This is a genomic window from Streptomyces sp. NPDC043738 (assembly GCF_056436545.1).
In genome coordinates this window covers 38,264-148,181 of sequence record NZ_JBWKCJ010000022.1, presented here as the reverse complement: position 1 = coordinate 148,181, position 109,918 = coordinate 38,264, and the positions used below count along the sequence as shown (strand labels likewise).

Annotated in this window: 89 protein-coding genes, 1 tRNA gene and 1 pseudogene; 56 read left to right on the top strand and 35 right to left on the bottom strand. The window is 72.8% G+C overall.

Annotated elements, in window-relative coordinates; translation table 11 throughout:
- Positions 1-166: 166 nt before the first annotated feature.
- The gene (locus AC0680_RS26420) at positions 167-1,768 is read right to left on the bottom strand and encodes an oxidoreductase (RefSeq protein WP_478633188.1); all 1,602 of its coding nucleotides are present in this window, start codon (positions 1,766-1,768) and stop codon (positions 167-169) included.
- 272 nt (positions 1,769-2,040) lie between these two features.
- Between AC0680_RS26420 and hisD the strand changes: the two genes are divergently transcribed.
- Genes hisD through hisF form a run of 8 tightly spaced genes read left to right on the top strand, consistent with a single transcriptional unit; the run spans position 2,041 to position 7,828 of the window.
- Positions 2,041-3,366 carry a histidinol dehydrogenase gene (hisD, locus tag AC0680_RS26415; protein ID WP_478633186.1) on the top strand — a complete coding sequence of 442 codons (1,326 nt, stop codon included), beginning with the start codon at positions 2,041-2,043 and terminating at the stop codon, positions 3,364-3,366.
- 8 nt (positions 3,367-3,374) lie between these two features.
- The gene (locus AC0680_RS26410) at positions 3,375-4,517 is read left to right on the top strand and encodes a histidinol-phosphate transaminase (RefSeq protein ID WP_478633199.1); all 1,143 of its coding nucleotides are present in this window, start codon (positions 3,375-3,377) and stop codon (positions 4,515-4,517) included.
- Positions 4,514-5,107, top strand: coding sequence for an imidazoleglycerol-phosphate dehydratase HisB (hisB, locus tag AC0680_RS26405; protein WP_393494084.1), 594 nt, complete (start codon positions 4,514-4,516; stop codon positions 5,105-5,107). The genes AC0680_RS26410 and hisB overlap by 4 nt, the downstream gene beginning before the upstream one ends.
- Positions 5,108-5,111: 4 nt before the next feature.
- The gene (locus AC0680_RS26400; RefSeq protein ID WP_384442435.1) at positions 5,112-5,276 is read left to right on the top strand and encodes a hypothetical protein; all 165 of its coding nucleotides are present in this window, start codon (positions 5,112-5,114) and stop codon (positions 5,274-5,276) included.
- Positions 5,273-5,923: an imidazole glycerol phosphate synthase subunit HisH gene (hisH, locus tag AC0680_RS26395; RefSeq protein WP_478633183.1), complete on the top strand. Its 651-nt coding sequence runs from the start codon at positions 5,273-5,275 to the stop codon at positions 5,921-5,923. The genes AC0680_RS26400 and hisH overlap by 4 nt, the downstream gene beginning before the upstream one ends.
- Positions 5,924-5,931: 8 nt before the next feature.
- The gene (gene priA / locus AC0680_RS26390; protein ID WP_468981712.1) at positions 5,932-6,657 is read left to right on the top strand and encodes a bifunctional 1-(5-phosphoribosyl)-5-((5-phosphoribosylamino)methylideneamino)imidazole-4-carboxamide isomerase/phosphoribosylanthranilate isomerase PriA; all 726 of its coding nucleotides are present in this window, start codon (positions 5,932-5,934) and stop codon (positions 6,655-6,657) included.
- Positions 6,654-7,067 carry a Rid family hydrolase gene (locus AC0680_RS26385; RefSeq protein WP_478633180.1) on the top strand — a complete coding sequence of 138 codons (414 nt, stop codon included), beginning with the start codon at positions 6,654-6,656 and terminating at the stop codon, positions 7,065-7,067. The genes priA and AC0680_RS26385 overlap by 4 nt, the downstream gene beginning before the upstream one ends.
- A complete protein-coding gene (gene hisF, locus AC0680_RS26380; RefSeq protein WP_478633177.1) occupies positions 7,064-7,828 on the top strand; it encodes an imidazole glycerol phosphate synthase subunit HisF in 765 nt (254 codons plus the stop codon). Before AC0680_RS26385 ends, hisF begins: the two co-directional genes overlap by 4 nt.
- Before the next feature lie 49 nt (positions 7,829-7,877).
- Here the strand turns inward: hisF and AC0680_RS26375 are convergent, their stop codons facing one another.
- The 3 genes from AC0680_RS26375 to AC0680_RS26365 are packed head-to-tail and all read right to left on the bottom strand — an operon-like array spanning position 7,878 to position 11,330.
- A complete protein-coding gene (locus AC0680_RS26375; RefSeq protein ID WP_478633175.1) occupies positions 7,878-8,621 on the bottom strand; it encodes a succinate dehydrogenase/fumarate reductase iron-sulfur subunit in 744 nt (247 codons plus the stop codon).
- Positions 8,618-10,567 (bottom strand): fumarate reductase/succinate dehydrogenase flavoprotein subunit, encoded by a 1,950-nt coding sequence (locus tag AC0680_RS26370; protein WP_478633172.1) that lies wholly within the window; start codon positions 10,565-10,567, stop codon positions 8,618-8,620. Before AC0680_RS26370 ends, AC0680_RS26375 begins: the two co-directional genes overlap by 4 nt.
- A gap of 4 nt (positions 10,568-10,571) precedes the next feature.
- The gene (locus AC0680_RS26365; protein WP_478633171.1) at positions 10,572-11,330 is read right to left on the bottom strand and encodes a succinate dehydrogenase; all 759 of its coding nucleotides are present in this window, start codon (positions 11,328-11,330) and stop codon (positions 10,572-10,574) included.
- Between the two features lie 95 nt (positions 11,331-11,425).
- Between AC0680_RS26365 and AC0680_RS26360 the strand changes: the two genes are divergently transcribed.
- Positions 11,426-12,370 (top strand): LysR family transcriptional regulator, encoded by a 945-nt coding sequence (locus AC0680_RS26360; RefSeq protein ID WP_478633170.1) that lies wholly within the window; start codon positions 11,426-11,428, stop codon positions 12,368-12,370.
- 9 nt (positions 12,371-12,379) lie between these two features.
- Positions 12,380-13,012 carry a TIGR03085 family metal-binding protein gene (locus AC0680_RS26355; RefSeq protein WP_478633167.1) on the top strand — a complete coding sequence of 211 codons (633 nt, stop codon included), beginning with the start codon at positions 12,380-12,382 and terminating at the stop codon, positions 13,010-13,012.
- 164 nt (positions 13,013-13,176) lie between these two features.
- On the opposite strand, the gene AC0680_RS26350 is transcribed toward AC0680_RS26355, so the two are convergent.
- Complete coding sequence (locus AC0680_RS26350; RefSeq protein WP_478633164.1) at positions 13,177-13,317, bottom strand: hypothetical protein; 141 nt, start codon at positions 13,315-13,317, stop codon at positions 13,177-13,179.
- Positions 13,318-13,349: 32 nt separating this feature from the next.
- On the opposite strand from AC0680_RS26350, the gene hisI reads away from it, so the two are divergent.
- The 11 genes from hisI to lgt all read left to right on the top strand — a co-directional run bounded on the left by hisI (position 13,350) and on the right by lgt (position 22,705).
- Positions 13,350-13,736: a phosphoribosyl-AMP cyclohydrolase gene (gene hisI, locus AC0680_RS26345; protein WP_384442402.1), complete on the top strand. Its 387-nt coding sequence runs from the start codon at positions 13,350-13,352 to the stop codon at positions 13,734-13,736.
- A gap of 11 nt (positions 13,737-13,747) precedes the next feature.
- Positions 13,748-15,289, top strand: coding sequence for an anthranilate synthase component I (locus tag AC0680_RS26340; RefSeq protein ID WP_478633160.1), 1,542 nt, complete (start codon positions 13,748-13,750; stop codon positions 15,287-15,289).
- A gap of 67 nt (positions 15,290-15,356) precedes the next feature.
- A complete protein-coding gene (locus AC0680_RS26335; RefSeq protein ID WP_478633157.1) occupies positions 15,357-16,016 on the top strand; it encodes a TIGR02234 family membrane protein in 660 nt (219 codons plus the stop codon).
- Between the two features lie 86 nt (positions 16,017-16,102).
- On the top strand, positions 16,103-16,342 hold the full coding sequence (locus AC0680_RS26330; protein ID WP_384442395.1) for an HGxxPAAW family protein: 240 nt from the start codon (positions 16,103-16,105) through the stop codon (positions 16,340-16,342).
- A gap of 163 nt (positions 16,343-16,505) precedes the next feature.
- Positions 16,506-16,952, top strand: coding sequence for a DUF2752 domain-containing protein (locus AC0680_RS26325; RefSeq protein WP_478633153.1), 447 nt, complete (start codon positions 16,506-16,508; stop codon positions 16,950-16,952).
- Between the two features lie 151 nt (positions 16,953-17,103).
- On the top strand, positions 17,104-17,913 hold the full coding sequence (gene trpC / locus AC0680_RS26320) for an indole-3-glycerol phosphate synthase TrpC (RefSeq protein WP_478633151.1): 810 nt from the start codon (positions 17,104-17,106) through the stop codon (positions 17,911-17,913).
- A 17-nt stretch (positions 17,914-17,930) separates the two neighbouring features.
- Entirely contained in the window at positions 17,931-18,158 is a 228-nt protein-coding gene (trpM, locus tag AC0680_RS26315; RefSeq protein WP_478633150.1) for a tryptophan biosynthesis modulator TrpM, read from the top strand.
- A gap of 149 nt (positions 18,159-18,307) precedes the next feature.
- Complete coding sequence (trpB, locus tag AC0680_RS26310; RefSeq protein ID WP_478633148.1) at positions 18,308-19,579, top strand: tryptophan synthase subunit beta; 1,272 nt, start codon at positions 18,308-18,310, stop codon at positions 19,577-19,579.
- A complete protein-coding gene (gene trpA / locus AC0680_RS26305; protein ID WP_478633145.1) occupies positions 19,579-20,409 on the top strand; it encodes a tryptophan synthase subunit alpha in 831 nt (276 codons plus the stop codon). The genes trpB and trpA overlap by 1 nt, the downstream gene beginning before the upstream one ends.
- A 106-nt stretch (positions 20,410-20,515) precedes the next feature.
- Positions 20,516-21,439: a DsbA family protein gene (locus AC0680_RS26300; protein WP_478633143.1), complete on the top strand. Its 924-nt coding sequence runs from the start codon at positions 20,516-20,518 to the stop codon at positions 21,437-21,439.
- A 156-nt stretch (positions 21,440-21,595) separates the two neighbouring features.
- Entirely contained in the window at positions 21,596-22,705 is a 1,110-nt protein-coding gene (lgt, locus tag AC0680_RS26295) for a prolipoprotein diacylglyceryl transferase (protein ID WP_478633141.1), read from the top strand.
- A 77-nt stretch (positions 22,706-22,782) separates the two neighbouring features.
- On the opposite strand, the gene AC0680_RS26290 is transcribed toward lgt, so the two are convergent.
- Together AC0680_RS26290 and AC0680_RS26285 are read right to left on the bottom strand one after the other, a co-directional pair.
- Positions 22,783-23,796, bottom strand: coding sequence for an HpcH/HpaI aldolase/citrate lyase family protein (locus AC0680_RS26290; protein WP_478633139.1), 1,014 nt, complete (start codon positions 23,794-23,796; stop codon positions 22,783-22,785).
- Positions 23,793-25,049, bottom strand: coding sequence for a CaiB/BaiF CoA transferase family protein (locus AC0680_RS26285; protein WP_478633138.1), 1,257 nt, complete (start codon positions 25,047-25,049; stop codon positions 23,793-23,795). Before AC0680_RS26285 ends, AC0680_RS26290 begins: the two co-directional genes overlap by 4 nt.
- Positions 25,050-25,232: 183 nt before the next feature.
- Here AC0680_RS26285 and AC0680_RS26280 point away from each other — a divergent pair.
- Positions 25,233-26,151: pseudogene (locus AC0680_RS26280) on the top strand (RNA-guided endonuclease InsQ/TnpB family protein); the annotation flags it as partial.
- 31 nt (positions 26,152-26,182) lie between these two features.
- Here the strand turns inward: AC0680_RS26280 and AC0680_RS26275 are convergent.
- Genes AC0680_RS26275 through AC0680_RS26260 form a run of 4 tightly spaced genes read right to left on the bottom strand, consistent with a single transcriptional unit; the run spans position 26,183 to position 31,342 of the window.
- A complete protein-coding gene (locus AC0680_RS26275) occupies positions 26,183-27,631 on the bottom strand; it encodes an ADP-ribosylglycohydrolase family protein (protein ID WP_478633136.1) in 1,449 nt (482 codons plus the stop codon).
- Entirely contained in the window at positions 27,628-28,896 is a 1,269-nt protein-coding gene (locus AC0680_RS26270; RefSeq protein ID WP_478633134.1) for an ADP-ribosylglycohydrolase family protein, read from the bottom strand. Before AC0680_RS26270 ends, AC0680_RS26275 begins: the two co-directional genes overlap by 4 nt.
- On the bottom strand, positions 28,893-30,197 hold the full coding sequence (locus tag AC0680_RS26265) for an ADP-ribosylglycohydrolase family protein (RefSeq protein WP_478633133.1): 1,305 nt from the start codon (positions 30,195-30,197) through the stop codon (positions 28,893-28,895). Before AC0680_RS26265 ends, AC0680_RS26270 begins: the two co-directional genes overlap by 4 nt.
- Positions 30,194-31,342 (bottom strand): ADP-ribosylglycohydrolase family protein, encoded by a 1,149-nt coding sequence (locus AC0680_RS26260; RefSeq protein ID WP_478633130.1) that lies wholly within the window; start codon positions 31,340-31,342, stop codon positions 30,194-30,196. Before AC0680_RS26260 ends, AC0680_RS26265 begins: the two co-directional genes overlap by 4 nt.
- 277 nt (positions 31,343-31,619) lie before the next feature.
- Between AC0680_RS26260 and AC0680_RS26255 the strand changes: the two genes are divergently transcribed.
- From AC0680_RS26255 to AC0680_RS26245, 3 genes are all read left to right on the top strand, one after another.
- Positions 31,620-32,351: a VIT1/CCC1 transporter family protein gene (locus AC0680_RS26255; RefSeq protein WP_478633196.1), complete on the top strand. Its 732-nt coding sequence runs from the start codon at positions 31,620-31,622 to the stop codon at positions 32,349-32,351.
- 301 nt (positions 32,352-32,652) lie between these two features.
- Entirely contained in the window at positions 32,653-37,266 is a 4,614-nt protein-coding gene (gene gltB / locus AC0680_RS26250; protein ID WP_478633127.1) for a glutamate synthase large subunit, read from the top strand.
- On the top strand, positions 37,259-38,719 hold the full coding sequence (locus AC0680_RS26245) for a glutamate synthase subunit beta (protein ID WP_478633126.1): 1,461 nt from the start codon (positions 37,259-37,261) through the stop codon (positions 38,717-38,719). The genes gltB and AC0680_RS26245 overlap by 8 nt, the downstream gene beginning before the upstream one ends.
- 251 nt (positions 38,720-38,970) lie before the next feature.
- On the opposite strand, the gene AC0680_RS26240 is transcribed toward AC0680_RS26245, so the two are convergent.
- Complete coding sequence (locus tag AC0680_RS26240; protein WP_478633124.1) at positions 38,971-39,543, bottom strand: hypothetical protein; 573 nt, start codon at positions 39,541-39,543, stop codon at positions 38,971-38,973.
- A gap of 67 nt (positions 39,544-39,610) precedes the next feature.
- On the opposite strand from AC0680_RS26240, the gene AC0680_RS26235 reads away from it, so the two are divergent.
- Complete coding sequence (locus AC0680_RS26235; RefSeq protein ID WP_478633123.1) at positions 39,611-40,372, top strand: ArsR/SmtB family transcription factor; 762 nt, start codon at positions 39,611-39,613, stop codon at positions 40,370-40,372.
- Positions 40,373-40,398: 26 nt separating this feature from the next.
- Here the strand turns inward: AC0680_RS26235 and AC0680_RS26230 are convergent, their stop codons facing one another.
- On the bottom strand, positions 40,399-40,980 hold the full coding sequence (locus tag AC0680_RS26230) for a MarR family winged helix-turn-helix transcriptional regulator (RefSeq protein WP_478633120.1): 582 nt from the start codon (positions 40,978-40,980) through the stop codon (positions 40,399-40,401).
- A 129-nt stretch (positions 40,981-41,109) separates the two neighbouring features.
- On the opposite strand from AC0680_RS26230, the gene AC0680_RS26225 reads away from it, so the two are divergent.
- Positions 41,110-41,838 (top strand): SDR family NAD(P)-dependent oxidoreductase, encoded by a 729-nt coding sequence (locus AC0680_RS26225; protein WP_478633118.1) that lies wholly within the window; start codon positions 41,110-41,112, stop codon positions 41,836-41,838.
- Positions 41,839-41,842: 4 nt separating this feature from the next.
- On the opposite strand, the gene AC0680_RS26220 is transcribed toward AC0680_RS26225, so the two are convergent.
- Both AC0680_RS26220 and AC0680_RS26215 read right to left on the bottom strand, forming a co-directional pair.
- Positions 41,843-42,322 carry a PPOX class F420-dependent oxidoreductase gene (locus AC0680_RS26220; RefSeq protein WP_478633116.1) on the bottom strand — a complete coding sequence of 160 codons (480 nt, stop codon included), beginning with the start codon at positions 42,320-42,322 and terminating at the stop codon, positions 41,843-41,845.
- Positions 42,323-42,407: 85 nt separating this feature from the next.
- Positions 42,408-42,905, bottom strand: a complete 498-nt coding sequence (locus AC0680_RS26215) for a hypothetical protein (RefSeq protein WP_478633115.1) — start codon at positions 42,903-42,905, stop codon at positions 42,408-42,410.
- 141 nt (positions 42,906-43,046) lie between these two features.
- Here AC0680_RS26215 and AC0680_RS26210 point away from each other — a divergent pair, with 141 nt between their 5' ends.
- The gene (locus AC0680_RS26210) at positions 43,047-43,811 is read left to right on the top strand and encodes an MBL fold metallo-hydrolase (protein WP_478633113.1); all 765 of its coding nucleotides are present in this window, start codon (positions 43,047-43,049) and stop codon (positions 43,809-43,811) included.
- 31 nt (positions 43,812-43,842) lie between these two features.
- Here AC0680_RS26210 and AC0680_RS26205 read toward each other — a convergent pair whose 3' ends face one another.
- Positions 43,843-44,889 (bottom strand): LacI family DNA-binding transcriptional regulator, encoded by a 1,047-nt coding sequence (locus AC0680_RS26205; protein ID WP_478633111.1) that lies wholly within the window; start codon positions 44,887-44,889, stop codon positions 43,843-43,845.
- Between the two features lie 168 nt (positions 44,890-45,057).
- Between AC0680_RS26205 and AC0680_RS26200 the strand changes: the two genes are divergently transcribed.
- Entirely contained in the window at positions 45,058-45,759 is a 702-nt protein-coding gene (locus tag AC0680_RS26200; protein WP_478633108.1) for an alpha/beta fold hydrolase, read from the top strand.
- A gap of 9 nt (positions 45,760-45,768) precedes the next feature.
- On the opposite strand, the gene AC0680_RS26195 is transcribed toward AC0680_RS26200, so the two are convergent.
- Positions 45,769-46,779 carry an ArsR/SmtB family transcription factor gene (locus AC0680_RS26195; RefSeq protein ID WP_478633106.1) on the bottom strand — a complete coding sequence of 337 codons (1,011 nt, stop codon included), beginning with the start codon at positions 46,777-46,779 and terminating at the stop codon, positions 45,769-45,771.
- An 85-nt stretch (positions 46,780-46,864) separates the two neighbouring features.
- Here AC0680_RS26195 and AC0680_RS26190 point away from each other — a divergent pair, with 85 nt between their 5' ends.
- Positions 46,865-48,118, top strand: coding sequence for an alpha/beta hydrolase family protein (locus AC0680_RS26190; RefSeq protein WP_478633104.1), 1,254 nt, complete (start codon positions 46,865-46,867; stop codon positions 48,116-48,118).
- A gap of 30 nt (positions 48,119-48,148) precedes the next feature.
- Here AC0680_RS26190 and AC0680_RS26185 read toward each other — a convergent pair whose 3' ends face one another.
- Positions 48,149-49,048: an RING finger protein gene (locus AC0680_RS26185; RefSeq protein ID WP_478633101.1), complete on the bottom strand. Its 900-nt coding sequence runs from the start codon at positions 49,046-49,048 to the stop codon at positions 48,149-48,151.
- 266 nt (positions 49,049-49,314) lie between these two features.
- Here AC0680_RS26185 and AC0680_RS26180 point away from each other — a divergent pair, with 266 nt between their 5' ends.
- The 5 genes from AC0680_RS26180 (at position 49,315) to AC0680_RS26160 (ending at position 55,656) form a co-directional block, all read left to right on the top strand.
- Positions 49,315-50,121, top strand: a complete 807-nt coding sequence (locus AC0680_RS26180; RefSeq protein ID WP_478633100.1) for a S1 family peptidase — start codon at positions 49,315-49,317, stop codon at positions 50,119-50,121.
- Positions 50,122-50,344: 223 nt separating this feature from the next.
- Entirely contained in the window at positions 50,345-50,566 is a 222-nt protein-coding gene (locus AC0680_RS26175; RefSeq protein ID WP_478633098.1) for a hypothetical protein, read from the top strand.
- 30 nt (positions 50,567-50,596) lie between these two features.
- Positions 50,597-51,277: a response regulator gene (locus tag AC0680_RS26170; protein WP_478633097.1), complete on the top strand. Its 681-nt coding sequence runs from the start codon at positions 50,597-50,599 to the stop codon at positions 51,275-51,277.
- A 31-nt stretch (positions 51,278-51,308) separates the two neighbouring features.
- Positions 51,309-52,457, top strand: coding sequence for a sensor histidine kinase (locus AC0680_RS26165; protein ID WP_478633194.1), 1,149 nt, complete (start codon positions 51,309-51,311; stop codon positions 52,455-52,457).
- Positions 52,458-52,575: 118 nt separating this feature from the next.
- Positions 52,576-55,656, top strand: coding sequence for an endo-alpha-N-acetylgalactosaminidase family protein (locus tag AC0680_RS26160; RefSeq protein ID WP_478633095.1), 3,081 nt, complete (start codon positions 52,576-52,578; stop codon positions 55,654-55,656).
- 44 nt (positions 55,657-55,700) lie between these two features.
- On the opposite strand, the gene AC0680_RS26155 is transcribed toward AC0680_RS26160, so the two are convergent.
- Positions 55,701-57,512, bottom strand: coding sequence for a glycoside hydrolase family 35 protein (locus tag AC0680_RS26155; protein ID WP_478633092.1), 1,812 nt, complete (start codon positions 57,510-57,512; stop codon positions 55,701-55,703).
- Between the two features lie 198 nt (positions 57,513-57,710).
- Here AC0680_RS26155 and AC0680_RS26150 point away from each other — a divergent pair, with 198 nt between their 5' ends.
- The 6 genes from AC0680_RS26150 (at position 57,711) to pyk (ending at position 67,289) form a co-directional block, all read left to right on the top strand.
- Complete coding sequence (locus tag AC0680_RS26150) at positions 57,711-58,586, top strand: helix-turn-helix domain-containing protein (protein ID WP_478633090.1); 876 nt, start codon at positions 57,711-57,713, stop codon at positions 58,584-58,586.
- A 587-nt stretch (positions 58,587-59,173) separates the two neighbouring features.
- Entirely contained in the window at positions 59,174-61,723 is a 2,550-nt protein-coding gene (pepN, locus tag AC0680_RS26145; protein ID WP_478633088.1) for an aminopeptidase N, read from the top strand.
- Between the two features lie 207 nt (positions 61,724-61,930).
- Complete coding sequence (locus AC0680_RS26140) at positions 61,931-63,334, top strand: pyridoxal phosphate-dependent decarboxylase family protein (protein ID WP_478633086.1); 1,404 nt, start codon at positions 61,931-61,933, stop codon at positions 63,332-63,334.
- On the top strand, positions 63,331-64,761 hold the full coding sequence (locus AC0680_RS26135; protein WP_478633084.1) for a lysine N(6)-hydroxylase/L-ornithine N(5)-oxygenase family protein: 1,431 nt from the start codon (positions 63,331-63,333) through the stop codon (positions 64,759-64,761). The genes AC0680_RS26140 and AC0680_RS26135 overlap by 4 nt, the downstream gene beginning before the upstream one ends.
- Before the next feature lie 188 nt (positions 64,762-64,949).
- Positions 64,950-65,696 carry an SIMPL domain-containing protein gene (locus AC0680_RS26130; RefSeq protein ID WP_478633082.1) on the top strand — a complete coding sequence of 249 codons (747 nt, stop codon included), beginning with the start codon at positions 64,950-64,952 and terminating at the stop codon, positions 65,694-65,696.
- Between the two features lie 156 nt (positions 65,697-65,852).
- A complete protein-coding gene (pyk, locus tag AC0680_RS26125) occupies positions 65,853-67,289 on the top strand; it encodes a pyruvate kinase (RefSeq protein ID WP_478633079.1) in 1,437 nt (478 codons plus the stop codon).
- A gap of 56 nt (positions 67,290-67,345) precedes the next feature.
- Here the strand turns inward: pyk and AC0680_RS26120 are convergent, their stop codons facing one another.
- Positions 67,346-68,134: a helix-turn-helix domain-containing protein gene (locus AC0680_RS26120; RefSeq protein ID WP_478633077.1), complete on the bottom strand. Its 789-nt coding sequence runs from the start codon at positions 68,132-68,134 to the stop codon at positions 67,346-67,348.
- An 85-nt stretch (positions 68,135-68,219) separates the two neighbouring features.
- A tRNA-Leu gene (locus AC0680_RS26115) sits at positions 68,220-68,302 on the bottom strand.
- A gap of 89 nt (positions 68,303-68,391) precedes the next feature.
- On the opposite strand from AC0680_RS26115, the gene AC0680_RS26110 reads away from it, so the two are divergent.
- Entirely contained in the window at positions 68,392-69,045 is a 654-nt protein-coding gene (locus AC0680_RS26110) for an ANTAR domain-containing response regulator (RefSeq protein WP_384437711.1), read from the top strand.
- 73 nt (positions 69,046-69,118) lie between these two features.
- On the opposite strand, the gene AC0680_RS26105 is transcribed toward AC0680_RS26110, so the two are convergent.
- The 7 genes from AC0680_RS26105 to AC0680_RS26075 all read right to left on the bottom strand — a co-directional run bounded on the left by AC0680_RS26105 (position 69,119) and on the right by AC0680_RS26075 (position 78,139).
- Entirely contained in the window at positions 69,119-69,835 is a 717-nt protein-coding gene (locus AC0680_RS26105; RefSeq protein ID WP_478633075.1) for an ABC transporter ATP-binding protein, read from the bottom strand.
- A complete protein-coding gene (locus tag AC0680_RS26100) occupies positions 69,832-70,689 on the bottom strand; it encodes an ABC transporter ATP-binding protein (RefSeq protein ID WP_478633074.1) in 858 nt (285 codons plus the stop codon). The genes AC0680_RS26105 and AC0680_RS26100 overlap by 4 nt, the downstream gene beginning before the upstream one ends.
- 7 nt (positions 70,690-70,696) lie before the next feature.
- Positions 70,697-72,505 carry a branched-chain amino acid ABC transporter permease gene (locus tag AC0680_RS26095; RefSeq protein ID WP_478633071.1) on the bottom strand — a complete coding sequence of 603 codons (1,809 nt, stop codon included), beginning with the start codon at positions 72,503-72,505 and terminating at the stop codon, positions 70,697-70,699.
- Positions 72,506-72,510: 5 nt separating this feature from the next.
- Complete coding sequence (locus AC0680_RS26090; protein WP_478633069.1) at positions 72,511-73,440, bottom strand: branched-chain amino acid ABC transporter permease; 930 nt, start codon at positions 73,438-73,440, stop codon at positions 72,511-72,513.
- 120 nt (positions 73,441-73,560) lie between these two features.
- Positions 73,561-74,781: a branched-chain amino acid ABC transporter substrate-binding protein gene (locus AC0680_RS26085; RefSeq protein ID WP_478633192.1), complete on the bottom strand. Its 1,221-nt coding sequence runs from the start codon at positions 74,779-74,781 to the stop codon at positions 73,561-73,563.
- A gap of 481 nt (positions 74,782-75,262) precedes the next feature.
- The gene (locus AC0680_RS26080; RefSeq protein ID WP_478633066.1) at positions 75,263-75,736 is read right to left on the bottom strand and encodes a PaaI family thioesterase; all 474 of its coding nucleotides are present in this window, start codon (positions 75,734-75,736) and stop codon (positions 75,263-75,265) included.
- Between the two features lie 117 nt (positions 75,737-75,853).
- Positions 75,854-78,139 (bottom strand): FdhF/YdeP family oxidoreductase, encoded by a 2,286-nt coding sequence (locus tag AC0680_RS26075; protein WP_478633063.1) that lies wholly within the window; start codon positions 78,137-78,139, stop codon positions 75,854-75,856.
- Positions 78,140-78,436: 297 nt separating this feature from the next.
- Here AC0680_RS26075 and polA point away from each other — a divergent pair, with 297 nt between their 5' ends.
- Positions 78,437-81,097 carry a DNA polymerase I gene (gene polA / locus AC0680_RS26070; RefSeq protein ID WP_478633190.1) on the top strand — a complete coding sequence of 887 codons (2,661 nt, stop codon included), beginning with the start codon at positions 78,437-78,439 and terminating at the stop codon, positions 81,095-81,097.
- Positions 81,098-81,161: 64 nt separating this feature from the next.
- Here the strand turns inward: polA and AC0680_RS26065 are convergent, their stop codons facing one another.
- Positions 81,162-82,055, bottom strand: coding sequence for a DUF4184 family protein (locus tag AC0680_RS26065; RefSeq protein WP_478633060.1), 894 nt, complete (start codon positions 82,053-82,055; stop codon positions 81,162-81,164).
- Between the two features lie 150 nt (positions 82,056-82,205).
- Between AC0680_RS26065 and AC0680_RS26060 the strand changes: the two genes are divergently transcribed.
- The 3 genes from AC0680_RS26060 (at position 82,206) to pgfA (ending at position 85,368) form a co-directional block, all read left to right on the top strand.
- Complete coding sequence (locus AC0680_RS26060; RefSeq protein WP_478633059.1) at positions 82,206-83,999, top strand: lytic transglycosylase domain-containing protein; 1,794 nt, start codon at positions 82,206-82,208, stop codon at positions 83,997-83,999.
- A gap of 205 nt (positions 84,000-84,204) precedes the next feature.
- Positions 84,205-84,339 carry an SPW_0924 family protein gene (locus AC0680_RS26055; protein ID WP_384437739.1) on the top strand — a complete coding sequence of 45 codons (135 nt, stop codon included), beginning with the start codon at positions 84,205-84,207 and terminating at the stop codon, positions 84,337-84,339.
- 18 nt (positions 84,340-84,357) lie between these two features.
- Positions 84,358-85,368: a cell envelope lipid trafficking protein PgfA gene (gene pgfA, locus AC0680_RS26050; RefSeq protein WP_478633056.1), complete on the top strand. Its 1,011-nt coding sequence runs from the start codon at positions 84,358-84,360 to the stop codon at positions 85,366-85,368.
- Here pgfA and hrpB read toward each other — a convergent pair.
- Positions 85,355-87,916, bottom strand: coding sequence for an ATP-dependent helicase HrpB (gene hrpB, locus AC0680_RS26045; RefSeq protein WP_478633054.1), 2,562 nt, complete (start codon positions 87,914-87,916; stop codon positions 85,355-85,357). The two genes, pgfA and hrpB, sit on opposite strands and share 14 nt — an antisense overlap.
- 48 nt (positions 87,917-87,964) lie before the next feature.
- The gene (locus tag AC0680_RS26040; protein WP_478633051.1) at positions 87,965-88,786 is read right to left on the bottom strand and encodes a class I SAM-dependent methyltransferase; all 822 of its coding nucleotides are present in this window, start codon (positions 88,784-88,786) and stop codon (positions 87,965-87,967) included.
- A 375-nt stretch (positions 88,787-89,161) separates the two neighbouring features.
- Here AC0680_RS26040 and rpsA point away from each other — a divergent pair, with 375 nt between their 5' ends.
- From rpsA to AC0680_RS26010, 6 genes are all read left to right on the top strand, one after another.
- Complete coding sequence (gene rpsA / locus AC0680_RS26035) at positions 89,162-90,679, top strand: 30S ribosomal protein S1 (RefSeq protein ID WP_384437751.1); 1,518 nt, start codon at positions 89,162-89,164, stop codon at positions 90,677-90,679.
- A 940-nt stretch (positions 90,680-91,619) separates the two neighbouring features.
- Positions 91,620-92,564 (top strand): PAC2 family protein, encoded by a 945-nt coding sequence (locus tag AC0680_RS26030; RefSeq protein ID WP_478633048.1) that lies wholly within the window; start codon positions 91,620-91,622, stop codon positions 92,562-92,564.
- Between the two features lie 7 nt (positions 92,565-92,571).
- A complete protein-coding gene (locus tag AC0680_RS26025) occupies positions 92,572-92,736 on the top strand; it encodes a hypothetical protein (protein WP_478633046.1) in 165 nt (54 codons plus the stop codon).
- Positions 92,730-93,320 carry a dephospho-CoA kinase gene (coaE, locus tag AC0680_RS26020; RefSeq protein WP_478633044.1) on the top strand — a complete coding sequence of 197 codons (591 nt, stop codon included), beginning with the start codon at positions 92,730-92,732 and terminating at the stop codon, positions 93,318-93,320. Before AC0680_RS26025 ends, coaE begins: the two co-directional genes overlap by 7 nt.
- Positions 93,321-93,343: 23 nt before the next feature.
- Entirely contained in the window at positions 93,344-93,805 is a 462-nt protein-coding gene (locus AC0680_RS26015) for a cupin domain-containing protein (RefSeq protein WP_478633043.1), read from the top strand.
- 523 nt (positions 93,806-94,328) lie between these two features.
- Complete coding sequence (locus tag AC0680_RS26010; protein ID WP_478633041.1) at positions 94,329-94,721, top strand: tetratricopeptide repeat protein; 393 nt, start codon at positions 94,329-94,331, stop codon at positions 94,719-94,721.
- Between the two features lie 87 nt (positions 94,722-94,808).
- On the opposite strand, the gene AC0680_RS26005 is transcribed toward AC0680_RS26010, so the two are convergent.
- Both AC0680_RS26005 and AC0680_RS26000 read right to left on the bottom strand, forming a co-directional pair.
- Positions 94,809-95,123: a DUF6343 family protein gene (locus AC0680_RS26005; protein WP_478633040.1), complete on the bottom strand. Its 315-nt coding sequence runs from the start codon at positions 95,121-95,123 to the stop codon at positions 94,809-94,811.
- A 280-nt stretch (positions 95,124-95,403) separates the two neighbouring features.
- Positions 95,404-96,897 carry a UvrD-helicase domain-containing protein gene (locus tag AC0680_RS26000; protein WP_478633038.1) on the bottom strand — a complete coding sequence of 498 codons (1,494 nt, stop codon included), beginning with the start codon at positions 96,895-96,897 and terminating at the stop codon, positions 95,404-95,406.
- Between the two features lie 337 nt (positions 96,898-97,234).
- On the opposite strand from AC0680_RS26000, the gene AC0680_RS25995 reads away from it, so the two are divergent.
- From AC0680_RS25995 to AC0680_RS25980, 4 genes are all read left to right on the top strand, one after another.
- Positions 97,235-100,105 carry a DEAD/DEAH box helicase gene (locus tag AC0680_RS25995; RefSeq protein WP_478633035.1) on the top strand — a complete coding sequence of 957 codons (2,871 nt, stop codon included), beginning with the start codon at positions 97,235-97,237 and terminating at the stop codon, positions 100,103-100,105.
- Positions 100,102-101,553, top strand: coding sequence for an SWIM zinc finger family protein (locus AC0680_RS25990; RefSeq protein WP_478633033.1), 1,452 nt, complete (start codon positions 100,102-100,104; stop codon positions 101,551-101,553). The genes AC0680_RS25995 and AC0680_RS25990 overlap by 4 nt, the downstream gene beginning before the upstream one ends.
- Before the next feature lie 14 nt (positions 101,554-101,567).
- Positions 101,568-103,499: a helicase-associated domain-containing protein gene (locus tag AC0680_RS25985; RefSeq protein WP_478633031.1), complete on the top strand. Its 1,932-nt coding sequence runs from the start codon at positions 101,568-101,570 to the stop codon at positions 103,497-103,499.
- Positions 103,500-103,830: 331 nt separating this feature from the next.
- Positions 103,831-105,942, top strand: a complete 2,112-nt coding sequence (locus AC0680_RS25980; RefSeq protein WP_478633028.1) for a hypothetical protein — start codon at positions 103,831-103,833, stop codon at positions 105,940-105,942.
- A gap of 17 nt (positions 105,943-105,959) precedes the next feature.
- Here AC0680_RS25980 and AC0680_RS25975 read toward each other — a convergent pair whose 3' ends face one another.
- The gene (locus AC0680_RS25975) at positions 105,960-107,615 is read right to left on the bottom strand and encodes a CDP-glycerol glycerophosphotransferase family protein (protein ID WP_478633026.1); all 1,656 of its coding nucleotides are present in this window, start codon (positions 107,613-107,615) and stop codon (positions 105,960-105,962) included.
- A gap of 420 nt (positions 107,616-108,035) precedes the next feature.
- Positions 108,036-109,607, bottom strand: coding sequence for an FAD-dependent oxidoreductase (locus tag AC0680_RS25970; RefSeq protein WP_478633023.1), 1,572 nt, complete (start codon positions 109,605-109,607; stop codon positions 108,036-108,038).
- Between the last annotated feature and the right edge of the window lie 311 nt (positions 109,608-109,918).

Sequence of the window (109,918 nt, the reverse complement as noted above, 5' to 3'; positions counted from 1 at the left end):
TTTACGTCCCACACCCCTGCCCCGCAGGGCCGTCACCTCCCGTGGGTGGGTGGGAAGACAGGCCGGTGGGGGCGTATCGGATCCGTCGGCTACCGCCGCAGGCGCAACGGCGGGACGGCGCACGGCGCCGCAGCCAAAAACGTGGGAAGCGGGCCAAGCGCAGCGGCTAGGCCCGCCGCAGCAGGCGCGACGCACCCGCGGCCACCGTCGTCGCCAGGACCCAGCCGGCGAGGATCAGTACGGCCGCCGCCCACTGGGCGGTGCCGCCCGGTTTCCAGGCGGCGCCCTGGTTGAGGTCGATCACCGGCAGCAGCAGGTCGAGGGCGTAGAGGTACGGGTTCCAGGGGGGTGCCTCGCCCGGTTTGAGGGGCGGTGGCGGGGACGTCGAGAAGTAGACCGTGCCGATCGCCCACAGGATGGCCATCCAGACCGCGGCCCGCCCGGGACGGTAGCCGTAGGCCACCGTCCAGTCCTGCAGAAAGCCCCAGGCCTTCGCCGCCAGCGGCAGCGTCTCGCGGCGTCGCCGCTGCTTGGCCAGCAGCACCTCCCGGGCGTCGGAGTCCTCACCGCTGCGGCGCAGCGAGGTGGCGAGCATCTCGTACGGCTCGGGCGCGTACTCGGGGGTCGCCGCGGCCACCCACTGCAGCCGCTGCGAGAGCGGGAAGTGGCCGCGCGGGATCAGCGTCTCGTAGGCGAAGCCGGCCATCCACAGCCCGCCCAGCCCCGGCCAGCTCGCCGACTTGTCGACGAGGTTGACCACCCGGGCGCCGGAGAGGATGACCCGTCCGCGCTGCGGCCGTTCACCGAGGAAGCGCAGCTCGGGGGTCTGGATGCGGCGCAGCGAGAGTTCCTGGTCGGACTCCATGATGAAGCGGGCGTGCTCGAGGTCCACGGCGTCGCCGAACCGTCCGTCGTCCAGCCGCATCCCGCCCTCGCACTCGAAGCGCTGCAAACGGGTGCCCCGCGAGGGGGTGTGCGCGATGCCGTAGGGGGGAGTGGCGCTGCTGGAGAAGGGGGAGTTGGCCAGGCCCGCGGCGGTCAGGTAGAGGGTGCGCTCGACGGTGAGCTGGGGGGCGTTCAGCGCCCGGCGGCCGAAGGGGTTGCTCAGATGGCTGCCGCGCAGGCTCAGCGAGACGCCGACGGTGGCGCCGCGCAGCGACAGCTCGCCGTAGGACTCCAGCATCTCGGCCTGGAGGTCCTGGGTGACGGTCAGCCCGTCCGCCATGATCGACCGGCCCTGGCGGTCCTTGTGGACGACCGTCTGGTTGAGCATCAGGTCGGTGCCGATGTGCGCGTCGGTGAGGCGGATGCCGGACTGCACGACGCAGCGGGGCAGGTGGAGGTCTCCCTCGGTGTGCAGCCGGGCCGCCTCCAGCCGGGGTATCGCGCAGTTCACCAGCCGCAGCGTGGTGAACCGGCTCTCCGGCAGCACCACCTCGGCCTCGAAGCGGCAGTCCCGCAGCTCCACGAATGGCTCGATCGTGCCGCCCGCAACGTCGAGAGTGTCCGTGATGTACGCCCCGGTGAGCTTGAGCGCCGACACCCGGCCCGGCTGCGCGGGCGGCCCGTCGAGCAGCAGCAGCGCCACGACCCGGGCCCGCACCCGGCGCTCGGGACCCCACAGATGCTGCCCGTGCGGATCGTCGCGCACCGGGTCGCCGATGTGCAGATCGCAGGTGCTGCCGTTGCGGAAGGCCTGCCACATGCTCCATTCCGCCGACGTCAGTCGCAGGTCGGCGGGCGCGTCGCCGTCCCTGGGCTCGGTCACTGTGTCCCCCTTGCCATCCCGTGGTGTGTCGCGACCTGTTCGGACGCACTTCGCGCGTGGTCTGCGCGCGGCACCGCACACGTCCCGCAGGTCTCCCCGTGCGCCGCTACGTGGCCCTTGCCCGCCCCGTGACTGCTTGAACACGCGTGGTCAGGGCCAACTCCGGTCAACTTCACGGGGCCGGGTGACCGTGCGTCCGGGCCGTGCGTCGCTGTGTATCACTGAGTGATACGGCGGCTCGGGCCAGGGAGCGGGTCTGAGACACTGGGGAGGTGATCTCCCGAATCGATCTGCGCGGTGACGCCCTCCCCGAGGGTGGCGCCCTGCGCGACCTGCTGCCCCGTGCCGAGTTCGACGTGGAAGCCGCCCTGGAGAAGGTGCGGCCCATCTGCGAGGACGTACGCCATCGCGGCACCGCGGCGCTGATCGAGTACGCGCGGCGGTTCGACGGTGTCGAGATCGAGCGGGTACGGGTTCCCGCCGAGGCCCTCAAGACCGCCCTGGAGGAGCTGGATCCGGCCGTCCGCGCCGCCCTGGAGGAGTCCATCCGGCGCGCCCGGACCGTCCACCGCGAGCAGCGCCGCAGCGACGTCACCACCAAGGTCGTCCCCGGCGGCACGGTCACCGAGCGCTGGGTCCCCGTCGAGCGGGTGGGGCTGTACGTACCGGGCGGCCGCTCGGTCTACCCCTCGTCCGTCGTGATGAACGTGGTCCCCGCGCAGGAGGCCGGCGTCGAGTCCCTGGCCGTGAGCTCGCCCCCGCAGGCGGACTTCGAGGGCCTGCCGCACCCGACGATCCTGGCGACCTGCGCGCTGCTCGGCGTGGACGAGGTCTATGCCGCCGGCGGCGCCCAGGCCATCGCGATGTTCGCCTACGGCACCGAGGAGTGCCCGCCCGTCAACCTCGTCACCGGCCCCGGCAACATCTACGTCGCCGCGGCCAAGCGCCTGCTCAAGGGCCGGATCGGCATCGACTCCGAGGCCGGGCCCACCGAGATCGCGATCCTCGCGGACGACACCGCCGACCCAGCGCACGTCGCCGCCGACCTGATCAGCCAGGCCGAGCACGACCCTATGGCCGCCGCCGTCCTGGTCACCGACTCGGTCGCGCTGGCGGAGAAGACCGAGCAGGAGCTCGCACCGCAGATCGCGGCGACCCGGCACGTCGAGGACCGGATCGCCCCGGCCCTGGCCGGCCGGCAGTCCGCCATCGTCCTGGTCGACGGCATCGACGAGGGCCTGCGGGTCGTGGACGCCTACGGCGCCGAGCACCTGGAGGTCCAGACCGCCGACGCCGCCGCGGTGGCGGCCCGGGTCCGCAACGCCGGCGCGATCTTCGTCGGCCCGTACGCCCCGGTCTCGCTCGGCGACTACTGCGCCGGCTCCAACCACGTCCTTCCCACCGGCGGCTGCGCCTGCCACTCCTCGGGGCTCTCCGTGCAGTCCTTCCTGCGCGGCATCCATGTCGTGGACTACACCCGCGACGCACTGGCCGAGGTCGCCCACCACGTGGTGACCCTCGCCGAGGCCGAGGACCTCCCGGCCCACGGCGCGGCGATCAAGGCAAGGTTCGGCTGGAAGGTCCCCCAGAGCAAGTGAGCAGGCACGTGACCCGCATCGACGATCTCCCCATCCGGGACGAGCTGCGCGGCAAGTCCCCCTACGGCGCCCCGCAGCTGGACGTGCCGGTACGCCTGAACACCAACGAGAACCCCTATCCGCTGCCCGAGCCGCTGGTCGCCCGGATCGCCGAGCGGGTGACCGAGGCCGCCCGGCAGCTCAACCGCTACCCCGACCGCGACGCGGTCGAGCTGCGCACCGAACTGGCCCGCTACCTCACCCGCACCGGCGGCCACGAGGTCGCCATGGACCAGGTCTGGGCGGCCAACGGGTCGAACGAGATCATCCAGCAGCTGCTGCAGACCTTCGGCGGCCCGGGCCGCTCGGCCATCGGCTTCGAGCCCTCGTACTCCATGCACGGCCTGATCTCGCGCGGCACGGGCACGGAGTGGATCTCCGGCCCGCGCAACGACGACTTCACCATCGACGTGGCGGCGGCCCGGCAGGCCATCGCCGAGCGCCGGCCCGACGTGGTCTTCGTCTGCTCGCCCAACAACCCCACCGGCACCGCCGTCGAGGCGGAGACGGTGCTCGCGCTGTACGAGGCGGCGCAGGCCGCCAAGGCCGACACGGCCGGGGCGCTGGTGGTGATCGACGAGGCCTACGGCGAGTTCAGCCACCGCCCCTCGCTGCTCCCGCTGATCGAGGGCCGGCCGAATCTGGTGGTCTCGCGGACCATGTCCAAGGCGTTCGGGGCGGCCGGCCTGCGGCTGGGGTACCTCGCCGCCGACCGGGCCGTGGTCGACGCCGTCCAGCTCGTCCGGCTGCCGTACCACCTCTCGTCGGTCACCCAGGCCACCGCCCTGGCCGCGCTGGAGCACACCGATACGCTCCTGAAGTACGTCGAACAGCTCAAGGCCGAACGGGACCGCCTGGTCACCGAGCTGCGGACGATCGGCTGCGAGGTCACCGCCTCCGACGCCAACTTCGTGCAGTTCGGCCGATTCGACGGCGAGGGCGGCGCCCACGCCGCCTGGCGGGCGATCCTCGATCAGGGCGTACTGGTCCGTGACAACGGCGTACCGGGCTGGCTGCGGGTCACCGCAGGCACCCCGGCCGAGAACGACGCGTTCCTCGACGCGGTTCGCACGCTGTTCAAAGAACGCAGCTTGAAGGAGAACGAGCGATGACCCGCGTAGGACGCGTGGAGCGCACAACGAAGGAAACGTCCGTGCTCGTCGAGATCGACCTCGACGGCAGGGGCGAGGTGGACGTGGCGACCGGCGTCGGCTTCTACGACCACATGCTCGACCAGCTCGGCCGGCACGGCCTGTTCGACCTCAAGGTCAAGACCGACGGCGATCTGCACATCGACACCCACCACACCATCGAGGACACCGCCCTCGCGCTGGGCGCCGCCTTCAAGCAGGCCCTCGGCGACAAGTCCGGCATCTACCGCTTCGGCAACTGCACCGTCCCGCTGGACGAGTCGCTCGCCCAGGTGACCGTCGACCTCTCCGGCCGCCCGTATCTGGTGCACACCGAGCCGGAGAACATGGCGCCGATGATCGGCTCGTACGACACGACGATGACCCGGCACATCTTCGAGTCCTTCGTGGCGCAGGCCCAGATAGCGCTGCACATCCACGTTCCCTACGGCCGCAACGCCCACCACATCGTGGAGTGCCAGTTCAAGGCGCTGGCCCGGGCCCTGCGCTACGCCAGCGAGCGCGACCCGCGCGCCGCGGGCATCATTCCCTCCACCAAGGGAGCGCTGTAGTCCCGTGAACGGTCTGTCCACCGTCTTCATCCTCGTCGGCCTGTTCCTCCTCGGCGGCGTCTACTCCTTCTGGAAGCAGCAGCTGCCCAAGAGCCTGATCGTGCTGCTGTCCGTCGGCTCGGCGATGTGCCTGGTAGCCGGCGTGCTGCGGCTGGAGGTGTGGAATTGACCGCCGCCGCACCCCGTAAGAAGGTCGTCGTCTTCGACTACGGCTTCGGCAACGTCCGCTCCGCCGAGCGCGCCCTGGCACACGTCGGCGCCGACGTGGAGATCACCCGGGACTACGACCGGGCGATGAACGCCGAAGGGCTGCTGGTCCCCGGCGTCGGCGCGTTCGCCGCCTGCATGCGCGGACTGCGCGAGGCCCGCGGCGACTGGGTCGTCGGCCGCCGGCTGTCCGGCGGCCGCCCCGTGATGGGCATCTGCGTCGGCATGCAGATCCTCTTCGGCCGGGGCATCGAGCACGGCGTGGAGACCGAGGGCCTGGACGAGTGGCCCGGCACCGTCGGCCCGCTGAAGGCCGACGTCGTCCCGCACATGGGCTGGAACACCGTCGACGCCCCCGAGGGCTCGCGGCTCTTCGCCGGCCTGCCCGCCGACACCCGCTACTACTTCGTGCACTCCTACGCGGTGCACGACTGGGAGCTGGAGGTCGGCAACCCGCACATCGCCGCTCCGAAGGTCACCTGGGCCACGCACGGCGAGCCGTTCGTGGCCGCCGTCGAGAACGGCCCGCTGTGGGCCACCCAGTTCCACCCCGAGAAGTCCGGCGACGCCGGCGCCCAGCTCCTGACCAACTGGATCAACACCCTGTGAGCCCCCAGATGCCGAAGCTTGAACTCCTCCCCGCCGTCGACGTCCGCGACGGCCAGGCCGTCCGCCTGGTCCACGGCGAGTCCGGCTCCGAGACCTCCTACGGCGACCCGCTCCAGGCGGCCCTCGCCTGGCAGCGGGCCGGCGCCGAGTGGCTGCACCTCGTCGACCTCGACGCGGCCTTCGGCACCGGCGACAACCGCGCGCAGATCGCCGAGGTCGCCCGCTCCATGGACATCAAGGTCGAGCTGTCCGGCGGCATCCGCGACGACGACTCGCTGGCCGCCGCCCTGGCCACCGGCTGCACCCGCGTCAACATCGGCACCGCGGCCCTGGAGAACCCCGAGTGGGTCGCCAAGATCATCGCCGAGTACGGCGACCGGATCGCGGTCGGCCTGGACGTACGCGGTACGACGCTGCGCGGCCGCGGCTGGACCCGCGACGGCGGCGACCTCTACGAGACGCTGGCCCGCCTGGACTCCGAGGGCTGCGCCCGCTACGTCGTCACCGACATCAACAAGGACGGCACCCTCCAGGGCCCCAACCTCGACCTGCTGCGCAACGTGTGCGCCGCCACCGACCGCCCGGTCGTCGCCTCCGGCGGCGTGTCCTCCCTCGACGACCTGCGGGCGATCGCCTCACTGGTGCCCGAGGGCGTCGAGGGCGCGATCGTCGGAAAGGCGCTCTACGCCAAGGCGTTCACGCTGGAGCAGGCCCTGGAGGCCGTGGCGTCATGAGTGGCGTACGCCGCTTCACGGCCGGCGACCCGCGGACCGAGGACCCCTGGGCGGACGCCTTCGGCCGCTCCCGCGCGGTGGAGCTGCCCAACGGCCTGGTGCTGGTCTCCGGCTGCACCTCCGTCATCGACGGGCAGGTCGTCGCCGCCGACCCCTACGAGCAGGCGGTCACCTCCTTCCAGGCCGCGCTGTCGGCGCTGGAGCAGGTCGGTCTCGGCCGTGACGACGTCGTACGCACCCGTATGTACCTGACCCATGCCCGGGACGTGGACGAGGTCGGACGCGCTCACAAGGAGCTGTTCGACTCCGTCCGCCCCGCCGCATCCATGATCATCGTCTCCGGCTTCGTCGACCCCCGCCTGGTCGTCGAGGTCGAACTGGAGGCGTACAGAGAGGCCCCCGCGTCATGACCCTGGCCGTACGAGTCATCCCCTGCCTGGACGTCGACAACGGCCGGGTCGTCAAGGGCGTCAACTTCCAGAACCTCAGGGACGCCGGCGACCCCGTCGAGATGGCGAAGATCTACGGTGAGGAGGGCGCCGACGAGCTGACCTTCCTCGACATCACCGCCTCCTCCGGCAACCGCGAGACCACCTACGACGTGGTCCGCCGCACCGCCGAGCAGGTCTTCATCCCGCTCACCGTCGGCGGCGGCGTCCGCACCCCCGAGGACGTCGACAAACTGCTGCGCGCGGGCGCCGACAAGGTCGGCGTCAACACCGCCGCCATCGCCCGCCCCGAGGTGATCCACGAGATCGCCGAGCGCTTCGGACGCCAGGTGCTGGTGCTGTCCGTCGACGCCCGCCGCACCGACGCCGGCACCCCGTCCGGATTCGAGGTCACCACCCACGGCGGCCGCCGCGGCACCGGCATCGACGCCGTCGAATGGGCCCACCGCGCCGCCGAGCTGGGCGCCGGCGAGATCCTGCTGAACTCCATGGACGCCGACGGCACCAAGGACGGCTACGACGTCGAGATGATCGAGGCCGTCCGCAAGCACGTCACCGTCCCGGTGATCGCGTCGGGCGGCGCCGGGAAGCTCTCGGACTTCGCCCCGGCCGTCGCCGCCGGCGCCGACGCCGTACTGGCCGCCTCCGTCTTCCACTTCGGTGACCTGCGCATCCCCCAGGTCAAGGACGCACTGCGGGAGGCGGGCCACCCGGTCCGCTGAAAGCACGCGGCGCGGCCGGAGGAGAACCCCGGCCGCGCCCCGGTACCGCTCAGCGCCCCTTGCGCGCCGCCCGGACGAACTCGCGGTTCATCCTGGTGATGCTGAACAGCGGGATGCCCTTGGGGCAGGCCGTGGCGCACTCGCCGGCGAGCGTGCAGCCGCCGAAGCCCTCCTCGTCCATCTGCGCCACCATGTCCAGCACCCGGCTCTCCCGCTCGGGCGAGCCCTGCGGCAGCACGTTGAGGTGGTTGACCTTCGCGGAGGTGAACAGCATCGCCGCGCCGTTCGGGCAGGCCGCCACGCACGCGCCGCAGCCGATGCACTCGGCGTGCTCGAAGGCGAAGTCGGCGTCCGGCTTGGGCACCGGCGTCGCATGCGCCTCGGGCGCGGCACCGGTCGGCGCGGTGATGTAGCCGCCGGCCTGGATGATGCGGTCGAAGGCCGTGCGGTCGACCACCAGGTCCTTGACGACGGGGAAGGCCGAGGCGCGCCACGGCTCGATGTCGATGGTGTCGCCGTCCTTGAAGGACCGCATGTGCAGCTGGCAGGTGGTGGTGCGCTCCGGGCCGTGCGCGTCGCCGTTGATGACCAGCGAGCAGGCGCCGCAGATGCCCTCGCGGCAGTCGTGGTCGAAGGCGACCGGATCGTCGCCCTTGAGGATCAGCTCCTCGTTGAGGGTGTCGAGCATCTCCAGGAACGACATGTCCTGCGAGATGCCGTCCACCTCGTACGTGGACATGGCGCCGGGGGCGTCGGCGTTCTTCTGGCGCCAGACGCGCAGGGTGAGCCTCATGCGTAGCTCCGCTGGGTGGGGTGGACGTACTCGAAGACCAGGTCTTCCTTGTGCAGGACGGGGGCGTCGCCGGTGGCGGTGAACTCCCAGGCGGCCGCGTAGGAGAACTCCTCGTCCTGGCGGGCGGCCTCGCCGTCGGGAGTCTGCGACTCCTCGCGGAAGTGGCCGCCGCAGGACTCGGCGCGGTGCAGCGCGTCGAGGCACATCAGCTCGGCGAGCTCCAGGTAGTCGACGATGCGGTTGGCCTTCTCCAGGGACTGGTTGAACTCCTCGCCGGTACCGGGCACCTTGATGCGGCGCCAGAACTCCTCGCGGATCTGCGGGATGCGGTCCAGGGCCTTGCGCAGACCCTCGTCGGTGCGGGCCATACCGCAGAACTCCCACATCAGCTCGCCGAGTTCGCGGTGGAAGGAGTCCGGGGTGCGGTCGCCGTCGACGGCGAGCAGCCGCGCGAGCCGCTCCTCGGTCTCCCGCACGACCTCGACGGTGGCGGGGTGCTCGGCGTTCACCTCGTCCTTGTGCGGGTTCCTCGCGAGGTAGTCGTTGATGGTGGCCGGCAGCACGAAGTAGCCGTCGGCCAGGCCCTGCATGAGGGCGGACGCGCCGAGCCGGTTGGCGCCGTGGTCGGAGAAGTTGGCCTCGCCGATCGCGAACAGGCCGGGGACGGTGGTCTGCAGGTCGTAGTCGACCCACAGCCCGCCCATCGTGTAGTGCACGGCCGGGTAGATCCGCATGGGCACCCGGTACGGATCCTCGTCGGTGATCCGCTGGTACATGTCGAAGAGGTTGCCGTACTTGGCCTCGACGGCCTTGCGGCCCATGCGCTGGATGGCGTCGGCGAAGTCGAGGTAGACCCCCTGCCCGCCGGGCCCGACGCCCCGGCCCTCGTCGCACACGTTCTTCGCGGCCCGCGAGGCGATGTCACGGGGCACGAGGTTGCCGAACGACGGGTAGATGCGCTCCAGGTAGTAGTCGCGCTCGTCCTCGGGGATCTGGTGCGCCGGACGGGTGTCCCCCTTGGCCTTGGGCACCCAGATCCGTCCGTCGTTGCGCAGCGACTCGCTCATCAGCGTCAGCTTCGACTGGTGGTCGCCGGTGCGCGGGATGCAGGTCGGGTGGATCTGGGTGAAGCACGGGTTGGCGAAGTAGGCGCCGCGGCGGTGCGCCCGCCACGCGGCGGTGGCGTTGGAGTTCATGGCGTTCGTCGAGAGGTAGAAGACGTTGCCGTAGCCGCCGGACGCGAGGACGACGGCGTCCGCGAAGTAGGTGTCGATCTTGCCGGTGACCAGGTCGCGGGCGACGATGCCGCGCGCCTTGCCGTCCACGACGACGAGGTCGAGCATCTCGGTACGGGGGTGCATCTCGACGTTGCCCGCCGCGATCTGCCGGGACAGCGCCTGGTAGGCGCCGAGCAGCAGCTGCTGCCCCGTCTGGCCCCGGGCGTAGAACGTCCGGGACACCTGCACCCCGCCGAACGACCGGGTGTCGAGCAGCCCGCCGTACTCACGGGCGAACGGCACGCCCTGGGCCACGCACTGGTCGATGATCTCGACGGATATCTGCGCGAGCCGGTGCACATTGGATTCCCGCGCCCGGAAGTCGCCGCCCTTGACGGTGTCGTAAAACAGCCGGTGCACCGAGTCGCCGTCGTTGCGGTAGTTCTTCGCCGCGTTGATGCCGCCCTGCGCGGCGATGGAGTGCGCCCGGCGCGGTGAGTCCTGGTAGCAGAACTGCACGACGTGGTAGCCCTGTTCGGCGAGCGTGGCGCCCGCCGAGCCGCCCGCCAGGCCGGTGCCGACGACGATGACGGTGTGCTTGCGGCGGTTGGCGGGGTTGACCAGCTTCGCCTCGAAGCGGCGGGTGTCCCAGCGCTCGTTGACGGGTCCGGACGGGGCCTTGGTGTCGACGACCGGCTCCCCGGTCGCGTACTGCGAGTACGTGGTCATGGATTCAGCTCACCAATCCGCTCATGACGCCCACGGGCACGGCGACGAAGCCGAGCGTGAGCAGTACGGCGAGGACGTTGCCGGCGGTCTTCAGGGCGCGGTCGCGGGCGCGGCTGCCGACGCCGAGGGTCTGCGCGGCGCTCCAGAACCCGTGCTGGATGTGGAAGCCGAGGGCGACCATCGCGACGATGTAGACGACGTTGCCGTACCAGGTCGAGAAGGTGTCGACGACGTTCTGGTACGGGTGCCCGGCCTGGAAGCCGTTCGGGTGCACCGTGCCGGTCGTCAGGTCCAGGACGTGCCACACGATGAACAGGCCGAGGATGATCCCGCCCCAGCGCATGGTGCGGGTGGCGTAACTGGCGCGCGGCCGCTTGTGCACGTAGTTGCCGGGGCGCGCCTTGATGCCGCGGCGGCTGAGCTGGTACGCGGACGTGGCGTGGGCGACGACGGCGGCCACGAGGACGACGCGGATCAGCCACAGCGTCCACTCGTAGTGCATGAAGGGCTCGCCGACCGTGCGCAGCCAGTGCGCGTAGTGGTTGAACTCGCCCGACCCGAAGAAGATCTTCAGGTTGCCGATCATGTGGACGACCAAGTAGAGCAGCATGATCAGTCCGCTGACGGCCATCACCGTCTTCTTGCCGACGGACGAGTCCCAGAACGCCCGCCCGCCCGTCGCCCGGCCACCGCCTCTCACGGAGCGCTGTCGTGCGCGATTCTCCTTCGACGGCCGTCGTTCCGTCCGTGTGTCCAGTGCCATGGGTCCCGACGGTAGGGACCGGGCTACCCATCAGTCCAAGACATGGTCCGGCTCATCTCCATAGGCCAGGCCTATCGATGCTTTACATTCGCCTTATGCAGCTGCAGCAGCTCCGCTACTTCACCGCCGTGGCCGACACCCGCCACTTCACCCGCGCCGCCGAGCGCGAGCACGTCGCCCAGCCCTCCCTCTCCCAGCAAATCCGCTCCCTGGAAAGGGAGTTGGGCGCCGAGCTGTTCCACCGCGCCCGCGGCCACATCACCCTCACCGACGCCGGCGAGACCCTGCTGCCGCTCGCCCGGCGGATCCTCGCCGACACCGAGACCGCCCGCCGCGAGGTGCAGGAGGTCGCCCAGCTGCGCCGCGGCCGGCTCCGCCTCGGTGCCCCGCCCAGCCTCTGCGCCAGCCTCGTCCCCGACGTCCTGAGCGCCTTCCACGCCACCTATCCCGGCGTCGACCTGCTCGTCACCGAGGACGGCTCGCAGGACCTCGTCCGCGCGCTGGCCGACGGCGAACTGGACCTGGCCCTGATCATCACCCCGCTCCCGGACCAGGCCCCGGCGCTGGCCACCTCCGACCTGCTGCGCGAGGAACTCGTCGTGGTCTCCGCACCGGACCGGCCCGCCCCACCGGGCGGGCGCCGCACCCGCATCCTGGTCGAGGACCTCCGCGGCCGCCCACTGGCGATGTTCCGCCGAGGCTACGACCTGCGGGAATTCACCACCGCCGCGTGCCGCGCGGCCGGCTTCGAACCCACCTTCACCGTCGAGGGCGGCGAGATGGACGCGGTCCTCGGCTTCGTACGGGCCGGGCTCGGCATCGCCGTCGTCCCCAGCATGGTCGCCGAGCGCTCCGGGCTGCGCGTCACCCGCTTCGCGACCCCCGGCATGCACCGCGTGGTCTCCGTCGCCCACCGCGGCGACGTCTCCCCGCCGCGCGCCGCCCGCGAGCTGGAGCGGATCCTGCGGCAGCGCCTCGAACCGGGGGCCCTGAGCGCCGGGGCGCGCGGCGCCGTGGCAGGTGATCCGGCCCGGTCGTAGGCTGGCGGCATGTCGACCCATGCCAAGCGTGAACGGCTCCTTCTCGCCGACCTGTTGGAGAGCGCGGGACCCGAGGCGCCGACCCTGTGTGAGAACTGGACCGCGCGGGACCTGGCCGCGCACGTGGTGGTGCGCGAGCGGCGCGCCGACGCGGCCGGCGGGCTGCTGGTCAAGCCGCTGGCGGCCCGGCTGGGGCGGGTGCAGGCGGAGTTCGCCGCCAAGCCGTACGAGGAGCTGATCCAGCTGATCAGGACCGGGCCGCCGCGGTTCTCGCCGTTCTCGCTGAAGCAGGTCGACGAGGCGTCCAACACGGTCGAGTTCTACGTCCACGCCGAGGACGTGCGGCGGGCGCAGCCGGACTTCGGCCCGCGCGAGCCGGACCCGGTCTTCGCCGACGCCCTGTGGTCCAGGCTCGAACGGATGGCCCGGCTGCTCGGCCGCAAGTCGCCGGTGGGGCTCGTGCTGCGGCGGCCGGACGGCCGGACCGCGGTGGCGCACCGCGGCACCCCGGTGGTCACCGTCGTCGGGGAGCCGGGCGAGCTGACCATGTTCGCCTTCGGCCGGCAGCAGGCCGCCGAGGTGGAGCTGGAGGGGGACAAGGAAGCGATCGAGCGGCTGATGGCGGCCAAGCTGGGGGTGTGAGCGGGGCGGGGGCCGGGGGCACCCGGGGCGGGGGCACCCAGGGGGTGGTCGAACGCATCCCGTAGGGGGTGCGGACGCCCCCTGCGGGGCCACAACGCGGCGGGTGTGGGGCGTATTCCGGGCCCCGCGGGCGGACGAGGGGACGTCGCGGACACGGACACCCCCTACGTCCGCAGCACCACCACCGCCACCACCACGGCCACCACCAGCGCCGCCACGAACACCGCCGCCAGCACCAGCGCCGCCACCCGCGCGGCGCGGTCCGGATCCGGCGGCGGTGGTGGCACGGGCGGCGAAGGAGGCATGTCTGCAGGATGCCGCACGGCACAATGGACCCATGACCAGCAGCCGCACCACCGCCGCCGACTCCCTGTTGGACCCCGCCGTCGCCGCCCGCCTCAAGCGCGGCGCCGACGGCCTGGTCCCCGCCATCGCCCAGCAGTACGACACCGGCGAGGTGCTGATGATGGGGTGGATGGACGACGAGGCGCTGCACCGCACCCTGACCACCGGGCGCTGCACGTACTGGAGCCGCAGCCGCCAGGAGTACTGGGTCAAGGGCGACACCTCCGGCCACTTCCAGTACGTGAAATCGGTGGCGCTGGACTGCGACGCGGACACCGTCCTGGTCAAGGTCGACCAGGTCGGCGCCGCCTGCCACACCGGCGCGCGCACCTGCTTCGACGCGGATGTGCTGGCCACCGAGGCCGACCGGGACCAGTAGGCTCCGCTGCCATGACCACGGGAACCACCGGCACCGCCAATCCGGACCTCGACACCTTCCGCACCCTCGCCAAGGACCGGCGGGTCATCCCCGTCACCCGGCGCCTGCTCGCGGACGGCGACACTCCGGTCGGGCTCTACCGCAAACTCGCCGCCGAGCGCCCCGGCACCTTCCTGCTGGAGTCCGCCGAGAACGGCCGCACGTGGTCGCGCTACTCCTTCATCGGCGTCCGCAGCGCCGCCACCCTGACCACCCGCGACGGACAGGCGCACTGGCTCGGCACCCCGCCGGTCGGCCTCCCCACCGACGGCGACCCGCTCGACGCGCTGCGCGCCACCGTCGAGGCGCTGCACACCCCCCGCGACCTCATCGAGGACGCGGGGCTGCCGCCGTTCACCGGCGGCATGGTCGGCTACCTCGGCTACGACGTCGTACGCCGCCTGGAGAAGATCGGCGACAGCACCACCGACGACCTCCGGCTGCCGGAACTGAGCATGCTGCTCACCTCCGACCTCGCCGTCCTCGACCACTGGAGCGGCACGGTCCTGCTGATCGCCAACGCGATCAACCACAACGACCTCGACACCGGCATCGACGAGGCCTACGCGGACGCCGTGGCCCGCCTGGACACCATGGCCGACGACCTGGCCCGGCCCGCGCACGCCAGTGCCGCGGCCCTGCCGCCGTCGCAGGTCCCGCCGTTCACCGTCGAATGGGGCGGCGCCGCCTACCAGGAGGCCGTCGAGGACGTCAAAGAGCGCATCCGGGCCGGTGAGGCCTTCCAGGTCGTGCCCTCCCAGCGCTTCGAAACCCCGTGCACGGCAAGCGCGTTGGACGTCTACAGGGTGCTGCGGGCCACCAACCCCAGCCCGTACATGTACCTCTTCCGCTTCGAGGGCGGCGACGGCCCGGACAGCGCCTTCGACGTGGTCGGCTCCAGCCCCGAGGCGCTGGTGAAGGTCGAGGCCGGCCGTGCCATGGTCCACCCCATCGCCGGCACCCGCCCGCGCGGCTCCTCCGTCCCGGAGGACCAGGCCCTGGCGGACGAGCTGATGGCCGACCCCAAGGAGCGCGCCGAGCATCTGATGCTGGTCGACCTGGGCCGCAACGACCTGGGCCGGGTCTGCGAGCCGGGCAGCGTCGAGGTCGTCGACTTCATGTCCGTCGAGCGCTACAGCCATGTGATGCACATCGTCTCCACGGTCACCGGAACGGTGGCCGAGGGCCGTACCGCCTTCGACGTGCTCACCGCCTGCTTCCCGGCCGGCACCCTCTCCGGCGCCCCCAAGCCGCGCGCCATGCAGATCATCGAGGAGCTGGAGCCGACCCGGCGCGGTCTGTACGGCGGCTGTGTGGGCTACCTCGACTTCGCGGGGGACTCCGACACCGCCATCGCGATCCGCACGGCACTGCTGCGCGGCGGCACCGCCTACGTCCAGGCGGGCGCCGGCGTGGTCGCCGACTCCGACCCGGTGGCCGAGGACACCGAGTGCCGTAACAAGGCGGCCGCGGTGCTGCGCGCGGTCTACACGGCGAACCACCTGGGGAAGTAGCCGGCCGCGCGGCCCGGTGCCACCCCGCGCGCCGGGCCGTGCCGGCCGGTGCGCGATAGTGGTACGCGTGAGTGCCGCACCCCAGACCCCCACAGACGCCGCGCCCGCCCCCGCGCCGGCGCCGGCCCCCGCGCCCCGCAACGCCAGGCGCAGCCTGGCCCTGGCCCTGCTGGCCGGCGCGGCCGGCGCGGGCCTGGCGCTGCTGGCCTCCGGCCGCATCTGGGCCCGGGGCTCCGCGGTGCTGGCCCAGGGCGAGCTGCCGCGCACCGTGACCGGCGCGGACGTCACCGGCGTGCCCGGCGCGCTGGCCGTCGTCGGCCTGGCCGCGCTGGTCGCGGTCTTCGCGGTCCGCCGGGCCGGCCGGATCGCGGTGGCCGCGCTGCTCGCGCTCAGCGGCGCCGGCGTCGTCGCCGCCGCGGTGCTGGGCAACGCCGACACCTCGGCGCTGCGCGAGAAGGCCGCCACCGCGGTCGGCCTGACCGGCGCCGATGTGCATCACGTCACGCACACCGGCTGGCCGTGGGTGGCCGCGGCCGGCGGCCTGCTGCTGCTGATCGCCGGGCTGCTGGCGCTGGTGTACGGGCGCCATTGGCCTGCGATGTCGGGCCGATACGAGCGCACGCCCGGCGGCGCCCGGGGTCCGCGGCGCGCCGCGGCCGCCCCGGATCCGGACCGTCCGGAGGAGATCTGGAAGTCCCTGGACCGCGGCGAGGACCCCACCCGGTAAGGGGGGCCGCCGCGGCATCGGTGACAATGGACCGCGAGGATCACCGCGCCCCGACCCAGGCGCGAGAGAGCAACGAGGAGCAGTCAATGTCGAGCAGTGGCCACGGACACACCCCCGCCGCCTGGACCGGCGTCATCATCTCGTTCATCGGCTTCTGTGTCGCCGGAGCCTTCATCGTGCTGAACAGCGTGCCGGGCTTCTGGGCCGGCATGGTGCTGATCGCCGCCGGTGCCGTGGTGGGTGGGCTGATGCGCGCGGCCGGCCTGGGCCAGGAGCCCAAGCGCTCGGCGAAGCCGGCCGTCCAGGCGCAGCCGCAGGAGAGCTGACCACGCTCCCCGTGGCGCCGGGTCCCGGCGCCACCTCGCACCTCCCCGAAGGCGCCGCTTCCCGGCCCGTACGCACCCGCGGGTGCCGTGCCCGCCGTCCGTGCACACCCCGTACGGCGGCCGAGAAGCTGCGCCTTCGCGCGCATGGCAGCACAATCGGCACGTGAGCGATCCCCTGGCGCAGGCCCGGCAGGAAGCCCGCCCGGCGGGCGGCGTGCCCCGCCGTCTCGCGGCGCCCCTGGGAGCCCTCGCGGTCGTCGCCGCCGCCTTCGCCGCCGTCGGGGCCGTCGACCCGAACGAGCCCGGCCACTATCCCGTCTGCCCGCTGCTGCACCTCACCGGCGTGTACTGCCCGGCCTGCGGCGGCCTGCGCAGCGCCCACGCCCTCGCGCACGGCGACCTGGCCGCCGCCCTGGGCGCCAATGCGCTCGCGGTGGCCGGCTTCGCGGCCTGCGCGGTCTTCTGGGTGGTCTGGCTCGGCCGTGCCGCCCGGGGCCGCCGTACGCCGGGCCCCCGCCCGCGCGCCGTCCACTGGTGGGCCCTGGGCGGGCTGCTGCTGGCCTTCACGGTCGTCCGCAACCTCCCCTTCGGCAGCGGTCTGGCACCGTGACCCGGGGCCCCGGAGATGTCCAGCTTGTGGGACCGCCGTCAACCGGATGCGAGACCTGCATCCCATGGCGGATACCATCGGAGAGCCGGATGGGACAGCTCGTCCCACAGGCCGCTGTCCACCGCCGCCGCTCAAGAAGGAGGCCGCTCGCGTGAGTGTGCTCGACGAGATCATCGACGGGGTCCGCGCCGACCTCGCTGAGCGGCAGGCGCGCGTCTCCCTCGACGAGCTCAAGGAGCGGGCCCGCAAGGCACGCCCCGTGATGGACGGTGTCGCGGCACTCAAGGGCGAGAGCGTCACGGTGATCTGCGAGGTGAAGCGTTCCAGCCCGTCGAAGGGCGCGCTCGCCGCGATCGCCGACCCGGCCGGTCTGGCCGCCGACTACGAGGCGGGCGGCGCCGCGGTCATCTCCGTCCTCACCGAGCAGCGCCGCTTCGGCGGCTCGCTGGCCGACCTGGAGGCCGTCCGCGCCCGGGTCGACATCCCCGTGCTGCGCAAGGACTTCATCGTCACCGCCTACCAGCTGTGGGAGGCCCGGGCCTACGGCGCCGACCTCGCCCTGCTGATCGTCTCCGCGCTGGAGCAGGAGGCCCTGGTCTCGCTGATCGAGCGGGCCGAGTCGATCGGGCTGACGCCGCTGGTCGAGGTGCACGACGAGGAAGAGGTCGCCCGCGCGGTGGACGCCGGCGCCCGGATCATCGGCGTCAACGCCCGCAACCTCAAGACCCTGGAGGTCGACCGCGGCAACTTCGCCCGGGTCGCCCCCGAGATCCCCGACCACATCGTCAAGATCGCCGAGTCCGGTGTCCGCGGGCCGCACGACCTGATCGCGTACGCCAACGACGGCGCGGACGCGGTGCTGGTCGGCGAGTCGCTGGTCACCGGCAAGGACCCCAAGACCGCGGTCGCCGACCTGGTCGCCGCGGGCTCCCACCCGGCGATCCGCCACGGTCGGTCCTGACCGCCCGGATCACCGACATGACCGCCGCCTCCCGCATCCGCCGCCCGGGCCACCGCTCCGGCCCCGCCGTGCTGCTCGCCGCGGCCGCCGGGGACGGGCGGCACGCGGCGCTGGGACGCGGGTGCCGGCCGCGCGGGTGCCGGGCACCGGCACGCCGGGTCCACGGACGTCGGGTGCGCTACCACATCGGTTCGGAACCGGGACAGATCAACGGGCGCCGATGGCGCACGGCCGCCGCGCGCTGACGCGTCGGCCCCCTGCCGGCGCCACGGTGGCGGTGAACCACCGTGCGGTGGCAGCGGGCCACCGTGTCGCGCGCCGCATACCGTGATGTGCCCTCTCCCGACATAACCGGACTTTCCGGGGTGAACGCCCCGGCCTAGGAGTGCGTCAGATGTCCTCCGATTTCTTCCTTCCCGACCCCGAGGGGCGCGTGCCCAGCCCCGAGGGCTACTTCGGTGCCTTCGGCGGCAAGTTCATCCCCGAAGCGCTGGTCGCCGCGGTCGACGAGGTCGCCGCCGAGTACGAGAAGGCCAAGGCGGACCCCGCGTTCGCGGCCGAGCTCGACGACCTGATGGTCAACTACACCGGGCGCCCCAGCGCGCTCACCGAGGTGCCGCGGTTCGCCGAACACGCCGGCGGGGCCCGGGTGTTCCTCAAGCGCGAGGACCTCAACCACACCGGCTCACACAAGATCAACAATGTGCTGGGCCAGGCGCTGCTCACCAAGCGGATGGGCAAGACCCGGGTCATCGCCGAGACCGGCGCCGGCCAGCACGGCGTCGCCACCGCCACCGCCTGCGCCCTCTTCGGCCTCGACTGCACCATCTACATGGGCGAGATCGACACCGAGCGCCAGGCCCTCAACGTCGCCCGGATGCGGATGCTCGGCGCCGAGGTCATCGCCGTGAAGTCCGGCAGCCGCACCCTCAAGGACGCCATCAACGAGGCCTTCCGCGACTGGGTCGCCAACGTCGACCGCACCCACTACCTCTTCGGCACGGTCGCCGGGCCGCACCCCTTCCCGGCCCTGGTCCGCGACTTCCACCGCGTCATCGGCGTCGAGGCCCGCCGCCAGATCCTCCAGCGCGCGGGCCGCCTGCCGGACGCCGCCCTCGCCTGCGTCGGCGGCGGCTCCAACGCCATCGGCCTCTTCCACGCCTTCCTCCCCGACACCGGCGTCCGCCTGATCGGCTGCGAGCCGGGCGGCCACGGCGTGGAGACCGGCGAGCACGCCGCCACCCTCACCGAGGGCACCCCCGGCATCCTGCACGGCTCGCGCAGCTACGTCCTGCAGGACGAGGACGGCCAGATCACCGAGCCGTACTCGATCTCCGCCGGCCTGGACTACCCCGGCATCGGCCCCGAGCACGCCTACCTCAAGGACGCCGGCCGCGCCGAGTACCGCGCCGTCACCGACGACGCGGCGATGCAGGCGCTGCGACTGCTGTCGCGGACCGAGGGCATCATCCCGGCGATCGAGAGCGCCCACGCGCTGGCCGGCGCCCTGGAGGTCGGCCGCGAGCTGGGCCCCGAGGGCCTGCTGCTGGTCAACCTCTCCGGCCGCGGCGACAAGGACATGGACACCGCCGCCCGCTACTTCGGGCTGTACGACGGCGAGAGCGCGGCGGACGCCGCCCACGCGGCAGAGCAGGGGGAGAAGTGATGGCGGGCAACATCGAGCTGCTGAACGCGGTGCTGGCCCAGGCCCGCACCGAGAACCGCGCCGCGCTCGTCGGCTACCTCCCGGCCGGCTTCCCCACCGTGGACGGCGGCGTACGGGCGATGACCGAGATGCTGGACGGCGGCTGCGACATCGTCGAGGTCGGCCTGCCGCACAGCGACCCGGTCCTGGACGGCCCGGTCATCCAGACCGCCGACGACATCGCGCTGCGCGGCGGCGTCAAGATCGTCGACGTGATCCGCACGGTCCGCGAGGTGCACGCCGCCACCGGCGCGCCGGTGCTGTGCATGACGTACTGGAACCCCGTCGACCGCTACGGCGTGGAGCGGTTCGCCGCCGACCTGGCCGAGGCCGGCGGCGCCGGCTGCATCCTGCCGGACCTCCCGGTCGAGGAGTCCGAGGCCTGGCGCAAGGCCGCCGAGCAGCACGGACTCGCCACGGTCTTCGTGGTCGCGCCCAGCAGCCGGGACGAGCGGCTCGCCAAGATCACCGAGGCCGGCAGCGGCTTCGTCTACGCCGCCTCGCTGATGGGGGTCACCGGAACCCGCGAGTCCGTCGGCCGCGAGGCCCAGGAGCTGGTGGCCCGTACCCGTGCCACCGCTGGTGCCCGCCGCGGGCTCCCCGTCTGCGTCGGCCTCGGCGTCTCCAACCCCGAGCAGGCCGCAGAAGTGGCGCAGTTCGCGGACGGGGTGATCGTCGGCTCGGCGTTCGTCAAGCGGCTGCTGTCGGCGGACGGTGACCTGGCGGCCGGCCTCGCCGGGGTCCGCGCCCTGGCGGGCGAGCTGGCCGAGGGCGTACGCAACCGCCGCTAGACGAGCGGCCGGGGCGTCCACGGCGGTCCGGCGCGTGGTCCCTCGATAGGGCGAACATCGGTGCGGAGGGGTGCGACGGCACCCCTCCGCCTCGTTGTGCACGGGCGTGAACCAGACGAATCATGAGGGTCGCAGAAGCGCCCGCGAGCGCATTCAGGCACAGCGGGCGAAGGAGCAGGCACGCGCCCGGCGCGGCCGCCAGGTGATCGTGGCCGGGTCGTTGCTGGCGGTGCTGGGGATGGCCGGCGGTATCGCCGTGTGGGTCACCGCGGCCGGCAACGGCCAGGGCGGCACCGACAACGAGACGGCCCGCCCGAAGCAGGCCGGCGGGGGTGATCGGCCCGCCGTCCCCGTCGGTGCGCCCGACGCCCCCTCCACCCTGACGGTGTGGGAGGACTTCCGCTGCCCCGCCTGCCAGCAGTTCGAGACCGGATTCCGCAAGGTGACCCATGAGCTGGAGGACTCCGGCCAGCTCAAGAGCGAGTACCACCTCGTGACGATCATCGACGGCAACATGGGCGGCCAGGGCTCCCTCAACGCCGCCAACGCCGCTCTGTGCGCCCAGGACGCCGGGCGGTTCCGCGACTACCACGACGTGCTCTACTCCCACCAGCCGCCCGAGTCGCAGGACAAGTTCGCCGACAAGCAGTACCTCCTCCGGCTGGCCGGCAAGGTCAAGGGCCTGACCTCGCCCGCCTTCACCAAGTGCGTCAACGACGGCACGTACAACGGCTTCGTGCGCAAGTCCAACGACGCCTTCACCAAGTCCGGCTACCGCGGCACCCCGACCATCCTGCTCAACGGCAAGGACCTCGCCAAGGAACAGAGCGGCCGGGTCACCCCCGCGGTCCTCAAGAAGCTGGTCTGGGCCGCCAACAAGGGCAAGAAGCCGGGGAGCGTCACCCCGAGCGCGAGCACACCCGCCGCGCCGGGCAGAAGCGCGGCGGCGGGAGCGAGCGCCTCGCCCCACCGGAAGCACGCCGGGGCGGCGAGCGCCTCGCCGCGGAACGGCGCGGCGGAGTCGCCCTAGCTGTGTTGTCCCGGCCCGCTTCGGTGCGCACCGGCCTGGTGGGCGCCGCGGCAGCCCGGGGCACGCGGTGTCACGCTGCGCCGAGGGCGTCGTTACGCAGCCGTTGCCGGGCGGGTTGTCGCCGACCCCGCCCGGCGCGGTAGCGTCGTCCCTGCCATGGACCTCGCATTCATTCCCAGCCCGTCGGTCGGCGTCGTGCATCTCGGCCCGATCCCGTTGCGCGGCTACGCGTTCTGCATCATCATCGGCGTCTTCGTCGGCGTCTGGCTCGGCAACAAGCGCTGGATCCAGCGCGGCGGCCGCTCCGGGACCGTCGCGGACATCGCCGTGTGGGCCGTGCCCTTCGGACTGGTCGGCGGCCGCCTCTACCACGTCATCACGACGTACGAGCCGTACTTCGGCAAGAACGGCCATCCGATCGACGCCCTCAAGGTGTGGGAGGGCGGCCTCGGCATCTGGGGTGCGGTCGCGCTCGGCGCGGTGGGCGCCTGGATCGGCTGCCGCCGCCGCGGCATCCCGCTGCCGGCCTACGCGGACGCGCTGGCGCCCGGTCTGGCCCTCGGCCAGGCGATCGGCCGCTGGGGCAACTGGTTCAACCAGGAGCTCTACGGCAAGCCGACCGACCTGCCGTGGGCGCTGGAGATCAGCTCCGACCCGGCCATCGGGCGCATCGGCGGCACCTACCACCCGACCTTCCTCTACGAGAGCCTGTGGTGCATCGGCGTCGCGGCGCTGGTGATCTGGGCCGACAAGCGCTTCCGGCTCGGCCACGGACGGGCCTTCGCGCTGTACGTCGCCGCCTACTGCGCGGGCCGCGCCTGGATCGAGTACATGCGGGTCGACGAGGCCCACCACATCCTGGGCCTGCGGCTGAACGTCTGGACCGCGCTGATCGTCTTCGTCCTGGCCGTCGTCTACTTCGTCGTCTCCGCCAAGCGGGCACCCGGACGCGAGGAGATCGTCGAGCCCGGGGCGCTGGAGGAGCGCGCCCAGCGCGAGGCCGCCGGCGACGGCGAGGACGCGGAGGGGACCGACGGCGAGCGCGGCAAGGTCTCCGTCGAGAAGGCGGGGGAGGCGGGGGAGAAGCCCGCCGCGAAGACGGACTCCGCGGACTCCGCGGCCGAGGAAGCCGAGAAGACGGCGAAGACCGCGAAGACCGAGGACTCCGCCGAGGACGAGCCGGGTGCGGGGAAGGACGCGGCGGACACCGCCGACTCCGACACCGACGCCAAGCCCGCCGGGAGCGGCAGCAACAAGAAGTCCTGAGGCGGCCCACGGCTGCCGTCGGCGCCGGCCGGATTCGAGTGATCGGATCCGGCCGGCGCCCTTTTCGTCCCCGTGCCTCAGCGGCCCCGCCGCTCGGCCAGCGCCAGCACCCGCCGGGCCCCGGCGACCACCGCCGCGTCCACGAACCGCCCCTCCGGCAGCGCCTGCGCCCCGCCCTGTGCCGCGGCCGCCCGCACGATCCGCTCCGCCGCCTCGACCTCCCTGGACGACGGCAGATGCGCCGCCTCGATGACGGGGAGCTGGCGCGGATGGATCGCGGCCCGGCCCAGGAAACCCAGCGCCCGGCCCCGCACGCTGGAGCGGGCCAGCCCCTCCAGGTCGCGTACGTCCGGGTAGACGGACTGCGGCGGCGGGGGCAGCCCGGCCGCGCGGGCCGCGACCACGGTCCGGCTGCGCGGCCAGGCCAGCCCCGCATCGTCGCGTACGCCCAGCTCCGCGCTCAGATCGGCCTCGCCGACCGCGATGCCGCGCAGCGCCGGGTGCGCGGTGGCGATGGCGAAGGCGTGCTCGATGCCGAGCGCGGATTCGAGCAGGGCGTAGAGCGCCGGGGTGGCGGGCAGCGCGCCGGCGCCGGTGGCGGCCGCGGGGGTGAGCACGGTGGTGGCGCTCTGCGGGGCGGCCCTAGCGGACGCGGCGGTGCCGGGCACCGGAGCGCACCTGCGCCCGGCGGCCGGACGCCCGGCGAGGGCGGGCGCGGCGGGCGGCCCCGCCGTCGTCGCCCACCCGGCCGCCCGGTGGATGTCGGCCGGTCCCTGCACCTTGGGCAGCCGCAGGCCGGCCAGCCCCGGCAGCGCGGCCAGGGTGCGGATCTCGGTCTCGGCGAGCGGGCCGTCCAGCGCGTTGACCCGCACGTGGACGGGGGACGGGCCCGGGACCGGGTCGCCGAGCAGTTCGGCGGTGGCGTGCAGCGCGTAGCCCTTGCGGTCCGGGGCGACCGCGTCCTCCAGGTCGACCACCACCACATCCGCCCCGCAGTCGAGCGCCTTGGCGACCACCCCGGGGCGGTCGCCGGGCACGTACAGCCAGGTCAGCGGGGTGCCGAGGGAGGTCTCGCGGGGCGGCCGCGTCATAGCGCGCCCGCCGCCCGCAGCCCGGCGATCTCCTCCGGGTCCATGCCGAGCCCGGCCAGCACCCGGTCGGTGTCGGCGCCGTGCGGGCGGCCGGCCCACTGGATCGCCCCTGGAGTCTCGGAGAGCCGGAAGAGCACGTTCTGCATCCGCAGCGTGCCCAGCTCCTCGTCCGGGACCTCGGTGATCGTCCCCAGCGCCTGGTACTGGGGATCCGCCAGCACATCGCGGATGTCGTAGACCGGCGCGACGGCCGCCTCGGCCTTGTCGAAGGCGGCCAGGACCTCGGCCCGGTCGTGCCGGGCGATCCAGCCGCCGACCGCCGCGTCGAGCTCGTCGGCGTGCCGCGCGCGTCCCGCGCCGGTGGCGAACCAGGGCTCGTCGATCACCTCGGGCCGGCCGACCAGCCGCATCACCCGCTCGGCGACGGACTCCGCGGAGGTGGAGACGGCCACCCACGAGCCGTCGGCGGTGCGGTAGGTGTTGCGCGGCGCGACGTTGGCGGAGCGGTTGCCGGTCCGCGGCTGGACGTGGCCCAGCTGGTCGTACCAGAGGGGCTGTGGGCCGAGGACGGTCAGCATCGGCTCGATCAGCGCCAGGTCGACGACCTGGCCGCGGCCGGTGGCACCCTGTCCGCGCAGCGCGGTCAGCACGGCGTACGCCGTGGTCAGCGCGGCGATCGCGTCGGCGAGGCCGAACGGCGGCAGGGTCGGCGGACCGTCCGGCTCCCCGGTGATCGCGGCGAATCCGCTCATGGCCTCGGCGAGGGTGCCGAACCCGGGACGCCGGGCGTACGGGCCGAACTGCCCGAAGCCGGTGACCCGGGCCAGCACCAGGCAGGGGTTGACGGCCGACAGCTCCTCCCAGCCCAGGCCCCACTTCTCCAGGGTCCCGGGCCGGAAGTTCTCGACGACGACGTCCGCGCCGGCGGCCAGCCGCAGCAGGACGTCCCGGCCGGCGGGGTGGGACAGATCGAGTGTCATGGTGCGCTTGTTGCGGCCCAGCAGCTTCCACCACAGCCCGACGCCGTCCTTGGCGGGCCCGTGGCCACGGGCGGGGTCGGGCCGCCGGGGATGTTCGACCTTGATCACCTCGGCGCCGAAGTCCCCGAGCAGGGTGGCGGCGAGCGGCCCGGCGAACAGCGTGGCGAGATCGAGCACCCGCAGCCCGGCGAGCGGGCCGGGGCGGGGCCCGGGCTCCGGCCCGGCGGGCCCGGCGGCGGGCTCGGTCCTTCCGGTCAGGGACGGGTCGGTCATTGAGACTCCTTCGTGGATACCCCTGGCTTCGGCCGGGGGCGGGGGTACCTCCCGCTTGCGGGGGAGGGACGAAGCTCCTGCGGAGCAGGGCAGCCCGCGACGGGGAGAACAGGCCCACCGTGATCGAGTGCACTCAACTGCCAGTCCTCCCAGGTAGGTTCGGATGTATGACGACGGAAGCGGAAGGACATCAAGGCCGGGGTGCCGGTGCGGCGGCGGGCCGGGATGCCGCGCTACAAGAAGAAGCGTGAGGCGCTGCCCACGCTGGAGTACACCCGGCGCGGTTTCCGCCTCAAGGGTGAGCGTGTGCACCTTGCGGGCGGGATTGTCGTACGTCCGGTGTGGTTCCGGGAGCTGCCCGAGCCGCCCTCTTCGGTGCGGGTGTACCGGGACGCGGTCGGCCACTGGTGGGCGTCCTTCGTCGTCCCGTCCCAGATCGAGCGCCTGCCCGCGACCGGTCGTGTGATCGGGATCGATTGGGGGGTGAATCAGACCGCGACCACCACGTCCGACGACCACGACCTTCCGCACGCCCAGCACGGGCGTACGGCGGCGCAGAAGCTGGCCCGCTGTCAGCGGATGATGGCCCGTCGTAGGCCGAAGCGAGGGCAGGCCGTGTCGAAGGGCTACCGCGAGGCGAAGCGGCAGACCGCGAAGCTGCACAAGAAGGTTGCCGGGCAGCGGCAGGACACCGGTCGGAAGTGGGCGAAGCGTGTCGTGCGCGACCACGACGCCATCGCTGTGGAGGACTTCCGGCCGCGCTTCTTGGCGAGGACCACCATGGCACGCAAAGCCGCAGACGCCGCGATCGGCGCGACCAAGCGCGCCCTGGTGGAGATGGCCCGCAAGCACGGGCGCATCGTCCACCTGGTCCACCCCGCGCACACCACCGTGGACTGCGCGCAGTGCGGAGCGAGAACCAAGCACGCACTACCTCTTTCCGAGAGAACCTATGCCTGCACCGCGTGCGGGTTCGTGTCCCCCAGGGACAAGAACTCCGCCCGCGTGGTGCTGGTCCGGGCTGGTCTACAACCCGGCTGGTGCTGATCGTGTAAGACCTGCACGCCCGCCGGGTCGCAGGCGTCGTGAGCCAGGAATCCCCCTCGCTTACGAGGGGGAGGAGTCAAGATGCCTCAGGCCTCCGGTCGGTCGGGGGTGGGTACGACGAGCGCGGCGGTGCGCGCGGCGAGGGCGTCGAAGCCGATGCCGTCCAGTCCCGCGATGCTGGTGGCGAGCCGGTTGCGCAGCGGCCGCGTCCAGCGCTCGGGCAGGGCGGCGGGCGATCCGGCGAGCAGCCCGGCCAGCGAACCGGCCGTCGCGCCGTTGGAGTCGGTGTCCCAGCCGCCGGACACCGCACGGCAGATGGAGCCGGTGAAGTCGCCGTCGGCATGGGTGAGCGCGGCGGCCAGCAGCGCGGCGTTCGGCACGGCGTGCACCCAGTGGTGGTGGCCGTACGCGGCGTGCAGCCGGTCGACGACGGCGGTGAAGCCGTCCGGGGTGCCGGTCGGCTCCTCGCGTGCCGCCGCGATGCCGAAGCGGACGGCCCGCGCGAGCCGGGAGCGCGGGGGGATCACGGCGAGCCCGGCCCGCAGTGCGCCGTGCACATCGGCGGTGCCGCCGGCCGCCTCGGCGAGCGCGCCGGCCGCGAACATCGCGCCGTACACCCCGTTCGCGGTGTGGCTGAGCACGGCGTCCCGCCAGGCTTGTGCCGCGGCGGCCGCCGGGTCGCCGGGGTGCGTCCAGCCGTGCACGTCCGCGCGGATCAGCGCACCGATCCACTCCCGGAACGGGTTGTGGTGCCGGGCGGTGTGCGGCGGCTCGATGCCGTCCAGCAGGTTGCGGTAGGCGACCCGCTCGGCGGTGAACGTCCGCCCGGCCGGCAGCTCCTCCAGCCACAGCCGCGCGACGTCGCCGGTACGGAAGCCGGGGCCGTGGCGTTCGAGGAGCAGCAGCCCCAGCAGCGGGAAGTTGAGGTCGTCGTCCTCGGGCATCCGGTCGATGTGCTCGGCGAGCGAGGTGGCGCGGCTGCGGCGGTTCCAGGGGTAGCGCGCGGCCACCGCCGGGTCGAGCCCGATCTCGGTGAAGTACGAGGCCAGCGGCCAGTTCCCGGTCGAGCGGGCGAGTTGGCGCAGGCCGCTGAGCGGCAGCTTCTCCACCGGCTTGCCGAGCAGGCAGCCGGCCGCCCGCCCGAGCCAGGCGGCCTCCAGCCGGGCCGCGGGCACGGCGTTGCCCCGCCGCGTCGCCGCCGGCCGGGGCGGGCACACCGCCCGGATCCCGGGCAGCTCCGTGGGCTCGTCGGCCGCTGACGGGCAGGGCAGCGCGGCCAGTTCGTCGAGCAGCTCCCGGGCCAGGGCGCGCAGCGCCGGCTCGCCCGGTCCGGGGGAGGCGCCCGCCCGGCCGGGTGCCGGCGCCCCGCCCGCCGCCCGCCAGCGGCGCGCGACGGCGCCGGCGTCCCGGCCGTCCTGTGCCGCCTGCCGCAGCTCGTGCCCGATCAGGTCCTCGGGCTGCACCCAGGTCACCCGCAGCGGCTCCCCGGGTGCGGGGCGCGCCGGGTGGGCGGCGGCCACCGGCGTGGCCGTCACCGTCCGCCCGCCTCCGTCATCGCCGGGATGGCCGAGATCGCGGTGAAGGCCTGCTCGTGGGTGCGGGCGCGGGCCCGGTCGCGGGTGAAGACCTCACGGGCGACGGTGGCCAGTGCGGCCCCCGGAGCCTGGAGGTCCAGCCGGCTGGCGCGGGCGACCTCGGTGGCCCACTCGGCCGGTACCGCCGAGGCGCCGCGCAGGGCGCCGGCCAGCGCGCCGCTCATCGTGGCGATCGAGTCGCAGTCGCGCCCGTAGTTGACCGAACCCAGGACGGTGGTCCGGAAGTCGCCGCCGCCGATCAGCAACATGCCCAGGGCGACGGGGAGTTCCTCGATGGAGTGCAGCCGGGAGGGGCGGCGGGCGCCGAGCGAGGGGTTGCGGTAGTCCGGGCCGACGGTGTCGAAGGGGGCGACCGCGGCGCGCAGCGCGCCCGCCGCCGAGGCGCGGTCGGTGACCGACGCCGCGGCCTCGCAGACCGCTTCGATGGCGGCGCGGGTGCCGTCCTTGGCCAGCCGCAGCGCCTGGACGACGACCGAGGAGGCGGTGGCCTCGGGGGCGAACGCGGCGGCGACGGCCGCGGCGAACACACCGGCCGCCTCCCGTCCGTAGGAGGACTGGTGGGTACCGGAGATGTCCAGCGCCTCGGCGTAGGCCCGGTCCGGGTTACCGGCGTTGACGACGCCGACCGGCGCCATGTACATCGCCGCACCGCAGTTGACGATGTTTCCGACGCCCGCCTCGCGCGGGTCGGCGTGCCCGTAGTGCAGCCGCGCCACGATCCACTTCTCGGCGAGGAAGATCCGCTGCAGCGGCAGCGCCTCGGTCTCCAGCTCCGGGATCCAGCGCGGGGTGCCGATCAGGTCCGGGACGAGGTGGTCGGCGATGTCGTAGGCGTCGAGGTGGTCGCGCACCGACTCGTAGACCCGCACCAGCGCATGGGTCATCAGGGTGTCGTCGGTGACGTGCCCGTTTCCCTTGTGGTACGGGGCGATCGGGCGGGCGGTGCGCCAGTCGTCGTGGAACGGGCCGACGATGCCCTCGACCGGCCCGCCGTGCCGCTTGACGATCTCCTCCGGCGTCCGGCCCTCCACCGCCCCGCCGAGCGCGTCGCCGACCGCGGCGCCGATCAGGCACCCGGCGGCCCGGTCCTCCAACGACGGCGGGGCCGGGACCGCCGGTGCGCCGGGCGCGGCCGGCAGGACCTGGGAGACCTGGGTAGCGGGGACGCCCGGCGCGCTCGGCGTCGTCTCGCTGGTGTACGTCATCTGCGGATGAGTCCTTCCACGGTGGGGGTGAGGGGCGGGGCCGAGGCGGCCTCCGCCCCGGCTCGGGGGGCGGCGGGGGAGACGGCCTCCGGCGCGGCCCGGGCGGCGGCTTCCGGGGCGGGCGGCTGCGTGCCGGCGAGCCGCCCGGCCAGCTCGACCAGGTCCGTGCCGGCCAGCCGCGGCAGCGCGCAGCCGGACAGCACCCGGCAGGTGTCGCGCCAGGTGCGTGGCAGGGCCCGGGCGCCGCCCAGGGCGCCGGTCAGCGCGCCGGCGAGGGCGGGCGCGGAGTCGGCGACCCGGGAGAGGCAGGCGGCGGCCGGTACCGCCTCGGCGACCAGCCCGTCCGTCGCCAGGGCGAGCGCCAGCGCGACCGGGACGGTCTCGGCGGCGGCGATGCCGTAGCTGTAGACGTGGTCGACGATCTCGTGCTCCAGCACGGGGACCAGCGCGAAGGCGGTGCCGGGCCGGCCGGGCCGATCGGCGGCGAAGGACCGCGCGAGGTGGACCGCGTGCAGCGCGTTGCGGCGGATCTCGGTGCCCTCGGGGAGCTGGCCGAGCGCGGTGTCCACACAGTCGCCGGCCGGGGCCCCGCCGATCGCGGCGGCGATCGCGGCGGCCATCGCGCGGGCGCCGTACACCCCGTCGCCGTCCTGGGTGTAGCGCGCGTCGTACTCGGCGAGGTCGGCCGCCGCGGCGGGCTCACCGGGGTGCACCACGGCCAGCACGGCGGCCCGGACGCACGCCGCGTCGTCGAAGAAGTGCGGATTGTCGTGCCCGGTGGCGGGCGGCCGCAGTCCGGCGGCGAGGTTGCCGAGCCCGGCCCGTACGGAGATCCGGGCGCGCAGCGGAAGTACGGCGGACTCCACCTCGGGCGCCCGGTCGGCGGCCGCGGCGACCTCGTTGGCCAGCGCGTTCCAGGCGAGGTCGAGGGCCGCGCGCATCCGGCGGTCCCGGCCCAGGCCGCTGAGCAGGGCACCGGCCGCGGTGAGCACCGACTCGGCGGTGAAGGCCGCCCACTCGGCGTCGTCGGAGGGGCCGAGCCGCAGCGGCTCCGGCGGCTGGTTGAGGGCGATCGGCACGGGCAGCGTGGTGGTGGCGTTCTGCTCGGCGAAGGTGTCCAGCTCGCGGGTCAGCCGCCGGGTCCACTCCGGCATCCGCGCCGCCCGGTGCCGGGCCGCCGGCCACCCGGCGGCGTCGCCCGCGGCGAGCCCCAGCAGCAGGCCCTCGATACGGCTCCCGGCATCGGCGGCGCCGTCGGGGCCGGACGCGGTCGAGGCGGTGGCGGCGCCGTCCCGGTTCATCCGGCGACCGCCCCGGCCGGGGAGTCCGCCCCTGGGTCCGCGGCGGCCCCCGGGCCCGCCGCGGCCGGCGCCAGCAGGTCCGCGACGTCCAGGACGTGATAGCCGGCCATCGAGGGCAGACAGCTGCCGCGCGCCGGGCCGATGGCGCCGGCCCACTCCGCGGGGATCGCCGCGGCCCCGCACAGCGCGCCGGCCAGCGCGCCGGCCACCGCCGCCGTGGTGTCGGCGTCCCGGCCCATGTTCACCGCGGTCAGCACCGAGGCGGAGAAGTCGCCGCGGGCCGCGGCGAAGGCACCGAAGGCCAGCCCGACGGCCTCGGGCGCGAGATCCGTCCAGGGGTAGCCGCCGATCACGACGGCGGAGCGCACCGCGCGCTCGGTCCCGAGCTGGGTGATGCCCGGGTCGTGCCGGGAGCGCTGCGCGGCGCCGACCGCGCGGCGCAGTGAGCGGGCGGTCCAGGAGTCCTCCGGCACCACCGAGAGCGCGGCGGCGATCACCACGTCGGTGCTGGGGGTCCCCCCTGGACCGAGGGGGGCGCCCCCGGGCGTCGAAGACCCTTGGGGGAGGGCCACCATGGCTGCGGCGACCCCGGCGGCCACCGCCCGTCCGCCGTAGATCCCCTCGCCGTCGTGGCTGACCGTGCCGTCGATGGCGACCAGCCGGGCCGCCTCGGCGGGCCGGCCGGCGGCGAAGACCCCGAACGGCGCGGCGCGCATCGCCAGCCCGTCGCTCCAGGCGTGCCGGTGCTGCGCCGAGATCGGCGCGGCCAGACCGCGGCGCAGGTTCTCCAGCGTGCCGCGTTCGCTGAAGCCCGCGCCGCGGAAGGGCCCCTCGTCGCGGTCGGCGATCCACTGGTGCCAGGCGGCCTCCACATGGGCGACGGTCAGCGCCGAACCGTGCGCCGCCAGCAGCAGCCCCGAGAAGATGGCGTACTCGGTGTCGTCGGTGCCGGCCGGGTCGTCCTCGACGTAGCCCTCGATCCGGCCCCAGCGGCGCCGGATCTGAGAGGGCTTCATGTTCTCCGCGGGGGCGCCGAGCGCATCGCCGACGGCCAGCCCGAGCAGCGCGCCGCGGGCCCGGTCGCGCAGGCAACCGGGGGCGGCGGGGGGTGCCGGCTCCGGGGGCGTGGGCTGCGCTGGACTCATGCCGTATCCGTGCCACGCGGCGGGCCGCCTCTCCTGCCACCGGCGCCACGGTCACCCGGTCGACGCCCCCGGACATCACCGCGGAAGTGGGCCCCGCACCGCCTGTGACCGGGATCTCAGCGCCCCTCTCACGGAAAAGCCGCAGGTCAGCGCGGTAAGTTCGGCCTTCCTTGCTAGCGCAGGAGGGCAATTCGCGCATAGCTTCGAGGTGTTGGAGGGGGAAGTGCCGCCATCGGCCCACACCTCGCTGAAGGGAGTAGGTCCCGATATGTCCGTCATGGAGATCATGGATGCCGCGGCACCGACGCATGCGGCCCACCGCGACAACCACACCCACCGCGATGTCAACGGCGGCTGGCTGCGCCCCGCCGTCTTCGGCGCGATGGACGGTCTGGTCTCGAACCTCGCCCTGATGACGGGCGTCGCCGGCGGCGCGCTGTCGCAGCAGACGATCATCATCACCGGACTGGCGGGCCTGGCCGCCGGAGCCTTCTCCATGGCCGCGGGGGAGTACACCTCGGTCGCCTCGCAGCGTGAGCTGGTGCAGGCCGAGCTGGACGTCGAGCGGGCCGAGCTGCGCAAGCACCCCAAGGACGAGCTGGCGGAGCTGGCGGCCCTGTACGAGTCGCGCGGCGTCGAGCCGGAGCTCGCCCGCAAGGTCGCCGAGCAGCTCTCCGCGGACCCCGAGCAGGCCCTGGAGATCCATGCCCGGGAGGAGTTGGGTATCGACCCGTCCGACCTTCCTTCGCCCACCGTCGCCGCGCTGTCGTCCTTCGGATCGTTTGCGCTGGGCGCCCTTCTACCTGTTCTTCCTTACCTGTTGGGGGCTTCCGCCATCTGGCCCGCGGTGCTGCTGGCGCTGGTCGGACTCTTCGCCTGCGGTGCCGTCGTGGCGCGGGTGACGGCGCGCTCCTGGTGGTTCAGCGGACTGCGGCAACTCGCCCTGGGCGGTGCGGCCGCGGGTGTGACGTACGTCCTGGGAGCGGCGTTCGGAACCGTCGTAAGCTGACGAAGCAGTGATGTGTCATACGGGTGACGGCATAACTACTCTGTTACCCAACGGTTTCGGTTTGTCGACGACCGGGCATAAGGCCCTGGCGTCGCGGGCAATGTCGCTCGCCGAACGCCGCCTTGTGAGACGGCCTCGATTCCGTCCGCGTCCTGAGATCACCGCACAGCGGTGTCCGCATGTTGGAAGCCCCTTTTCGCTTTTCGAGAAGGGAGTCATCCTGTAACCTGCACGAAATTTCGCGGAGGGCCAACGTCGTCCCTCGGCAATGCCTATGCCACGACGACGTATGGGAGAGCCGATGCGCTTCGCGTCCACGCACTCCGCGACCCCCGGCAGCGCCACCGGTGCCGCCTGGTCGCCCATGGACGGGCGCCCCGCCCAGCAGGGGATGTACGACCCGCGCAACGAGCACGACGCCTGCGGCGTCGGCTTTGTGGCCACCCTCACCGGCGAGGCCAGCCACGCACTGGTCGAGCAGGCGCTCACCGTCCTGACGAATCTGGAGCACCGCGGTGCCACGGGATCGGAGCCCGACTCGGGCGACGGCGCCGGCATCCTGCTCCAGGTCCCGGACGCGTTCCTCCGCGAGAACGTCACCTTCGAGCTCCCCGAGGCCGGCGGCTACGCCGTCGGTATCGCCTTCCTGCCGTCCGATGCCCAGGAAGCGGCCGCAGCCGTCTCACGCATCGAGACGATCGCCGTCGAGGAGGGCCTGGACGTCATCGGCTGGCGGGTCGTCCCCGTCGCCCCGCAGCTGCTCGGCAACGGCGCCCGCGCCACCATGCCGGCCTTCTCCCAGCTGTTCGTCGGGGACGGCGAGAACACCGGCCTGGCCCTGGACCGCAAGGCCTTCGCGCTGCGCAAGCGCGCCGAGCGCGAGGCGGGGGTCTACTTCCCCTCGCTGTCCGCCCGGACCATCGTCTACAAGGGCATGCTGACCACCGGCCAGCTGGAGCCCTTCTTCCCGGACCTGTCCGACCGCCGCTTCGCCACGGCCATCGCCCTGGTCCACTCGCGGTTCTCCACCAACACCTTCCCGAGCTGGCCGCTGGCCCACCCCTACCGCTTCGTCGCGCACAACGGCGAGATCAACACGGTCAAGGGCAACCGCAACTGGATGCGCGCCCGCGAGTCCCAGCTGGCGTCGAAGCTCTTCGGCGCGGACAACGCCGAGCAGCTGGACCGGCTCTTCCCGGTCTGCACCCCCGACGCCTCCGACTCCGCCTCCTTCGACGAGGTCCTGGAGCTGCTCCACCTCGGCGGCCGCTCGCTGCCGCACTCGGTGCTGATGATGGTCCCGGAGGCCTGGGAGAACTCCACCTCCATGGACCCGGCCCGGCGCGCCTTCTACCAGTACCACTCCACGATGATGGAGCCCTGGGACGGCCCGGCCTGCGTCACCTTCACCGACGGCACCCAGGTCGGCGCGGTCCTCGACCGCAACGGCCTGCGCCCCGGCCGCTACTGGGTCACCGACGACGGCCTGGTCGTGCTCTCCTCCGAGGTCGGCGTCCTGGACATCGACCCGTCCAAGGTCGTCCGCAAGGGCCGCCTGCAGCCCGGCCGCATGTTCCTCGTCGACACCGCCGAGCACCGCATCATCGAGGACGACGAGATCAAGGCGCAGCTCGCCGCCGAGCACCCCTACCAGGACTGGCTGGACTCCGGCCTGATCGAGCTCGCCGACCTGCCCGAGCGTGAGCACATCGTGCACACCCACGCCTCGGTCACCCGCCGCCAGCAGACCTTCGGCTACACCGAGGAGGAGCTGCGGGTCATCCTCGCCCCGATGGCCAAGGCCGGCGCCGAGCCCATCGGCTCGATGGGCACCGACTCGCCGATCGCCGCGCTCTCCGAGCGCCCCCGGCTGCTCTTCGACTACTTCACCCAGCTCTTCGCGCAGGTCACCAACCCGCCGCTGGACGCCATCCGCGAGGAACTGGTCACCTCGCTGATCTCCTCGCTCGGCCCGCAGGGCAACCTCCTGGAGCCCACCGCGGCCTCCTGCCGCAGCGTGACCCTGCCCTTCCCGGTCATCGACAACGACGAGCTGGCCAAGCTCATCCACATCAACGCCGACGGCGACATGCCCGGCATGAAGGCCGTCACGCTCTCCGGCCTCTACCGGGTCTCCGGCGGCGGCGAGTCGCTGGCCGCCCGGATCGAGCAGATCTGCGCCGAGGCCGACGCCGCCATCGACGACGGCGCCCGGCTGATCGTGCTCTCCGACCGCCACTCCGACGCCGAGCACGCGCCGATCCCCTCGCTGCTGCTGACCGCCGCGGTCCACCACCACCTCATCGCCACCAAGGAGCGCACCCAGGTCGGCCTGCTCGTCGAGGCCGGCGATGTGCGCGAGGTGCACCACGTCGCGCTGCTCATCGGCTACGGCGCGGCCGCGGTCAACCCCTACCTGGCGATGGAGTCCGTCGAGGACCTGGTCCGGGCCGGCACCTTCCTGCCCGGCATCGAGCCCGAGCAGGCCATCAAGAACCTCATCAAGGCGCTCGGCAAGGGCGTTTTGAAGGTCATGTCCAAGATGGGCATCTCCACCGTCGCCTCCTACCGGGGCGCGCAGGTCTTCGAGGCCGTCGGCCTGGACGACGAGTTCGTCGCGCAGTACTTCCACGGCACCGCCACCAAGATCGGCGGCGCCGGCCTGGACGTCATCGCCCAGGAGGTCGCGGCCCGGCACGCCAAGGCGTACCCCGCCACCGGCATCGCCGCCACGCACCGCGCGCTGGAGATCGGCGGCGAGTACCAGTGGCGTCGCGAGGGCGAACCGCACCTCTTCGACCCGGACACCGTCTTCCGGCTCCAGCACTCCACCCGCTCGCGCCGCTACGACATCTTCAAGCAGTACACCGAGCGGGTGAACGAGCAGTCCGAGCGGCTGATGACGCTGCGCGGCCTGTTCGGCTTCAAGTCCGACCGGCAGCCGATCCCCCTCGACGAGGTCGAGCCGGCGTCCGAGATCGTCAAGCGCTTCTCCACCGGCGCCATGTCGTACGGCTCCATCTCCCAGGAGGCGCACGAGACCCTCGCCATCGCCATGAACCGGCTGGGCGGCAAGTCCAACACCGGTGAGGGCGGCGAGGACCCCGAGCGCCTCTACGACCCGGCGCGCCGCTCGTCCATCAAGCAGGTCGCCTCCGGCCGCTTCGGTGTGACCAGCGAGTACCTGGTCAACTCCGACGACATCCAGATCAAGATGGCGCAGGGCGCCAAGCCCGGCGAGGGCGGCCAGCTGCCCGGCCACAAGGTCTACCCCTGGGTCGCCAAGACCCGGCACTCCACCCCCGGCGTGGGCCTGATCTCCCCGCCGCCGCACCACGACATCTACTCCATCGAGGACCTGGCTCAGCTGATCCACGACCTCAAGAACGCCAACCCGGTCGCCCGCATCCACGTGAAGCTGGTCTCCGAGGTCGGCGTCGGAACGGTCGCCGCGGGCGTCTCCAAGGCGCACGCGGACGTGGTCCTGATCTCCGGCCACGACGGCGGCACGGGCGCCTCCCCGCTCACCTCGCTCAAGCACGCGGGCGGCCCCTGGGAGCTGGGCCTGGCCGAGACCCAGCAGACCCTGCTGCTCAACGGCCTGCGCGACCGGATCGTCGTGCAGACCGACGGCCAGCTCAAGACCGGCCGCGACGTCGTCATCGCAGCCCTGCTGGGCGCCGAGGAGTACGGCTTCGCGACCGCCCCGCTGGTCGTCTCCGGCTGCGTCATGATGCGCGTCTGCCACCTGGACACCTGCCCGGTCGGCATCGCCACCCAGAACCCGACGCTGCGCGAGCGGTTCAGCGGCAAGGCCGAGTACGTCGTCAACTTCTTCGAGTTCATCGCCGAAGAGGTCCGCGAGCTCCTCGCCGAGCTGGGCTTCAAGACCCTCGAAGAGGCCGTCGGCCACGCCGAGCTGCTGGACACCGCCAAGGCCGTGGACCACTGGAAGGCGCAGGGCCTGGACCTGGCCCCGCTGCTGCACGTCCCCGAGCTGCCCGAAGGCGCGGTCCGCCACCAGGTCACCGTCCAGGACCACGGTCTGGAGAAGGCGCTCGACAACGAGCTGATCAAGCTCGCCGCCGACGCGCTGGCCGCCGACACCGCCGAGGCCGCGCAGCCCGTGCGCGCCCAGGTCGCCGTCCGCAACATCAACCGCACGGTCGGCACCATGCTCGGCCACGAGGTGACCAAGAAGTTCGGTGGCGCGGGCCTGCCCGACGACACCATCGACATCACCTTCACCGGCTCCGCCGGCCAGTCCTTCGGCGCGTTCCTGCCGCGCGGCATCACGCTGCGCCTGGAGGGCGACGCCAACGACTACGTCGGCAAGGGCCTCTCCGGCGGCCGGGTCGTCGTCCGCCCGGACCGCGGCGCCGACCACCTCGCGGAGTACTCCACCATCGCGGGCAACACCCTCGCCTACGGCGCCACCGGCGGCGAGCTGTTCCTGCGGGGCCGGGTCGGCGAGCGCTTCTGCGTCCGCAACTCCGGTGCCACGGTGGTCTCCGAGGGCGTCGGCGACCACGGCTGCGAGTACATGACCGGCGGCAACGCGGTCGTGCTCGGTGAGACGGGCCGCAACTTCGCGGCCGGTATGTCCGGCGGTTTCGCGTACGTCATCGACCTGGACAAGGACAACGTCAACAAGGAGCTTGTCGAGGCGGTCCACGCGCTGGACGACGCCGACAAGCAGTGGCTGCACGAGGTCGTGCGCCGCCACCAGGAGGAGACCGGCTCCACCGTCGCCGCCAAGCTCCTCGCCGACTGGGATGCCGCCGCTGCCCGCTTCAGCAAGGTCATCCCGCCCACGTACAAGGCAGTGCTCGCCGCCAAGGACGCCGCTGAGCAGGCCGGACTCTCCGAGTCCGAGACCCACGAGAAGATGATGGAGGCGGCGACCAATGGCTGACCCCAAGGGCTTCCTGACCCACGAGCGCGAGATCGCCAAGACCCGCCCCGTCGAGGAGCGCGTCAAGGACTGGAACGAGGTCTACCAGCCCGGATCCCTGCTGCCGATCATCAGCAAGCAGGCCTCGCGCTGCATGGACTGCGGCATCCCCTTCTGCCACAACGGCTGCCCGCTCGGAAACCTCATCCCCGAGTGGAACGACTACGCCTACCGCGAGGACTGGACCGAGGCCAGCGAGCGGCTGCACGCGACCAACAACTTCCCGGAGTTCACCGGTCGCCTCTGCCCCGCCCCCTGTGAGGCCGCCTGCGTGCTGGGCATCAACCAGCCGCCGGTGACCATCAAGAACGTCGAGGTCTCCATCATCGACAAGGCGTGGGACAGCGGCGACGTCACCCCGCAGCCGCCCGAGCGCCTCTCCGGCAAGACCGTCGCCGTCATCGGCTCAGGACCGGCCGGTCTGGCCGCCGCCCAGCAGCTGACCCGGGCCGGCCACACCGTCGCCGTCTACGAGCGCGCGGACCGCATCGGTGGCCTCCTGCGCTACGGCATCCCCGAGTTCAAGATGGAGAAGCGCCACATCAACCGCCGCATCGAGCAGATGCGCGCGGAGGGCACCAAGTTCCGTACGGAGGTGGAGATCGGCCGCGACATCGACGCCAAGAAGCTGCGCAAGCGCTACGACGCCGTCGTCATCGCCGCCGGCGCCACCACCTCCCGCGATCTGCCGGTGCCCGGCCGCGAGCTGAACGGCATCCACTTCGCGATGGAGTACCTCCCGCTCGCCAACAAGGTGCAGGAGGGCGATCTGACGGTCGCCCCGATCACCGCCGAGGGCAAGCACGTCGTGGTCATCGGCGGCGGCGACACCGGCGCGGACTGCGTCGGCACCGCCCACCGCCAGGGCGCGGCCTCCGTCACCCAGCTGGAGATCATGCCCAAGCCGGGCGAGGAGCGCAGCGCCGGCCAGCCCTGGCCGACCTTCCCGATGCTCTACAAGGTCACCTCCGCGCACGAGGAGGGCGGTGAGCGGGTCTACTCCGTCTCCACCACCCACTTCGAGGGCGACGAGGACGGCAACGTCCAGTGGCTGCACCTGATCGAGGTGGAGTTCAAGGACGGCAAGCTGGAGCAGAAGCCGGGCACCGAGCGGAAGATCCCGGCCCAGCTGGTCACCCTCGCGATGGGCTTCACCGGCACCGACCAGGAGAACGGCCTGGTCGAGCAGTTCGGCCTGGAGCTCGACCAGCGCGGCAACGTCGCCCGTGACGGTGACTTCGCCACCAACGTCCCCGGTGTGTTCGTCGCCGGTGACGCCGGCCGCGGCCAGTCGCTGATCGTGTGGGCCATCGCCGAGGGCCGCTCCGCCGCCCGCGGTGTGGACCGCTTCCTGACCGGAGCCAGCGCCCTGCCGGCTCCCATCAAGCCGACGGATCGCGCACTGACCGTGTGAACGGCAGTGTGAGCGACCGTCCCTGAGTGTCCCGTACAACGTCGTACGGAGGCATGGGGACCGGGGGCGACCCCGATCCCGACCGCGGCGCCTGTCTCCTTCCCCGACCGGAGGGCAGGCGCCGCGGGTCTTTTTTGCCGGGAATACCCCCTGCCCCGCCCCTGTTGTGGCCCCGCAGGGGGCGCTCGCATCCCCTAGGGAATCCGTTCGCCCGCCCCCTACGAGCCGCCGCCCCCCCCACCAGCCGCCCCCTACCAGCCGCTGCGCTCCGCGGGGAATCGCCGCCCCAACTGCCGCGCCAGCTCCTGGGCCGGGGCCGGTACGGCCTGTGCGGGGGGAGCGGCCGGCGGCCGGAAGTCGTGCACCGGTGGATGCCACGCCCCCAGGTCGATCCGGCGGTCGCTCAGCGGCAGCACCCACCGCGGGTCGGCGTGCACCCGCAGCACCTGCGCCTCGATCTGCGTCCACGCCCCGTCGGTCACCGTGCGCTCACCGACCCGGCGCGCCTCCAACTGCACCGGACAGTGCACAAGTCGGGGCGGTCGTACCAGCTCGGACGGCTCCGTCCATGGTGCGTCCGTCGACGGCGCCGCGGCGCCCGTCCCTTCCTCGGTCCCCGTCGCGTCCGGCGGCAGATTGAACACCACGTCCGGGCGTACCGCGAGGTTCTTGGCGGTGCGCCCGCGGGTCGGCAGCCAGAGGCTCACGACCGGGCCGAGCTCCCACCGGATCCGCAGCTCGACCAGCACGAATGTTCCGTCGTCGTTCTCCGTGGACAGCAGCGCCGGGGTGACCGAACTGCTCTTCTCCAGCGCGCCTTTCATGCCGTTGAGGATAGAAGCCAGATGATTCGGTACTCACCGAAATGTTATCAGAGGTTACTCTGTGTACATGAACCGATGGGACGCCGATCAGGAAAGCCTCGCGGAGACGCCCGACCTCGCCGCTCTCGCGGCGCTGCTCGCGGACCGCACCCGCGCCGCCATCTGCATGGCCCTGCTCGACGGCGGCACCTGGACCGCCGGTGAACTCGCCGAATACGCCGGTGTGGCGCCCTCCACGACCACCGAGCACCTCAACCTCCTGGTCTCCGGCGGCCTCCTCGCCGAGGAGCGCCAGGGCCGGCGGCGCTATGTGCGCCTGGCCGGACCGAGCACCGCGGAGATCCTGGAGAACCTCGCCGGCCTGGCCCCCTACCGCCATGTCCCCATCCGCTCCCTGGCCGAGGCCAACCAGCGCAGAGCCCTGCACCACGCCCGTACGTGCTACGACCACATCGCCGGCGCCCTCGGTGTCGCCCTCGCCGAGGCGATGACCGAACGCGGCCTGCTCGCCCGGGAGTACGGCCTGGTGCTGACCGCCGCCGGCGCCCAGTGGCTGACCGCCCTCGGCATCCCCGACACCGGCCCCTCCGCCGCCCACCGTGCTCATGTGCGCACCTGCTTCGACTGGACGGTGCGCCGCCAGCACCTCTCCGGCGCGGTCGGCGCCGCCCTCTACCGCCACGCCGTGGACCGTACGTGGATCGTCAAGTCGCCCACCACCCGCATCCTCGGCGTCACCGAAGCGGGCCGTACGGCCTTCCGTGAGCTGCTCGGCCTGCCCGACGAGGCGCTCCTGCCGTCCCTCCCGCTCACATCCCCCCGCACCTGACCGCCGGGGGCGCCCGGCGGGGACCTTCAGTCCTCGCCGACGTGGCGGATCCGGTCGTCGCCGAGCTTGTGCTGGGTGTCCTGGAGCAGGATCCGCAGCAGCCCGGCGAGTTGCTCCTGCTGGTCGGGCGTCAGCCCGCCGACCAACTCGGCCTCGCGGCACAGCACCCGGTCGACGGTGGCCTCGACCAGCTCATGACCGGCCGGGCTGAGTTCGACCAGGACCGTACGCGTCCGGCCCGCGCCCGGCCGCCGGCTCACCAGCCCCTCGCGCTCGGCGCGCGCCACCCGTTGGGAGATCGCCCCCGCGGTGACCATCGAGCGCCGGCTCAGCTCACGGGTCGTCAGGGTGTACGGCTCGCCGCTGCGGCGCAGCACGCTGAGCAGGTCGAGGGTGGCGGTGTCCACCCCGGCGGCGGCCAGCACCCGCCGCCGGTCGTCGCCCAGGAGCTTGGCCAGCTGCCAGATGGGCGTCACGATCCCGATGGAGGACACCGGAGTGCCCGGGCGCTCGCGCTCCCAGGCGGCGGCGATCTCCTCGACGGGGTACGGGGCGGCGTGCGCCACGGGGCGGTCGTGGCCACCCTCCGCCTCGGAATCCCTTGCCACTGGCCCTCCCGGTGATGTTATGTTCAGCTCTAAATATAGACCTAAACGAAGTCCTGGTCCGTGATCCTGGTCCGTGATCCGGTCCGCGATCCGGGTTCAGGGCTGAACATGATGGACGGAGCTCAGCGTATGTCACGCACCATCCTGGTCACCGGCGGCGGAACCGGCATCGGGCGCGCCGTCGCCCACCACTTCGCGGCCCAGGGCGACGAGGTCGTCGTCACCGGCCGCCGCCCCGGCCCCCTCCAGGAGACGGCCACCGGCCACCCGGGCATCCGCCCCCTGGTCTGCGACCACACCGACCCCCAGGCGCTCATCGCGCTGCTGGCCCAACTCCCCGGCCGGATCGACGTCCTGGTCAACAACGCCGGCGGCAACACCGACCTCGACACCGCGGGCGACGGCGCCGACGACCTCGCCGCCTACGCCCGCGACTTCCGCGCCAACCTCGACGCGAACCTGCTCAGCGCCGCGCTGACCACCAAGGCGGTGCAGGACCGGCTGGCGGCCGGCGGCGCCGTCGTCCACATCGGGTCGATCGCCGCCGACCAGGGGGCGGGCTCCTACGGAGCGGCCAAGGCCGGACTCGCCTCCTGGAACGTCGAGCTGTCGCGGACCCTCGGTCCCCGCGACATCACCGCGAACGTCGTCGCGCCCGGCTACATCGCCGACACCGACTTCTTCCGCGACCGGCTCACCCCCGAGCGCCGCGAGAGCCTGGTGACCGCCTCGGCCGTCGGCCGCGCGGGCTCCCCGGTCGACATCGCGGGGACGGTCGCCTTCCTGGCCTCACCGGCGGCCCGGCACCTCACCGGCCAGGTGCTCAACGTCAACGGCGGTACCCGCACGACCCGTTGACGCCCTAGGAGGTCTGTCCGCCCTCCACCAGGCGGGCCGGGAAGCCGCCGGTCGCGATCGGGCCCCAGCGCCGCGGAACCACCCGGATCAGCGACTTGCCCTGCTTGCGCATCGCCGCCCGGTACTCGTCCCAGTCCGGGTGCTCGCCGGCGATGTTGCGGTAGTACTCGACGAGCGGCTCGATCGAATCCGGAGCGTCGATCACCTCGGCCTCGCCGTCGATCTGCACCCACGGGCCGTTCCACTCGTCGGACAGCACGATGACGCTGACCGACGAGACCCGCCGGGCGTTGCGGACCTTGGCCCGCTCCGGGTACGTCGACATCACCAGCCGCCCGGAGTCGTCCACCCCGCAGGTCAGCGGCGAGCCCTGCGGGGTGCCGTCGCTGCGGCGGGTGAGCAGGATCGCACGGTGACGGGGGCGGACGAACTCCAGCAGCTCGGGCAGCTCGACGCGGTTCGTGGTGGCGATGGAAGGGCTCATACGGCCGAGCGTAGGGCGTGGAGCGCGCTCGACGGCGGACTCACGGGCGACGGCCCCGCCGCGTCGCGCCCGGCCGGCGGCGGGGTCAGCCCTTGAGCAACTCCTTGCCGGTGGCCGCGTCCACGACCTTGCGGTCGCCCAGTGCGCCCTTGAGCTTGATCTTCACCTTGTCGGTGGCCAGCATCTCGGTGCACATCCCCTTGGCGCTCTTCTTCTTGCCCCAGCCGGTCACCACCACCAGCCCCTTGGACTCGTGGCTGCGCGCACCGAAGCGGACGTCGCAGGCGCTGTGCCCGACGGTCACCGTGATCTCCCGTATGTCCTTGCTCCCGGAGCCCTTGGGGCCCTTTGCGCCGACCAGCGGCAGCAGTGCCTCCTGCCGCCCCGGCACCGGTGAGACCTTCGGCCAGTCCCGCACTATCTGGTCCGCCCGGCGCTCGAAGGCGTCCGGCTTCTTCGGCGGGGGCGCGCTGCCCACGGTCTGCTGCTTCTGGCCGCAGCCGGACAGGGCGACGGCGCCGGACGCCGCCAGCGCGAGCACGACGGCGAGCGAACGGGTGCGGGAGAGGTGGGATCCTCGCATGACATGCCTCCTTGGTTCGGCTGTGTGACGTGCCGGAGGCAAGACGGGTTCCGGCCGGATCCGGGAGTGTTCGCGGTGCGCTCAATCCGCCCACGGCGCAAGCCGTCCACAGCGGCCCGGCCGCCCGTTAGCGTCCGCACCATGGACGCACTCACCCCGATCACCCCCGCCCCGATCACCCCCACCCGGATCACCGCCACCGTCTGGCAGTTCCCCTTCCCGGTGGGGCACGTGTACGCCGTCGCCCTCCCCGGCGACGGATACGCGCTGGTCGACACCGGTGTTCCGGGCTCGGCCCCCGCCATCCTCGACGCGCTGGCCCGGATCGGCGGCCGGCCGGAGCAACTGCGGCAGATCGTGCTCACCCATTCCCACCTGGACCACATGGGCTCCGCCGCCGACCTCGTCGCCGCGACCGGCGCCCGCGTCCTGGCCGGCGCGCTGGACGCCCCCTGCATCCGCGGGGCCGCCCCGGAGCCCGCGCCCACCCTCTCCGCCGCCGAACTCACGCTGCACGAAGGCGTCATGGCGGGCCTCGCGGCCGCCGGGGTCCCGCCGCTGCGCCATACCGAGGTCGATGTCGAACTGCACGACGGCGACACTCTCGACGGCTGGCCGGAGCCGGTCCGGGTGCTCCATGTCCCCGGCCACACGCCGGGCGGGATCGCGCTGCACCTGCCCGGGAGCAGACTGCTGTTCCCCGGCGACGTCGTCGGCACCGGCCCCGACGGCGGCCGTGCGGTCCTCGGCCCGTTCAACGTCGCACGCGAGGAGGCCGTCGCGTCCTTCCGGCGGCTGGCCGCCCTCGACGACGTCGACACGGTCTGCGTGGCGCACGGCGAGCCGATCCGCACCGGCGCCCGGGAGGTGCTCGCGGCGGCGCGGCCGGAGGCGGACTGGCGGTGACCCGCGCGCCCTGCTCGGCTGCCCGGGCGGCTCAGCCGGAGTCGCGGACCTGGACGTGGAAGGTGCCCAGCCGGTGGGTCGTGGGCGCGGTGCCGGGGGCGCGGATGAGGGCGTCGACCAGTTCCGCGATCCGGTCCGGTGCGGTGATCTCGGCGCGGACGCTGGTCAGCCGGGGGCGCAGCAGCCGGGCCAGCAGCAGATCGTCCGCGCCGACCACCGCGATGTGGTCGGGGGAGCCGGCACCGATCGTGTGGCCGGCGTCCTGGAGGGCACGCATCAGCAGCATCGCGTACTCGTCGTTGTAGGCGAACACCGCGTCCAGGCCCCACCGCGGCCAGTCGGCGGCGAGCCGCGCCGCGGACTCCTCGGTGAGCGCGAGGTCCAGCGGCCGCACCTGGGCGCCGGGGTGGGCGGCGGCCGCGGTCCGTACACCGGCCAGCCGGGGCTCCGCGAAGGCGGCGAGCCCCGGCTCGGCGGGCCGCACCACCCCGATCCGGCGCCGGCCGCCGGCCAGCAGATGCTCACCCGCCCGCAGGCCGGCCTCCCGCTGGTCGAGCAGGAGGGTGTGGGCGCCGGGGGGCGCCGCCGGCCCGTGGGTGAGGACCGCGGCCGTACCGGAGCGGTGCAGCAGCTCGACGGCGGCCGCGTCCAGCGGCGGGCCGTGCAGCGTCAGTACGGCGGCCGGCCGCAGTTCGGCCCAGGCGCGGGCGGCCGCCACGGGGGAGGCGGCGGGCGCGCCGTGCAGCACGCCGGTGTAGCCGAGGCGGTGCAGCGCGGTCTGGAAGCCGGCCAGGAACCGGGTGAAGAGCGGGCCGAAGACCGGCACCGTGTCGGCGTGCGCCGCCAGCAGCACGATGCTGCCCCGGCCGGCCCGCAGACTCCGGGCCGCGGCGTGCGGTACGTACCCCAGCTCCTCGGCGGCCGCCCGCACCCTCGCCTGGGTGCGCTCGCCGACCCGCCCGGCGGCCTGCCCGTTCAGGACGTACGAGACCGTCGCGCGGGAAACCCCGGCGCGCCGGGCAACGGCCGCGCTGGTCGGGGGCGTTGGGTTGGCCCGTGGGCCGACTGGGTCAGTCATGCTGCTGCGCATCCTCGCACAGGGGATTTGCCCGGCGGACCGGCGCGCGGCACATTCCGTACGGCTACTGACACGTGTAACGTCGGCGGGTGCGGTCCGGGCCCGGGGAACTCCGGGCCCGCAACCACCGGGAGACCGGAGCGGACCTGCGGGAGAGAGGGCACGGGCATGCAGCTGCACACCCATGAATGGGGCGCCGGCGAACGGATCGCGGTGCTGGTCCACGGAATGATGTCCGACCACCGCACCTGGCACCGGGTCGGCCCGGCGCTCGCCGAGCGGGGCTACCGCGTCATCGCCGTCGACCTGCGCGGCCACGGCCGCAGCCCGCGCGGCGAATACGGCGCCGAGTGGTACGCCGACGACCTGGTAGAGACCCTGCCGGCCGCCCCCGAAGTCGCCATCGGGCACTCCCTGGGCGGCCTGGCGCTCTCCCTGGCGGTGGAGCGGCTGCAGCCGCGACGCGCGGTCTACAGCGAACCGGCATGGTCGCTCGACAGGCTCGAACAGCCCGTCGACCCGGCCGTGTTCGCCACCTTCAAGACCGCCCATCGCACGATGGTGCGGAGCTTCAACCCGCGCTGGGACGACATCGACGTCGACATCGAACTCGCCACGGTCGCGGACTGGGACACCCAGACCGCGCTGGCGCTGTCCGCCGAGCGGTTCCAGGACCGGACGCCCGAGAAGCCGTTCGTCCCCTCGCTGGTCCAGATCGCGGGGGAGGGCTTCCTCTTCCCGGACGCCGCGGCGGCCGCCGCCGACCTGACCGACCGGGGCTTCGAGGTCCGTACGGTGCCCGGCGCCGGCCACACCATCCACCGCGACGACTTCGACGGCTTCCTGGCGGGGCTGGAGGGGTGGGTGTAGGGGAGGCCCTCATGGCCCGTCCGATGCGTCATGGCCACCGGACTTGCTTCGTTCCGCGCCGTGCCGCCGGACCAGCAGCGTTCCCAGTGCGGTGCGCCGGTGCAGTACGGACCGGCCCGCGCGGACCGTGGTGACCAGGCCCGCGCCGCGCAGCGCGGCGGTGTGGGCGGAGGCGGTGGAGTTGCTGACGCCCAGGCGCCGGGCGAGCCCGGTGGTGGAGTGCTCCGCCGCGAGCAGCAGCAGGATCTCCAGGCGGGTGCGTCCCAGCACCTCGGCCAGCGCCTCGGCCGTGCCGTCCGCCCCGGCCGGGGTGAGCGGCAGGCCCGGGCCAGCCGGGTAGGTCAGGTACAGGGGGTGGCCGGGCAGGTCGGCGATCAGGGGCGGGCCACTCCAGTGGAACGTGGGCTGGAGCACCAGGCCGCGCCCGCCCAGCGTGCGGTCCGCCTCCCCGGGCGCCGTGAACTCCCAGACGTCCCCGCCAAGTCGGCCGCTGGGCACGAGCCGGTCGAGCGCGGCACCGACACCGTGCTCGGCCACCGTCAGCGCGTAACGGGTGAACTCCGCCCGGTGCAGGTCCTGCACCACCGGCCACACGGGGCGCACGGCCGTTTCGAAGGCCGCGCGCTGTGCGCGGCGCAGGAGCTGGAAGGCCTCGGCGTCGCCCCGGTGCAGAGCGCGGATCCACGGCGGAGCCGGGGCCGGGTGCCGGGCGTAGACCCGCTCGATCTCGGCGCGGACCCCTTCCGGATGGCCGGCCCGCACCGACTCCAGCCCCTCGGCCAGGCTGTCGCTGAACACATCGAGGAACCGGGGGGCTTCGCCGGCGGGGACCAGGTCCGCCAGGGGCTCGGCGGCGGCCGGCAGCGACCGGAGCAGCCGTTGCCGCCAGCGGCCGAAGAGCACCGCGTCGTCGGGTCGGCACATCCGCAGCAGGGCCACGTTCAGCTCCTGCAGCGGGGCCGGCCGGGGCGCGATGCGGACCCGGGCGAAGTCGGCGGCCGTGAAATGGATCCGGATCAATGCTCTCCTCCGCGGCACCGCGCCATCGTTTCGGCCTGGCCCTCAACGTTCGCCCGTGCCACGGCCGGACGCCAGCATTCAGGTCATGTCCTCCTCATTCACTCATGGCGCCGGCGTGGTGACCCGGCGGACCGTGACCACCTCGGCCGCACTGGCCGCCGCGCTGCTGCTCACCGGTGGCGGCCGCGCACCGGCACGGCCCGCACCGGCGCCGCCCACCGGCGGCCGCACCCTGCGGCTGCCCGCGCCGACCGGTCCGCACCGCATCGGCCACACCACGCTGTATCTGGCCGACCCCGCCCGGCGCGACCCGTGGGAACCCGCCCTCGCCGTACGGGAGGTGATGGCCACGGTGTGGTATCCGGCCCGCGCCGTCCACGGCCACCCGGTCGCACCGCAGATGACCGCCGACGCCGCGGCGCTGTTCGCGCGGATCGACGCCGAGATCCACCACCTCCCCAGGTCCGGTGTGGACTGGGCGGCCACCATGACGCACGCGCACACCGGCGCGCCCGCCCAGGCCGTACGGCGCCCGGTGCTGCTCTACAGCCCGGGAGGCGGTGATCCGCGCACCCTGGGCACCGGGGTCGCCGAGGAACTGGCCAGCCACGGCAGTGTGGTGGTGGCCGTCGATCACCCCGGCGACGCCGGTGAGGTCGCCTTCCCCGCCGCGAGGGCGGGCCGCGAGCGGGTCCGCCCGACCGTCTTCCGGGGCGATCCCCGGACCTCTCCGGAGATCTTCCGCACCGCGATCGGCACCCGGATCGCGGACCTCCGCTTCGTGCTGGACCAGTTGGAGGTCCTGGCGGCCGGCGGCAACCCCGACGCGGCCGGCCGCCCGCTGCCGCCGGACCTCGGCCGGGCGCTGGATCTGCGGCGGGTGGGCGCCTACGGCCACTCGGCCGGCGGCACCGCCGTGACCGAGGCGATGTACGAGGACCGCCGCATCGACGCGGCGGTCAACCTGGAGGGCCATCTCGACCACCCGGCGCCCGGTCCCGGCCGGGAGGGGGAGCTGTTTCCGGTCGCCCGTCACGGGGTGGACCGTCCGCTGCTCCTGCTGGGAACCGACGGCTTCCCCGGCCGCGCGGAGATGGCGCGTTCCTGGGCGGCGATGCTCGCCCACCCGCGCGGACACACCCGCCGGCGGCAGATCGACCACGCCGCGCACGCGGTGTTCACCGACTACGCCGCGCTGGCGCCCCAGTTGCAGGCAGCCGGACTGATGCCGCCCGAGGACCGCATCAGGCTGGTCGGCGCGATCGACCCGGCCGTCTCGGTGCCCCTGGTGCGCCACCACATACGGTCGTTCTTCGCCCGGCACCTGCCCGGACGCTGACCCGCAGGCCCACCACGGGCCGGCGCCCGCTCAGGTGTCGCAGTCCAGCAGGGACTTGCACAGTCCGCAGCGCGCCTGGAGCCGTCCGCGCACCGGGACCCGGATCCGCTGCTCGCACACCGGGCAGCGGAACGACACCCGCAGCGGCGTCGGCCCCTCGAAGGCGTAGCCGTCGTCCGGGCCCGGCGGGCGGCCGGCCCGCCGCGGATCCTGCGCCGCCCGGCGGTCCTTGGCGTAGCGGAGCCGGGCGGCCCATCCGGCGCCGGCGAGCGGCGGCCGGCGCGCGTCCCGGCGGGCCCGCGCCGCGCCCGCCGCATACGCGTCGCAGGCCTGCGGGCTGGTGAACCACGGCGCCGGGTCCTCACCGAAGAACTCCGCCCGTTTGGCGAGGACATAGCCGAACTCCTCCGGCGTCAGATAGCCGAGCTTCTGCGAGAGGGGGCCGTGCTCGCGGTAGGCGTCCAGCAGCAGCCAGCCGGTGCCGAGGTAGGCGGCCGCGGTGTCGGTGAGGATCTCGTTGTCGCGGGTGCCGGGGAACGACAGGTCCAGGCGGTGCAGGTAGACATGCATCACCTCATGGGCCAGCGCGGCGCCGATGTCCCTGCGGTGCTTCTTGAAGCGGTCGTTGAGCTCGATGAAGTACTCGGGACCCGCGGTGAGTTCGACGTTCGCGGCGTGTTCCATCTCGCGGAAGCCGACCACCATCCGCGCGTCCGGCAGCCGCAGCTGCCGCACCAGGGCGTGTGCGACGCGCTGCGCGCCCAGGTACAGGTCCTCGGTGTCGTCGAAGGCGACGTCGACCGGAAGCACGCTGGTGGCGAAGGTGCTCACCGTGTCGTACGACAGGCGTTTGAACACGGCGTGGACGGCCGCGCGCACCGTGTCGAGATGAGGGAATCCGTGCTCGATGCCGCTGCCACCCGTGGTCACCCGGCCCACTCTACGACTGTCCCGGTTCGTCCGGTATGGACCGTACGGGGCGTGGGTAGTAAGGGAGTTGGCTGGATGCGCACCCTTGTCACCCTGATCGCCCACTCCACATAATCCAAGGGCGCTTCACGGACTCATCCCCCACTGGGTCCGGACGCCTTACGGCGTGCCGCCGTCCTCCACGCACTTTTTCGGCGGGTACGTTCCGGCTCCGGTGTTGGCATGGGCTCGTCAGCGACGTGCAACCCCCCACGAAAGGAAGCCCGTTGCGCAGCTACCGGAAGCTCCTCAAGAGAACCACCGCCGTCGGCGCGATCGCCCTGGCCGCCTTCAGCCTCCAGCCCGGCTCGGCCTCCGCGGCCCCCGCCCCCGACCCGTCCGGGTCCCACACCAAGGTCGTCGGCGGCACCAAGGCCGAACAGGGTGAATACCCCTTCATGGTCCGGCTGTCGATGGGCTGCGGCGGCGCACTCTACGCCAAGGACATCGTGCTCACCGCGGCGCACTGCGTCGACGGCAGCGGCGACAACACCTCCATCACCGCCACCGCGGGTGTCGTCGACCTGGAGGACTCCAGCGCCGTCAAGGTGAACTCCACCAAGGTCCTCCAGGCCCCCGGCTACAACGGCAAGGGCAAGGACTGGGCGCTGATCAAGCTCGCCAAGCCGATCGACCAGCCGACCCTGAAGATCGCCGAGGACGACAAGCTCAACAACGGCGACTTCGAGATCGCCGGCTGGGGCGCCGACAAGGAGGGCGGCGACCAGCAGCGCTACCTCCTCAAGGCGACCGTGCCGTTCGTGGACGACGCCACCTGCCAGAAGGCCTACGGCGACCAGCTCACGCCCGGCGACGAGATCTGCGCCGGCAAGCTGGACACCGGCGGCGTCGACACCTGCCAGGGCGACTCCGGCGGCCCGATGTTCCGCAAGGACGACGCCGGCGAGTGGCTCCAGGTCGGCATCGTCTCCTGGGGCGAGGGCTGCGCACGGCCCGGCAAGCCCGGTGTCTACAGCGAGGTGAGCACCTTCGCCGCGGACATCAAGAAGGCCGCGGGCGAGCTGGGCGGCTGACCGCACCACCCACGCACACCACGGCCCGGGGAGCAGCGGCTCCCCGGGCCGTCGCCGTGTCCGCGCACCGGCCCCCGGGTCCGGGACCTCGGTCCCCCGCCCACGGGACGTTGGTCCGCCCGCGCCGGGGACCAAACTCACTCCTGCGGCCGGGCCCTGTGGCGCCGGCGACGGCCCTAGGGCCCATGGCCGCACCCGCGTGCCCCTCCCTAGCGTGGACGGCATGTCCACCGAGCCCCGCACCCGGCCCCCGGCGCGCGACCGCGACCACCGCGTGACGGTCGCCGCCGTCCTGCTCCTCGCCGCCTGCGCCGCGGCCCTGGCCTACGTCCTGCTGGGCTGCCACCACGACGGCCCCGTCGAGTCGGAGTCGACCGCCGACGCCCCCGCCCGCACCGCCCTGGGCCAGGGACCGTCCGATGGGTCGGGGGCGGTCACCCCCTAGGCCACCGAGGAGGGAAGGAGAAGGCGAGCGATGCCGATCAGCGTGGTCGTCGCGGACGACCAGGAGATGGTCCGCACCGGGTTCCGGATGATCCTGGAGAGCCGGGACGACATCGAGGTCCTCGACGACGTCGTCGACGGCGAGGCCGCCCTCGAAGCCGTCGACCGGCTGCGCCCCGACGTGCTGCTGCTGGACATCCGGATGCCCGGGACCGACGGCCTGGAGGTCACCCGCCGGCTGACCGAGCGCGCCGCCGCCCACCCCGAGTACGGCGGGCGGCCCCGGATCGTCATCGTCACCACCTTCGACCTGGACGCCTACGTGCACACCGCGCTGCACGGCGGTGCGTCCGGCTTCCTGCTCAAGGACGCCAGCCCCGCCCTGCTCGTGGAGGCCGTACGGGCCGCCGCCGTCGGCGACTCCCTGGTCTCGCCCGCGATCACCGTCCGACTGCTGCGCGAGCTGGCCCCCGCCACCGGCCGCGGCGCGCCGGCCCGCACCCCCGCCGAACCGCTCACCGGGCGCGAAGTGGACGTCGTACGGGAACTGGCGCGCGGCCGGACCAACGCCGAGATCGCCGACCGGCTGTATGTCTCGCTGTCCACGGTCAAATCCCACCTGGCGCATGTGCAGACCAAGCTGGCCGCCCGCAACCGCGTGGAGATCGCCGCGTGGGCCTGGGAGAGCGGGCTGGCCGCGGGGAGCACATGAGCGAGCACCGCGGGAGAAGCAGATGAGCCCGATGTCGGGGTGGGCCCGCAGCCACCCCGGGCGCGCCGTCGCCGCCAAGGCCGCCCTGGCGGCGGTACTGCTGTTCCTGGTGGGTGTGGAGACCTTGGTGCTGGCCCGCCAGCCCACCCGCCCGCACGCCATCGTCGTGGCCACCGCCGTCGTCGTCTGCCTGTGCGCGGTGCCGTTCGCCCGCATCCCGGCGACCGTACGGGCCTGGACGGCGGCCGCCGTCTCGCTGACCGCCTCGGCGGTGCTGATCGCCGGGCAGCACGCCCTGAAGGTGTGGGGCCTGGGGGAGGGGATCGCGCTGCTGGTCCTGCTGACCGCCGTGGTCCACCGCGCCCCCGGCCGCACCGCCGCCCTCCTCGGCCCGATGCTCGGACTGTCCTGCGTCCTCGCCCCGATGCGCGACATCCGGCTGGGCGTCTTCACCGTCGTCTACGGCGTGCTCACCGTGGTCGTCGCCGCCTACTCGATGATCCTGCGCCTGCAGGACGCCCAGCGGCTGCGCGACCTGGCGGCCGTACGGGCCGCCGAGCGCCTGGAACTGGCCCGGGAGCTGCACGACCTGGTCGCCCACCACGTCACCGGCATCGTCGTCCAGGCCCGCGCCGCCCGCTTCACCGCCCTCGACGGGGCGCGGGCGAGCGCCACCTTCGAACGGATCGAGACCTCCGGCGGCGAGGCGCTGGGCGCGATGCGCCGGCTGGTGCGGGTGCTGCGCGAGCCCGGCGCGCAGACCCAGCCCGTCGCCGGGTTCGCCGAGGTCCGCGCGCTGACCGACGCCTTCGCCCGCACCGGCCCGCCGGTCGTGCTCCGCGTGGACCGGCGCGCCGCCGACGCGCTGCCCGCCGACGTGGCCGCGGCGGTCTACCGCATCGTGCGCGAGGCACTGACCAACGTCCGCAAGCACGCGGCGGACGCCACGGCGGTACGGATCGGGCTGCGGCCCGTCGCCGGCGGCGTGGAACTGCGCGTCGCCAACGACGGCGGCGCCCCGGCCCGGCTCTGCGAACAGGCCCGCGGCGGAGGCTTCGGGCTGGCCGGACTGACCGAACGGGCCGAGGCGATGGGCGGCCGGCTCGCCGCGGGCCCCGCCGCGGAGGGCGGCTGGGAGCTGATCGCCGCACTGCCCCTGGACGGCGACCGGCCCGCCTGACCCCGCCGGCGACATCTGTCCAACACCTGCCCCTCCTTTGTCCATAGGCGCACCCCCCGCCCCGGCAGCACGCTGTCCGCCGACAGCCAGTGCACGCCCGAAGGGGAGGACAGCGCGCGTGAACCCACAGACAGGTGCCCCGCGCGGGCCCAGCCGCAGAAAGCTCGTCGCCGCCACCGCGCTCGCCTCGGTCGCCGGTGCACTGCCGCTCGGCGCGTCCCCCGCCGCGGCCGCACCGCGCCCGGGGGAGCGGGTGCTGCGGTCCGACGCGCTGGAGGTCCGGGTCGACACCGCCTTCCCGCGCATCGTCTCCTACACCGACCGCGGCACCGGCGCCGTGCTGCACGGCCAGGAGACCGCGGTCACCCAGGTCCTCGTCGACGGCACCGCCCGCACCCCCCACGTCACCCACCGGGCCCGCGCCGACCGCGCCACCTACACCCTCACCTTCGACGGCGGCACCGAGATCACCGTCGAGATCGCCGTCCAGGGGTGGCGGACCACCTGGCGCGTCACCGAGATCACCGACACCCCCGCGCTGCGCGTCGGCACCCTGGAGATCCCCGGCCTCGCCCTGCTCAGCGTCCGCAGCGACCAGCCCGGAGCCGCCCTGCTGGCCGCCCGCATCGCCCTGGACAAGGCCAAGAGCGGCGACACCCTGATCAAGGTCTCCGACACCACCCCCGCCGAGGCCGCACCCACCGGATGCGCCTACGCCGTCGTCGCCACCGACCAGCTGGCCGCCGCCGTCGAGACCAACACCGTCCACGACACCCCCACCGGCGCCACCACCTGGGAGAACGGCCGGCTGACGCGGCAGACCCTCAAGGGCGACGGCTTCGTCAAGGCACAACTGGTCCCCGGCCAGTGGACCCACCGGGCGGCCGAAGCGCCGCTGGCCGCCACCGACCCGCTGCCGCAGGCCACCGTCATCGTCACCCGCGACCGCAACGGCGACGGCCGCACCGACTGGCAGGACGCCGCCATCGCGCTGCGCGACATCATGGTCATGCCGCTGGGCGCCGACGAACAGCACCTACGGGTCGTCGCACACATCCCGTTCAACTTCGCCAGCCAGGCCACCAACCCGTTCCTCGCCACCCTCGACAACGTCAAACGGATCGCGCTGGCCACCGACGGACTGCGGCAGTTCACCCTCCTCAAGGGCTACCAGTCCGAAGGCCACGACTCCGCGCACCCCGACTACGGCGGCAACTACAACGAGCGGGCCGGTGGCCTCGCCGGCCTCAACGCCCTGGTCCGCGCCGGCAAGAAGTGGAACAGCGACTTCGCGGTGCACGTCAACGCCACCGAGTCCTACCCCGTCGCGCACGCCTTCTCCGAGACGCTGGTCGACAAGGACGACAAGCAGTGGGACTGGCTCGACCAGTCCTACCGCATCGACGCCCGCCGCGACCTGGTCTCCGGCGACATCGCCCGACGCTTCGCACAACTGCGCCAGGAGACCGATCCGGCCCTCAACACCCTCTACATCGACGTCTTCCGCGAATCCGGCTGGAACTCCGACCGCCTCCAGCGCCATCTGCGCGACCAGGGCTGGCACGTCACCACCGAATGGGGCCACGGCCTGGAACGCTCCGCCCTGTGGTCGCACTGGGCCACCGAGACCGACTACGGCCCCGACACCTCCCGCGGCATCAACTCCCAGCTGATCCGCTTCCTGCGCAACCACCACAAGGACGTCTTCGCCGACAAGTGGCCCACGCTGCTGGGCAACGGCCGGATGGGCAACTTCGAGGGCTGGGTCGGCAAGACCGACTGGCACGCCTTCCACACGATCATCTGGACCGAGGCACTGCCCGCCAAGTACCTCCAGGCGTACCCCATCAAGACCTGGGAAGCACACGAGATCACCTTCGAGGGCCCCACCCGGACCTCGGTCAGCGACGCCGGAGGCACCCGCACGATCACCACCGACGGCCGCCCGGTCTACGACGGCGGCACCTACCTGCTGCCCTGGGAACCCCGCCGCGCCACCGACCCCGGCAAGCTCTACCACTACAACCCCCGCGGCGGCAGCACCAGTTGGACCCTGCCCCGCGGCTGGTCGTCGGCCGCCACCGTGTACGCCTACCGGCTCACCGACCAGGGCCGCACCCAGGAGACCCCGATCCCCGTCACCGGCGGCCGGATCACCCTCACCGCGCAGCCCGGCGTCGCCTACGTCCTCTACCGCGACCGGGCCCCCGACCAGGGCGGCCCCGGCTGGGGCGAGGGCACCGCGCTGACCGACCCCGGCTTCCACTCCGGCACCCTCGACGCCTGGCAGACCACCGGCCCGGCCTCCGTACGACGCAGCGACCTGGGCGACTACGAGCTGGTCGTCGACGCGGGCGGCGCCGCCACCGTCGCCCAGAAACTCACCCGGCTCGCCCCCGGCACCTACGCCGCGTCCGTGCAGATCGAGGTCGGCGCGAAGCCGGGCGAGCGGCGGCGGGCCGCCCTGGAGGTCCGCACCGCCGACGGCGTCACCGCCACCAACTGGACCGACACCTCCACCGCCGGCAACTACGTGGCGGCCGACCGCAAGTCCGGCACCCGCTTCCAGCGCCTCTTCACCCGCTTCACCGTCCCCGAGGGCGGCGGCCCGGTCACCCTCGCCCTCACCGCCGCGGCGGGCCGGGCCCGGGTCCGGTTCGACAACGTCCGCGTCGTCCCCGCCGAACCCACCGCCAAGAAAGGCACCCTGGTCCACGAGGACTTCGAGCACGTCCCCCAGGGCTGGGGAGTCTTCGTCAAGGGCGACGCGGGCGGCAGCACCGACCCCCGCACCCATATCGCCCAGCGACACGCCCCGTTCACCCAGCGCGGCTGGAACGGCAAGGCGGTCGACGACGTCATCGACGGCAGCCAGTCGCTCAAGTCGCGCGGCGAGAACACCGGCCTGGTCTACCGGACCGTCCCGCACACCGTCCGCTTCACCGCCGGCCGCCGCTACCGCGTCACCTTCCGCTACGAGAACCAGACCGCCGGCCAGTACGCCTGGATCACCGCCGTCGACGAGCCCGCACCCCGCGAACTGACCCGCAGCCCCCTGCCCGTCGCCACCCGACCCACCACCCACACCTACGAGTTCACCGCCCCCGACCGCGGCGAGGCCTGGGTCGGACTGCGCAAGACCGGTGACGACGGGACGGCGGAGTTCGTCCTCGACACGTTCGAGGTGCGCGAGGTGTAGCGCAGCCGGTCGTGGGGGCGGGTCGGTGCGCCCCCACGACCCCCTCAGCCCTGCGCCGCGCAGGGCCCCAGACCGGGCGCCCCCGCCCCTTCCCCCACGAGGGCCGGGGCGCCCTCCCACTCCCACAGCAGCAGCTCGTTGCGGCCCTCGCGCAGCACCGGGCCCGGCACGAACAGGGCGCGCTGCGGCCCCACGGAACGGTAGCGGCCCAGGCAGAACCCGTTGATCCAGGCGACCCCGTGGCTCCAGCCCGGCAGCACCAGATCGGCGTCCCCGGCCCGCCCGGCCACCGTCACCGTCCCCCGGTACAGCCCAGGGGCCCCGCCGGCCCCCGCCACGCCCCGGAACGGGACCCTCGCCGTCGCCCCGGCCTCCTCCAGCGCGTCCAGCCGCAGCCCCCGCGACCGTACGCCGTGCAGATACTGCCGCTCGTGCAGCACCCCGCCCACGATCCCCTTCGACTCGGCCAGCCGCGGCCCGTAATTGACCCGCCCCAGCGACGCCACCCACAGCTCCACCGACGCCGGCCCCGCCACCTCCCCGACCACGGCGTCCTCGGTGTCCACCACCGCCCGGCGCTCCCCGTCGACGTACACCACCGCCCGGTCCCGCAGCCCGCTCACCCGCAGCGGACAGCGGCCCCGCGGCCCCGGTACCGCCACCCGGTAGCGGACCAGCCCCCGGTCCACACCCAGCTCCTCGAACGTCGCCGGGACCGCCCCGTCGACCTCGTCGTCGCCCAGCGCCGCCATCACCTCCCCGGCCGGCGCCCACTGCTCCACCACCACCGCCGCCGCAGCCGCCAGCCCCGGCGGCGACTTGGGCACCTCGGGCAGCGGCCCGTCCGCCCACTGGGCGAGCACCTCCCGAAAGCGCCAGAACTTCTCCGTCGGACGCCCCCGTTCATCGACCGGCGCCCCGTAGTCGTACGACGTGACGGTCGCCCGCAGCTCCCCGTCGTGCAGCTCACCCGCGCGGTTGGCCCCCGCCCACCCGCCGAAGCTGGTACCGCCGTGCGCCATGTAGATGTTGACCGAGGCGCCGCACTCCAGCACCTCGCGCAGCGCCGCCGCCGCGTCCTCGGGGGAGCGCGGGACCTCCGCCCGCCCCCAGTGCGCGAACCACCCGCACCAGAACTCCATGCACATCAGCGGCCCGTCCGGCTGACGGCGCCGCAGCGCCGCGAACGCCTCCCGCGCCCCCGAACCGAAGTTGACGGTGGCGAGCACACCGGGCACCGACCCGCCGCTGAGCATGTGCTCCTCGGGCCCGTCCGAGGTGAACAGCGGCACCCGCACCCCCAGCGCACGCAGCCGCTCCACGAGGTGCGCCAGATAGCGGGCGTCGCTGCCGTAGGAGCCGTACTCGTTCTCCACCTGCACCATGACCACCGGACCACCGCCCGGACCGCCGTCCCCCGGAGCCGCCGTGCACTGCCGCGCCACGACCTGCGGCAGCAGCCGTGCGAACCAGGCGTCCACGGCCCGCAGAAACTCCGCGTCCCGCGTCCGCACCCGCCGGCCCAGCGGCCCGGTCAGCCAGTGCGGCAGCCCGCCGTTCTCCCACTCCGCGCAGATATACGGCCCCGGGCGGACGATCGCCCACAGCCCCGCCGCCCGCGCCGCGTCCAGGAACCGGCCCAGCGCCTCGGGGTCGGCGAACTCACCGGGCCGCGGCTCGTGCAGGTTCCACGGCACATACGTCTCCACGCAGTTCAGGCCCATCGCCCTCAGCATCGCCAGCCGATGGCCCCACTGCCCCTCGTGCACCCGGAAGTAGTGCAACGCCCCGGACAGCAGCCGCACCGGCCGTCCGTCCAGCGTGAAGTCCCGCTCACCCACCGCGAATTGCGCCACGTCACCCGCCCCTGTGTCGTCCTGCCGCGTCTCCGGTCAGCCTCACCCCCTGGCGGCGCGGCGGTCCATGGACAAAGATCGGCCCTCGTTGGACGGTTCGACGGAGCGGCACGACGGCCCCGCCGCGAGGGCACGGCGGCGGCGCGGCGACGGACTCCGCCACCACGGCAGAGGTGCCAGACGACGGGAGGTCCGGGCATGTACCACACCTGGATGCGGTACTTCACCCCGAGCCCGGCCCACCACCGGCTCGGCCTGGTGTGCCTGGGCGTCGGCCTGCAGCACGGCACCCTGCCCACGGTCGGCCCGCGTACCCTCGACCACCACGTCGCCCTCGTCATCAGCGCCGGCCGCGGCTGGTACACCGCCCCCGACGGCCACCGCCGGCCGGTCACCGCCCCCGCCCTGCTGTGGCTCATCCCCGGCGTACCGCACCACTACGGGGCCGACGCCGAAACCGGCTGGGACGAGAGCTTCGTCGACTTCACCGGACCGGCCGCCGCGACCTACACCGAACTCGGCTACATCGAGCCGGACCGGCCCCTCGTACCGCTCGCCGACACCGGCCCGGCCCGCACCGCGGTCGGCCGCATCGCCCGCGCGGCGCGCCGCGGCAACCCCCTGCTGGAGGTGGAGACCGCCGCCGCCGTCCACGAACTCCTGGTCGCCCTGCGCCGCGCCCGCGCCGACACCGACGCCGACGGCGACCCCGTCCTGGCCGCCCTGGCCCGGGACGCCTTCCTGCCGCTCACCGTCGCCGAGCACGCCGCCCGGCACGGCATGACCCCCGCCGAACTGCGCACCGCCGTACGGCGCGGCGCCGGCTGCAGCCCCAAGGACTACCTCCTCGGCATCCGGCTCGGCCGGGCCAAGGAGCTCCTCATCGGCACCGACCTCCCCATCGCCGCGGTGGCCCGCCGGATCGGCTACGACGACCCCGCCTACTTCAGCCGCCTGTTCACCCGCCGCGTCGGCACCGCCCCGGTCCGCTTCCGCGACCGCCAGGTCCGCTCCGTCCCCGGCGGCTGGTCCACACAGATCCCCGACCCCGACGATCCGCCGCTGGTGCGCTGAGCCCGGGGTGACCGTCGGCCCGGTGCGCGCTCGCTCCGTCGTGCGGGGGCCGGAGGGGACACCCCGTACCCCGTCCTCGGCGCGGGCGCCTCTGGTACGTGCGGAAGTCGCCCCGGCGTCCGCTCCGGTCCTGCGGGCGGGGCACGGGGCATCCCCTCCGCCCGTCCACGTGGGCGTCCGACCCACCGTACCGATGACGGTCACCACGACCGCCGAAGGGATGGCTGCGGCTACGTGCGGGTGGTTTCGGACGGTGCCACCGGGCCGCAGACGGGACACACGCAGGCCGGAGGGGACGTACGGGGGTCCGCCCGCAGGACCGGAGCGAACGCCGGGGTGCCCGATCTACGTACCAGAGACGCCCGCGCCGAGGACGGACCCCGTGCGGCCCCTCCGGCCCCGCGGCACCGACGCACCCCGCGAACCCCCGCGGCGGGCACGGCGCGAGCCCCCGCGGCGCACACGCCGCAAGCCCCCGCGGCGGGAGAAGCGATCCCCCCGGCGAGCGCGACGCGACCACTTCAGCCCCGCCCAGAGCCCGCCAAACCCCCGTGCACCGCCCACCGGCCGTACGGCAGCATGTCCCCATGCCCGCACTGCAGCGCGACGAGGCGCAGACCCGAGCCCGACTCATCGACGTCCACCGCTACGCCGTCGAACTCGACCTCACCCACGGTGAGGAGCGGTTCGGCTCCCGTACGGTGATCCACTTCACCGCGCGAGCGGCCGGCGACACCTTCGTCGAGCTCAAGCCCGCCGAGCTGCGCTCCGCCACCCTCGACGGCCACCCGCTCGACCCCAGGACGCTCGAGGACAACCGCCTCCCGCTCCCCGGCCTGGCCCCCGGGGACCACGAACTGCGCCTGGACGCCACCATGCGCTACTCCCGCACCGGCGAGGGCATGCACCGCTTCACCGACCCCGCCGACGGCGAAGCCTACGTCTACACCCAGCTGTTCATGGACGACGTCCAGCGCGTCTTCGCCGCCTTCGACCAGCCGGACCTCAAAGCCGTCTTCGAGCTGACCGTCACCGCCCCCGAAGGCTGGAGCGTCCTCGCCAACGGCATCACCGAACACCTCGGCCAGGGCCGCTGGAAGGCCGCCCCCACCCCGCTGATCTCCACCTACCTCGTCGCCGTCGCCGCCGGCCCCTGGCACTCCGTACGCACCGAACACGCCGGACTGCCCTTCGGCATCCACTGCCGCCGCTCCCTCGCGCCCCACCTGGACGCCGACGCCGAGGAACTCCTCGACCTCACCCGCCGCTGCTTCGACCGCTACCACGAGATCTTCGAGGAGCCCTACCCCTTCGACTCCTACGACCAGGCCTTCGTCCCCGAATTCAACGCCGGCGCCATGGAGAACCCGGGCCTGGTCACCTTCCGCGACGAGTTCGTCTTCCGCTCCGCCGTCACCGACACCGAGCGCCAGACCCGCGGCATGGTCATCTCCCACGAGATGGCCCACATGTGGTTCGGCGACCTGGTCACCCTCCAGTGGTGGGACGACATCTGGCTCAACGAGTCCTTCGCCGAGTACATGGGCTACCAGGTCCTGGCCGAAGCGACCCGCTTCACCGACACCTGGACCGACTTCGCCGTCGCCCGCAAGGGCTGGGGCTACGACGCCGACCAGCGCCCCTCCACCCACCCCGTGGCCCCCACCCCCGAGGACGTCCCCGACACCGCCTCCGCCCTCCTCAACTTCGACGGCATCTCCTACGCCAAGGGCGCCTCCGCCCTGCGCCAGCTCGTCGCCTGGATGGGCAACAAGGACTTCCTCACCGGCATCAACGACCACTTCGCCCGGCACCGCTTCGGCAACGCCACCCTCGCCGACTTCATCGACTCCCTCGCCCGCGCCACCGACCGCGACGTCCACGCCTGGGCCGCGCGCTGGCTGCGCACGACCGGAGTCGACATCCTCACCCCCGAAGTCCGCGAAGGCGCCGACGGCCACTGGAGCCTGGCCGTCCACCAGACCGGAAGCGCCGACGGCACCCGCCCCCACCACCTCACCGTCGGCCTCTACGACCACGACCCGCACACCCCCGGCCGCCTCCTGCCGCGCGCCCCGCTCTCCTGGGACCTGCCACACGCCGGCGACCACACCGCCACCGGCGGCCGCCCCGCCCTGCTCCTGCTCAACGACCAGGACCTCACCTACGCCAAGGTCCGCCTCGACCCCCGCTCCTGGGACACCGCGCTCGCCGCCCTGTCCGGCCTGCCCGACCCGCTGACCCGCGCCGTCGTGTGGAACGCCGCCCGCGACATGGTCCGCGACGGCGAACTGCCGCCCACCGCCTACCTCGACGCCGCCCGCGCCCACCTCCCGCACGAGACCGACCTCGCCATCGTCCAGGGCGTCCTGGCCTTCGCCCGCACCCAGATCGCCGACCGCTACCTGACCGCCCAGGAGCGCCACACCGCCCTGACCACCCTCACCGCCCTCAGCCGCGACATACTCCGCCGCACCGAAGGCCCCGAGAACGGCGCCGCCACCGGGCTGCGGCTGGTCGCCGTCCGCGCCCTGATCTCCAGCGCCACCACCCCCGAAGGCATACAGGACTGGCTCGACGACGGCAGCGTCCCCGGCGGCCCGCACCTCGACCCCGAACTGCGCTGGCGCATCCTCGGCCGGCTCGCCACCCTCGGCGCCACCACCCCCGCGCTCATCGACGCCGAACTCACCCGCGACCCCAGCGCCACCGGCCGCGAGGGCGCCGCCCGCTGCCACGCCGCCCTCCCCGACCCCGCCGCCAAACAGGCCGCCTGGGACGCCCTGTTCACCACCGACGAGACCGGCGGGAAACCACTCCTGTCCAACTACCTCTTCACCGCCACCGCCACCGGCTTCTGGGCACCCGAGCACCACGACCTGCTCCGCCCCTACGTCGCCCGCTACTTCACCGACGTCCCCGCCCTCGCAGCCGCCCGCGGCCCCGCCCTCGCGGCCGCCGCCGGCCGTGACGCCTTCCCCGCCGTCGTCGTCGAGGAGGACACCCTCCGCCTCGGCGAGACCTGCCTCGCCGACGGCGATCCCACCCCCGCCCTCCGCCGCAAGCTCATCGACCAACTCGACGACCTGCGGCGGGCATTGGCGGTACGGGCCGCCGGGGCAGGCAGCGGCGCATAGCCCCCACCCCCTCGCACAGCGGGTGCCGCCGGACCGACAGCCGGCGGCACCCGAACACTGCGGTACACCCGTACCACTTTCGGGTGGTATGACCGCAAGCGCTGGATGCGCAGCGTATCGGGGCAGTAACTTAGGGCCGCCTAACGACTGTCCGAACGGACGGCCTTCGCGGCGCAGCCCGAACGCCCCTCACGGAAGAGCGCATCCATGTCCGTGCCCCCTGCCGGCACCGCCCTCGCAGGCGGCACCAACGGCCCCCGCGCACTGCGCCCCCTCCTCGACACCGTCCTCGACGCCCTCACCACCGGCGCCGAGGACCGCGCCGGCCCCCTCCCGGCCGGCGGCCCCGACGCCGTCGCCCGCGCCGTACACGACGCCTGCCACCCCCTGCTGCCCGAGCACGGCACGGGACCGCACGCCGCCCTGCGCACCCTCGTCCACACCCTCGCCGCCGGCGCCGCCGACCCCGCCGACCCCCACTGCGCCGCCCATCTGCACTGCCCGCCACTGGCCCTCGCCACCGCGGCGGACCTCGCCGCCGGCGCCCTCAACCCCTCGATGGACTCCTGGGACCAGGCCCCCGCCGCCTCCGCGCTCGAAGCCCTCACCAGCCGCGCCCTCGCCCGGCTCGTCTACCCCCAGGCCACCGCCCCCGACGCCCTGGTCACCACCGGCGGCACCGAATCCAACCAGCTCGGCCTCCTCCTCGCCCGGGAGTCCGCCGCCGGCAACGCCCCCCTCCAGATCGTCTGCGGCGCCAACGCCCACCACTCCATCCACCGCTCCGCCTGGCTCCTCGGCCTCCCACAACCCCTCACCCTCCCCACCCCCGACGGCACCCTCGCCCCCGACACCGTGCACACCTGCCTGGCCAACCTCACCGGACACACCGGCCCCGTCCTCCTCACCGCCACCGCAGGCACCACCGACTCCGGTGCCATCGACCCCCTCCCCGCCCTCGGCGACCTCGCCGAACACCACGGCGCCCGCTTCCACATCGACGCCGCCTACGGCGGCCCCCTCCTCTTCAGCGACACCCACCACACCGCCCTCGAAGGCCTCACCCGCGCCCACACCGTCGCCCTCGACCTGCACAAACTCGGCTGGCAACCCGTCGCGGCCGGCCTCCTGGCCGTCCCCGACCCCACCACCCTCGCCCCGCTCACCCACCAGGCCGACTACCTCAACGCCGACGACGACACCGAAGCCGGCCTCCCCGACCTCCTCAGCCGCTCACTGCGCACCACCCGCCGCCCCGACATCCTCAAAATCGCCGTCACCCTCAAAGCCCTCGGCCGACACGGCCTCGGCGAACTCGTCGACCGCACCCTCGCCGCCGCCCAGGCCCTCGCCGACCTCATCGAGGCCCACCCCCACTACGAACTCCACTCCCGCCCCACCCTCAGCACCGTCCTCTTCCGCCCCACCAACGCCGACGACACCACCCTCGCCACCATCCGCCGCACCCTCCTCACCGACGGACAAGCCGTCCTGGGCCGAGCCACCACCCCCACCGGCCTCTGGCTCAAAGCCACCCTCCTCAACCCCCACACCCAAACCGGAGACCTCACCACCCTCCTCAAACTCGTGGAAGGCCACATCCCCCGATGAGCACCGCTCCCGAAACCCCCGTCACCACCCACACCGCGAGCCCCGACGAACCCCTCGACCTCGCCGGCATCGGCATCGGCCCCTTCAACCTCTCGCTCGCCGCCCTCGCCCACCCCCTCACCCAACTGCGCACCGCCTTCTACGACCAGCGCCCCGCATTCCGCTGGCACCCCGGCCTGCTCATCGACGGCGCCACCCTCCAAGTCCCCTTCCTCGCCGACCTCGTCACCCTCGCCGATCCCGCCAGCCCCTGGAGCTTCCTCAACTACCTCAAGACCCGCGAACGCCTCTTCCCCTTCTACTTCGCCGAGCGCTTCCACATCCACCGCGCCGAGTACGACGCCTACTGCCGCTGGGTCAGCGAGAACCTCCCCAGCCTCCACTTCGGCCACCAGATCGACGCCGTGCGCTGGAACCCCGAACACGAGGCCTTCGAAGTCGACTTCACCCAACTCGGCACCGAAGGCGAAGCCGAAGCCCTCGGCCGCACCTACGCCCGCAACCTCGTCCTGGGCATCGGCACCACCCCCCACGTCCCCGTTCCGCTCCGCCCGCTCGCCGACGCCCCCGCCGTCCCCGTCTTCCACTCCGCCGACTACCTCGACCACCGCGAGCAACTGCTCGCCGCCGACCACATCACCGTCATCGGCGCCGGACAGTCGGGCGCCGAAATCTTCCTCGACCAGCTCCGCGCCCGCCCCACCGGCCGCGAAGGCATCCACTGGCTCGCCCGCACCCCCGCCTTCGCCCCGATGGAGTACAGCAAACTCGGCCTCGAACACTTCACCCCCGACTACACCCGCTACTTCCACGCCCTCCCCGAACGCGTCCGCGACGACCTCGTCCCCCGCCAATGGCAGCTCCACAAGGGCATCGACCACGACACCCTCGCCGCCATCCACGACGAGCTCTACCGCCGCACCCTCGACGGCGGATGGCCCGACGCCACCCTCACCCCCGGCGTCTCCGTACGCACCGCCGGCCGCGTCGGCACCACCAAAGTCGAACTCCACCTCGACCACACCCAGCAAGGCACCCGCTCGCGCCTCACCACCGACGCCGTCGTCCTCGCCACCGGCTACCGCGAACGCCGCCTGGACACCCTCCTCGCCGCCCTCGACCCCTACCTGCGCCGCGACGCCGGCGAGCGCCCCCGCATCGACGCCGACCACCGCCTGGTCCTCGACCCCGGCGTCACCGGCTCCCTCTACGTCCAGAACGCCGAAACCCACACGCACGGCGTCGGCACCCCCGACCTCGGCCTCGCCGCCTGGCGCAGCGCCACCATCCTCAACTCCCTCACCCAGGCCACCCCCTACCCCCTCCCCACCCGCACCGCCTTCACCACCTTCGGCCTTCCCCAGCCCACCACGGGCCGGGCCGGCACCGTCCCCCGCCAGGGATCCACCCTCGTCCCACGCCACTGACCCACGGCGGCGGGTGCCTCCCGGCACCGCCGCCGCCCCTCAGAAGTGCCGATTGTCATGCGCATGGCTTTGTGGGGAGGTCGTCGCCCCAGCACACCCACGCCCGCCGTACCCCCACCGGCCCAAACTCCCACCCCACCCCTCCGCGATATGCAACCCTTCGCCCACCCGCACCCCAAGGAGCCCCCATGACCGACCCCACACACGATGCCCCCATCGAAGACACCCCCATCGACACCACCCCCGCCACCCCCACCGCCCTGCCCTACGGAACTCCCGACACCCCCCGCCTCGCCGTACGCGGCGAAGCCCGCCTCGAAGTCGACCCCGAGATCGCCCGCATCACCGTCACCGTCAGTGCCCGCGGCACGGACCGCACCGCCGCCCTCGCCGACCTCACCCGCCGCAACGAACAGGCCCTCACCCTCATCAAGAGCTACGGCGACGCCATCGAAAGGCTGGAAACCGGCGCCTTCAGCCTCACCCCCCAACTCACCGAGAAGGGCCGCCACGAACGCATCCGCGCCTACCACGGACGCGTCACCCACACCGCCACCCTCAACGACTTCACCACCCTCGGCGAACTCACCACCCGCCTCGCCGACCTCGACCTCACCCGCGTCGACGGCCCCTGGTGGGCCCTGCGCCACGACTCACCCGCCCACCGCGACGCCCGCACCCAAGCCGTACGCGAAGCCGTCCAGCGCGCCCGCGAATACGCCGAAGCCCTCGGCGCCCGCCTCGACGCCATCGTCGAACTCGCCGACCTCGGTGCCGAGAGCGCCGCCCCCGCCGCCCCGGCCATGCGCTCCTTCGCCGGCTACGGCGGCGCCCCCGTCCAGGAATCCGCCCCCGCCCTCGACCTCGAACCCCAACGCCAAACCGTCTACGCCAATGTCAATGCGCGCTTTACGATGACCCGCCCCGCGCTCTGACCACACTGTGAGACGCACCCCCGCTAGGGCGGAAATCCGCTCATCGGAGCGCCGCCGCGCGCATTCCAATACTTGTCAACAGCCTTTCACTCAGCGCTCGTTGAGCAGTCACTTCTTCACAGTTCCCTACCGCCCGGTAAGTCATAGAGTCGAAACATGCGCCGAGCAAAGATCGTCTGCACACTGGGACCCGCCACCGACTCGTACGAGCAGATCAAAGCCCTCGTCGAGGCCGGAATGGACATCGCCCGCTTCAACCTCAGCCACGGCACCTACGCCGACCACGAGGCGCGATTCGACCGGGTCCGCAAAGCGTCCGAAGAAACCCGCCGCAGTGTCGGCATCCTCGCCGACCTTCAAGGTCCGAAGATTCGCCTGGGCCGATTCCGGGAAGGCCCCGTACTTCTCGAACGCGACGACGAGTTCACCATCACCGTCGAACCGTCCACCGAAGGCGACCGCCACATCTGCGGCACCACCTACCCCGGCCTCGCCGCCGACGTCACCACCGGCGAACGCATCCTCGTCGACGACGGCAAGGTGACCCTGGAGGTCACGGGAGTCACCGGCCCCCGCGTCCACACCAAGGTCATCGAAGGCGGCATGGTCTCCGACCACAAGGGCCTCAACCTCCCCGGCGTCGCCGTATCCGTCCCCGCCCTGTCCGAAAAGGACCAGGACGACCTCCGCTGGGCCCTGCGCTACGGCGCCGACATCATCGCCCTCTCCTTCGTCCGCAGCGGCCGCGACATCGAAGACGTCCACCGCATCATGCGCCAAGAAGAACGCTTCCTCCCCGTCATCGCCAAGGTCGAAAAGCCCCAGGCCGTCGACAACATCGACGACATCGTCGCCGCCTTCGACGGCATCATGGTCGCCCGCGGAGACCTCGGCGTCGAGATGCCCCTCGAAACCGTGCCGATCGTCCAAAAGCGCGCCATCAAACTCGCCAAGCGCAACGCCAAGCCGGTCATCGTCGCCACCCAGATGCTCGACTCGATGATCGACAACTCCCGCCCCACCCGCGCCGAAGCCTCCGACGTCGCCAACGCCGTCATCGACGGCACCGACGCCGTCATGCTCTCCGGCGAAACCAGCGTCGGTAAGTACCCCACCGAAACGGTCAAGACGATGAGCCGCATCGTCGAAGCCGCCGAGGAAGACCTCCTCGCCAAGGGCCTCCCGCCACTCACCGAGGCCAACAAGCCCCGCACCCAGGGCGGCGCCGTCGCCCGCGCCGCCGCCGACATGGGCGACTTCCTCGGCGCCAAGTTCCTCGTCGCCTTCACCCAGTCCGGCGACACCGTCCGCCGCCTCTCCCGCTACCGCTCGCCGATCCCGCTCCTGGCCTTCACCCCCGACCCGGCCACCCGCTCCCAGCTCAACGTCAGCTGGGGCGTGGAGACGTTCCTCGGCCCGACCGTCAACTCCACCGACGAGATGGTGGCCCAGGTCGACGAGCAGCTGCTGAAGATCGGCCGCTGCCAGAAGGGCGACGTCGTCATCATCACCGCCGGCTCCCCGCCCGGCGTCCCCGGCTCCACCAACCTCGTCCGCGTCCACCACATCGGCGAGGACGACACCCCGAAGTAGCCCCACCCGCACCGCACTTGAACCCGCTGGGCCGAAGGAACTGACTGCCGTCCCTGTCAGTACTTCGGCCCGATGTGTTGGTCCATGAGGGCTACGGAGGCCTTGCGGGCCACGGAAATGTTGAACGGGTCGCTGCCGCGGGCGAGAGTCGTCCACTCGACGCCGACCTTCGTGAGGGTGTCCGAGCAGAGCCTGCGGATGTCGTCGGACTTGTTGGTGAAGAAGTACCGCGGGTATTCGTAGCGCTTGCGCTCCCCGCCGACCATCCTGGTCGTCCAGTTGGTGATCCGACAGCCGTCGGAGTGGATCAGCCCGCGGATGAACTCCCACGGGTGTGCGTCCACGATCTGCTGCTGCCAGGGTTCGAGGGTGATCGGCCGCTCGTGCTTCTTGCCCTCACCGTGCTGCGGGAACATGCACCATAAGTGCTTCGAGTAGACCTTCACGTTGTGGCAGCCGGTCCTGCGGACCCGGCAGACGGAGTTGTCGGGGAAGACCGCGCGCATAGCGGCTTCGCAGTCGTCCATGAGGCCCGGCCAGCCGTCGCTGCACGTGATCATGAGACTCGGTGCGCGGTGCGCCGAGTACTGGATGATGTGGCCGTCGCCGAGGTAGAGGGCGAGGAGGTAGGCGTACGCGGCTGCGTCGAGGTCGCGTCCGTCGCACCGTGGGCATTTCGGGTTATGGGCGCCCGGACACTCTCCGCGCTTGGCGCGGTCCATGTGCCGCCAGTAGCTGACGGTGCCGAGAGGGACGCCTAGCGCTCGGGCTACGTCCGCGTTCCTTGCTCCTGCGCGGAGTCGGCTGATGGCCTTCTGTCGCACGTCTGTGCCGTGAAAGTTCATAACGTCACTCTGTGTGACGATGCGCGAGCTGCGCAACGAAAATGCGTGCGAATCACGCGAACGTGCAATTCCGCTTCTTCAGGAGTGCCGGGTGCGGGATTCGAACCCGCACGCCCTTTCGGACAGATGTGTTTGAGACATCAGCGTCTGCCATTCCGCCAACCCGGCTTGCTGCTCAAGACACCCTACCGTGTGCATCATGACGGCCGCCTCTAGGTAGGCTGCAATGGCACCACCTGCCTGGAACGAGGAGTCCCGTGAGCGCCGCCGAGCCCGAGCAGCCCGTCGCCGATGACGATCAGTCGCATGTCCCGCCGCTGACCACGCGCGTCGTGATCGCCGAGGACGAGGCCCTCATCCGTCTCGATCTCAAAGAGATGCTGGAGGAGGAGGGCTACACCGTCGTCGGCGAGGCCGGGGACGGGCAGACCGCCGTGGACCTGGCCCGGGAGCACCGCCCCGACCTGGTGATCCTGGACGTGAAGATGCCGGTTCTGGACGGTATCTCGGCGGCCGAGAAGATCGCCGAGGAGAGCATCGCGCCGGTGCTGATGCTGACCGCGTTCTCGCAGCGCGAGCTGGTGGAGCGGGCGCGGGACGCGGGCGCGATGGCGTATCTGGTGAAGCCGTTCTCCAAGAGCGATGTCGTGCCGGCGATCGAGATGGCGGTGAGCCGGTTCACCGAGCTGAAGACGCTGGAGAAGGAGGTCGCGGACCTCACGCAGCGGCTGGAGACGCGCAAGCTGGTCGACCGGGCGAAGAGCATTCTGCAGACGCAGTACGGGCTGACGGAGCCGGCCGCCTTCCGGTGGATCCAGAAGACGTCGATGGACCGCCGGCTGTCGATGCAGCAGGTCGCCGAGGCGGTCATCGAGGACGCCGAGGAGAAGAAGCAGAAGAAGGACCAGTAGTCGCGCGTCGTGCGTGGGCGGCCCCGTACCGGTGGACACCGGTACGGGGCCGCTTGTTTGGGGAGTGGGGTGGTCAGTCCTCGCCCAGGTACGCCTTGCGGACGGATTCGTCGTGCAGGAGCGATTCGCCGGTGCCGGAGAGGGATATCCGGCCGATTTCCATCACGTGGGCGTGGTCGGCGAGGGAGAGGGCGGCCTGGGCGTTCTGTTCCACCAGCAGGATGGTGGTGCCTTGGGAGCGGAGTTCGCGGATGGTCTCCATGATCTTCTGCATCATGATCGGCGAGAGGCCCATGGAGGGTTCGTCGAGCATGAGGAGTTTGGGGCGGGACATGAGGGCACGGCCCATGGCGAGCATTTGCTGTTCGCCGCCGGAGAGGGTTCCGGAGGCTTGTTTGCGGCGTTCCCCGAGGATGGGGAAGAGGTCGTAGATCCGCTGGATGTCGGATTCGATGCCGCCGGCGTCCTTGCGGAGGAAGGCGCCGAGCTGGAGGTTCTCGGCGATGGTGAGGCGGGGGAAGAGCCGGCGGCCTTCGGGGGAGTGGGCGAGGCCGAGTTCGACGATCTTGTGGGCGGGCACGCCGTTGAGCGGTTGCCCGTCGAAGGTGATCTTTCCGGCGAGCGGCTTGAGGAGGCCGGAGAGGGTGCGCAGGGTGGTGGTCTTCCCGGCGCCGTTGGTGCCGATGAGGGTGACCGCCTGACCTGCTTCGACGGAGAACGAGATGCCCTTGACGGCTTCGATCTTGCCGTAGGCGACGCGGAGGTCCTCGACCTCGAGAAGTGCGGTCATGGGGTGTCTCCGGTCTGCTCCTCGGCCGGCTGGTGGTCCGGCTCCGCGGTGTCGCTGGTGGTGTCCGGTGCCACGGGTTCTCCGAGGTATGCGGCGATGACGCGTTCGTCGGCCTGGACGACGTCGGCGGTTCCTTCGATGAGTTTTTGGCCTTGGACGAGCACGGCGACGCGGTCGCAGAGGTTGAAGATGAACCGCATGTCGTGCTCGATGACGAGTACCGCGGTGCCCTGGTCGCGGATGGCGAAGACGAGTTCCTGGGTGGCGCGGGTTTCTTGGGGGTTCATGCCCGCGGTGGGTTCGTCGAGCAGGAGGAGTCCGGGCTCGCTGGCGAGGGCGCGGGCGATTTCGAGCTTGCGTTGTTCGCCGTAGGGGAGGTTGCGGGCGAGGTGGTCGCGTTTGTGGGCCAGGCCGGTGAATTCGAGGAGTTCCATGGCGCGTGCTTCGCTGCCGAGTTCGGCCTTTTTGAAGCCGGGGCCTCTGAGCAGTGCCGACCAGAGGCCTTCTTTTGTGCGCGTATGACGGCCTACGAGGACGTTCTCCAGGACGGTCATGTTGGCGAAGAGGCGGATGTTCTGGAAGGTGCGGGCTATGCCGGCCTGGGTGACGAGGTGGGGTTTGCGGGAGAGGCGGGTGCCTCGGTAGCTGACCGTGCCTTCGGTGGGGGTGTAGAGGCCGGTGAGGCAGTTGAAGAAAGTGGTCTTGCCGGCGCCGTTGGGGCCGATGAGGCCGACGATCTCGCCGCTGTTGACGGTGAGGTCGACGCCGCGTACGGCGGTGAGTCCGCCGAAGCGCATGGTGACACCGGATGCTTCGAGGATGGTGTCGGTGGCGGTGATGGTGGGTGTGGTCATGGTGTCGTCACGCCTTTGCCTTGGTGACGCCGATGGTCGCGTCTGCGTCGGGCAGGCGCTGTTGATCGGGCACGTCGAGCTGGCCGGTCTCGTGGAATTCGAGCTGCTTCCTGCGGTCGGCGATGAGGCCTTCGGGGCGGAAGCGCATCAGCAGGACGAGCGCGATGCCGAAGAGGAGCAGCTGGTAGTCCTGGAGGAAGTCGAGCTTGGCCGGGATGAGGAAGAGCAGGGCGGCGCCGACGAGGGGTCCGCTGAGGGTTCCCATGCCGCCGAGGATGACGGCGGCGAGGAGGAAGGCGGAGTTGGGCGGTTGGGGGCCGGCGAACTGGAACTGTTCGGGCGTGGCCGTGGTCACCACGTGTGCGTGGACGGTGCCGGCGAGTCCGGCGAGGGCGGCGCCGAGGGCGAAGGCGAGGAGCCGGAGCCGGAAGCTGTTGATGCCCATGGCGATGGCGGCGGTCTCGTCTTCGCGGATGGCGATCCAGGCGCGGCCGATGCGGGAGGCCGCGGCGCGTCGGAAGACCATGACGACGAAGGCGGTCACGAGGATCATCAGCAGGTAGTAGTTGCCGTAGGTGGCGATGGGGATGCCGAGGATGTCGTGGGGCTCGCCGAAGTTGAAGCCGAAGATCTCCAGGTTGGGGATGTTGGGGATGCCCATGGCGCCGTTGGTGACGTCGGGGCCGGTGGTGCCGTTGAGGTTGAGCATGGCGATGCGGAAGATCTCACCGAAGCCGAGGGTGACGATGGCGAGGTAGTCGCCGCGCAGGCGGAGGGTGGGGGCACCGATGAGGACGCCGAAGACGAGGGAGGCGGCGGCGCCGGTCAGGAGGGCCGCCCAGAAGGGGAACTGGAGGCCGAGGGCGGATTCGGCGGAGCCGGAGACGAGGGCCGCGGCGTAGGCGCCGACGCCGAGGAAGGCGACGTATCCGAGGTCGAGGAGGCCGGCGAGGCCGACGACGACGTTGAGGCCCAGGGCGACGGTGGCGAAGATCAGGATATTGGCCCCGATGATCGTGTACTGGTCGGTGTCCTGGGTGAAGGGGAAGCTGGCGGCGGCGATGAAGGCGGCGCACAGGGCGGGGCCGCGGTGTGCGTGGGTGAGTTCGGTGAGTCGTTTGATCAGTCCTGCCCGGTTGAGGGCGGGGATGGCGATCACCATGAAGAGGAGGTATCCGACGAAGGGGGCGCCGTCGTCGGTGTCGATGCCGTAGGTGAAGGCGAGGAGCCCGGCGGCGAAGGCGGCGGCGATGACGAGGATTTCGGCCCAGCCGGGCAGCTCGCGGGTGCGGCGTGCGACGGGGGAGGCGGCGAGGGCCGCGGTGAAGCGCTGCCAGGCGTCAGTGGGCGGTGTGTCCGGGGTGCGGTCGGCGGGGAGGCCGAGCGCGGCGAGGAGGGTGAGCAGGGAGGTGACGCCGGCGAGGAAGCCGCCTGGTTCGAGGTTGACCAGGCCGCCGAGTTGGACGGCGATGGCGATGAGGGTGAACCAGGTGGCGGCGAAGGTGGCGAGGGCGGCGAGCAGCACGGGGGCGTTGCGGCCGCCGGGGGTGAGCCACTGCAGGCCGCGGATGCCGAGTCCCGCCGCGGCGAGGAGGAGGGTGAGGACGCCGCCGACGAGGGTGAGGAGCTGCAGTCCGGCGGGGGATCCGTAGTAGGTGAGTTCGCCGGGGAAGTCGTTGCTCCAGGTCCAGGCGAGGCCGGTGGTGACGGCGGTGGCCAGGGCGGCCGCCGCGGTGGCGATGCGGGCGGGGCGCTCGGGGAGCGGGAGTACGCCCGGGGTGCCGGGTGCGGTGGTCTTGGTGAGGTCCGTGGTCATCGCTATCACGCCCGATCCGCGACGCGTTCGCCCAGTAGACCTTGCGGTCTCAGGAGGAGTACGAGGATGAGGAGGACGAAGGCCCAGACGTCCTTCCAGGCTCCGCCGCCGAATTGCTGCATGCCGGGGATCTCTTCGATGTAGGCGGTGGCGAGGGCTTCGGCGATGCCGAGGACGACGCCGCCGAGCATGGCTCCGTAGATGTTGCCGATGCCGCCGAGGACGGCGGCGGTGAAGGCCTTGAGGCCCATGATGAAGCCCATGCGGAACTGGACCTCGCCGGTGCGCAGCCCGTAGGCGACGGCGGCGACGCCGGCGAAGGCGGCGCCGATGGCGAAGGCGAGGACGATGATCCGGTCGGTGTTGATGCCCATGAGCTTGGCGGTGTCGGGGTCCTGGGCGGTGGCCTGCATGGCGCGGCCGCTGCGGGTCTTGGCGACGAAGAAGCCGAGGGCGATCATGCAGGCGGGGGCGGCGAGGAGGACGAAGAGGTCGCCGCGTTGGACGGTGGCGCCCAGGATCTCGAAGGAGTGGCCCTTGAACTGGGGGAAGACGCGGGCCTGCTTGCCGTCGGGGTACCACTTCCAGATCGCTTGCTGGAGGGCTATGGAAAGGCCGATGGCGGTGATGAGGGGTGCGAGGCGGGGTGCGCCGCGCAGCGGTCGGTAGGCGAACCGTTCCGCCGCGATGCCGACGAGGACGGACACGGCGATGCCGCCGAGGAGCATGATCGGCAGGGCGAGGGCGAGTGAGGTGCCGGCGGGCAGTGCGAGGTAGACGCTGAGTGCGCCGAAGCCGCCGACCATGAAGATCTCGCCGTGGGCGAAGTTGATGAGCTGGACGATTCCGTAGACCATCGTGTAGCCGATCGCGATGAGTCCGTACATCGCGCCGAGGATGAGTCCGTTGGCCAGCTGTTGCGGCAGTTCGCTCACCGCAGGCCTCCGTTGTGTGGGAGTGAGGGGATTCCGGGGTGTCCCGGTGTGCCACGGGCCGCGCCAGGGTCGTTCGTGGCGTCCTGGCGCGGCCCGGGGTGGAGCGGTGTGTCAGGTCGGTCAGCTCTTGTCGAACTTCTTGAATTCGGCGCTGAAGCGGGAGGCCCACTTGCCCTTGTCGACCTGGTAGGCGGTGATCATGGTGTTGGTGGTGTCGCCGTACTTGTCGAAGGCGACGGGGCCGGTGACGCCGTCGAAGCTGACCTTGTTCATGGCTTCGGACACCTTCTTGCGGGCGTCGTCGGGGAGCTTTCCGTCGTTGCCGTCGACGACGGCCTTGACGGCCTGGATGAGGGCCCAGGTGGCGTCGTAGGTGGAGCCGCCGTATGCCTCGTAGGCCTCCTTGAAGCCGGCTGCCTTGTAGTCGGCGATGAACTTCTTGGCGGAGGGGAGTTCTTCGACGGGCTTGCCGACGGAGGAGGCGTAGTCGCCCTGCGCCTTCTTGTTGAGCTTGATGTAGTCGGCGCTGTACATGCCGTCGCCGCCCATGAGGGGGACGGTGACGCCGCCGTCCTTGAGCTGCTGGCTGAGGGGGCCGGAGGCGGGGTACTCGCCGCCGTAGAAGACCAGGTCGGGCTTGGCGGACTTGACCTTGGAGACGACGGCCTTGAAGTCGCGGTCTTCGGGGCTGACGTGCTCGGTGCCGACGATCTTGCCGCCGAGCTTGGTGAACTGGTCCTTGAAGGACGAGGCCAGGCCGACGCCGTAGGTCTTCTGGTCGTCGATGACGTAGGCCTTCTTGACCTTCATCTTCTCGTAGGCGTACTGGCCGTCGAAGGCGCCCTGCACCTCGTCGGTGGTGGCGGTGCGGAAGTACGTGGGGAACTGGCGGGCGCGCTTGCCCTTGCGCCAGTCGGGGCCCTGGGTGAGGTCGGGCGTGGTGTTCGCCGGGGATATCAGGGTGAGGTCGTTCTGCTTGGAGACCTGCTGCATGGACTGGGCGACCCCGGAATTGAGCGGGCCGACGATGCCGAGGACGTCCTTGTCGCCGGCGAGCTTGGTGGTGTTCTGCTGGCCGACGTTGGGCAGGGCCTTGTCGTCGAGGGCTTCGAGTTTGAAGGTGACGCCCTTGACCTCGCCGGCCTTGTTGGCGTTGTCGACGGCGAGCTGGGCGGAGTTGCGTATGCCCAGGCCGAGCGCGGAGAGCTCGCCCGTGGTGGGGGCATCGAGGCCGATGACGACGGTTGTCTTGGAGCCGTCGCCGCTCTTGTTGTCGCCGCGGGAGCCGCACGCGGAGAGCGTGAGGGCGCCTGCGGTGACTGCGGTGGTGAGGATGAGCAAGGAACGGTGACGCACGATCAGTCCTTTCCCTGGCGCGGCCATGGCTGTCGCGTGGCCGATTCGCCCGCCGGGCTGTACGTGGTACAGGGATGTCCGTCCTCACAGGGAGCCCGGCGGCGCGGTGACTGGCGGTGACTCTAGAGCGGTGTTCGTCGCGTCGGCAGAGGCGCTGACCAGGATGTGACGCTCTTGTTATGACCGGCTACGAGCGTTTCGCCCTCACGCTCCTTACAGGCGGGCCGGACGCGGCGCGGAGGACGAACTTGCACTTCCGTGGGTGAATCTGAACCGGGGTGTCGGTATCGCGTCCGGCTATCGGACGTGGTGGGCGCGGCGGTGCCGCGGCCGGTGCGTCGCCCGGTGCGCGGGTTGGGGCGACAGGGCACGCGTGTTACGCAGCGTTACGGACATGCGGACGGCCCCGCTCCCGAAGTGGGGGCGGGGCCGTGGTCGCCGGCGGTGGTGTGCCGTCCGAATTCGGTCAGCCGCGGTAGGCGTCGGTGTCGACTTCGCGCAGCATGCAGGTCAGGCGGGCGGTGCAGACCCGCTTGTCGTCCTCGTCGGTGATCACGATCTCGTAGGTGGCGGTGGAGCGGCCGCGGTGTACGGGGGTGGCGACGCCGGTGACCAGTCCGGAGCGGACTCCGCGGTGGTGGGTGCAGTTGAGGTCGACGCCGACGGCGAGCTTGGTGGGGCCGCCGTGCAGCATCGAGCCGACGGAGCCGAGGGTCTCGGCCAGGACGGCGGAGGCGCCGCCGTGCAGCAGGCCGTAGGGCTGGGTGTTGCCCTCGACGGGCATGGTGCCCACGACGCGCTCCGGCGCCGCCTCGGTGACCTGCACGCTCATCCGCTCGCCGAGGTGCCCGGCGGAGAAGAGGGCGGGCAGGTCGAGGCCGAGGCCCGCCCACTGGTCGAGGATCTGCTGCGGAAACTTCGTGGTGTTCTGCTCGCCCATGCTTACGGCTCCGTTCGCTCGCCCGTGATCGTCGTCGATCCGTGCCTGTTCCTATCAGGCCGCTGAGCGGGCGCTCAGCGCGGGGGTTGTCCGCTGCGGCCGGCGGCCCGGTGGCGGTCAGGGCTGGTGGGGCGCCTCCAGGCGGATCACCACGGACTTGGCGGCGGGGGTGTTGCTGGTGTCGGCGGTGTGGTCGAGCGGGATGAGGACGTTGGTCTCGGGGTAGTAGGCGGCCGCGCAGCCGCGGGCGGTGGGGTAGTGCACGACGCGGAAGCCGGGCGCCCGCCGCTCGCTGCCGTCGGTCCACTCGCTGACGAGATCGGTGTAGTCCCCGTCGGCCAGGCCCCGTTCGCGGGCGTCGTCGGGGTGCAGCAGCACCACGCGGCGGCCGTTCTTGATGCCGCGGTAGCGGTCGCTCAGGCCGTAGACGGTGGTGTTGTACTGGTCGTGGGAGCGCAGCGTCTGCAGCAGCAGCCGTCCTTCGGGGACGGTGGGGTAGGTGACGGGCGCGGCGGTGAAGTTGGCCTTGCCGGTGGCCGTGGGGAAGCTGCGGCTGTCCCGGGGGGCGTGCGGGAGGGCGAAGCCCCCGGGGCGGGCGACCTTGGTGTTGAAGTCCTCGAAGCCGGGGATGACATGGGCGATCCGGTCGCGGATCGCCGCGTAGTCCTTCTCGAACTTCTCCCACGGGGTGCGGCTGGCCTCGCCGAGGACGCGGCGGGCCAGGCGGGCGACGATGGCCGGCTCGGACAGCAGGTGGGGGCTCGCGGGCGCGAGGCGGCCGCGCGAGGCGTGCACCATGCCCATGGAGTCCTCGACGGTCACGAACTGCTCGCCGCTTTCCTGCAGATCGCGTTCGGTGCGTCCCAGGGTCGGCAGGATCAGCGCGCGGGCGCCGGTGATCACGTGCGAGCGGTTGAGCTTGGTGGAGACGTGGACGGTCAGCCGGGCGCGGCGCATCGCGGCCTCGGTGACGTCGGTATCGGGCGTCGCGGCGACGAAGTTGCCGCCCATCGCGAAGAACACCTTGGCCCGGCCGTCGCGCAGTGCGCGGATGGCGCGGACGACGTCGAGGCCGTGCTCCCGGGGCGGCGCGAAGCCGAACTCCTTCTCCAGGGCGTCGAGGAAGGCGGGTGCGGGCCGCTCGAAGATGCCCATGGTGCGGTCGCCCTGGACGTTGCTGTGCCCGCGTACGGGGCACACGCCCGCTCCGGGGCGGCCGATGTTGCCGCGCAGCAGAAGGAAGTTGACGACCTCCTGGATGGTGGGCACGGAGTGCTTGTGCTGGGTCAGGCCCATCGCCCAGCACACGATCGTGCGCCGGGAGGCCAGGACCATGGCCAGTGCGCGGTCGATCTCCTCGCGGGTCAGGCCGGTGGCCCGCAGCGTCTCGTCCCAGTCGTCGTCGGCCCGCGCCAGCCGCGCGAACTCCTCGAAGCCGTGGGTGTGTTCGCGGACGAAGTCCTCGTCGACGGCGCCGTCGGCGGCCAGGATCAGGCGGTTCAGGGCACGGAAGAGCGCCTGGTCGCCGCCGAGGCGCACCTGGAGGAACAGGTCGGTCAGGGCGGTGCCGCCGCCGGCCAGACCGCGGGGGGTCTGGGGGTTCTTGAAGCGCTCCAGTCCGGCTTCGGGCAGCGGATTGATCGAGATGATCTTTGTGCCGCCGGCCTTGGCCTTCTCCAGGGCGGTGAGCATCCGGGGGTGGTTGGTGCCCGGGTTCTGGCCGGCGACGATGATCAGGTCGGCCTTGTAGAGGTCCTCCAGCAGGACGCTGCCCTTGCCGATGCCGATGGTCTCCGTCAGGGCGGAGCCGGACGACTCGTGGCACATGTTGGAGCAGTCGGGGAGGTTGTTGGTGCCGAATTCGCGGGCGAAGAGCTGGTAGAGGAAGGCGGCCTCGTTGCTGGTGCGCCCGGAGGTGTAGAAGACGGCCTCGTCGGGGGAGTCCAGGGCGGTCAGTTCCTCGCCGATGAGGTCGAAGGCCTGCTCCCAGGGGACGGGGACGTAGTGGTCGGCGCCCTCGGCCAGGTACATGGGGTGGGTGAGGCGGCCCTGCTGGCCGAGCCAGTAGCCGCTGCGGGTGGCGAGGTCGGTGACGGGGTGCGCGGCGAAGAAGTCCGGGGTGACGCGGCGCAGGGTGGCCTCTTCGGCGACGGCCTTGGCGCCGTTCTCGCAGAACTCGGCGGTGTGGGTCTTGTCGGGCTCGGGCCAGGCGCAGCCGGGGCAGTCGAAGCCGTCGGGCTGGTTGACGCGCAGGAGGGTCAGGGCGGTACGGCGCACGCCCATCTGCTGCTGGGAGATCCGCAGGGCGTGGGTGATGGCGGGCAGGCCGACGGCGGAGTGCTGGGGTCCGCTGACCTTGGGTGCGTCCTGGACGGGGTCCGACGCGGGCGGCTTGCCTGCCATGGCGCTCTCCCTTTTGGGCCGTGAGCCGGTGCTCGCTCCGCCCCTGGCGGCGGATCGTTGCGGTACGCATCAGATCCTGTCACGGACCGGACCCGGCGGTGTAGGGGCGGTCGCGGGCGGTGCGGGGCGGCGTTTTCGCGGTGCGGGCCGGGCGGTGTGCGGCGGGGGGCGGGCGGTGTGCGGCGGGGATTGTCAGTGGGGCGTGGCAGGATCGGGGGCGTGGCAGCAAAGGCAGCGAAGAAGAGCGAAGCGACCGGCACCGAGGCGGCGGCGGGCGGTCGTCCCCGCCTGCTTCTGATGGACGGGCATTCCATGGCATACCGGGCGTTCTTCGCCCTGCCCGTGGAGAATTTCACGACCGTCACCGGACAACCGACCAATGCGATCTACGGCTTCGCGTCGATGCTCGCGAACACTCTGCGCGACGAGGCGCCCACGCACTTCGCGGTGGCGTTCGACGTCTCGCGCAAGACCTGGCGGTCGGCGGAGTTCGCGGACTACAAGGCGAACCGTTCCAAGACCCCCGACGAGTTCAAGGGCCAGGTCGAGCTGATCGGCGAGCTGCTCGACGCGATGCGCGTCAAGCGCTTCGCCGTGGAGGGGTTCGAGGCCGACGACGTGATCGCCACGCTCACGGAGCAGGCCACCGCGCAGGGCTTCGAGGTCTCGATCGTCACCGGCGATCGCGACGCCTTCCAGCTGGTCTCCGACGACGTCACGGTCCTCTACCCCACCAAGGGCGTCTCGGAGCTGACCCGCTTCACCCCGGAGAAGGTCTTCGAGAAGTACGGCCTGACCCCCGCCCAGTACCCGGACTTCGCCGCGCTGCGCGGAGACCCGTCCGACAACCTCCCCGGTATCCCGGGCGTCGGCGAGAAGACCGCCACGAAGTGGATCAACCAGTTCGGTTCGTTCGCGGAGCTGGTGGAGCGCGCCGAGGAGGTCAAGGGCAAGGCGGGCGCCAACCTCCGTGAGCATCTGGAGGCGGTGAAGCTCAACCGCCGGCTGACCGAGATGGTGCGCGACGTCGAGCTGCCCTGCGGTCCGCAGGCGCTGGTCCGCGAGGCCTACGACCGCGAGGCGCTCACGGTCTTCCTCAACGCCCTGGAGATCCGCAACCAGGGCCTGCGCGACCGGCTGCACGCCGTCGACCCGGGTGCCGCCGAGGCCGCCGAAGAGGCCGCCCCGGCCGCCGGCGTCGAGGTGGACGGCACGGTCCTGGGCAGCGGCGAACTCGCTCCGTGGCTGGCCGAGCACGCCGCCGGCCCGCTGGGTGTGGCCACCGTCGACGTCTGGAGCCTGGGCAGCGGCAGCGTCGCCGAGGTGGCGCTGGCCACCCCCGACGGCCCGGCCGCCTGGTTCGACCCCGCCCAGCTGGACGAGGCCGACGAGCGGGCCTTCGCCGCCTGGAGCGCGGACGCGGCCCGCCCCAAGGTGATGCACAACGCCAAGGGCCTGATGCGGGTCTTCGGCGAGCACGGCTGGCGCATCGACGGCGTCACGATGGACACCGCGCTGGCCGCCTATCTGGTCAAGCCCGGCCGTCGCTCCTTCGCCCTGGACGCCCTGTCCATCGAGTATCTGGGGCGCGATCTCGCCCCGGCGGCCGCCGGGGACGGGCAGCTGGCGTTCGGCGCGGACGAGGAGGCCGAGGCGGACGCCCTGATGGGGCAGGCGCGTACGGTCCTCGACCTGGGGGTGGCGTTCGAGACGAAGCTGGCGGAGGTCGGTGCGGCCGAGCTGCTGCGTGACGTGGAGCTGCCGACCAGCGAGCTGCTGGCCCGGTTGGAGCGGGCCGGTATCGCCGCGGACCGGGGCTGGCTGGAGCGCATGGAGCAGCAGTTCGCCGGTGCCGTGCAGCAGGCGGTGAAGGAGGCGCACGACGCCGCGGGCCACGAGTTCAACCTGGGCTCGCCCAAGCAGCTGCAGGAGGTCCTCTTCGGCGAGCTGGGCCTGCCCAAGACCAAGAAGACCAAGACCGGCTACACCACCGACGCCGACGCCCTGGCCTGGCTGGCCGCGCAGACCGAGAACGAACTCCCGGTGATCATGCTCCGCCACCGCGAGCAGGCCAAGCTGCGCACGACGGTCGAGGGGTTGATCAAGACCATCGCCGCGGACGGCCGGATCCACACCACCTTCAACCAGACCGTGGCCGCGACCGGCCGGCTGTCGTCAACGGACCCCAACCTGCAGAACATCCCGGTGCGTACGGACGAGGGCCGGGCGATCCGTCGCGGCTTCGTCGTCGGCGAGGGCTTCGAGTCCCTGCTGACGGCCGACTACAGCCAGATCGAGCTGCGGGTGATGGCCCACCTCTCCGAGGACGAGGGCCTGATCGAGGCGTTCACCTCCGGAGAGGACCTGCACACCACGGTCGCCTCCCATGTCTTCTCGGTCGCCACGGACCAGGTCGACGCGGAGATGCGCCGCAAGATCAAGGCGATGTCCTACGGCCTGGCGTACGGCCTGTCGGCCTTCGGCCTCGCCCAGCAGCTGGGCATCCAGCCCGATGAGGCCCGCAAGCTGATGGACAACTACTTCGAGCGGTTCGGCGGAGTACGCGACTACCTCCGGCGCGTCGTGGAGGAGGCCCGCGCCACGGGCTACACGGAGACGATGCTGGGCCGCCGCCGCTATCTGCCCGACCTCAACAGCGACAACCGCCAGCGCCGCGAAATGGCCGAGCGGATGGCGCTGAACGCCCCGATCCAGGGCACCGCCGCGGACATCGTCAAGATCGCGATGCTGCGGGTCGACGCGGCGCTCAGGGCGGCGCAGCTGCGGTCCCGGATGCTGCTCCAGGTCCATGACGAAATCGTCGTCGAGGTGGCCCTCGGCGAACGCGAGAAGGTCGAGGAGATCCTCCGCCGGGAGATGGCCGCGGCGGTCGACCTGCGCGCCCCGCTGGACGTCTCGGTCGGCTCGGGCAAGGACTGGGAATCGGCGGCGCACTGACCCACCGCGGGGGCCGGACCGGATCCGGCCCCCGTTCCGCCCGCCCCCGGTCCGGGCCCACGGCTCAGCCGCGGACCTGCACGGACCGGCCGGACACGCCCTCGCCCCCGGCCGGCCGTGCCCGGCGTGCCCGCCGCTGCAGCAGCCGTACGGCCACGGCGTACAGCGGCAGCCCTGCAACGAGGCCCGCGCCGGCGCCGAAGAGCACGGTCGGGATGTAGTTCGGCCAGCTCACGGCGTCGCCGTAGACGGCGTGCGCCCGCAGGGTCCGGTGTGCCGCGCCGAGCACCACGCACAGGGCGAGCGGCGCGGTCAGCAGCAGCCGCAGCCCTCCGGTCAGGGAGGGCACGGCGCCCGGGTCGGGTGCGGCGGCCACGGCGCCCGCGGGCCCGCCCGCGCCGCGCAGCGCCGACCATCCGAACCACGCCATGGCCACCAGCGCCAGCGCCGAGGTGCCGTACTGCACGTACGTCGCCACCGGCAGACCGCCCACGATGTCGTTCAGGGCGGGCACCAGGCGGGTGCCCCAGCGGCCCGGGTGGGTGAAGGCGTCCCACACGACGTGGGTAGCCGCCCCGAGCACCGCCGAGACGATGAACCAGCCCGCCAGCGCGGCGAGTTCACGCGGTCCGCGCGGTCGCCGTGGACGGCCCCGCAGGAGTGTGTACGTCCGCTCCCGCCAGGCCCGGGGCAGCAGCGCCAGCGCCGGCTCGCGCAGCAGCAGCCAGCCGCCGACCAGCGCCGCGGTGACCAGGACATCCACCGTCAGCACGCCGGTCAGCGAGTGGGTGACGTCGCCGAACTCCATGGCCCCCGGCACCGCGGTGTCCGCGTAGTACGTCATGTCCGGTGCGAACGACCCCGCGACGAGCGCCGAGGGGACCAGCGGACCACGGGCCGCGCCAGTCCGCCGGATAGCCGGGAGCACGGCGGCGGCATGGCTGAGCGTGAACGGCATGAATGTCTCCTTGAACGATTCGGATCATTATGTGTCCGATGACGGTGGTAGCTGCCGGGCCCGAGTTGTCGTAGTGTCGCCTGAGTTGACGCGCCGGGGGGCGCGATACCGCGCGGGCGACGCGGGTCAGCACGGCGGAGGGGACCACGTATGGCAGCCACATTCCGACGGCGGCTTGTCCGGGGAGCGGCCTCGACGGCCGTAGCGGCCCTGGTGCTCGCCGCCCTGACGGCCTCTCAGGCCCCCGCCACCGAGAGCACGGCCGCCGGGGAGAGCGGGCCGACCCCGCCCCCGGCCGACACCCCCATCGACGGCGGTTCGGCGTACTACACCGACCTGCCGCCCCTCAACAGCCCGGTGCCGCCGAGCGGTTCGCACCGTCCCAAGGGCGGCCCCGTCGTCACCGGCCCCGCCCAGGCCGGCATCCCCGCCACCGTTCTGGCCGCGTACAAGAAGGCCGAGTCCCGGATCGACGGGTCCGATCCCGGCTGCCGCCTGCCCTGGCAACTGCTCGCCGGCATCGGCAAGGTCGAATCCGGCCAGGCGCGCGGCGGAGCGGTCGACGCCGAGGGCACCACCCTCCAGCCGATCCTCGGCCCGCAGCTCAACGGCCACGGCTTCGCGCGGATCACCGACACCGACGGCGGCCGCTACGACGGCGACCTCACCCACGACCGTGCCGTGGGGCCGATGCAGTTCATCCCCTCCACCTGGTCCAGCGGCGGCCCCGGTGGCGGCGGTTGGGGCGCCGACGGAAACGGCGACGGCAAGAAGGACCCCAACAACGTCTTCGACGCGGCGCTCGCCGCCGGCCGCTACCTGTGCGCCGCCGGCCGCGACCTGTCCACCCAGCAGGACCTCGACCGCGCGATCCTCGGCTACAACAACTCCGAGGAGTATCTGCGGACGGTGCTGTCCTGGTACGCGTTCTACCGCACCGGCACCTACGAGGTGCCGGACGGCAAGGGCGTACTCCCCGTCCAACGGGGCGGCAGCGGCCGGCACGGCGGCGACCGGGCCGAAGGCCGCACCGGCAAGGGCCACGGCCGGGGCACCGGCACCGGCCACCACCCCGGCAAGCCGAAGCCGCACGGCCCCGCCAAGCCCAAGCCGGACGGCCCCGCCGAGCCGGGCAAGCCCGCCGAGCCCGGCGGCACCGACCCCGCACCGGGCGGCACGAACCCGCAGAGGCCCGGCCCCAAGCCGCCCACCGAGCCCGCCCCGCTCACCGCCCTTGTGCGGGTCGGCGACAAGGACGTGAGCGCCACCGCGGGCTCCGAGTTCGCCGCGTCGCCACGGGTGCGCGCCGAGGACGCGGGCGGCAAGCCGGTCGCCGGCGCCCCCGTCCGCTTCACCCTCCCCGCGGCCGCCGGTGCCCGCTTCCCCGACGGCGCGACCGCCGTCACCGTCACCACCGGCAAGGACGGCCTGGCCACCGCGCCCACGCTGCGCGCGGGCCACAAGGCCGGCGCCTTCACCATCCGGGCGACGGCCGTCGGCCGCACCGTGCCCGTCGTCGCCTTCGACGCCACCGTCAAGGCCGCGCCGGCGCCGAAGGCCGACAAGCTCGTGCGCACCTCGGACAAGGAACTGACGACGGCCGCCGGCCAGGCGTTCGCGGCCGGCGCGGTCGAGATCAAGGCGACGTACCAGGGCAAGCTCGCGGCGGGCGCGCCGGTCACCGCGACCCTGGTCACCGACGACCCGGACGAGCCCGTGGAGAACGACAAGGGCCCCTACTTCGAGAACCCCGAAGCCACCGGCGACGACAAGGGCAAGCCGGTCCGCACCCGCACCGGGCTCACCACGGACGCCGACGGCCTGCTGAAGCTCCCGAAGATCTGCACGGACACGCACACCGGGACGTTCCTGCTGCGGCTGACCACCGAGGACGGCGCCGTACTCACCGTCGAGCTGAAGGTCACCGCACCGGACGGCGCCTGACCGCGGCCGCCCCGTGGACCGGGCCGGCTCCGCCCGGTCCGGCGCCGCCGTTCCGCCCTCCGTCCGGGTCGGGACGGCGGCGCGACACGTCCTGGGGTGAAACGTGTTCTCATCTTGGCCGCCCGTTGCTACGGTGCCCCCGCCCTGACGCCGTCGAGGGTCCGGGGATCCCCCGGACCCGCACCGCTCTCCCGGGAGGCCGGCCATGCGCGCCCTGACAGCAGCCGCGATCGGACTGGCCGCGGCGCTCGCTCTCCTCTTCACCATGACGGCGATCGGTGCGCCCAGCGGCACGACCTCCCCCAAGCCGCTGCTGACCACCGTCCCCGAGCACCCCTGAGGGAGGGACGCCGCCGTCATGCGCCGCACCGCCAGCCTGGTACTGCTCGCCTTCGCCGTCTTCTTCACCGCCCTGTCCCCGCTGATGCGGTGGTACGCCTTCCCGCGGCTCGCCAAGATCCCGCCCGGCCAGTACCAGGACATGGTCCTGGAGGCCAGGCCCGCCACCCTCGTCAACTACGGCACGATGAAGGCCGAGCAGGTCCCCAAGGTCACCATCGTCCAGACCCTCAAGGGCGACGTCACCGCCTCCGACCGCATCGAGAAGACCGCCGGCCGCGACGTCGTCGTCTGGAACGCGCTGTCCTACGTCGCCGGCCCCGACGGCAAGATGGTCTCCCAGATCCCCGAGCGCTACATCTTCGACGCCCACTCCCAGGAACCCGTGCACGCCACCGGCGAGATGGTCGACGGCGACCCGGTGCGCCGTACCGGCATCGAGTACAAGTGGCCGTTCCTCACCGAGAAGCGCGACTACACCTACTTCGACGCCCAGACCCGCACCTCGGCGCCCATCCAATACAAGGGCACCCGCACCTTCCGCGGCCTGGAGGTCTACTACTTCGAGCAGACCATCCCCTGGACGAAGGTCCCGCTCCCCAAGAAGATGCCGGTCAAGGGCATCACCCCGCAGGCCGTCGCGAAGATGGGCACCACCCGCTGGTACAGCACCAAGCGGATGTTCTGGGTCGAGCCGGTCACCGGCGCACCGGTCAACGGCGAGGAGATCCACAAGGAGGAGCTGCGCGGCGGCGATCTGCTGCCCGGCGGCGGCAGGGTCACCGCCTTCGCCGGCCATGTGAAGATGCGCGCCGACTACGTCGACTCCACCGTCGCCCAGGTCACGTCCCAGCGCACCCTCGTCCTGCTGCTCACCGGCTACCTGCCCTGGGGGTTCCTGGTCCTGGGCGCGGCACTGCTCGCCCTGAGCCTGCACCTCGAGGCCCGCGGTCGCCGCCCCGGCGCCGGACCGGCCCCCGCCGGCCGGGCCGCCCCCACCGCGCCGGACACACCGCTCAGCCCCGCTTGAGCCGCGCCGTCGTGTGCCGGGTCGGCTGCGCGGTCGTCGGGTCCTCCGGCCACGGGTGCTTGGGATAGCGCCCGCGCAACTCCGCGCGCACGGACCGGTACCCGCCCTTCCAGAAGGAGGCGAGATCGGCCGTGACGGCGGCCGGACGCCCCGCGGGGGAGAGCAGATGCACCAGTACGGGCACCCGCCCGCCGGCCACCCGCGGCGACTCCTGCCAGCCGAACAGCTCCTGCAGCTTCACGGCCAGCACGGGCTGCCCGCCGCCGTAGTCCACCCGCACCCGCGAACCGCTCGGCACCTCGATCCGCTCCGGCGCCAGCTCGTCGAAGCGGGCCGCCTCGCCACTCGCCCAGGGCAGCAGCCGGGCCAGCGCCTGCCCCGCGTCGATCCGCTCCAGATCGGCCCGGCGCCGTGCCCGCCCGAGTTCGGTCCCGAGCCAGTCCTCGACCCGCTCCAGCAGCGCCGCGTCCGACACGTCGGGCCACGGCGCCCCCAACTCCCGGTGCACGAACGCCATCCGCTGCCGCAGCGAGACCGCGGCGGGCGACCACCGCAGCAGGCCGGGCCCCTCCCGCCGCAACCCCGCCTCCACCGCGTCGCGCAGCAGCCCCGCAGCGGGCGCGGTCAGCGGCCGCGACGCCAGCTCGATCGCCCCCAGCCGGGTCACCCGCCGGGCCACCACGTCCCCGTCCGACCAGCGCACCTCCTCGTCCGAGGAGTACAGCGCCCGCGCCGCCGCACACGCCGTCCCCTCGTCGATCACCGCCGCCAGCTGCACCCGTGCCGACACCGCCGCCACCGGACGGTCCGCCACCGCGACGGCCAGCCACGCCGCGTCCCGCAGACGGGAACCACCCCCTCCGGCCCGTTGCCCCGGCCCCGCGCCCGCCAGCTCGGCACCGGTCCCGGACGCCATGAGATAGCTCCCGGCGCCGCGCGCCCGGGCCACCCGCTCGGGGAACGCCAGCGCGGCGATCAGACCGGCGACCGCGTCGTCGGACGCCGGCCCCCCGGCGCCCCCGTCCGCCCCCGGCTCCGCGCCCGCCGACGCCAGTCGCCGCGCCTCCTGCCGCCACCAGGCCGCGTACGCGTCGCCGCCCCGCCGCGCGCTGCGCCACGCCTCCGCCAGATCGTCCCCGTACGCCCGCGGCGGCTCCTCGCTCAGCAGGGCCACCACCTCCGCGGCGCGCCGCACGCCCACCTCGGGTGCGCCGTCCAGCAGGGCGCGCGCAAGCCGGGGATGCAGTCCGACCCGAGCCATCCTGGCGCCCCGCCGCGTCGCCCGGCCGTCCTCGTCCACCGCACCGATCGCCGTCAGCACCTCCCGCGCCGCGGCCAGCGCCCCGGCCGGCGGCGCGTCGAGCAGCGCCAGACCGCTCGCCGCCGGATCACCCCAGCAGGCCGCCTGCAAGGCGAACGCGGTCAGGTCGGCCACCTTGATCTCCGGCTCGGGGAACGCCGGCAGCCGCCCGTCCTCGGCCTGCGACCAGCAGCGGTAGACCACACCGGGCGCCTCGCGCCCCGCCCGGCCGGCCCGCTGCCGGGCCGCCGCCCGCGAGGCCCGCACGGTCGCGAGCGCGCTCAGCCCGCGTGCGTGATCCATCCGCGGCACCCGCGCCAGCCCGCTGTCGACCACCACCCGCACACCCGGCACGGTCAGGCTGGACTCCGCCACGGAGGTCGCCAGCACCACTCTGCGGCGGCCGCCGCCACCGGCCAGCGCCGCGTCCTGCACCTCGGCCGGCGCCCGCCCGTGCACCTGCAGCACCTCGGCGTCCACCCCGGCCAGCTCCCCGGCGACCCGCCCGATCTCCCCGACACCGGGCAGAAAGCACAGCACGTCACCCGACTGCTCGCGCAGCGCCCGCCGCACCACGCCCGCCACATGCGTCAGCAGAGCCGGATCCACCCGCATCCCGTGCGCCGGCCGTACCGGCCGCTCCGGTGGCGCCCACACCCCCTCCACCGGGTGCGACACGCCCGCCGCCTCGACCACGGGCGCCGCCCCCTGGGAGCCGCCCAGCAAACGGGCCCACCCCTCGGCGTCCGTCGTCGCCGACGCGGCCACGAGCCGCAGCTCCGGCCGCAGCGTCTCGCGTACGTCCAGGAGGAAGGCCGCGCAGGTGTCGGCGTCCAGATGCCGCTCATGGCACTCGTCGAGCACCACGACATCGACCCCGGCCAGCTCCGGATCGCGCTGCAGCCGCTGCAGCAGCACACCGGTGGTCACCACCTCCACACAGGTACGCGGCCCTGCCCGCCGCTCCCCGCGCACCGTGAATCCGACCTGGTCACCGGCCTTCTCGCCCAGCAGCCAGGCCATCCGCCGCGCCGCGGCCCGGGCCGCGATCCGCCGCGGCTCGGCCACCAGCACCCGCCGCCGGGGCCCCGTGCCGGTCAGGCCGGCGAGCTCCAGCGGCACCAGCGTCGTCTTGCCGGTGCCCGGCGGGGCGCACAGCACCGCCGCACCGGCGTCCTCCAGGGCGGCGCGCAGCGCGGGCAGCGCGGTACGTACGGGCAGCTGGGCGAGGGCGTCACGGGCGATCACGCCCCCAGTCTGCCGCCCCACCCTCCGGTGCCGGCCCGGGTGCCCCCGTTACCCCTCCGCCACGCACACGAAGATCGCCGTCCCCGGAATCAGGTGCCCGCGCAGCGGCGACCAGCCGCCCCACTCCTGGGTGTTGTCCTGCGGCCATTCGGGCTCGACGAGATCCACCAGCCGGAACCCGCCCGCCACCACGTCCCGCACCCGGTCGCCCAGCGTCCGGTGGTGCTCGACGTACACCGCCCGGCCGCTCTCGTCCTGCTCCACGTACGGCGTGCGGTCGAAGTACGAGGCCGCCACCGACAGCCCCTCGGGCCCCGGCTCGTCGGGAAAGGCCCAGCGGATGGGGTGCGTCACGGAGAAGACGAACCGGCCGCCGGGCCGCAGTACCCGCCGCACCTCGCGCAGCACCCGCACCGGATCGGCGACGAACGGCAGCGCGCCGTACGCGGAACACGCCAGGTCGAAGCTGCCGTCACGGAACGGCAGCGCCCCGGCGTCGGCCTCCACCAGCGCGGTGGTGTCGTCGTCCGTCCCGTCGGCGATCCGCAGCGCGTGCTGCAGTTGCCGGTGGGAGAGGTCGAGCGCCACCGGGCGCGCGCCCTGCGCCGCCAGCCAGCGCGAACACTGCGCGGCGCCGGCGCCGATCTCCAGGATCCGCTGCCCCTTCAGTGACTCGGCCGGCCCGAGCAGCCCGGCCTCCGCCTCGTCCAGCCCCTCGGGGCCCCAGATGAAACGGTCGTCCCCGAGGAACGCTCCGTGCTCGCTCTGATACTCGTCCGCGTTGCGGTCCCACCAGCCCCGGTTGGCGCGGCTGCTCTCGGTGTCCGAGGCGTCACGGCGGGTCGCCTCCGGCTCATGCTCTTGGTTCATCGCGCCCGTCGTCGTAGTCTTCGCTCTGCTTGTAGCTGCAGGGACTGTGAGGCCGTTCGACCTCGCGGAACATCGCGCGTGCCGGTTATGGGGCGTTCTGTCCCGGGTGTGCGCGTTCGCGCATTGACCGTGTCCGGCTGCCCCCGTATGCTACAAGTTGCGCTGCGGGCTTGCGCGCCTCAGACGGAGCAGGCCGCGCTCGCATCTGTATGTACCCCTCGGTTTTGAGGCGTTCCGGAACGTTCCCGGTGCTCAGGCACTGGTGACCTTCCGAAGCGAGCGTCTCTGACACTGTCCGGCTTATGCAGAAGCGATACGGGCTCTCGGCGTAGCAGTACCTACGACTTCAATGTCCGTACCGGAGCCCTTTCCCACATGACGAGCAGCACCGAGACCACCGCCACCACCCCGCAGGTTGCGGTCAACGACATCGGTAACGAGGAAGCCTTCCTCGCCGCGATCGACGAGACGATCAAGTACTTCAACGACGGCGACATCGTCGACGGCGTCATCGTGAAGGTCGACCGGGACGAGGTCCTGCTCGACATCGGTTACAAGACCGAAGGCGTCATCCCGAGCCGTGAGCTCTCGATCAAGCACGACGTCGACCCCAACGAGGTCGTCGCCGTCGGTGACGAGATCGAAGCCCTTGTTCTCCAGAAGGAGGACAAGGAAGGCCGCCTGATCCTCTCGAAGAAGCGCGCCCAGTACGAGCGTGCCTGGGGCACCATCGAGAAGATCAAGGAAGAGGACGGCATCGTCACCGGTACCGTCATCGAGGTCGTCAAGGGTGGTCTCATCCTCGACATCGGCCTCCGTGGCTTCCTCCCGGCCTCCCTGGTCGAGATGCGCCGCGTCCGCGACCTTCAGCCCTACGTGGGCAAGGAGCTCGAGGCCAAGATCATCGAGCTGGACAAGAACCGCAACAACGTGGTCCTGTCCCGCCGTGCCTGGCTGGAGCAGACCCAGAGCGAGGTCCGCCAGACCTTCCTCACCACCCTCCAGAAGGGTCAGGTGCGCTCCGGCGTCGTCTCCTCCATCGTCAACTTCGGTGCCTTCGTGGACCTGGGTGGCGTCGACGGTCTCGTCCACGTCTCCGAGCTGTCCTGGAAGCACATCGACCACCCGTCCGAGGTCGTCGAGGTCGGCCAGGAGGTCACGGTCGAGGTCCTGGACGTCGACATGGACCGCGAGCGCGTGTCCCTGTCGCTCAAGGCGACCCAGGAAGACCCGTGGCAGCAGTTCGCCCGGACCCACCAGATCGGTCAGGTCGTCCCGGGTAAGGTCACCAAGCTCGTTCCCTTCGGTGCGTTCGTGCGCGTCGACGAGGGCATCGAGGGCCTGGTCCACATCTCCGAGCTGGCCGAGCGCCACGTCGAGATCCCGGAGCAGGTCGTCCAGGTCAACGACGAGATCTTCGTCAAGGTCATCGACATCGACCTCGAGCGCCGCCGCATCAGCCTCTCGCTGAAGCAGGCCAACGAGTCCTTCGGTGCCGACCCGTCGGCGGTCGAGTTCGACCCGACCCTGTACGGCATGGCCGCGTCCTACGACGACCAGGGCAACTACATCTACCCCGAGGGCTTCGACCCGGAGACCAACGACTGGCTCGAGGGCTACGAGGCCCAGCGCGAGGCGTGGGAGAACCAGTACGCCGAGGCGCAGCAGCGCTTCGAGCAGCACCAGGCCCAGGTCATCAAGTCCCGCGAGGCCGACGAGCAGGCTGCGGCCGAGGGCGCCGCGGCGCCGGCGGCGCAGGGTGGCGGTCAGGCCGGCGGCGGCAACGCCGGTGGCGGCTCGTACTCCTCGGAGTCGGCGGACAACTCCGGCGCCCTGGCGTCGGACGAGGCGCTCGCCGCGCTCCGCGAGAAGCTGGCCGGCGGCCAGAGCTGAGCTTGCGCCGACAGGCAGCGGCGCGCCGCTGCTAGGCACTAGCCAATAGGCGAAGGCCCGTTCCCCTCTGGGGGAGCGGGCCTTCGTTGTGTATGGGGGTGGGGGCGGGGCGGGTCCGAGGTGGGAGAGGGGGCTGGGGGCTGAGTGCTGGGGTACCTGGCCGGTGGCCGGTGGCCGGTGGTCGTCCGGTGGTCGGTGGTCGCCCGACGAGCGGTGGTCGTCCGATCAGCCCACGGGGATGCCCGGATGGGCGACGTCGCGACCACCGGTGACTGTGTGGTCGCCCGCGATGGGTGACGCGGCAGTCGGATGCGTCGTAACGGGTGATCTTGATGGATGATCTTGAAGCCATGGCTACCGGCCCTGGGGGCACCGCTCGGATCCGACTCGTTGCAGCGGAACGCCGGTGGATGCCCTCGCCCATGCCGGCTCGCAACCACCGCTCGCGGTCAGCGCGGCCTCCTGTGAGCCGGTGAGCGTGATCCGGGGCGAGGAGGTGCCGGAGGCGGTGGTCCTGAAGTTGCCACGGTGTGTGCCGTTGGCGAACTGAATCCGGTCATCCGGCTTCGCCTCGGCGAGCGCGGAGGTAGGGGTGCCTCCGGTGGCCGCAGGGGCTGCAGTGGCTGCAGGGGCCGCGATGGCTTCTGTGGCGTACGTGGCCGACAAAGCCAACGTGGGCGGGGCGCGGCAAGCTCCAAGGGGTGAGGTCGATGAGTGAACTCACATTCCCTGCAAGGGAGTTGAATTCACGTTCTTGGGGATCCGCGCTCGGCGGCGCGCGGGGCCCGAGCCCGTCGGCCAGGACGCGCGCCCGGTGGTGAGGGACCCCCGCCCGGCGGGACGGAGAGTGTCCGGAAAGGGTCGGGGTCATATCCGCAGCCGGGAATGCCTGCGGTCGACCACACGTTGGCGTTCATGAGAACGAGGAGGAGCGGTCACTGTGTTGGATCCCCAGAGTTTGTACGCATGGGAGCCGAGCGGGCTCGCGGAGGTCGAGGCGATCGCCTCCAGGGACTCCGCGGGTCTCGTGCTGCTGTACCACTTCGACGGCTACATCGACGCCGGCGAGACGGGCGACCAGATCGTCCAGCGACTGCTCGACGGCCTGCCGAACGAGGTCGTCGCCCGCTTCGACCACGACCGCCTCGTCGACTACCGCGCCCGGCGCCCGCTGCTGACCTTCGAGCGCAACCGCTGGACCGCCTACGAGACCCCGAGCATCGAGCTTCGGCTCGTCCGCGACACCACCGACGCGCCGTTCCTGCTGCTGTCCGGCCCCGAGCCGGACGTGGAGTGGGAGCGCTTCGCAGGTGCCGTGAAGGAGATCGTGGAGCGACTCGGCGTGCGCCTCTCGGTGAACTTCCACGGCATCCCCATGGGCGTCCCGCACACCCGCCCGGTGGGTATCACCCCGCATGGAAACCGCACGGATCTGATGCCGGGTCACGCCAGCTTCTTCGACGAGGCCCAGGTTCCCGGTAGCGCTGAGGCGCTGATCGAGTTCCGGCTGGCCGAGGCGGGGCACGACGTATTGGGCGTGGCGGCGCATGTGCCGCACTACATCGCCCGTTCCGCGTATCCGGACGCCGCGCTGACGGCCCTGGAGGCGGTGACCGCCGCCACCGGCCTGGTGCTTCCCGGCGCGGCGCATTCGCTGCGGACGGAGGCCCTGCGGACGCAGGAGGAGATCGAACGACAGATCTCGGAGGGCGACGAGGAGCTGGTCGCGCTGGTCAGCGGGCTGGAGCATCAGTACGACGCGGTGGCCGGCGCGGAGACTCGGGGGAATCTGGTGGCCGAGCCGGTCGACCTTCCCTCGGCCGACGAGATCGGCAGAGAGTTCGAACGCTTCCTTGCGGAGCGGGAGGGCGAGGGCGGCGCCTGAGGTGGCGATGGCGCCTGAGGTGGTGATGGCGCTTGAGGTGGCGACGGCGTTTGAGGTGGCGACGGCGTTTGAGGTGGCGGTGAAGCCCGAGATGGGGACGGCGCTTGAGATGGAGCGCGGCCTCCTGCGCGCCGGCCGCTCCGGCGCACCGTATAGCGTGGGCCCATGGTGAAGGTGGGGCTGACCGGCGGCATCGGCGCGGGTAAGAGTGAGGTGTCACGACTGCTGTCGTCGTACGGCGCGGTGATCGTGGACGCGGACAAGATCGCACGCGAGGTCGTCGAGCCGGGTACGCCCGGACTGGCGGCGGTGGTCGAGGAGTTCGGGGACGGCGTTCTCACGCCGGAGGGCACGCTCGACCGGCCGAAGCTCGGCGGGATCGTCTTCGCCGACCCCGAGAAACTGAAGGCGCTGAACGCGATCGTGCACCCGCTGGTGGGCGCACGCTCGGCCGAACTCGAGGCGTCGGCCGGGCCGGAGGCGGTGGTGGTCCACGACGTGCCGCTGCTGACCGAGAACGGCCTGGCACCGCTGTACGACCTGGTGGTCGTGGTCGACGCCGCCCCCGAGACCCAGCTGGACCGCCTGGTACGGCTGCGCGGCATGGCCGAGGACGAGGCGAAGTCCCGGATGGCGGCTCAGGCGACCCGTGCACAGCGGCTGGCGGTCGCGGATCTGGTCATCGACAACGACGGGCCGCTGGAGGCCCTGGAACCGCAGGTCCGCGCGGTGTGGGAGCGCCTGCGGGGCGTATGAGCCCGGACGGTACCCTCACCGCCATGACTCCTCCTTCCGATCTCGACGCCAGGACCCCCGGCTCGGTGCCCGCCGCCGCTGCGGAGGCCGCTTCCGGCGCCACCGCCGCAACTCCCTCCGCCGATGACGGGGCCCCCGCGTCATTCGTCGTGAACATCCCGGGCATCGCGGACACGGATCTGGAGCCGGAACCGCTCGACCCCTCGCAGATCGTCTCCGGGGAGCCGGAGGTGACGGGGAAGGTGCTCTGGGAATCGCCGGACGGCCGGCAGCTTCGGGGCATCTGGCAGATCACGCCGGGTGTGGTGACCGACACCGAGGCCAATGAGCTGTTCGTGGTCGTCAGCGGACGTGCCACGATCGAGGTCGAGGGCGGTTCGGTACTCGAGGTGGGGCCGGGCGACGCATGCATCCTGCGTGAGGGCGACCGCACCCGGTGGACCGTCCACGAGACGCTGCGCAAGGCCTACCACATCAGCCTGTAGCGGGTGGCAGGTCCCGGCCCCGGCGCCGATGCTGCCGGGTCTCCGGCGCTATGGCCCGCTGTGGCGGTGCCGCGGATCGGTGGTGCGGTGCGGTGGCCCGGTGGTGCCGTGGCCCGGTGCTGCGGTGCTGCCCTGGTGTCCCCGGCAGCAGTGGTGGCCGTGGCCCGTTGCGGCGATGCGGCCGCCGTGGCCTGCTGCGGGGACGGCCGCCGTGGCCCGCTGCGAGGTGGTTGCTGTGTCTGTTGCGGCCGTGGTGTCGTGTCCTGCTGCGGTGGTGGTGCGGCCACGCCGGACCCCAATGCGGTTGCCGGTCCGATCGATGGCCCCGGAGGCGGCCACGGCTCGCCTCGGTTGGGCCGCCGAACCCGATCGGGGGTACCGGGCCCGGTTGAGGCCGCCCCGGTTGAGGCCGCCCCGGTCGGGGAATGCCGCGACCGACGGGGTTGTTGTGCCGCAGGTGAAGCCGTACGGCTCGTGGCTGAGGCATGCCCCGATGGCGACGGCAACGGGAGAGGAGCAGGCCGTGCCCGAGAGCAGCCCCGAGACGCATGTCATCGACTTCCGCGCCGCGGAGCAGTTGTTGGAGGCCCGCGACCCACGCGGCGCGATCCGGCTGCTGGACTCGGTCATCACCGCACACCCCGAAAACACCGCGGCCCGACTGCTGCGCGCCCGCGCCTTCTTCCTCGCCGCCCAACTGCGCCCGGCGGAACTCGAGTTCCAGATAGTGCTGGAACGCGAGCCGGACAATGCCTTCGCGCATTTCGCGCTGGGCCGCACTCTGGAACGCGGGGGCCGGCTGGACGAGGCGCTGCGCCACTTCCGCCTGGCAGCCGCTCTGGAACCGCGCCCGGACTTCCTCCAGGCCGCCCGCTTCCCCCACGGCGACACGGGCAACGGTGAACCCGCCCCATGACGAGAGGGGCAGCGGCGAACAGCCCGTGACGGGGATGCGGTCGCCGGCACTTCCCTGACATGCGGGGGTGAACACGCCCCCCGTCACCTACGGCTTGGTGCCGCGTCGGCGGCCGGTGTCCCTGCGTATGCCGAACGCTTCGTTCCGGCCACGATCCGGCTCGTAGGGCGGTATGTCCCTGCCCGGTTGGTAGTGCGGCCCCTGACGAATGTGGCGGATCACCATGGCCAGGTCCATGACTGCCACCATGGCCACGGCGGCACACGCCCCCGCCCATTCCGGTCGGCCGGCGTTGACGAAGGCCACGGCTCCGACGGTGGCACACAGCAACCCCCACAGCGCCAGCCCACAGCGCATTCTCAGCGGGCTGCGTGCGTGCAGCGGCTCATTTCCCGTACGCATCGGCACCCATCTCCCACCTCCAGGATCCTCCCGATCGACGAGCCGGTCACCTGTCTTCCCTGCCTTTCCTCGTCTCTCGCCCCCTCCCGCCCCGCTCCGCCCCTCCCTTCCCTCCCTTCCCGCCCCTCCCTCCCTCCCTCCCTCCCTCCCTCCCTCCCGCCCGCCCCGCCCCCTCCCCCCTGCCCCACCCCCTCCCGCCGTCTCCCTTCCACCTCGCCCCCCACCCCCTCCCGCTTCGTCCCCCCCTCCACCACCCGCCCCTCCACCACCCGCCCCCCGTTCAGTCGCCCTCGCGGCGTGGGTCGCCGGCGGGGTGGCTGTTGATCCAGGAGAGGCCGCCGATGTCGAGCAGTGATCGTGCTCGGGTGATGGCGACGTACGCCAGGCGTGCCTCGTCGATGTCGATGGGCCCGGGGACCGGCGCGCCGTCCTCGCCTCGCTCGTCGAGATCGTCGGGGGCGGTGAAGTCGTCCGCGATGCGCACGCTCGCCCACTCCCGCCCCTTGGCCCGATGCGCCGTGGACACCGTCACCTCGGCGGAAGCCTCGGGCGAGAGCCGGTCCAGGGCCTGGAGCACCGCTTGCGTGCCGTGCTCGTCGACGAGTTCCACCAGAGGCAGCAGATCCCGGCCTTCGGGGTCGAACTCTGCGTACTCACGCAGCTCCGCCCAGGTTTCGAAGAGCATCAGCTCGGGATGGGTGGTGCGGCGCCCGGCCTCCAGGTCATGTACGGCGCGTGCGAGCGCGCTCAGAGCCTCGCCCCCGCCCGCGAGCGCGACCCGGCGGCCCGCCTCCAGCTGCCGTATCACCTCCACCATCGCCCCCACATTCGTCCGGCACAGGATCGCGTCCGGGGCGCGGACCCTGTGTAACTCCGTCTCCAGGCAGCGGGAACCCGTCAGCCGGATCGGCGCGCCGACGATCGCCAGCCAGCGGTTGGCCTCGGCCGCCAGTGCCGGTCCGAAACGGAAGGAGCGGGAGAGGCTGAGCTGTCTGCCGTCGAATCCGGACATCACATCGCGCGCGCCACGCCAGCCGTAGATGGCCTGGGCGGAGTCCCCGACCAGCACCAGCTGTGCGTGGTCGCGCTGAGCGGTGAAGACCTGCTCGACCACGGGATTGGTGTCCTGGGCCTCGTCCAGCAGCAGGAAGTCCGCCTTGATGACCGGCTCGCGCAGCGCCCACATCTTGAGGTAGTGATCATGCTCGAAACGGACGACGCCGTGGTCCGGATGCTGGAGGTCGGCCCAGGCCTTGCGTGCGTAGGGCAGGACGAGATCGGCGAGTTGAGCATGCAGCGGCTCGGTTTCGGCGCCGCGTAAGGACGGAACGTGGTCCGGCGCGATATGGCTGTCGGCCGACTGGCAGAAGCGGGTGACGGTGCGCAGGACCGTGTAGGAGAGCGCCCTGTTGTCGACCTTGCGTGCTCCGATGCGTACCGACATGCCGTTGTCGATGCCCAGGGCCGCACCGGTGCGCCACCCCGCTTGCCGAGGGGCGTTCATCCGCGCCTGGTAGCCCCTGCCCACGGCGGTGTAGGCGAGGGCGTGCGCCGTTGCGCAGGCGACCTCGTCGGGGAATTCCCGGGCGGCGTGGCGGGCGACTGCCCTGTTGAAGGCGATGTAGCGGCCGAGCCGGCTCTGTCGCCGCGCGGAGTGCGCGAGCATCGCGAGGGTCGTCGTCTTGCCGGTGCCGGCGCCGGCCTGGATCACGAGATGCGAGCCGGTCGCAAAGGCCTCCGCCGCGGCGGTCTGTTCGGGTGTGGGGGTGTGCATGATGCTCCTCGCCGAGATCGAGTGATTACTGAGAGTTATTTCGTCACTCAATGTAATCGAAGTTGGGGTGGGTGCAAGAGGCATTTCGTTGCCTGTGGATAACTCCGCCCTCTCGCGCGGGAGTGCGGGGCGGGTGCGTTGTCAGTGCCGTCTGCTTCCATCGGCAGCAGACGACAGATTGCCGCGGCGGCTCGTCGGGTGCGAGGCAGGAGGCTGGGGAGACGTGGTGCGTACGACCGTAGACTCGCAGGTCGGGCGCGCCGGAGCGGGCCGCGGGCGGTCGGCCCGACGGGCGCCACGGCAGGCAGTGCAGGACGACCGGACATCAGGGGATGGCATGACAAGGCGGTGGGAGCGCGGCGGATGGGCCGCTGCCGTGGCCGGCTGCGCCGTGGCCTTCCTGCCCGCCCAGCCGCCGCGCGCCGGCAAGATCGCTCTTTGGCGGCCCGACGGTGGGCCCCTGCCGGAAGGCGACGGGGGAGAGGGGACGGGAACTCCGGGCGAGGGGCAGGCGCTGGAGCGAGTACAGCTGACCGTTGCCCGGCGGCACGGCAACGGGGCCCGCAGTCGCACGGTTGCCGCCGTGCTGCTCCCGCTGGCCGAGGCCGTGCCGCTGCTGGTCCGTGCCCGGCATGATCCGTCCGCCGACCCGGCCGCCGCCTGCTGGGGCGCGGCCACTCTGCACGCCCTGCACCTCGCCGCGCGCGGCAGACTGCTGCCGGGCCTGACCGTCGAGGACACCGACGCCTGGCGCGCCGGACCGCTCGACCCCGAAGACATCGCGCACCTCCGGGCCATCGCCGCCGCCATGCCCGCCGAGGCCCACCCCGTGCCGCTCCCCGGCAGCCGCCCGCTCCAGCTGCACGACCCCGCGGCCCTGGTACGGCTCTATGTGGACGCGGTCATCGACGCGCTGCCGCGCACCCCCGCCGCCGGACTGGTGGCCGGCGCCCCGTTCGCCGCGAGCGAGCCGCAGCACATTCCCGGCGCACGGGAGTGGGCCGCCGAGGTCGCGGCGGGCGTCGACGCCGGGGTGCGGCTCTCCCTGCGCCTGGACCTCGCACCGCACCGGCTCTTCGACCTCCGGGACGAGAGCGGGGCGGGCGACGCCGAGGAGCGCAGCGCGGCGGCCGCCGTCCTGCAGGTGCACAGCCTCACCGATCCGACCCTGGTGGCCGACGCCCGCGCCCTGTGGGAGGGCGAAGGCCCCGACCACTTCGGGCCCCGCTCCCGCATCGACACGCTCCTCGCGCTGCGTCGCGCCGCCCGCGTCTGGCCCCCACTCACCCGCCTCCTGGAGCGCCCGGTCCCCGATGTACTGCCCCTGGACGAGGAGGAGTTGTACGAGCTGCTGGGCGAGGCCGCGCCCCGCCTGGGTGCCGCGGGCGTGGCCGTCCACTGGCCCAGGGAGCTGGCCCGCGGGCTTACCGCGACGGCGGTGCTGCGCCCCGCACCGGGCTCCGCCGCGGACGGCTTCGGCTTCTTCGACTCCGGTGAACTGCTGCAATTCCGCTGGCAGCTGGCGATGGACGGGGCGCCCCTCACGGAGGCGGAAATGGACGCCCTGGCCGAGGCGCACCGCCCCGTCGTGCGGCTCCGCGACCAGTGGGTGCTGGTCGACCCAGGGCTCGTACGCAAAGCCCGTAAGCGTGAACTGGGCTATCTCGAGCCGGTCGATGCCCTCGCCGCGACGCTCCACGGCACCACGGAGGTGGACGGCGAACCGGTCGAGGTGGTGCCACTCGGAGCGCTCGCCGCACTGCGCGGCCGCCTCACCGACCAGGCGCACCCGCTGCCCCAGCCACCCGGACTGCGGGCGACCCTCCGCGACTACCAACTACGGGGCATGACCTGGCTCGACACCATGACCTCGATCGGCCTCGGCGGATGCCTCGCCGACGACATGGGCCTGGGGAAGACGGTCACCGTCATCGCGCTCCATCTGCACCGACGGCCCACCGACCCCGTACTCGTGGTCTGCCCCGCCTCGCTCCTCGGCAACTGGCAGCGGGAGATCGAGCGCTTCGCGCCCGGTACGCCCGTGCGCCGCTTCCACGGCACCGGCCGCAGCCTCGACGGCCTGAACGGCGGCTTCGTCCTGACGACGTACCAGACGATGCGCAGCAGCGCCGCCCAGCTGGCCGCCCGGCCCTGGGCATGGATCGTCGCCGACGAGGCACAGCATGTGAAGAACCCCCGCTCCTCGACGGCCAGAGCGCTGCGCAGCATCAAGGCCCCCGCCCGTATCGCCCTCACCGGCACGCCGGTGGAGAACAACCTCTCCGAGCTGTGGGCCCTGCTGGACTGGACGACCCCTGGTCTCCTCGGCCCCCTCAAGACGTTCCGGGCGCTTCATGCCCGTGAGGTCGAGGGAGGCGAGGACCCGGAGGCGGCCGAGCGGCTGGCCAGACTGGTGCGCCCGTTCATCCTGCGGCGCAAGAAGTCCGACCCGGGGATCGCGCCCGAGCTCCCGGCCAAGACCGAGACGGATCATCCGGTGGCGCTGGGACGCGAACAGGCCGCGCTCTATCAAGCCGTCGTCCGCGAGACGCTCGCCCGGATCGAGACCGCCGAAGGCATCGCGCGCCGCGGACTGGTCATGAAGCTGCTCACCGCCCTCAAGCAGATCTGCAACCACCCCGCGCAGTACCTCAAGGAGACCGCCCCGGGGCTGGCCGCCCGCTCCGGGAAGCTCGAACTCCTCGACGAACTCCTGGACACCATCCTCGCCGAGGGCGGCGCCGTGCTGGTCTTCACCCAGTACGTGAGCATGGCGCGGCTGCTCGAACGGCACCTCGCCGCCCGAGGCGTCCCGACACAGCTGCTGCACGGCGGCACCCCCGTCGCCGAACGGGAGAAGATGGTCGACCGTTTCCAGTCCGGGCAGGCCCCGGTCTTTCTGCTGTCCCTGAAGGCGGCCGGCACCGGCCTGAACCTCACCCGCGCCGGACATGTGATCCACTACGACCGCTGGTGGAACCCGGCGGTGGAGGAACAGGCCACCGACCGCGCCTACCGCATCGGCCAGACCCAGCCCGTCCAGGTCCACCGGCTGATCGCCGAGGGCACGGTCGAGGACAACATCGCCCAACTCCTCGACGCCAAACGGGCGCTCGCCGACGCGGTGCTCTCCGGTGGGGAGACCGCGCTGACCGAACTGACCGATGCGGAACTGGCCGATCTCGTCTCCCTCAGGAGGCCCGGATGAACCGCCGACCCACCTTTGGGCGCGCCGCCGCGGCCGACCACCAGGCCCGGGCGGACCGTACCCGCACCTTCCCGCCGCTGCCCGTCCGGACCGGTGCCCGGGGGCTGTTCGCCGAATCCTGGTGGGGAAGCGCCTGGCTGGACGCGCTGGAGAGCGCCGCCCTCGACAGCGCCCGGCTCGCCCGTGGCCGGACCTACGCCCGCGACGGCCATGTCGACACGATCAACATCACACCGGGCCGCATCGTCGCCACCGTACGCGGCAGCAGGCCCCGCCCCTACAGCGCAGAGATCCGCCTCAGGACCCTCACCGGCCAGGAGTGGGACGCCCTCCTGGACGCGATCGCCGCGGACCCCGGACAGCTCACCGCCCTGCTGGCAAAGCAGCTGCCCAGCGCCCTGGCCGAAGGCGAGGTACGCCTGCTCCCGGGGCCGGGCGACCTCGTTCCCCGGTGCTCGTGCCCCGACAGCGGCAGGCCCTGCAAACACGCCGCCGCGCTCTGCTTCCAAGTGGCCAGGCTCCTGGACACGGACCCGTTCGTCCTGCTGCTGATGCGCGGCCGCGGTGAACGCGAACTCCTCGACGAGCTCTCCCGCCGCAACGCCGCCCTGACCGCCCGTGAAACCCGCGCGCACACCCTCGCCGCCACCGCACCGGCCACCGGCAGGCAGGTGCCCGAAGAGCCCGCACGAGTCGATGCCGGCGACCGCACCGCCGCGGTGGCCCCGGGTGCCGTGCCCGAGGAGCCCGTTGCCCCCAGGACGCCGACGCCCTCCGGTGTCCCCGCCCGCACGGCTCTCGCCGACCGGCCCCGGCCGCCGCTCCCGGCGCCCCTTCCGGTGCCGCCCCAGCCCGGTCACCCGCCTGCCCTGCCGGACGGCGACGGCCTCCCCTTCGACCCCGCCACCCTCGAATTCCTGGCCGCCGACGCCGCCGCCCGCGCCCACGCCTGCGTATCCGCCGCCGGATCACCGACACCCGGTGGCGGGCAGCAGGCCCTCCCCGGCCCGTTCCCGGACCTGCCCCCGTGGCAGGACTCCGTCCGCCTGGCCGCCACCGCCCACCCCACCGGCGGCCTGACCGCCACCACCCGGGCCCTCTACCGCGACCTCGCGGCCGCGACCGGCCGCACGCCCACGGACGTGGCCCGCTCCGTCGCGGCCTGGCGCCAGGGCGGCCCCGAAGGCCTCGCCCTCCTCGACACCACCTGGAACCCCCCGGCCGGTGACTTCGACCGGGCCCGCAGCGCCCTCCTGGCCGCCGACCTCCCCGCCCTGCGCCCCCGCCACAACCACCTCACCGACCCCGACCGCGGCATCCAGCTCCGCTTCGGCCACGACAACCGCTGGTACCCCTACGAATCCGAACCAGGCGCCGAGGACTGGTGGCCCACCGGACCGGCCGACCCCGACCCCGTAGGCGCCCTCACCACCCTGCTCGCGCGATGACTAACCTCAAGGCCGTGGAAGGTCTCGACACACTCACCCGATCCCTCGCCCAGCGCACCCCCGAGCAGCTCGCGGCACTCCTCACCCGCCATGCCGAGCCGCTCGCCCGCCGCCCCGCCCCCACCGAACTGCGCGGCCTGGCAAGCGCGTTGTGGTCCTACGAAACCCTCCACCACCTGGTGCTGCACCTCGACCACCCCCGCCTGCAGGTGCTCGCCGCCACCGCCCGCATCAGCCAGGAACGCGCCGCACGGGACGCCCACGGCCCCACCGCCCCCGCCCCGGGGGCCGACTACCAGTCCCTGATGGCCCACCGGCTGTCCTTCGCCCAACTGGCCACCGTCCCCGTCCCGCCCGAGGACGTCTTCACCGCCCTCGGCGCCATCGGGCACGCGCGCAGCGCCGCCGAAGCCGGCCTGCGCGCCCTCTACGACGACGGACTGGCCGCCCCGACCGAGGACGGCAGCGTCGTCGTCCCGCCGCGCGCCCCGCAACTCCTGGCCGCCCACGACCTCGGCTCGTTCCTCGCGCACGCCCCGCAGCCCGTCCCGGACGACACCGCCGACCCCGCGACGCCCGCCACAGCGGTCCCCGCGACCTCACTGCACGACGAGTCCCGGGCCGCCGCCGCGACCCTCGCCGCCACCGTGGACCGCCTGCTGGCCTCGCTGGCGACGCAGCCCGCCGCGCTGCGCAAGGCGGGCGGCCTGGCGGTACGGGAGATCAAGCGGCTCGCCAAGGCGGCCGGCGCCTCCGAACCGCACACCCGCCTCCTCCTCGACCTCGCCCTCGCCGCCGACCTGATCGCGCTGACCCGCACCCCGGCCGGCATCACCGCCCTGCCCACTGGCGCCTACGACGACTGGCTCCTGCTCCCACCGGGCCGGCGCCTCGCCCCCGTCCTGGCTGCCTGGTCCGCCCTGTGGGCCATCCCCACCCACACCCCGTTCGGCGAAACCCCCACCGCGCTGGTCCGCGGCCACGACCGGCACGCGCCCGCGCTGCGGCACGCCCTGCTCGCCGCCCTGGCCGCCGTCCCCCTGGGCGCAGCGGCACCCCTGCCACCCCTGCCGCAAGCGCAGTCCCCCGGACCGGAGGCCACACCGCGTACCGACGCCGCGCTGCGCAGCCTCCTCGGGGCGGCGGACTGGCACCGCCCCCTCGCCGTCAGCGGGCAGCCGATGGCCGAGGAACGCGCCGCGCACACCCTCCACGAAGCGGCCTATCTGGGACTGGTCGCCCACGGCACCCTCACCCCCCTCGGCCGGGCGCTGCTCGCCGACCCGCGGTCCCTCGACGAACCGCTCGGCGACCTCCTCCCACCGCTGCTCGAACAGGCCCACTTCCAGGCCGATCTGACCGCGGTGGTGCCCGGCCGCCCCGCCGCCGCGCTCGCCGGCCTGCTCGCCTCCGCGGCCGACCGCGAGTCCGAAGGCCACGCCGTGACCTGGCGCTTCACCCCCGCCTCGGTGCGTCGCGCGCTGGATGCCGGCCACAGCGCCGAAGGCCTCCTCGACGACCTCACCCGCGCCTCGACGGCAGGGACCCTGCCGCAGCCACTGCGCTACCTCGTACAGGACGCCGCCCGCGCCCACGGCCGGATGCGGGTCCTGCCCGCTGCCTGCTGCATCCGCTCCGACGACGAAAGCCTGCTCAAGGAGCTGGCCGCCCACCGCGCACTGCACGCCCTCGCCCTGCGGGCCATCGCCCCGACCGTCCTGGTCAGCAGCAGCCCGCCGGCCGCCACCCTGGAGGCCCTGCGCGCCGCGGGCTACGCCCCCGCCCTGGAATCCGACACCGGCGCCACCACTGTCGAACGGCTCCCCGCACACCGCACCAAGGCCCCCGCCCCCACCCGCGATCCGCACGCACCCCTCACTCTCGCGCGCCGCCTCCTGGGACTCTCGCCGGACCACCAGGACACCGCCACGACCAGCGGAACGTGACCGTTGGCGGGCCGGGTGGCCGGGTGGCCGGGTGGCCGGGTGGCCGGGTGGCCGGGTGGCCGGGTGGCCGGGTGACCCGGTGGTCGAGGGGTGGGCGGCCAGGCGTGCTGCGCGCCGCCCCCGCGGCCGATTTCTACTCCCTTTCCTTTTCTTTTCTTCTCTGCTGACCGGATCTGATCGAGGAGTCGTCGGACGCGGTGGACTCCCGCCGGCATCGCGGCCGCGGTGTCAGTGCCGTCAAGTAGCGTTCTGGAGTGCGGAGTCGATCCGGCAGTCCGGGCGGATCGACCGGCCGAGGCGGAAGGGCGAGGTCGACGTGGGGGAGCACGGGGTGGGGGACGGCGTACACAACGAGTTCGGTGGCAGCGCGTACGGACCGGTCGTGCAGGCCGGGGCGATCCACGGCGGGGTGCACTTCGAGTTGAAGCGGCCGGAGGTTCCGGTGCCCCGTCAGGTGCCAGCCGGAGTGGTCCAGTTCGTCGACCGCGAGCCGGTGATCGAGGCCCTCAGCGGCTCGGTGGGGGAGAGCGGCGGGGTGGCCGTGCTCAGCGGTCTGCCGGGGGTGGGCAAGAGCGCGACTGCGCACAGATGGGCGCAAGGGGAGCGCGGCCGGTTCCCCGGTGGCGAGTTCTATGTCGACTTCGCCGAGCTGAGGGCGCAGGCCGGCGGGGACGTCTCGGCCGGTGTCAGCCGCTGCCTACGGGCGATGGGAGTCGAGGACCAGTACCTGCCGGGGACCCTCGGCGAGTTGACCGGGATGTTCCGCAGCCGGACGGCCGACAAGCGGGTGCTGGTGGTCCTGGACGACGTGACCGAGCCGGCGCAGGTACAGGCGCTGATCCCGGGGGCGCCGGGGAGCGTCGTGCTCGCGACGAGCCAGGGCCTGCTCGGTGAGCTGCTCACGGTGGGGGCGCGTCTGCTGCCCCTGGAACCCCTCTCCGGCGCACACGGCCTGCAACTGCTCCAGCGCCTGTGCGGAGAGGAGCGCATCATGGCGGACGGGGCGGCCGCGGCCGAGCGGATCGTGGCGAGCTGCGGCGGGCTGCCGGTGGCGCTGCATGTGGCCGCCGCACGGCTGGTGATGCATCCGCGGTTGTCGGTCGAGGCGCTCGCCGATGAACTGGCCGATGACGAGCGTCGGTTGGACGCTCTGCGCAGGGGAGGCGAACGGGTCGTGACGGCGGTCTTCGCGGTGGCGTATGCCGGGCTGTCCGAGGAGACGGCGCGGCTGTACCGGGTCCTGGGCCTGTACCCCGGGCGCCGATGGGACACGGAGACGGCGGCCGCCGCCGCCGGGATCACCGGCCCTGAGGCGGCCGAGCAGCTCGAAGCCCTGGAGACCGCGAGTCTGATCACTGTGGCGGCGGACGGGCGCTACGACTTCCACGACCTGGTGCGACTGCACGCCAGACAGCAGGCGGCCGGTGAGGACACCGAAACCGAGCGCACCGCCGTCGTACGCCGGGTGGTGGACCATCTGCTCACCCGGGCCGCGCACGCCGACCTGGCCGTCATGGGCCGCCGGATGCGCATCGGAGGGTACGTCGAGCGCCTGGAGGCGGCGGACCCAAGGCACGGCTTCCGCGACCGCCAGGAAGCGCTGGAGTGGCTGGACGCCTGGCGCGGCGAGCTGCTCGCCGTCCAGCGGGCCGCCGCGGACCGCCGGTGGCATCGCCGCGCCTGGGAGCTGGCCGAGGCGCTGACCGCGCTGTTCCTCAACCGCAGATACCTCAACGACTGGGCCCTGTCCGGGGAACTCGGCGCGAGGGAGGCCGCAGCGGACGGCGATCCGGCCGCCGAAGCCCGGCTGCGTTCGCTCCTCTCGCGTCCGTTGATGGACCGCGACGAGCTGGACCGGGCCCGCAGCGAACTCGAGACGGCCATCGCACGGGCCGACGAATCCGGCCATACGCTGCTGCGGGCCTCCGCCCGCGAGTTCTACGGGCGGTACTGGGACCGCTGCGATCCGGAACGCGCCGTGGCGACGTACGAGGAGGCGATGGCGCTCTACCGCGCCGCGGGCGACGAGCGCGGAATCGCCATCGGCCGCTACTTCATGGGCCGTGCACAGCACGCCGTCGGACGCACCGAGGACGCGCTGGCCACGCTGCGGGACGCCTACGACGGATTCCTGGCGATCGACGACCGCCGGATGGGGGCGCGTGCGCTGGCTGCCCTCGGAGGCGTGCGGAGGGACCTGGGGCACACCGATGAGGCGGTCGCGGCACTGGAGGAGGCCGTACGGATGCTGCGTGAACGCGGAGCCGTCCACTACGAGGCCCCGGTGTGCGAGGCGCTGGCGGAGATGGCTGAGGAGCGCGGCGACCGTGAGCGGTGGCGTCAACTGCTCACCCGGGCACTGGAGATATACGAGGCGGGCGGCGGGCCGCGCGCCGTCGAACTGCGCCGCCGGCTGACGGAGACCGAGCAGACGCCCGAGTAGCGGGGTGGAGAGGAGGGCTATGTGCCGTGGCCGTGCCGGGCGACGCGCAGCGAGGCGTCCTCCGTGCGGTTGCCGAGGGCGAGGGTGACGATGCCGGCCAACGGGAGTTGGGAGCGCAGAAGGGCGTAGACGACGCCGGCCAGCACGGCGGGGTCGGCCATGAGGCCGGTGGCGCACACCTCGACCGTACGGCCGTCGCGCAGCCCGATACGGCAGCCGCGGCCTGCGACGGTGGCGGCGGTGAGCAGACAGCCGGAGTAACGGGCGAAGGTGTCCTGGATCCATCGGTCGGCGGCGACGGCGGTAGCGGCCGGCTCGCGGCGGACCAGGACCGAGGCGCTCTCCGCCAGTCGCCGGTCCCATTCGTCGTCGGCGCTCGAGAGATGGCGGAAGGGGCCGTCCGGAGTATCGGATCGCTCGGGGACGGCGAAGGAGTCGACGACGGCGGGGGTGCGCTCGACCGACACCCGGGGTCCGTCGGGTCCCTCGCCGATCGAGGTGGTCACGTAGGTCGCGGTGACCTTCGCCGGGCGGTCCTGCGGTACGGGAGGTTCCGGCGCCCGGCGCGGGGGCGGCGGACCGGTCGGCTCGGGGAGGTCCAAGAGGTCGTAGACGGCGGACCGGATCAGGTCCAGGGCCCGGCCCGGGGCGGCGAAGGCCCTCTCGCCGAGCTTGCGGAGGCGGGCGACGGTGTCGTCGCCGGCCGACTGCGGGGCATGGAGCGCCCGCTCGATCTGCGGCCGGAGCGGCACGTCGACGGCGAGCCGGGGTGCGATCCGCCCCAGCTCGGCCATGGGGGTGCCGGCCACGGCCTCCTCCTCGCTGAACGCGCCGAGCAGCAAGGGCGTACCCAGCGCGGCGCCGTAGAAGGTGACCGATCCGTGGTCGCCGATGAGAAGGTCCGCGGCGAGCAGCGTGGCCTGCCAGCCCGCCGTCGGCGCAATGGTCAAGAGCCCGGCGTCATGGGCGGAGTCGAGGACGGAACGGACGGCATGGTGGCCGTGGGCAGAGGCGATGTTGGGGTGGGTGACCAGGGCGACGGTGTAGTGGTCCATGGGCAGTTCGGCGAGCAGCCGGGCCGGAAGCGCGGGATCCCGGCCCAGGAGCGAGCGGTCGCGCCAGGTCGAACTCAGCACGATCAGGCGGTTGCCGTCCGGGACACCCAGGGCCCGGCGGTAGGCGGTGCGCAGATCCCGTCCGTCGCGCAGTGCGTCATAGCAGGGATCGCCGACCAGAAGGGTGTGGCCGGCGGTGGCGGGGTGGGCGGCGGCCAGCTGGGCCGCCTGGTCCGGGTGCGAGAGGGCGAGCCGGGCCCGGCCGCTGCGCAGCAGGTCGTCCGGCACGACCCCGGCGAGCCGGTCCCGGTCGCTGCGGGAGTCGGGGACGACCTTGTGGAAGCCGACACCGTGGGGGAGGACCAGGACGGGGGCGGTGTGGTGTGAAGCGGTGAGATCGGCGTTCTCGGACGCCGTGATGATCAAGTCGGGGGCGATACGGGCGAATTGGTGCCAGGGCAGGATGCGGGCGCCGACCGACTCCAGCAGGGCGTGGACGCCGTCGTTGAACGCGGAGGTGGGGTCGTAGGCGAAGACGAGGGAGATCCGGGGGTCATCACGCAGCACCGGGCGCAGGACGTCGAGGACCCGGACGGTCGAGGTGACGGTGCGCGCCACCGCCACGACGATGCGCTCGCCGGCGAACGTCAGCCAGCGTTCGGGGTCCTCGCCGACGGGTACCCGCAGCGGCGGTATGAGGCCGTGACTGGTGTCGCGGCCGTCGGCACACGCACAGCCGCTCGCGGCTCGCGGCTCGCGGCTCGCGGCTCGCGGCTCGCGGCTCGCGGCTCGCGGCTCGCGGCTCGCGGCTCGCGGCTCGCGGCTCGCGGCTCGCGGGCATGCTGGTTAGCGCCTGTCACGGTTGTCCGCAACCCCTTGATGGTGATCCCGGCTGTCTTCGGCGCCCTACGGTAGATCAGCGGCGCCGCGCCCAGGCGACCAGGTGCGGCGGGTGGAGCGCGGACGGCCTCGCGGCCATGCCCCGGGTGTGTCCGGCCACGGCCTCAGGGGCGTCCGGTGGCCGTGGCCGGACACGTTCTAGTCGTCTCCCGGCTTCCGACGGCTCGCCCCGTTGAAGCGCCACAGAGCCGTCGGTCCGAAGCCGAGCGTGCGGGGACGACGCCTGGAGACGCCGGGCAGCGCCGCGAGAGTGGGGGTGGCACCGGACGCCGAGGCGGACCGCGGGCCGGTCGCCGACGCGGGTTCGGCCGCCGCCGGCAGGGGGGCCGGGACCGCTATCGGGGACTCCTCCTCCCAGTCCCGCGCCCCGCCCGGCGCCGGGCGGATCGGAGCCGTCCGCGCCCGGAGCAGGCCGAGCGCGGCCGACGGGTGCGGGAACGGAGCGGTACGGGCACCGGGGGCGACGACATCGACATAGGCGCGGCAGACGGCGCCGCGACCGGTGGCGGGGTAGTGAAGGTCCTCGCCGGTGGCCAGGGACCATGGTTCCTGGACGATGCGGCCGATGGTGCGCTGGACCTTCCGGGCGATGCCGGCGTCGTCCATCCCGTGCCGGCGCAGTGTCTGGCGCAGCGCGGCGGCGCTGTGGGCGGCGATGGACAGGCCCTGGCCGAAGTCGGGGCTGAACGAGACCACGGCGCCGCCGAGCGCGATGAACCCCGTGGGCCAGGACGGCAACTGCTCAAAGCGCCGGCGCCGGTTGGACGTGTCGCGGGCCAGCCGTACCTCGCTCAGCGGTTCGGCTTCGGCGATCAGGTCGCCTATGGCGGAGTTGCCCGTGCGGCGGGCGAACGGGACGAAGCGGTTGGCGTGTTCGGTCGGGCATTCGTCCCCGGTGCCGGTGAGGGTGACCAGCCAGCGTCCACCCTCGATGGGCACCAGTGTGGCCGTCCTCGCGGGGATGGGGCGCCCGGGACCGCGCCGACCGGGACCGGGGGTGGTGAGGGCCGAACGGGAGGTGAGCACCGGCACGTTCTCGGTGCCCTCGGGGGCGCGGAAGATGCGGGTCGCGGAGACGATCCCGGGGTCCGAGACGTCCTCGCGCGCGGCGGGCAGCCCCAACGCGGACAGCCGGTCCCGGGTGGTGGAGTGCCGACCGGTGGCGTCGACCACCAGGTCGGCATCCAGCCGATACGTTTCGCCGGTCGTGGTGTCCCGTACGCGCACCCCGGTGACGTGCTCCGCGGTGCCGGTCAGCTCCTCCGCCTCGGTGCCGTCGAGGACGGACACACCGGGGAGGGCGGGCACCTGCCGGCGCACGACCCGGTCGAGCAGATCGCGTGAGCAGGCGACCAGATACGGCGAGCGGCGCCGGCCTAACCAGCCCTGCGGGGAGCCGGCGGCGAGCTCCGCGGGCAGCGGGATCCGGCGGGCTCCCTCGGCCAGCCATTCGTCGGCGCTGCCGGGCAGCAGGGTGTCGACCAGCCGGGCTCCGTCCGCCGCCAGCAGGTGGGCGTGCCTGGCCTGTGGAAGGTCCGTGGGGAGGGCGGGGGTCCGCGGCAGCCGGTCGCGCTCGACGACGATGACATCGGCGTATGCGGACAGTGCGGCGGCGGCGAGCATGCCGGTGAAGCCGCCGCCGAGCACCACGGCGAGGTGCGGGTGGGTGAACTGCAGCCCGCTGCTGCTCGTACTGCTCGAGGAGTTCATGAACAGTCCCTTTCTCGGCGGCGTCGCACGATCTCCCGGTGGGAGCGGGGCTCGTCCAGAAAGGGCGGTGCCGCATGCGGTCGGGAGTGTCGGCGCGCGGCGGCGATGACGGCGTCGGTGGCGGCCGTGAACGAGGCCGTCAACGAGGACGGCAGGGACGCGGACGCGGTCCGCAGGATGCGCAGAGGTGCCGGTGGAAGTGGTCGTGCCAACTGTGGGTCCCGGGGGGGGGGGGGGGGGGGGGGGGGGGGGGGGGGGGGGGGGTCCCGGGGGGCGTGGCCTTCTGACGAACGCCATGTGGTTGCTTCGTC

Excerpts from the sequence above, each read along its gene's own strand:
- hisB (WP_393494084.1), top strand. The coding sequence starts at position 4,514 with ATGACCCGCGTAGGACGCGTGGAGCGCACAACGAAGGAAACGTCCGTG.
- priA (WP_468981712.1), top strand. The coding sequence starts at position 5,932 with ATGCCGAAGCTTGAACTCCTCCCCGCCGTCGACGTCCGCGACGGCCAG.
- AC0680_RS26385 (WP_478633180.1), top strand. The coding sequence starts at position 6,654 with ATGAGTGGCGTACGCCGCTTCACGGCCGGCGACCCGCGGACCGAGGAC.
- hisF (WP_478633177.1), top strand. The coding sequence starts at position 7,064 with ATGACCCTGGCCGTACGAGTCATCCCCTGCCTGGACGTCGACAACGGC.
- AC0680_RS26375 (WP_478633175.1), bottom strand. The coding sequence starts at position 8,621 with ATGAGGCTCACCCTGCGCGTCTGGCGCCAGAAGAACGCCGACGCCCCC.
- AC0680_RS26370 (WP_478633172.1), bottom strand. The coding sequence starts at position 10,567 with ATGACCACGTACTCGCAGTACGCGACCGGGGAGCCGGTCGTCGACACC.
- AC0680_RS26365 (WP_478633171.1), bottom strand. The coding sequence starts at position 11,330 with ATGGCACTGGACACACGGACGGAACGACGGCCGTCGAAGGAGAATCGC.
- AC0680_RS26360 (WP_478633170.1), top strand. The coding sequence starts at position 11,426 with ATGCAGCTGCAGCAGCTCCGCTACTTCACCGCCGTGGCCGACACCCGC.
- AC0680_RS26355 (WP_478633167.1), top strand. The coding sequence starts at position 12,380 with ATGTCGACCCATGCCAAGCGTGAACGGCTCCTTCTCGCCGACCTGTTG.
- AC0680_RS26350 (WP_478633164.1), bottom strand. The coding sequence starts at position 13,317 with ATGCCTCCTTCGCCGCCCGTGCCACCACCGCCGCCGGATCCGGACCGC.
- hisI (WP_384442402.1), top strand. The coding sequence starts at position 13,350 with ATGACCAGCAGCCGCACCACCGCCGCCGACTCCCTGTTGGACCCCGCC.
- AC0680_RS26340 (WP_478633160.1), top strand. The coding sequence starts at position 13,748 with ATGACCACGGGAACCACCGGCACCGCCAATCCGGACCTCGACACCTTC.
- AC0680_RS26330 (WP_384442395.1), top strand. The coding sequence starts at position 16,103 with ATGTCGAGCAGTGGCCACGGACACACCCCCGCCGCCTGGACCGGCGTC.
- trpM (WP_478633150.1), top strand. The coding sequence starts at position 17,931 with ATGACCGCCGCCTCCCGCATCCGCCGCCCGGGCCACCGCTCCGGCCCC.
- trpB (WP_478633148.1), top strand. The coding sequence starts at position 18,308 with ATGTCCTCCGATTTCTTCCTTCCCGACCCCGAGGGGCGCGTGCCCAGC.
- trpA (WP_478633145.1), top strand. The coding sequence starts at position 19,579 with ATGGCGGGCAACATCGAGCTGCTGAACGCGGTGCTGGCCCAGGCCCGC.
- lgt (WP_478633141.1), top strand. The coding sequence starts at position 21,596 with ATGGACCTCGCATTCATTCCCAGCCCGTCGGTCGGCGTCGTGCATCTC.
- AC0680_RS26290 (WP_478633139.1), bottom strand. The coding sequence starts at position 23,796 with ATGACGCGGCCGCCCCGCGAGACCTCCCTCGGCACCCCGCTGACCTGG.
- AC0680_RS26285 (WP_478633138.1), bottom strand. The coding sequence starts at position 25,049 with ATGACCGACCCGTCCCTGACCGGAAGGACCGAGCCCGCCGCCGGGCCC.
- AC0680_RS26270 (WP_478633134.1), bottom strand. The coding sequence starts at position 28,896 with ATGACGTACACCAGCGAGACGACGCCGAGCGCGCCGGGCGTCCCCGCT.
- AC0680_RS26265 (WP_478633133.1), bottom strand. The coding sequence starts at position 30,197 with ATGAACCGGGACGGCGCCGCCACCGCCTCGACCGCGTCCGGCCCCGAC.
- AC0680_RS26260 (WP_478633130.1), bottom strand. The coding sequence starts at position 31,342 with ATGAGTCCAGCGCAGCCCACGCCCCCGGAGCCGGCACCCCCCGCCGCC.
- AC0680_RS26255 (WP_478633196.1), top strand. The coding sequence starts at position 31,620 with ATGGAGATCATGGATGCCGCGGCACCGACGCATGCGGCCCACCGCGAC.
- gltB (WP_478633127.1), top strand. The coding sequence starts at position 32,653 with ATGCGCTTCGCGTCCACGCACTCCGCGACCCCCGGCAGCGCCACCGGT.
- AC0680_RS26245 (WP_478633126.1), top strand. The coding sequence starts at position 37,259 with ATGGCTGACCCCAAGGGCTTCCTGACCCACGAGCGCGAGATCGCCAAG.
- AC0680_RS26240 (WP_478633124.1), bottom strand. The coding sequence starts at position 39,543 with ATGAAAGGCGCGCTGGAGAAGAGCAGTTCGGTCACCCCGGCGCTGCTG.
- AC0680_RS26235 (WP_478633123.1), top strand. The coding sequence starts at position 39,611 with ATGAACCGATGGGACGCCGATCAGGAAAGCCTCGCGGAGACGCCCGAC.
- AC0680_RS26225 (WP_478633118.1), top strand. The coding sequence starts at position 41,110 with ATGTCACGCACCATCCTGGTCACCGGCGGCGGAACCGGCATCGGGCGC.
- AC0680_RS26220 (WP_478633116.1), bottom strand. The coding sequence starts at position 42,322 with ATGAGCCCTTCCATCGCCACCACGAACCGCGTCGAGCTGCCCGAGCTG.
- AC0680_RS26215 (WP_478633115.1), bottom strand. The coding sequence starts at position 42,905 with ATGCGAGGATCCCACCTCTCCCGCACCCGTTCGCTCGCCGTCGTGCTC.
- AC0680_RS26210 (WP_478633113.1), top strand. The coding sequence starts at position 43,047 with ATGGACGCACTCACCCCGATCACCCCCGCCCCGATCACCCCCACCCGG.
- AC0680_RS26205 (WP_478633111.1), bottom strand. The coding sequence starts at position 44,889 with ATGACTGACCCAGTCGGCCCACGGGCCAACCCAACGCCCCCGACCAGC.
- AC0680_RS26200 (WP_478633108.1), top strand. The coding sequence starts at position 45,058 with ATGCAGCTGCACACCCATGAATGGGGCGCCGGCGAACGGATCGCGGTG.
- AC0680_RS26190 (WP_478633104.1), top strand. The coding sequence starts at position 46,865 with ATGTCCTCCTCATTCACTCATGGCGCCGGCGTGGTGACCCGGCGGACC.
- AC0680_RS26175 (WP_478633098.1), top strand. The coding sequence starts at position 50,345 with ATGTCCACCGAGCCCCGCACCCGGCCCCCGGCGCGCGACCGCGACCAC.
- AC0680_RS26170 (WP_478633097.1), top strand. The coding sequence starts at position 50,597 with ATGCCGATCAGCGTGGTCGTCGCGGACGACCAGGAGATGGTCCGCACC.
- AC0680_RS26165 (WP_478633194.1), top strand. The coding sequence starts at position 51,309 with ATGTCGGGGTGGGCCCGCAGCCACCCCGGGCGCGCCGTCGCCGCCAAG.
- AC0680_RS26150 (WP_478633090.1), top strand. The coding sequence starts at position 57,711 with ATGTACCACACCTGGATGCGGTACTTCACCCCGAGCCCGGCCCACCAC.
- pepN (WP_478633088.1), top strand. The coding sequence starts at position 59,174 with ATGCCCGCACTGCAGCGCGACGAGGCGCAGACCCGAGCCCGACTCATC.
- AC0680_RS26140 (WP_478633086.1), top strand. The coding sequence starts at position 61,931 with ATGTCCGTGCCCCCTGCCGGCACCGCCCTCGCAGGCGGCACCAACGGC.
- AC0680_RS26135 (WP_478633084.1), top strand. The coding sequence starts at position 63,331 with ATGAGCACCGCTCCCGAAACCCCCGTCACCACCCACACCGCGAGCCCC.
- AC0680_RS26130 (WP_478633082.1), top strand. The coding sequence starts at position 64,950 with ATGACCGACCCCACACACGATGCCCCCATCGAAGACACCCCCATCGAC.
- pyk (WP_478633079.1), top strand. The coding sequence starts at position 65,853 with ATGCGCCGAGCAAAGATCGTCTGCACACTGGGACCCGCCACCGACTCG.
- AC0680_RS26120 (WP_478633077.1), bottom strand. The coding sequence starts at position 68,134 with ATGAACTTTCACGGCACAGACGTGCGACAGAAGGCCATCAGCCGACTC.
- AC0680_RS26105 (WP_478633075.1), bottom strand. The coding sequence starts at position 69,835 with ATGACCGCACTTCTCGAGGTCGAGGACCTCCGCGTCGCCTACGGCAAG.
- AC0680_RS26100 (WP_478633074.1), bottom strand. The coding sequence starts at position 70,689 with ATGACCACACCCACCATCACCGCCACCGACACCATCCTCGAAGCATCC.
- AC0680_RS26095 (WP_478633071.1), bottom strand. The coding sequence starts at position 72,505 with ATGACCACGGACCTCACCAAGACCACCGCACCCGGCACCCCGGGCGTA.
- AC0680_RS26080 (WP_478633066.1), bottom strand. The coding sequence starts at position 75,736 with ATGGGCGAGCAGAACACCACGAAGTTTCCGCAGCAGATCCTCGACCAG.
- AC0680_RS26075 (WP_478633063.1), bottom strand. The coding sequence starts at position 78,139 with ATGGCAGGCAAGCCGCCCGCGTCGGACCCCGTCCAGGACGCACCCAAG.
- polA (WP_478633190.1), top strand. The coding sequence starts at position 78,437 with ATGGACGGGCATTCCATGGCATACCGGGCGTTCTTCGCCCTGCCCGTG.
- AC0680_RS26065 (WP_478633060.1), bottom strand. The coding sequence starts at position 82,055 with ATGCCGTTCACGCTCAGCCATGCCGCCGCCGTGCTCCCGGCTATCCGG.
- AC0680_RS26060 (WP_478633059.1), top strand. The coding sequence starts at position 82,206 with ATGGCAGCCACATTCCGACGGCGGCTTGTCCGGGGAGCGGCCTCGACG.
- AC0680_RS26055 (WP_384437739.1), top strand. The coding sequence starts at position 84,205 with ATGCGCGCCCTGACAGCAGCCGCGATCGGACTGGCCGCGGCGCTCGCT.
- pgfA (WP_478633056.1), top strand. The coding sequence starts at position 84,358 with ATGCGCCGCACCGCCAGCCTGGTACTGCTCGCCTTCGCCGTCTTCTTC.
- AC0680_RS26040 (WP_478633051.1), bottom strand. The coding sequence starts at position 88,786 with ATGAACCAAGAGCATGAGCCGGAGGCGACCCGCCGTGACGCCTCGGAC.
- rpsA (WP_384437751.1), top strand. The coding sequence starts at position 89,162 with ATGACGAGCAGCACCGAGACCACCGCCACCACCCCGCAGGTTGCGGTC.
- AC0680_RS26025 (WP_478633046.1), top strand. The coding sequence starts at position 92,572 with ATGGCGCCTGAGGTGGTGATGGCGCTTGAGGTGGCGACGGCGTTTGAG.
- coaE (WP_478633044.1), top strand. The coding sequence starts at position 92,730 with ATGGTGAAGGTGGGGCTGACCGGCGGCATCGGCGCGGGTAAGAGTGAG.
- AC0680_RS26015 (WP_478633043.1), top strand. The coding sequence starts at position 93,344 with ATGACTCCTCCTTCCGATCTCGACGCCAGGACCCCCGGCTCGGTGCCC.
- AC0680_RS26005 (WP_478633040.1), bottom strand. The coding sequence starts at position 95,123 with ATGCGTACGGGAAATGAGCCGCTGCACGCACGCAGCCCGCTGAGAATG.
- AC0680_RS26000 (WP_478633038.1), bottom strand. The coding sequence starts at position 96,897 with ATGCACACCCCCACACCCGAACAGACCGCCGCGGCGGAGGCCTTTGCG.
- AC0680_RS25995 (WP_478633035.1), top strand. The coding sequence starts at position 97,235 with ATGACAAGGCGGTGGGAGCGCGGCGGATGGGCCGCTGCCGTGGCCGGC.
- AC0680_RS25990 (WP_478633033.1), top strand. The coding sequence starts at position 100,102 with ATGAACCGCCGACCCACCTTTGGGCGCGCCGCCGCGGCCGACCACCAG.
- AC0680_RS25970 (WP_478633023.1), bottom strand. The coding sequence starts at position 109,607 with ATGAACTCCTCGAGCAGTACGAGCAGCAGCGGGCTGCAGTTCACCCAC.